This window comes from Rossellomorea sp. H136, assembly GCF_056838065.1.
Genome location: NZ_CM166371.1, coordinates 3014496 through 3129838 on the forward strand (window position 1 = coordinate 3014496; position 115343 = coordinate 3129838).

Here is a 115343-nt window from a genome sequence, read left to right on the forward strand (position 1 = left end):
CTGGTGATGGCACTGGTGATGGCACTGGGACTGGTGACGGCTCAGGTACTGGAGATGGTGCCACGAATGGTCCACCTGCTACTCAATCAGACTCCCGAAGAGAACAAGAATAAGGTAAAAGGCAACGAGAACATTTTCTCGTTGCCTTTTTAACTTTCTCCAGCTCGTTTTAAAACAAGGGATTTAGCATATTGTTTATGTTGCTCCTCGAATAGCTGAGATAACTGTATGAATGAATGGAAAAGGGTTGGATTATTTCGAATAAATGACATTCTCTCCCCTGCGTTGACCGGTTTAATGGAAAGGTTATCAATGGGAGCAATGTCAGAATTTAATATTACCGGCATTGAATTACTCCAGAATAAAAACATATAAACTTGCGCAATACTCTTTTTCATTAGGGGCAATGTATCCTTAGAACGTTTTTTAAATAACGTTTTAAGACACTCCTCCCCCTCTCTCCAGCTCTTAAGTATGATACCTATGAATAATTCATGATCTTCCCAGGGAAGCGAACCTGGAGCCTCCTCATTGAAATAGAGAACTTCATAAGAGAAGAAAGGCTCATAAGGTATTATATGAGAAGCATCTATTCTAACTTTTGACTCAGGAAAGAAAAAAGGATCAATTAGTTGGAATGGAATACTCAAAGTCATTTCATTCATATCTTACCTTTTTTCTTTAGTCTCTTCTGACCTTCTCTGCATAAATCGACCAGCGGACAAACATCACATTGGGGTGATTGGGCTTTACAATGGTACCTTCCAAAGAAAATCAACCGGTGATGAGTTTCAGACCATTCTTCTTTCGGGATTTTTTTCATTAACGTTTTCTCTACTTCTAATACACTATCTTTCCATCTGCAAATACCTAATCTCTTACTTACACGTTCGACATGGGTATCCACAGCAAGAGCGGGCACTCCAAATGCAACCGATACTACTACATTTGCTGTTTTCCTTCCTACGCCAGGCAGCTTCACTAATTCTTCATGACTTTCAGGAACATTTCCTCCATGTTCTGTCAGGATGATCTCACATAGTTTACGAATATTTTTGGCTTTGTTTCTGTATAACCCGATGGAGCGTATATCCTGTTGAAGTTCTTCCAATGAAACATTCAGATAATCTTCAGGTTGCTTATATTTTTCAAATAAGCCTTTAGTGACTTTATTTACGAGGGCGTCAGTACATTGAGCCGATAGAAGGACCGCAATGACAAGCTCAAAAGGATTTTCATGACGCAGCTCACAGTGAGCGTCTGGAAACATCTCTCTCATTTCATCTAAGCAAATTTGTATTTGTTTTTTATTTAGCATGTATCCTAATACCTCCATCTTGTCTTATAAATCAACAAAGTTTATCCAAAATAAAAATAGACCAACTCTCAAGCATTTGAGAGTCAGCCCCTTTTATCGTCCTATTGCTCAAGCCAATTATAAAATGGTACTGATTTTCGTTTAGGAGAAGCAGCAGAATCACTTGATGCTGCGGGGGTTTGACGAGAACGGAAGCGCTGGCTTTGGTTACGCGCATCTTCAATGGTCTTCACACCGTTTTTCTTCCATTCAAATAGAATTCGATCGATATACCTAAAATTCAGCTTGCCGGATATGACAGCTTCTCTTAATGCTGCTTTAATAATAATAGCATTATGATCATCCTGATCCAACCACATGGCCAGGCTTTCACATTCTAACGGAGAAAGCGGTCGACCAAATTCCTGTTCGAAAGTCGTGTAAATATCCGCTTCTTCTTCCATGGATTTTTCCATCTGCTTCATTTTAGAGTCCTGTATTACGAACTCAGCCATTTTTTCCCATAAAGGATTTAGAGAATACTTTTCAAACAGGATTCCATCAGGTGAAGATCCCTCTTCGATAGATAGAAACTGTTGTTGCATTAATTTTCTTAAAATAGATGAACAGTATTCAGTAGAAATACTCATAGGTTCTGAAAGCTCTTCTGGTGTAGGGAAATAGTTTCCCTTTTCCAGATGACCGTAAATTTGCAATAACAGAACAAACTCTGACTCATTTAAACCTAGGGTATTATAATTTGATAATAATAATTGCGGAATGTTAAGTGTCCCCTCTTCGATCCAGGACACCATTAAACGTTTATAATCCATATTCGGCACACCTCACTCACTAGTATATCATGGTTCAGTATATGTGGACATGGTTATGAATTAGAAGAAAGATGGAAATAAGAAAAGATGAGCCGACTTTTCAGGACCAACAAGCCTTTAAGGAACAGTAGGGGCAACTGTACAAAAAATGCTGTTTTCACAAGGATATTGTTTTGTAACATACGATCTGCTAGAAGCTCTGTCAACAAGCTTGTGCTGGATGGTGAGGGGAACAGCTCCGCTTGCAGCTAGCGTTCGGCCGAGCCTCCTCAGCTTCGCTTCCGGGGTCTCGGCACGTCCAAAATCCGCCGGAGTCTACGCAGTTCCCCTCACCATCTTTAAGAGATTTTCGTGACAGAGCTTTAAAGTGTAGAAACAATCTAATAAGACAATTTCTTATGCTACTTTGTAGATCGTTTGTTTTTGGAAACAAAGAATCAATAAATCTACAATAATTTGTGTTTTCTTTCCGTCTTTTTGCAGTAAAAATATGGGTCCACAGAGTGGATTGTAGCGGAAGGCACTTGACTCCTGCGGGAGATAGAGGAAAGGTCGAGACCCCACAGGGCAAAGCCCGAGGAGGCTCGACTTCCTCCCCGCGGAAAGGAAGTGCCTGGAGCGAAAAGGAACGGTCCCCGTTTTCAAACTACCACTTATAATAAATTCACTTCTTTGGAGGTAAACAACCACCATCCCCGCGGAAAGTGAGCATACTATATCAGAAATGAATTCCTACTTTCATCTACCAAGTAGCCACAATCTCAACAAAAAAGAGCCAAAATAAAAGAACCGGCCGGATTGCTTTTTAAGCAAACCAGCCGGTTCCTTGTACGATGTTTGTATTATGGATACAAACGGTTTAGTAGACGCGGGAATGGGATGGTTTCCCTTACGTGTTCTACTCCACTGATCCAAGCCACTGTTCTTTCAAGTCCAAGACCGAATCCTGAATGAGGAACAGATCCATATTCTCTTAGTTCCAAGTACCACTTGTACGCATCTGTAGCAAGTTCGTGCTCTTCAATGCGACGTTTCATAAGTTCCGCATCGTGGATACGCTCTGAGCCACCGATAATCTCTCCATACCCTTCTGGTGCGATCAGGTCGGCACATAATACGACATCATCACGGTCTGGATCAGGTTGCATATAGAAAGGCTTCAACGAAGTCGGGTAATGCGTGATAAATACCGGCTTGTCGTAACTTTCAGCTATGGCTGTTTCATGTGGAGCTCCGAAATCGTCTCCCCACTCGATATCATCAAACCCTTTTTCATGCAATAACTTAAGTGCATCATCATAAGTGATCCGCGGGAAAGGGGCTTTGATCTGCTCTAATTTAGATGTATCTCTTCCTAATCGGTCTAATTCAAGCTTGCAGTTTTCCAGAACCGACTGAACGATATAAGAAACATATTGCTCCTGTACTTCCAGGTTATCTTTAAAATCATAGAATGCCATTTCAGGCTCGATCATCCAGAATTCGATTAAATGACGACGGGTTTTCGATTTCTCCGCTCTGAAAGTCGGTCCGAAAGAGAATACTTTCCCTAACGCCATGGCTGCAGCTTCCATGTACAGCTGGCCACTCTGAGAAAGATAAGCATCTTCTTCAAAATATTTAGTTGCAAATAACTCGGTCGTTCCTTCCGGCGCACTTCCAGTCAGAATGGGAGGATCTACTTTTACGAATCCTTCTTGATTAAAGAACTCATATGTTGCACGAATGATTTCGTTACGTACTTTCATCACGGCATGCTGTTTACGGGAACGAAGCCAAAGGTGACGGTGATCCATCAGGAATTCTGTCCCGTGTTCCTTCGGTGTAATTGGATAATCCACTGCTTCATGAATCACTTCAACGGTTTTCACTTGAAGTTCATATCCAAACGGTGAACGAGAATCTTCCGAAACCGTTCCTGTTACATATAGAGATGTTTCTTGAGTTAATGATTTTGCTTTTTGAAAGATTTCTTCTTCCACTTCACTTTTTACGACAACACCTTGAATGAATCCAGTTCCGTCACGAAGCTGAAGAAAGGCAATCTTTCCACTTGAACGTTTGTTGGCAAGCCAAGCACCAATGGTTACTTCTTCTCCTACAAACTTACTTACTTGAGATATAGTAGTTTTCACGATTTTTTCCCTCCAAAAAAACTTAAGACGCTTATGTATCGTTATTTATTATACATTTACCGTTATCCCGCCGCAATAGATTGAGCAAAACGAGATGATTTTAAGGAAAAAGCAGACCGAAACGAACACGGTCTGCAAACCTTGTAATTATTTACTCTTCCTAACCACAAATTCATGCATTCTCTCAATTGCTTTTTCGAGTGCATCAAGACTTGTGGCATAAGAAAGACGGATATTATTGTCCGATCCGAAACCAGACCCAGGAATAACCGCTACCTTTGCCTCTTCCAACAGAGCTTTTGTAAATTCGTCGACATTGTTGTAGCCTGCTTTCTTGGCCGCTTCTGACACATTCGGGAACAGATAAAAAGCACCTTGAGGCTTCAAACAATGAAACCCTGGAATACTGTTCAATTTATCAAAGACAATGTTTAAGCGCTCTTCAAATGCCTGTCTCATTTCCTCTACAGGTTGTTGATCTCCTAAATAGGCAGCAACCGTCCCATATTGTGAAGTTGTCGTTGGGTTAGAGGTAGAATGACTGGCAAGGTTGGTCATTGCTTTAATGATTGTCTCGTTCCCTGCCGCATATCCAATTCTCCATCCCGTCATGGAATGAGATTTTGACACCCCGTTAATCACGATGGTTTGCTCTTTAAGTTCTGGAGACAATTCAGCAATAGACGTGTGTGAATTCCCGTCATATACAAGCTTTTCATAAATCTCGTCTGAAACGATCAGAATATCGTTCTCTAAGCATACTTCTCCAATCGCTTGTAACTCTTCGTGGGAGTATAGCATGCCTGTAGGGTTACTAGGTGTGTTAAGAATGACTGCTTTCGTTTTGGGCGTTATCGTCTCTTTTAACTGCTGTGGAGTGATTTTGTACTCATTCTCTTCTTTCCCTTCTACGATAATGGGAGTTCCTCCGGCAAGCTTCACTTGTTCAGGATAGCTGACCCAGTATGGAGTAGGAATGATGACTTCATCATTTTCGTTTAAAAGAACTTGAAACAATGTATAAAGGGCATGCTTTGCACCACTCGTCACGATGATCTCAGATGGTTTATACGTAAGTTTCTGATCTGTTTCAAACTTATGAATGATTGCTTCTTTTAATTTGGCCGTACCACCAGATGGAGTATATTTTGTGTGACCTTCAGTCATGGAGGCATACGCAGCATTGATAATATGTTCAGGAGTATTAAAGTCAGGTTCACCTGCACCTAAACCGATAACATCAATACCCTGAGACTTCATTTCCTTTGCTTTTGCAGTGATTGCCAAAGTCGTTGATGGTGTTAAAGCACTTACTCTGTCAGCTAACATAAATTTCATTGAAGTATTCCCCCTAGAGTTGATTATAAATTTTCAATTTTCCTCCACCATTCTCCAGTAGAAAACAGCAGGTAAAAATAGTTTAAATTGTCTTCTTGATCTAAATAGGTAATTTCCCATACAGGCCCGACAGATTCATATCCTAAACGGACCGATAATAATTCTTTCGGTTGCTTTTCATCATTTAGTTTATTGATTGCCTGTTCTTTTGAAATACCATCTGCCCATTTTTTCTCAATTATTTTCCCTTTTTTATTGGGTACCCAAGCCACGAGCTTCTCGTTTTGATCATCCTTGCCTGTCACTACAACATATGACTTAGAGCCGTTGTAAAAGCTTGTGTTTTCAACTTCAACAATAGCCGTTTCAGCTTTCACTCTATTTAGCGCCTTATCTGCCTGATTATCCAATGGGTTTCGGGAAACTTGATAAAGTACGACCGAAGCCGTTATCCCAAGGAAGATGAACAATAGTGCGATAATCGTTATCCATTTTTTCATTACAATCACTCTTTATGTACGATATATTGTTAATACTGCTTGATTCTGATCTTCCGGATCTAAGGCTAAACCAAACATATAATCATCTTTTTTTAAGGTTCTATTTAATGTATCAACCACTTTATATAAGTTATCCGTATATTCGATACGAACGGTGGAAAGAATTTCAATTCGGCTCTCCATGGTGTTCCTCCTTTTACCCGCTTACTTAAGATATTCCCCTATTAAAAAACAACTCATGATGTCACTTCAATCCGCGACACTATGAGTAAGAATCGCTACACACACATTATAACAACATTAATGGCTATAATGGTAGAGCGTATCTCAAAAACTATTCTAATCCACACTCAGTCAGGCTGACAACGTTGTCAGCCTGACTTAATTTTTTCTTTCGGCATTAAGGTTTTCCGCCTCTTCTTTAAACACTCCATCTTCTTGATCAAAGGTAAGCACTTCGTAATTTCGCTTATTAAATTTGATGGCAATCAATCCATGTTGACCGGTTAAATATAGATCAATCCATGCCTCGTTGATGGCTTCAAGCATTTCACCATTAAGAAGCCTTTCCTTAGAACGGTATAGTAAAGCCGTTTGAGGATCGATATGCTTCAGGAGACTGTGGGACATATTTTCAGATTTAGAGTGAAGAGGTATTTTGACAATATTTACGTTCTTTAGGGGTTTTGTAAGTAAAACCTCTTCAGAATGAGTTGATTGTGAGCTCAGCCACAAAAAGCGATGATGGAATAAGGTAATGGAAAAGTCCAATCCTTCTCCTTTCTCATTGCCTTCATACATCACATTTAATGCTAACTCTTTTGAAAGCGAGTATGACTGATCTTCTGTAATCGTTTGAATCGTAAAGGAACCATTTTTCTGTATTGTTTCAGCCAGGGATTTACCCGTTATTATTTCTTTTATGGAGTACTTCTTACCAAGTTCAATAATCATATCCTCATGCACTTCTCTTTTTTCCGTGAGGATGATTCCCTTTATGCTGTCGATGTGCATTTGATTCAAATAATAATATAATTGTCTACTTTCCTGAAGGGGTCCTGTATTAATTAAATAATTTTTCCCGGAAGCTAAATGAAGAACTGCTACCTCCCCTTTTAAAACAGGAAGAAAACTAATCGCATACTCCTCTTGTGATACATGTAAATCCACCTGAGGCACCTTTATACCATAGGCATTTGAAATGACAAGGAAAAAAGTCAGCATTACCGAAAAGATCACTCTCATTTTCAATCCTCCAGTTTCACATCTACTCTTTAGGTTGTGTTAAAGAGTAAAATTTATCACTGAAGTTTAATCTGTATTAGAGCCAATCTTCAATCCATGTAACCAAATCAAATAAATCGCCTTCTTTTACTTCCATTGAAGGAATCGACTGCAAGAATGCCTTACCATACCTTGTCGTCATCACTCTGCGGTCATATACAATCACGATTCCCCGATCACTGCTTCTTCTAATCAGCCTTCCTACCCCTTGCTTGAACCGAATAATCGCTTCGGGTAAAGAGTGAGAAGAAAACGGATTCTTCCCTTGAGACTTGAGGATATCTGCTTTTGCCTGATTGACAGGCTCGTCAGGTGGAGAAAAAGGAAGTCTGACCATGGCAAGACAAGACAGGTCTTCTCCGGGAATGTCTACACCCTCCCAGAAACTACTCGTTCCAAATAAAATCGCCTTGTCAAATCGCTGGAAGTTCTTTGTCAGCCTTGTACGACTTCCTGAGGTGATTCCTTGTGCCATTAATACATATTCCTCTAATAAACCACTTTCTTTCATCAGCTCATACGTTTTCCTTAACATATCGTAAGACGTAAATAAGATGAGCATTCGCCCTTTCGTCGCTTGAGCCACTCCTATTAAATGCGAGCTTATTGCTTCAATATATTCTTCACTTTGGACTTGCTGAATTTCAGGGACGTCTGTCGGGACGAATAATCTAGAAACTTCATTGTAATCAAAAGGAGAAGTAAGCTGTAACTGTTTTACCCCCTTACCTATGAGTCCAATCTCGTTTAAGAAGTAATTGAAAGACCCGCTGACGGTCAGGGTAGCTGAGGTAAGGACGACACTTTTCTTTTTGGCAAAGATTTCATCTTGAAGATTACGATTGACGGTAACTGGTTGAGCTTGGATAGAAAGACTATTCGGTAATGATCTTGTATCTCCATCTAACCAGAGAACATGGTTGTTCATTTCTCTTAAAAAGACAGTTTGAAAATTCATTCTCAATTCTGCCCAATCCACTAAAAAGCTGTAGAATTCTTCAATCAAGGCTTTTTCTTTATCTTGCAGCTTGATCTTCTTATCCTTGATTGTCTCCAGAACCTGCTGAAACTCTCTTTCCACAAACTTCATTCCTGAAATAACCCGTTCCATGGACATGAGTACAGGTTGAAAGTAGCTACTCCTCTTCATTTCGTCCGTAATTCTCAGCTGTATTTTTTGTACCCCGGTTCTCTTTTTGGCTTTCTTATAAAAGACGCTCGTTAACACTCCGATGGACTCTTCTAAATCAATGTAAAACTGACTAATGCGAGAATCCAATTCAAATGAGTTTGTATTCATTTGAACTGAGTGGTTGGAAATAAGCTGATCAAGTCGATAGAACAACTGTTTTTGGTCCAGGGTTCCTAACTGGGAAGTACTAAACTTAATCGAGAGATAATCCATTACAACTCCAAGATGCTGTCTTGCTGACTTCTCCAGATGATGAGCCTCATCTATTACTAAGTAATCGTAAGGAGGAAGCATGCTGCTTTCCTTCACGATATCAGTCAGAAGCATTGAGTGATTTGTAATGATGATATCTGCATCTTGAGCACTCTTTCTTGCGAAAAGATAGAAGTCTTTCCCGACCCAGGGATCTTTCGTATGAGGTAAGTGCCAGCCGTCATGTTTTAGACGATTCCAGAACAACTGCCCCCCAGAAGTAAGGTTAAGTTCATCCATATCACCGGACTCTGTTCGTGTAAGCCATACCAGAATTTGCATCTTTGTCAGAACTACGTCATATTGAGACTCATCTTCTCTGAGAGACTGTTCAAACTTAAACAGGTTTATGTAATGATTTTTCCCTTTTAATAGTACGGTTCTGAATGGTGTAGGGCTTATTTTTTCTAATAATTTAATTTCTTTATGAAGTAATTGCTCTTGTAATTGGATGGTGTATGTACTGATGACCACCTTTTCATGAGAGCCCTTGGCAAATATAAACGCAGGCCATAAGTAGCCCAGTGACTTGCCAACTCCGGTTCCCGCTTCTATGACCACATGGCGGGATTCTTGAAAAGCATGTTGTATCTCATCCATCATCTCCATTTGCTGCTCTCTCTTCTCATAGAAGGGAACATATTGTGCCAAGTGTTCTTCTATATCGGGTTCAGCAACATGGAACTCTTCAATAGGTAGAACTTCTTTCTTTGAAGCATTTTTCTTCCGAAGAGCCAGTCCTCGATACACCTCTAACTGGGGTGGAAGATCCTCTACGTGTTTTTGTTTCTCACTCACAATACTGTCAAACAATAAGGAAAGATCACTTTTCAAATGATGTGAAAGCTTGTGAAGATTTTCGAGTGTGACTAATGGGAGCTTGGACAATTCTTTAATAAAATAAAGAAGAATTTCGGCTGTCACATAGGCATCACTGTCTGCCTGGTGAGGCCTTACGTGGCTTAAATCCAAAGAATTGGATAATTCCGTCAGTTTAAAACTATCTGCTGATGGTAAGGCCACTTTAGCTAATTCTACTGTATCGAAGGCAGGACCCGTAAATGGATTATAGCCTGCTTCTTCCAGTTCTGCTTGAAGGAATGATAAATCGAATTGAACGTTGTGAGCAACAAAAACGCCATGATCCAGAAGCTCAAGTATTTTCGGTGCAATTTCATGAAATGCTGGAGCGTCCTTGACCATTTCATCATTGATCCCCGTCAATTCCTCAATAAACGCAGGAATCGGTTTACCAGGTGACACAAATGATGTGTATTGGTCAATGATCTTTCCGCTTTCTATAATAACCGCTGATAGTTGGATGATTTTTTCTCCCTTTTTAGGAGAATTTCCTGTTGTTTCAAGATCGATAACAACGAATTTAAATGGGTACATGTTCTTCACTGCCTTTATTTAGATCCTACATCATACTCTTATGATTTCTAAATAAGTGTACCATAAACAAAAAAGCAAGTCTCCTATTCACAAATTAGAAGACTTGCCGATTTTTTTTATAGTATTGTCGCTTCAGGTTCTGTTCCGATCATGTCAATGATACGGTTATTTTCTCCCATGATAGCTACTTTCGGGATATGGTCATGGACCACTTCTTCAGCTACCAGTTTATATGATATGATGATGACAATATCACCTTTTTGCACAAGTCGTGCAGCAGCTCCGTTCAAACATATGACGCCGCTTCCTCTTTCACCTGGTATAATGTAAGTCTCCAGTCGGGCTCCATTGTTGTTGTTTACAATCTGAACCTTTTCATTCGCCATCATTCCGACTGCATCTAAAATATCCTGATCGATGGTAATGCTTCCCACATAATCCAAGTTCGCTTCTGTTACAGTGGCTCTGTGGATTTTACCACTCATCATCGTTCTAAACATTTAAATCCTCCTCTGGTTCTACACTGATGATTATATTATCAATTAATCTGGCCTGTTGAAATTGTACTGCCAGTGCTATAATGATCTCACCCTGTAATCTGGACAGTTCCGTTAGCTCAGGATAGGAGTACACTTCCACATAATCGACTTCTCCCGAGGTATTTTCTTGAACGTTCATTGAAATTATAGAAATAATCGTATCGGGGTCTCTCTCCCCGGCATCAATACGATTTTTTGCTTCTATCAGACTTTGATAAAGTGAAGGAGCTTCCCTTCTTTCTTCTTTTGATAGATAGACATTTCTTGAGCTTTTCGCCAATCCATCCTCTTCTCTTACGGTAGGCACCCTCACTATTTCCACCGGAAAGAAATAATCACTTACTAACCCTTCCACTACTGCAATTTGCTGGGCATCCTTCAGCCCGAAATACGCTCTGGTCGGCTGAATAAGGTGAAACAATTTAGTCAGAACGGTTACCACTCCGTCAAAATGACCTTCACGTTTTCGTCCGCACAGTACTTCTACCCGCTCTATCACAGACAAGGCTACAGACTGTTTCCCATCATACATTTCTACTACTTCAGGAATAAAGAGTATATCAACCCCAACATTCTTTGCTAACTCTGTATCTCTTTCAATATCACGAGGGTAGCGGTCGAAGTCTTCATTCGGACCGAACTGCAGGGGGTTTACAAAGATACTCATCACGACAGTATCGTTGTTTTTCCTGGCTTCCTCCGCTAGACTTATGTGCCCTTCATGAAGGTACCCCATTGTAGGGACAAACCCGATATTGGACCCTGAATTCTTAACTTGTTGTATCGAAGCTTGCAGATCTTGTGTGTTCGTTATCACTTTCATTTTTTCATTCCACCATAGAGAGCATCCAATTCTTCATCCCGCATCGTAAAGGAATGGTCATCTGTTGGGAAGCTCTTCCCTTTAACTTCTTCTATATAGTTTTTTATGCTGATATGAATGGCTTCTGATACGTTGCCGTATTGTTTAACAAACTTAGGCACTCGATTCACCCCGTATGTTACAAGGTCGTGGAACACTAATACCTGTCCATCTGTTTCACTGCCTGCTCCAATACCAATCGTCGGAATCGTTAATGCTTCTGAAATCTCTTTGGCTATTTGCTTTGGTACACACTCTAACACAAGTGCAAAGGCACCTGCCTGTTCACATTTTATGGCATCATCGATCAACTTTTTGGCTGAGTCGGCTGTTTTCCCTTGTACTTTATATCCTCCAAGGACACCGACGGATTGAGGGGTTAAACCTAAATGAGCGATAACGGGTATGCCGGCACTTGTAAGGGATTCGATACGATCAATCACATGATCTCCCCCCTCTACCTTTACAGCGTGAGCGCCTCCCTGTTGAAGAATCTGAGCCGCTGTTTTAAGAGTTTCATCCCTTGACAAATGGTAGGACATAAACGGCATATCAGTGACGATAAAGGTATCTTTCGCCCCTCTTTTTACGGCTTTCGTATGATGGATCATATCTTCAACTGTTACAGGTACCGTTGAGTCATAACCCAATACAACCATTCCGAGGCTGTCACCTACAAGGATGACATCAATTCCCGCTTCTTCCGCTATCTTGGCACTTGGAAAATCATACGCTGTAAGCATGGAAATCTTTTCTCTCTTATTCTTCATCTTAAGAAAATCTGTTGTTTGTTTCATAATATCCTCCTTCTTTTCAGTCAGAGGTGACGAAACGAAATGAAAGCACTTTCATTGAAGACATAAAAAAACCTCCTGAATAAATGACAGAAGGATCATAAGTGTTTAGTATCATTGTTTCGACCCTCTGTCCCAGTCCACAATGGATCAAGGCAGAAATTGTATTAAAGTTTTAAAAGCTGAACGTATAGGGGTGCAGTTCCAAGGATACTGCCCAATGAGATTATACCATAAAAAAACCGGGATGGAAGCAATCGAATAGCCCCATCCCAGTTTCACCTAAATATTCACTTCAATATCTGCCGAATAAATCTGATGAATGGTCCCTGCTGAGTCTTCGATCTTCAGAACGCCTTCATCGGTTATTCCGAGTGCTCTTCCTTCAATCGTTCCATTGATGGTACGGGCACGGATTTTCTTACCGATACTGATTGCATAACTCTCCCATAACAGCTTGACCGGGGTAAAACCTTCCTTCATATACATAGAATATAGGGCTTCTATTCGTTCTAACACCTTTTGAACAATTTCTGATCTTGATAAAGGTTCTCCTTGTTCTATGGCCAGTGAAGTCGCAATCTTCTGAAGTTCATCAGGAAAGTGTTCATTCGTATGATTTACATTCATGCCGATCCCGATAATAATGGAATTTATTTTATCAGATTCAGCTTGCAGCTCCGTCAAAATCCCCGTCACTTTCTTTCCGTCAATAAGAATATCATTCGGCCATTTGATCTGCGGATGAAGGTCGGTTACTTCCTCGATCGCTTGAACGACGGCAACTGCAGTAATGAGTGTAAACTGTGGGGCCTTTTGGGGTGGAAGAAGGGGCTTTAAGATCAGACTCATCCAAATTCCCGTTCCTTTTGATGAATGCCACTCTCTCATTAACCTGCCTCTTCCGGCAGTTTGTTCATCAGCAATGACCAACGTACCTTCTGATGCGCCGTCGCCCGCAAGCACATGAGCGATGCGCTGTGTACTTTGAACCGACTCTTCATAGTGGATCACTCTGCCTAACGATTTCGTTTGTAATCCTAAGCGGATCTTACTTTCTGTCACACTATCAGGGGTTTCAATAACTCGATATCCTTTTTTTCTTACGGCTTCTAACACAAAACCTTCTTTACGAAGTTCTTCAATATGCTTCCAAATAGCCGTTCTTGAACAGCCTGCTATATCAGCCAGTGCTTGTCCGGATAAAAATTCCTGATTCGATTCAGATAAAGCGTGAAGCAGTTTCTTCTTTATAGTCGATTGCATGTCTGTAGCCACCTCCTTATCGTTTCTTTATCGTTATTGATTGTATTAGTTACAATCGCGGATTCAATTTCAGCCAAAAGTTCCTTCATCCATGGACCTCCCTTTTTGTTCGCCCATGTCATTAAGTCATTTCCTGTTACATCCAGTTGTTGTCTCGAAGTAATCGCTAAAGAAGAATATTCTTCCTTCACGGTTTCTACAGAAGAAACCGATTTAGATTCTATGCATTCATGGACTTTCTCAACATTTATGGCTGCTTCCAGGCCGGCACGATAAAGCAAGGATTTAGACCACCCGGACTTCCTTCTTTCCTTTAAGATTCCAAGCTCCTTCGAACGTTCCCGTATCGTTTTCGTTGGTAGCCTCCAGCCTTTTAGAAACTCCTCGGTATCAATTTTCCCGATATATGCTAATAGAAGTAACCATGTTTGGTCTTTATTAATATTTTCTAATCGAATAAGATTCGCTACATCTTTAAGAGCTTTTTTCTGTTGAGTCAAATGAGGGAGTTCACTATATAGTTTGGTACGGACAAGAAGGGCAAGTGCCTCTCGTTTCCATTTACCTCCTAAAATTTTCTCGAACTCCATCGTTTTTCTTTCTACAGCTATATGCTCAAGAAGCCTTGAGTGCTCTTTTAACGCATTCAATGTATCAGGATCGACCTTGAAGCCTAATTGACTGACAAAGCGCACCCCCCTCATCATACGAAGAGCGTCCTCATTAAACCGCAAGTCCGGTGATCCAACTGTCCGGATCACTCTATTATGTATGTCATCCATGCCCTTAAAGGGATCATATACTTTCCCATCAGCATCCATGGCCATACTATTCATCGTAAAGTCACGGCGCTCCAGATCCCCTTCTAAGGAACGGATGAATTCAACTTTATCCGGCCTCCTAAAGTCCGCATATCCAGATTCAGTCCTGAATGTAGTGATTTCATATTCTCTTCCCTCATCTATGACCAGAATAGTCCCGTGTTCTATGCCTACATCAATTGTTTTCGGAAATATCTCCTTTAGTTCTTGTGGATAGGCTGACGTTGCGATATCTACGTCATTAATCGGACGGCTTAGGAAGTGATCCCTGACAGATCCACCAACGAAATAGGCAACGAATCCAGCCCTTTCAATCTTTTTTAAAACGGGTACTGCTTGTTGGAATATACTCGGTAACATTTTTAACACCTGCTTTGCTCGGATCTTTACCTTCCGGTTGTATCATGATAGAAGCTCTTTGTAGATCCGTTCATACTCTTCTACAATTTTGCTGGAGTGAAACTTTGTTCGGGCCGTTTGTAGTGCATGTTCCGAAAGCTCTTTGTGAAGTGCTTCATCTTTAAGCAATAACAGAGACTTTTCTGCAACTTGAGCCACGTTCCCGACTTCACAAATAAAGCCGTTGTATCCATCCTCAATGACTTCAGGAATGCCCCCTACATTTGTACCGATGCTCGGCACGCCGCAAGCCATAGCCTCCAGGGCAACTAAACCGAAACTTTCTTTTTCTGAAAGTAGCAGTTTAATGTCACTAAGCGAATAAAGCTCCTCCAAGTTATCCTGTTTTCCAAGGAACAATACTTTATCTTCTAATCCGAGTTCTCCCACCTGCCTGCATATCACCGTCATTTCAGGTCCGTCCCCGACAAGAAGGAGCTTTGCCGGGATCTCGTTTTGTATAAGGTTGAATGCAGCTACAACATCTGTTACTCTTTTCACCCCACGAAAATTGGAAACATGAATAATGACCTTTTCATTATCCTTAATTCCATATTCATTTCTAAGATGCTGAGAATCTACTGATTTGTAAACTCTTTCGTCTATGAAATTATAGACCGTATGAATGTCCTTATCCGGCTGTATCAAGTCATTGGTTTGTTTCACTAATGCGGAAGAAACCGCGGTCACCACGTCTGACTTTTCGATCCCGAATCGAATCGCTCCTGTTAAAGAAGGATCATAACCTAGTACGGTAATATCTGTGCCGTGCAAGGTGGTGACAATCTTTACATCTTTACCAGACATTTGTTTACCCAAAATGGCACAGACTGCATGCGGAATAGCATAATGTACATGAAGGATGTCCAGGTTCTCACGCTCTGTAATTTCTGCCATCTTATTCGCCAGTGCTATATCGTAAGGCGGGTATTGAAACACTGAATATTGACTCACTTCCACTTGATGAAAGTAGATGTTGTGATACATTTTATTTAACCGAAATGGAATGCTCGAGGTAATAAAGTGAATTTCATGGCCTCTCTCTGCTAATAATTTCCCCAGTTCTGTAGCTACTACTCCAGAACCCCCAACAGTCGGATAGCAGGTAATACCTATTTTCATTTTCATACCATTAATCTCCTAACAAATCTTGATGCAATATTAGGGTGTTATAGGAAAAGAATCCTTCTGCATAACGTAGGCCCGCTTCTTTCCCCATCATTCGCTCCCTTGCTTCAACCGCTTCTATGTATCCTTCCGTTAAAGGAGTCGACACTCCTCCAGACCCTTGGGTGAACTGGCTCGTATATGCCTCTAAGCTTCGAATCTTCGAATGCATATAGGCCTCAACATTCACTACAAATTGAGGTTTGTGAAAGCCGTTGATTATATAAAAATACAGATTATCCGCTTTATGTGCCGGAGTTGCGGGATGGAATTTTCGAATTCCAGCTGAAAAAAAAGCTTCTTTGATCAATCGTGAAGCATTACCATGATCAGGATGACGATCCTGGCCGTAGGGAGCGAATATCACTTTGGGCTTGTACATTCTGATCACGTTAACCACTTTTTGAATGTTTTCATCTGTTATGTAAATTCCTCTATCCGGAACATCCAAGGTCTCTCTCTTGTCGGCACCCAATATTTGTGCAGCTGACCTTGCTTCTTCTTTACGCATAGAAACGGTTCCATTTGAAGAAAGTTCGGCTTCTGTGAGATCACAAATTACAATCTTCTTTCCTTCAGCCGCATATTTTGCAAGGGTACCTCCCATGCCGATCTCCACGTCATCGGCATGGGCTCCAAATGCGAGGATGTCTATTTGTTGATCCACTTTACTCCTCCTTATCCTTTACCACACTTCGCCACTCGATATCTCCTCTTTCGAGCCCTTTCACCAATACTTCTGCTGTTCCCATATTGGTAGCTAATGGAACTTGATACACATCACATAGTCTGATTAAAGCAGATACATCAGGTTCATGCGGCTGAGCTGTTAAAGGGTCTCTAAAAAACAGGACAAGATCCATATTATTATTGGCAATATAAGAACCTATCTCCTGGTCTCCCCCCAGTGGACCTGAACGGAAACGATGGACAGATAACCCCGTTTCTTCCCCGATTCTCTTTCCCGTTGTTCCAGTGGCGAAAAGAGCGTGTTCTTCAATTATTGACTTATATGCCAATACGAAACGAATAAGATCGTCTTTTTTCTTATCATGAGCTATTAATGCGATATTCATAACACTCACCCTTTAATCTAGAATATTTTCCAGCCCGTACACAAGTGTATCCAGCTTCATGACCGTATCAACGGAAACTTTCACTCCTGACATGAAGCTTCCCCGGTTAAAAGAGTCATGGCGGATCGTTAATGTCTGACCCTCCGCTCCTAACATCACCTGTTGATGAGCAATTAATCCCGGCAGGCGGACACTATGGATATGTATGCCATCAACATTCGCCCCTCTTGCACCAGAATGCGTTTCCTTTTCATCAGGGTGCCCCTGCTGCTTCGATTCTCTCACTTCCCTGATCATTTCGGCTGTCTTAACGGCAGTCCCTGAAGGTGCATCCAGTTTTTGATCGTGATGTAATTCAATGATTTCCACATCATTGAAATACTTAGCTGCCATCTGGGAAAATTTCATCATAAGCACTGCTCCAATAGCAAAATTGGGGGCAATTATGCATCCCAGTGACTTTGATTCTGCAAGGGTTTTAAGTTCATTTAATTCATCTGTAGAGAAACCTGTCGTGCCCACAACTGGTCTAACACCGTATTCCAGTGCCGTTTTTGTATGGTGATAACCTACTTCTGGAGTTGTTAAATCGATAAGCACATCTGGGGTTTGATCTTGAAAACATGATTCAATATCCGCGTACACCGGTACATCTATATCTATTTCTTTCTTATAATCAATCACACTAATAAGCGTAAAATGTTCAATATCCTTTACTAACTGAACCGCTTCTTTCCCCATTCTTCCTCTTGGCCCAGCAATAGTGACGTTAATTTGTTCCATCTTCATCCCTACTTTCAATTCTTGTCCAGCGATCTTTATCTCTTGTATTAAATTTATCCATCACACGATTGTGGGCCTCTTCCAGGCTGATATCCAGGGAGTTCGCCAGGCAGATGACCACAAACAATAAATCCCCGAGTTCTTCCTCAATCGTCTTTTCTTCCTCTGAATTCTTCTTTGGTTTTTCTCCATAATAATGATTTACTTCTCTCGCCAGTTCACCTAGTTCCTCCGTGAGCCTCGCCACCATTGCTAATGGACTGAAATATCCTTCTTTAAATTGACTTATGTATTGATCTACCTCTTTTTGTAATTGATCCATCGTTTTTTTATTATCCATAAGAAGCCACACTCCTTCAGTATCTCCTATCATGTTAGCTAAATCCTTCCCGTTTGACAAATATTACGTTTGATTTATTAACTCTTCATTGCCAGTTCATTTTTCTTCTTATATAATGTCTCTGTCAACGAGATAATACGAATAGAAGGAGGGAAACACATATGTTGGTATTACGCTTAAAAAATATATTATTCATCCTGTTGGGGGCAGCTATCTTCGCATTTGGTCTTGTCCATTTTAATATCCAAAATAAATTGGCTGAAGGCGGATTTACCGGAATAACACTTATCCTTTATTTTTTATTTGACATTGATCCGTCTTACTCCAACCTGGCCTTAAATATCCCCCTATTTTTCTTAGGATGGAAGCTTCTCGGAAAGAAAGCTTTCTACTATACTGTACTCGGAACCGTCAGCCTCTCTGTATTTCTATGGATTTTCCAAAGATATCAAATGACCATCAACCTGGAAGGCGATCTGTTTCTTGCAGCATTATTTGCAGGGGTTTTTATCGGGGTTGGACTGGGGATTATTTTCAGATATGGCGGTACGACGGGCGGCGTTGATATCATCGCTCGACTCGCCCATAAGTACATAGGATGGAGCATGGGGAAAACGATGTTTATGTTTGACGCCATCGTCATTGGAGCGTCCCTCATCACGTACCTTGAATACAGGGAAGCCATGTATACACTGGTAGCTGTATTCGTTGCGGCAAGGGTCATTGACTTTATGCAGGAAGGGGCATACTCAGCCAGAGGAGCTATGATTATTTCCGACAGCCATGAAGAAATAGCGAGTGTCATTAATGAAAAAATGGACCGGGGGGTAACCGTGCTAAGAGGACATGGTTCGTTCACGAAACAAAACAGGGAAGTGCTCTACTGTGTGGTCGGAAAAAATGAAATCGTACGGCTGAAAAATATCATCACAAGCGTCGATCCACATGCATTCGTCTCCGTCACCGTAGTACATGACGTACTTGGCGAAGGATTTACATTAGACGCAGACAAGAACCCTTTACATGACTAACATGGATCTACCATATACAAAAAGAAGCTGGGCTCATAACTAGAGTCCAGCTTCTTCTTTATTTAGAATCAATCGTCACCATTCATCCCAGTAAAGATTAATACAAGTCTAAGTAATTCAATAACCGCAACTGCAGCAGCAGCTACATATGTCATTGCCGCGGCGTTCAATACTTTCCGTGCATGTCGTTCTTCTTCATTCCGAATCAGACCAAGTGAAACGATCTGGTTCATCGCCCGGGAAGAAGCATTGAATTCTACAGGAAGGGTGATTAATTGGAACACAACCCCCGCAGCCATCAGAATGATTCCAAGCAGGAACATTCCAGTCATTTGAGTGAACATTCCGATCAGCAAGAAGATCCAGGACATATTGGAGCCTATGTTCGCAACTGGAACCAACGCATGACGGAATCGTAGAAATGCATAGCTTTCAGCATCTTGAATCGCATGCCCGACTTCATGGGCCGCAACAGCTGCTCCCGCTACAGAATGTCCGTGATAGTTATCAGGTGACAATGCTACCGTTTTTGTAATCGGGTTGTAGTGGTCACTCAAAAACCCTCTGCCTTCCACGACCTTCACGTTGTGTAATCCATTGTCATCGAGAATCCTTCTAGCCATTTCCCTTCCAGTCATACCTGAAGTGGTGGCCACTCTTGAATATTTCTTAAACGTACTCTTTACACGCATTTGAGCTCCGATTGGAATAAGAGCAATGAGTAAAAAGTAAATTAAAAATCCTGCCATTATCGCAATAACCTCCAGATGATTAGATACATTAAATTTTATATTGATATAAAGATTCTGTCAATTTTTTTGACGCTCTGACTTTTTTGCCTCACCTTGTCCTTTATATTTTCTCCAACCTACATAAGATAATGTAGAAACAATGATACTACCGGTTGAAATAATCACCCACCAGAGGGAAGGATCCGCTTCATCCTCTTGTTTATTCTCAAACAGCTTCTCAAGGTCGGTTTCCAAGGATGTTAATTCGGTCATGGTTTCCGTACTTTCCAACACGTCTTGCCGGTAATGATCCAAGTAAGAAATCCTTGCGTCCAGCGCTTGAGCACGTTCTACCGGAATATCTAATTTAATACTTGGTTGGATAATATTATATTTCGATAAAAACACATTCAATGTGGTATGGTATTCATCTGCATTTCCATTTTCAGCTGCCGACTTCACCCCATTAAATGCTTCCATTATCGGGTCTTCCATTTCGACCCACAAAGGCTGATATTGACTGCTTAAAGCATCCATCACAAGGCGGAACTTTGTAACGGCGTTCACCTTCTGTTCCATGTCAGCAGAGGTCTGATTGATACTCTCCACTGCCAGATTATGTGAGATCGTAAGAATTCTAAGCTCATCCATTGAAAAAGAACGTTGTGCGCTTAAAGACGCAAATTCATCAGAAAAATAAACCAGTAGATGTTTCGCTTCTTCATATCTTCCAGCCTTTGTCATTTGCAAGGCCTGGTCTGCAACTTCATCAAGCTCGTTCATCGGAGACGTCGACTCTACTGCATTTAATGGGTGAGGTATTAAAATGAGAAAAAAGAAAAGCGCGATAAAGAATTGGATAAATTTCATACTTGTCCCCCCTAAAACTACTAGTAAAGTTTATGAAAGGGTGGACAAGAGTAGACCAAAAAAAGACTATGGCATAAGTTGAATATCTAAGCGTTTCGTTTTTTGTGTGAAGATATAAGCGATAGCGATCGAGACAATACTTAACCAAAAAGTGAAGTATCCAATATGTTGTATGTACATATACAAACTTGAGTAAACGGGAAACTGCATATATACGTAATCGATGATGTCATTATGTACAGTCCATACTGCACCGGCTATAATGTGCCAAATCCTCACCCGGTAAAAGGAAGAATACAATATTCCTTGTATAGCCATTGCTCCATGTGACACCATGAGCATATAGCCCTCCCAAGGTAAATCTCCGGAAACCCACAGTGTTAACAAATTCATTACCACGGCCCATATCCCATATTTAAACAGTGTGATAATGGCTAACACTTCAAATAATGGCCAATTGCGATTCAGTAAAAATGCTATGAGAACGAAACAAAAAAACAGACTGGCTGTCGGGCTGTCGGGAACAAACACTAAAAATTGCGAGGGAGTATTTCGTAGTTGAGAGATATACCATATATAACCGTATATAGTGCCAAACACATTCACAATGAGAAGCAACCATACAAACGTTTTGTTCTTCAAGATGGACATGATCCAGAGCATTTATTTAATCCTCTCTTTCAAGTAGAAAAAAAAGAGCCAACGTAAGCCGGCCCTTTTTCACTATTTATTCTTTTAAACCAGAGATGAATTCAGCCAGTTTGTCCAGCTCTTCGTCTGATCCTTTAAATAAACCTGCAGGCATACCTGGTGGTTTACCGTTTTTAGCAATATCCGCTACTTCTTCAGGTGAGAGGCCAGTTGCAACTAAAGAAGGTCCTGCTCCACCTTGCAGATTTTCACCATGACAGTTAATACAACCGTTTTTCTGGTCTGCATAGATTTTATACCCTTCAGATTCTTTATCGATATCCACTTCAGCCTGAATCTTACCTTGTTCCTTCGCTGCTTCCCAATCATGAGTCACAACTGATTCCCAAGTCAAGAAATATGTTGCTGCAAGTGCCAATAACATGAATCCTACTGCAAATGGACGTTTCGTTGGGCGACGTTCAGGTCCTACGTCGATAAATGGAGCAAGTAAAAGCGCTCCAAATGCGATTCCAGGAATAACGAATGCTCCAATAACATTATAAGGTCCAGATGCATATGTGTATTTAAGTAATTGGTATAAGAATAAGAAATACCAGTCAGGTAATGGAATATATCCAGTATCTGTTGGATCGGCAACACGCTCTAACGGTGATGGATGAGCAACCGTTAAACATAGATAACCGATTAGGAAAACAGCTCCAACTAACCATTCTTTTAGTAAGAAGTTTGGCCAGAAAGCCTCTGTTTTTCCAGGGAACTCCGAATAATCTTTAGGAATATTCGGCTTTCTGTCTGCAGGTACACGTGAGTCCCCTACAAACTTCATCCCTTTTCCTCGATGCATAGCGTCCCCCTCCTTCTAATTTAAGGTTTATTAAATTATGTTCGTATCTTATAGTGGTCCTGAAATACCTTGCTTACGGATCATCAGGAAGTGAGCTCCCATTAGTCCAAGCAATGCTGCAGGCAGGAAGAATACATGAATAGCGAAGAATCTCGTTAGTGTTTGTGCACCAATGATAGAAGAATCTCCTGCGAGTAAGATCTTCACTTGCTCACCGATAAATGGTGTAGCAGCTGCGATTTCAATACCAACCTTCGTAGCGAATAGCGCTTTCATATCCCACGGTAATAAGTAACCAGTGAAACCAAGTCCTAACATTACGAAGAAAATAAGTACTCCAACAACCCAGTTCAATTCACGAGGTTTTTTGTATGCACCTTGGAAGAAGACACGTAGTGTATGTAAGAACATCATTACGATAACCAAACTAGCTCCCCAGTGATGCATTCCACGGACAATTTGTCCAAATGCAACTTCATTTTGCAGGTAATACACAGATTCCCAAGCGTTTTTAATATCTGGAACATAGTACATTGTCAGGAACATTCCAGATAAAATTTGAATTACGGTAACGAAGAATGTTAAACCACCAAAGCAGTAAACAAACGCTGAAAAATGATGCGCCGGGTTTACATGTTCAGGTACTTCGTGATCCGCAATATCGCGCCACAAAGGCGTAATGTCCAAACGCTCGTCAACCCAATCATAGATTTTGTTCAGCACAGATTACGCCCCCTTACTTAACATATTTATTTGGTTCAGGTTGTCCAAGGTATAAAATACCGTCTTTTTCTTTTGTTGGATATACATCCAACGGTGCTGTCGGTGGTGTACCAGGAACATTTTTCCCGTTTTTCTCATACAAACCACCATGACAAGGGCAATAGAACTTGTTTGGGTTACTCTTGTCGCCCGCCCAGTTTACAGTACATCCAAGATGCTTACATACTGGTGAAAGAGCAACTACATTCCCCTCTTTGTTCTTATAAACCCATGCAGTTTGTGTTACTTCTGATGTGTACCACGCATCTTTTTGTTCATAAGAGAAATCGACACGTACTGGTTCGTTCGTTAACTCTGAAACTTTTTGCTTTGTCGCTTTAAATTCTCCAGCAGCTGAAGTTTTTAATACTGGATCTACAGCAAATCGAACCATCGGCATTAACATTCCTGCCGCCATGAAACCGCCTACACCCGTAAGTGTATAGTTAAGGAATTGACGTCTAGATACACGATGTTTGCTCATCCTTTTCCCCCCTCTATCGTAAGGTAAGTCCATCGGACATATTTCGCACAAATATAAAACTAGGACATAACTATGATATATTAAACTCTATACAAGGTCAATAACTCTCTAATCTAAATGATGGACACAATGTGAAGTTTTTATGAATTTTTTTGCCATTTTTGTACAATCACATTTAAGAGCTGCTTCACTTGATCTTCCATGATGGAATGTTTGTACTGTTCATCTAGATGCTCAAGTGGTACAGAAGGCACCCAAATCAAGCGGTCATGCAACTTTCCCTCTACCTTTTTCCATTCGCTGTCCGATGTAAGAAAGAACGTATGTTTCACTCCGCTGGCACTTAATTCCCCCGCCCACTGAGTTAATCTTGAAACCTCATTCTCTCTTGAAGTAGACATAGTATACGTAAATGGAGGTGTCATGATCATCCTACCCTTAAATTGCCTTTCAAGGTGAAAGGTTAGCAGCGTGATGAATTCGGATTGTGCTGCGGACACTTTGATATCCTTTAGAAAATCAACAGGAACAATCGGAATGACGGCCGTATCTATGTATTCTTTTTCAGATTCAAAGACTTCAATATCTTTAACGTTCCAATTCATTTAAAACCCTCGTTTCTTCTTTCATTTTTCACTTCCCATCATATCACTTTATAACACTCGTTTAAAAGCGATTTCACTTTTTTAATAGTATGCTCCATAAACCTTCTTCCTATTTATCTGAACCTATAGAATGAGGCTCTTTTTCGAAAAGATTGTTGCTTTAAGCAATAAGGTTTCCTAGGCTCTGCCAATTAGTTTGTGCTGGATGGTGAGGGGAAGTGCTTCGCTTTCCGCGGACGTTCCGCCGAGCCTCCTCAGCTTCGCTTCCGGGGTCTCGGCACGAACGGTACTTCCGCAGGAGTCTACGCACTACCCCCTCACCATCTGTAAGAAATTATCTTTACAGAGCTTAAAAGGGACAAAATCCTTTTAAAAGATTGGTTGGTGTATTATAAATTTTAATATCAAAATTCATGCTTATTTAGTTTATTGAAGCGGAAGATGCTCAACTCCAAATTTGAATTTTTCAATATTCGGAATGGTTTTTTGTTTTTTTCTATCTGGCATATGCAAACAAAATATCGAAGCACAGAGTGGATTGTAGCGGAAGGCATTTGACTCCTGCGGAAAATGGAGGAAAGGTCGAGACCCCACAAGTGAATAAAAAAGCTCGAATGAAGAGATGTACCTTTCTCTTCATTCGAGCTTTTAGCTTAAGCTATTCAATTCTTGGGTTAATTTCTTGAAGGATTTTTCATCACCTGTATCAAGAGCCTGATCAATGGCCTTTAGTAATCGATCACGTTGAAAGGTTTGCAAACTGTCTTTGAGGAATTGTTCTGCAACAATCCTGTCTTTTTCATTAATCAATAGATACTTCGGCATAAACGGGTTTTCTTCAAGTACTGCTGCAAATTGATAACTTGAATTTGCCTTACTGAAGTTCAATTGAATATAAATATCTTCGTCTTTATTTAAACGAATATCGTGAAATGACTTCTCCGCATCAGTTGTCATGATGTTCTCTTTGTAGAATCGGAATGGCACATCCTCAACACAATGCGTGGACATCACAAGACCTCTTGGACAGTACTGAGATTCTTCAACAAAATGAACTTTTTTCATTAATTGGTCATGACTCATCAGGTAATTCAGTATCCACACACATTCTCTTCTTTTTAATTGATATCGGTTTAAAAACCAGCGAATAAATTCTTTCTTCTCGTTGACAGAAACAGGGGTGGTCATGGTTTTCCCTCCTCTGCAGAATCCTTTTTAGTTTAGGTCCGTTTTCCTTTTGAATACAGTTAAAAACGTTAGCAACTCTAAGGTGTTCTCATGTTTACACACCAGTAAATCCCTTTGTACCACCGACGTCGTTTAGTCTTGTAATCTTTCAATCAAGTCCTGCCACTCATCATTTGAAGGATCCATTTCAATCAGGTGCTTATATACTTCTACTGCTTCACCTCTGAGTCCTTCTTCTACTAAAAATTGTCCGTACTCTAGTAAAAACTCTTGATGATTCTTAAAGTAAGTATATGCAATACGGTATTGTTTTAATGCATGATTAAATTGTTCAAGCCCCTCATAGGCCTTTGCAAGATCCCAGTTGATTTGCGGCTCTTCTTCCCCTTCAACCGTAAGCATCTGGGCAATCTCCAATACATCCTCAAATCGATCTTGCGTAAAGAACAATTTATTTATGACTAAAGCTGCTTCGACATAACCAGGATCTAAGGCTAATGCTTCCCTAAAAAATAATTCTGCCTCTTTTTCCAGCCCAAGCTTTAAGGAAACTTTCCCACCAAACAAATTCAGTTCCTTGTTGTATTCATCCTGTTTTACGCCCTCTTGAATGGTTTCCAGGCTTTCCTGCAGCTTTTCTTCGTGTTCATAGGACCTCGCTAATAATAAATACACCGAATGATATTCCGGATCCAGCTCTTTAACCGAAATAAGCTTTTCAATGGCTTTTTCATAGAATCCAGCCTGATATGCAGTAACAGCATATCCGAACAGTGTATTGATTTCCAAGTGATCTTCCAGAGCCTTTTCGTAATGTGTCAATGCTTCTTCAAAGGCTCCTCCTACACTATAAGCTTCGGCTAACCTTTGATGAACATTGGTTCCCCCCAGCTCGGTCGTGCCTCTCTGAATAAGGGCATGATAATGCCTTATCGCTTCAAGGAACCTGCCTGTTTCAGAGTATAATTCCCCCAGTCCGAAATCAATGACAGGTTCGTCGGGTAATAACTTCTTGGCTTGTAAAAGCTTCTGTTCACTAACTTCAAATAAACCTTGCATTTGATACAGATCTGCCAAAAGAAGCAAAGCTCTTGGATAGGTCGGATCTTCTTCATCCAATTCTGCGAGTTTGTCTATCGCTTCTTCTTCATTATCCATCTCAACGAGAACTTCTGCGATCTCGATCACTAGTTCTCCCTCTCCTGGATAATATTCCAACAGATTTTCATACAACTCTTTTGCTTCTTCCAGAAACCCTAAATGGTGTAATTCTTCAGCCAGACTGAATTTCTCTTCATGACTTCCAAACTTCAATGCTTGCTTATATTGTTTTTTTGCTTCGTCCAATTTCCCTTCTTCTAATGAAGATAACATTTGTTCAGCGTATGACATGGTCAATCCCTTTCTATAAAAAAGCTAATAGTCATTAAATAAAGTACCCCGGTGTTTGGATGACTAGTTCTTCACCAGCACCAGGATAATAATAGCCTCTATTATTTAAGTAATAACATTTTCCTTTATTCATTGTACATTTTAGCACATGATGATCAATTTTAAATGCCAGGGGCTCAGCACCCGTCTCACCTTCGACATTCATATAGAGGTTATAACTTATTTCTCCACCCACCAAAAAATTTCCTCTAAGGGGATATATTCCAATTTTCTTCAGTTCTTCTAATCTCATAGGTTCTTTTTGCGGGATTTCATTTGAAAGATGAGGGATTTTCTCGTTTTCCATCGTATTTTGCCATATTTTAAGATGCTTTAATTTTGTTTTTTTGTCTATATTTGTCGTAAAAAAAGGGACAAAAGTAATAGGATAATCATATAAACATTCTTTGATCCATCCCCAGCGAATTCCCTTGAATGATTCTAATTCGTCAATGTCAATCCAGACAACGGGAACTTTATGTCTTTTACATGACCGAATGACTGTAGGGGTAATTAGATTTGCGGATGTTTTTAACCCTATCGTGTAATCAAGAGGACTATTTAACAAGGAGGTTTTGCGTTCATTCAACTTAGCTAAGAATTCGTATTCATACCCTAATTTGAATGCCGTCAGGACAGTAGTACAACCTTTGTGGATAAATTCATCCAGGTAATAACTCTTTATTGAAAGAAAATCAGTTATTTCAGGCACTTCTAAGTCACACATTACATGTCCGGGAGTCATCATGAAAGATGAAACATCCATCCTCATGTACCGATAATAAGAAAACCTGTCTCTTATGGCCGATATTTTATCGTCTTTAACAAGTAAAGAAGTTTGAGTGATCTTGGAGTCTTTAACCCAATTCGCATTTTCAATAATATACGTACTCAAATCGCCATCACCTTCCTTTATAGACAAGCTATGAAAAAAGGGATGAAATCATGCTATGCATTCATATAAAAGGAGAGGTGTTTGGACTGATTCATAGCCCGAACACCTCCCAATAGGAATTCATATACATTATTTTTTTAACAGCTTGTTTATATGCTCAAAGAAAGTTGGGTACGAAATGTTCACAGCATCCGCACCTTCAAGGTAGACATCAGAATTTGTTATTAAAGAAGCTACAGCCAGAGTCATTCCAATCCGATGATCCCCCCAGGAATGGACCTCACCGCCATGTAATGGCGTTTTCCCTTCAATAATCATGCCGTCCTCAGTTCCTTGAATATCAGCACCAAGGTTGCCAAGCTCTTGTACAATGGCATCGATACGATTTGTTTCCTTAACCTTTAACTCTTCTGCATCCTTAATTAAGGTCTTTCCCTTTGCCTGGGATGCTAACAAGGCGATAACAGGTATTTCATCAATTAATGATGGGATCAGTTCTCCACCAATTTCTATTCCCGTAAGATCTGAAGATTCAACCAGGATGTCCCCTATCGGCTCTCCACTTTTTGAACTCGCCATTATTTCAATGGATGCCCCCATCTTCTTCATCACTTCAACAATCCCCACACGGGTTTCATTAAGACCGACATTTTTCAGGAGCACTCTACTATTCGGCACAATTGCAGCGGCTACCATAAAGAAGGCTGCTGAGGAAATATCCCCGGGGACATAGACTTCAGTTCCTTTTAACGCCTGACCGCCTTTTACCTTGATAGTATCTCCATGCCTTTCGATATGGCCACCAAATTCGATAATCATTTTTTCAGTATGGTTTCTTGTTTTTTCAGGTTCTTGAATTTCAGTTGTACCTTCTGCCTGGAGCCCTGCCAACAAGAGAGCAGACTTCACCTGTGCACTCGCTACAGGCAACTTGTATGTAATTCCTTTGAGGCCACCCCCTCTGATTGATAAAGGGGTATAATTGCCTTCTGAACGACCGTCTATTTTAGTCCCGAACAATTTTAATGGTTCTGTCACTCTTTTCATTGGGCGTTTAGCAATCGAGTCATCTCCAATAAGGATTGAATGAAAAGGTCTCCCTGCCAATATCCCCATAATAAGACGAGTAGTAGTACCTGAATTACCTACATCCAGTATGTCCTGTGGTTCTGATAAATGATTCCAGCCTTTACCTGAAACAATCACTTCCTCATCTGTTACTCTGATATCGACGCCTAACTTACGGAAGCATTCGATCGTGCTTAAACAATCCTCTCCCATAAGAAAATTATGTATAACGGTTTTCCCTTCCGCAACTGAACCAAACATAACAGCCCGATGTGAGATCGATTTATCCCCGGGAACATGCAATTCTCCATTAAGACCTTTTTGGGGATTTGTTAATTTCTTTTTTCCTTCCATCCTTATCACCCTTTACCCTAAGAATAATTCATAATCCGTATTTTGTTTTAAGCAGTTTAAAGCCCTTTCTCTATCTTCGAGTGTTTGAAAGCTGATGACTAATACTCCGTAAATATCTTCTCTCGTTTCCAGGATTCTTATGTTTGTTAAACTGATGTTTTCCCCGGCAAGGTATGCAGTAACTTCAGATATCACCCCTGGATAATCAGGAACATCAACAAATAAGTCATAGAACGAAGGGATGGCTCCTTTTTCAAGGATGGGAAGATCATCCCGAAAAGTTTTCGCTTCTGTGAAGTAATCAAAGATTCCCTGTGAGTCCTTCTCTTCAATAATGGTGATGACTTCATCCATTTCTGTTTTCCATTGTTTGAGAAGTGAAAGCAAAACCGCTCTGTTCTGAAGTGTGATATCCTTCCACATCGTCGGGTTAGAAGAGGCAATCCGTGTGATATCACGGAATCCTCCAGCAGCGAGCCTCCGCAAATAAGGGTGCTGTACAGAAGATTCTTTCGCTTGATGAACAAGGGATGCCGCTACAATATGTGGAAAATGACTGATCGTACCCGTTAATTCATCGTGCTCCCTGGGTTCTACTATCAAAAATTTAGCATGCGTTCCTTTCAGCCATTCTTGAAGTACTTCAACTTCGTTACCAGTAGCACCAGAACCTGGAGTCAGCATATAGAAGGCATTTTCAAATAAGATTTTTTTAGCTGCTGCAACACCGCTTTTATGAGAACCCGCCATCGGGTGCCCACCAATGAACTGAATCCCTTTAGCGGTCAGTTCCTCGGAACACTTCATAATGTGTTCTTTTGTGCTCCCCGTGTCGGTAATTATCACCGTTTCCTTTAAAGCGAATGATTGAAACTGCGCAATAATCTTTTCAGTTTGAAAAACTGGTGTGGAAATGATGATGAGATCCGCTCTTTCAGCAGCAGACTGTAAAGATAGTGACATTTCATCTATTATTCCCAGTGATCTCGCCAACCTTAACTCTTTATGATTAATATCATGTCCAATGATTTTAGCATCGGGGTGTTCGCTCTTTATACAGAGTGCTAATGAGCCTCCGATTAATCCCATCCCAATGACCAAGACCGTGCCTTTCATGATTGTCCCCCTCATTTGATTTGAAAAAAGTCGGAAAGGGCTCAAAATTCTAAGCCGTTCCGACCATTCATTCCTTTTTATACTTGATTTTGAAGGACTAGAAATTCCTTCATTATCTCAATAACCTCTTCATTTTGTTCATGTGAGCCTACCGTTACCCGAACAGAATGAGGATATCCCAGAGACTCTCCGGACCGTACAATGAATCCCTTACTCATTAAGTATTGAAACACATCATCACCGCTTACACCGAAATCGATTAACACGAAGTTTGCTTGTGATGGAATATAATGCAGACCGTGTTCCTCGCAGAACTGGTAATACTGCTCCAGTCCTTTGCGATTGTGCTCCCTGCATTCTCTTATAAACGTCTGGTCCCCAACGGCTGCGGATGCGGCTCCCTGACCCAAAGCATTATTATTAAACGGTTCTCGGATTGGTTCTAATTTTCCTATCACTTCTTCATTCGCGATTCCGAAACCTACTCGAAAGCCGGCAAGACCGTAGGCCTTTGAGAAAGTACGTGTAATCAATAATTGAGGGTGTGATTTTAATAATTCCAATGAATTATAGTAGTCCCCTGCCACAACATATTCATAATAGGCTTCATCCAATACGACTAATACATGTGCAGGAACCTCATCGAGGAAGGAGATGAGTTCCTCACTGCGAATATATTCCCCAGTTGGATTATTCGGTGAACAAAGCCAAACGACTGAGGTCGTTTCATCAATTTCAGCAAGCATCTTGGTTAATTGATGTCTGCCAGCTGAGTCAAGGGGAACTTCTCTTATTTCTGCTCCTTCAATAATGGCATTGTGCTTATACTGAGGGAAAGTCGGCGTAGCCATAACCGTGCTCTTATCACCATCTAATAATGCTCTTGAAATCATCTGTATCACTTCATCTGATCCATTCCCGAAAAGTAACTGTCCAGGGTCCACAGATAGCTGCTCTGCTACCTTCATTCGCAATTCCTTCGCATAGCCGTCGGGATAAATCGCATGTGAAACAGCGTTCGTCTTGAGAAAGGTTTCAACGTTCTTTGAACAGCCGAATGGATTTTCATTCGAAGCAAGCTTCACTACTTTGTCGAGATTGAATAGTTCTTTCACATCATCCATCGTTTTCCCGGGCTGGTATGCCTTAAGATTTTGAATCTGAGATCTCCACTTCATGCTTACCTTCCTTTCAATCGTTTTCATTCGAAATAGGCGGGGTATCTTTCAAGTCAGGACGAAGGCTGACTGCATTTTTCATATAAATATGTTGGATGTCTTTCTGAGGTGTAGATGTATTTAAATGAATCATCACTCTAATACAATATGGCAATGCATCAGAGACATCCAACTCCTGCATACACATTACAGGGACATATTTCCACTCTTCAATCCTTCTTAATGCTTTTGCCGGAAATACACTCCCGATGTCACTGGTGGCAGAAATAAATACAGATGCAACATCCTCTGCCATAATATTATTATGTAAAATCATTTCCCTTAAGAGACTTTCAGTTGAAAGGAGAACATCCTTTTCATTGTCACAATCCGTTGTAGTGGCACCTCGAACTCCCCTGATCATTCTTCCACTCTCCCTTTACTCCGGCTAATGAGCTCTATTTTTACTTTCGTGATTCATTAAGACCAGATTTCTAATTAAATTTTCGAATAAATTGATCTGCCCGCCTTAATTCCTCTACAGAAACTTTCACCATCAATGGTTTCCCAATATCCTTCAATAACACAAAAACAGGATTTCCATGCTGGGATTTCTTATCAAGTTTCATTCCTTCATATAAATTGTCAAAAGTGATATGAGATGGAATGTTCAGATTGTACCCAAGTGAAGCGACCCAATCTATAAATCCTTGTAAATCAAATGTAAGTTCGCAGTATTGTTCACTAAGATGCAGAGCAAAAATCATCCCGATCATCACCGATTCACCATGCGTTCGATTTCCGTATCCACTGGCACTTTCAACAGCATGGCCATACGTATGCCCAAAATTTAAAAACGCTCGGATATTCGATTCTCTCTCGTCCTTCGAAACAATATTTCCTTTAACACGGATCCCTTTCATCAGACAATCCGTTAGAAATTCATGATCCAACTGTTCCGGGGAATGAAAATTATCCATCAACTCCTGTAAAAAAGCTCGATCGGATAAAAAGGCGTGCTTGATCACTTCTGAGAATCCGGATAGTACTTCCGTTTTCGGTAAAGTAGTCATATAATCTAAATCAAAAAACACACCTTCAGGCTGATAAAATTGCCCTACCATATTTTTGCCAAGGGGGTGGTTAATCGCTACCTTCCCTCCAACAGCACTATCATGAGCGAGTATCGTAGTAGGGACACCAATGAAGGGGATCCCCCTCATATAGGTGGAAGCGACGAAACCTGCAAGATCGCCGATGGCTCCGCCTCCGAATGCTATCACCATGGCACTGCGATCGACATGATTTGCAAGACCGTGGGTGATGGCATCTTCATATACAGCGAAACTTTTGGCGTGTTCTCCTTTAGGAGCCAGATAAGTCGTTACGTCATATGATCGACTTAAAATCTCTGTAAAAGCTGTTCCATGAAGGTTGAAGACCTCTTTATCCGCGATGATCCACAATTTAGATACTTGCGGAAAGGTCTTTTTTATAAAAGAAACAATTTCATTCGTCATATCCACTCCAATTTTTACATCATACGTTTTGGAAGTAGTTTGAATGGTTATCTGTTTCATTCATTAATACTCCTTGGACTCTTGACGTTGTCTATTGATATCTTCATGGAGCTTATCGAATTGATCACTATGAAATTGTTCCACGATAGCAGAAGCAAGTTCCCATGCCACTACGGCCTCTGCCACTACGCTTGCAGCCGGTACCGCACAGCTATCGGATCTCTCGATACTTGCTTTAAATGGTTCCTTTGTTTCAATATCCACGCTTTGTAATGGTTTATACAGGGTGGGAATAGGCTTCATTACCCCTTTAACCCGAATGGGCATTCCTGTCGTCATACCGCCTTCAAAGCCGCCTAAACGATTCGTTTTACGGTAGTATCCCAGTTCTTCACTCCAGGCAATTTCATCGTGAACTTCACTACCCGGTTTCCGCGCCATTTCAAACCCTAAGCCGAATTCGACCCCTTTAAATGCATTTATACTCATGACGGCCATGGCAACCTTCGCATCAAGCTTACGGTCATAATGGACATAGCTCCCAACGCCTGAAGGCATCCCTTCAACGATGACTTCAACTACACCACCAATGGAATCTCCATTTTTCTTCGCTTCATCTATTAAGTCCATCATTTTCTGTGCAGCTTCTTTATCCAGGCATCGGACCGGAGAATCTTCAGTAATATCTCTTAGATCATTTATAGAATCATAGTGTAGGTTCTCTGCTTTAATTCCACCAATTTCAAGAACATGCCCGACAACTTCGATTCCTAACAACTTTAATAACTTCTTCGCAACGGCACCTGCAGCCACTCTTACAGTGGTTTCTCTCGCTGATGACCTTTCCAATACATTCCTCAGATCCCTATGACCATATTTCATACCACCGACAAGGTCTGCATGACCTGGTCTTGGTCTTGAAATCTTTCTCTTTACCTCTTCTTCTTCTCCAGGCCCCAGAGGTTCGATGCCCATCACTTTTGTCCAGTGAGTCCAGTCTTTATTCTCCACAACCAGTCCTAAAGGAGATCCCAAAGTATATCCATGTCTCACTCCTCCAACGATCGATGCCTGATCTTTCTCGATTTGCATCCTCCGGCCACGGCCATAGCCTTTTTGCCTTCTTGCCAGGTTATCATTGATATCCTCTGCTTCTAAAGGCATTCCTGCAGGCAGCCCTTCAATGATGGTCGTTAATTGTGGTCCATGTGATTCTCCAGATGTTAAGTACCTCATTTACTTTCCCCCTTCAACTCGCTAAAGAATTATGTACCAATATAACATAGAATTCAGATCATTTCCTAGCCCTAAAGTTTAAAAAATTTTCTAAAAACCTCTCGAACATAGAAAAAAACGATGTAACCCAACATATTTGACTTTTAAACTGTATCGTTACCCTAAAGCAAGCGTACAGCCGTCATGTAAATGTAGGATCGACATCGTAAATTTTAGATTTTTTTATAGAAGAATGTGTCTTCTGTCTCGAATCCGTATTGGGATGGGTTGAAGATTTGTTCGGTACTCCCGACAAAAAGCACACCGCCAGGTCTAAGTGATGCATTGAATTTTTTATATAATAGGTTCTTCGCTTCCTCCGTGAAATAAATTAACACATTCCTGCAAACTATCAAGTCGTAGTTCCCCTCAAATGGGTCTGACAGCAGGTTCTGCTGCTTGAAAGTCACGTTTCTTCTGATCTCTTCATTCAATTTGAACAAGGTACCTTCCTGAGTGAAATATCGGGCTCTCATAACGGTTGGGACCTCATTCAGCGATCGTTCAGGGTAGAGACCATTCCTTGCACGTTGAATGGCATTTTTATCAATATCAGTCGCGGTGATGGTACGTCCTGAAAGAGTCATGTGTTCCGACAGCATCATGGCGATCGTGTACGGCTCTTCCCCAGTTGAACAAGCTGCACTCCATATTTTAAGTGATTTGTTTTCCTGCAGAAGTCTGGGAAGGATATTATTCTCGAGAACTTCCCACCGTTTGTAGTTTCGATAAAACTCTGATACATTGATCGTCATTCGATCGAGAAACTCTTCCATTTCTTCGCTGTCATGGTTCAGCTTATTGTAGAACTCTTGAAAACTTCCGTATCCCTTTTTTTCATACAGTGCCGTTAATCTCCGTTTCATTTGAGCTTCTTTGTAAAGGGAAAGATCAATACCCGTTTTTCTTTTTATCCCTTGAATAAATTCAAGATAATCATTTGACATAAGGACCCACTCACTTCGCTACATTAAAGGTATAAGACTATATGTATTATATCGAACGCTATACAAAAAAGTTAAACCCTATTCCATAAGAAAAGACAAGTCGCCTTAACACGACTTGCCTTAAAAGATCTTATTTGTTTAACAGGTATTAATAAACCCACTCGTTCATCAATTTTGAATATTCTACCAGTTCTTCCTCTTTGAAGAATAAGCCGATTTCTCTAACAGCGCTTTCACTAGAGTCAGATCCGTGGATGATATTCTTTCCGACTGTCAAGCCGAAATCACCACGGATTGTCCCAAGAGCAGCATCCTTAGGGTTTGTTGCTCCCATCATTCCACGAGCTGTCGTGATGACGTTTTCACCTTGCCAAACCATTGCAAATACAGGGCCCGAAGTGATAAAGTCAACAAGCTCTCCAAAGAATGGTCTTTCCTTGTGCTCACCGTAATGCTCTTCAGCAAGTTCATTTGAAATGCTCATTAGCTTTGCCCCTACTAATTGAAAGCCCTTTTTTTCAAAACGTGATACGATATCACCGATCAGACCTCTTTGTACGCCGTCCGGTTTTACCATTAAAAATGTCTTTTCCATCTTCCCCACTCCTAAATATGTATGTATAGAAGTCCTAAGGACATCCCACGAAAATAGTAACACTGATTAGGGTTTTTGGCAACGTTTCCATTTTAAATTTTCTTAATATTTTCTCTTGCCAATAAAGTTTGCGATATTCTTCAATGTTTTCTTCACACGGTTGTATGGGAGATGATCCAGATCTTCCAACGCTCTGTCTAAATACATTCTACTAAGCTTATGAGATCGATCTATGGCATCCGTAGCTATGATGGACGAAATGATTTCTCTCATCTCTTTAGGAGAAGTATATTCAGTCACTCTTTCAATCTTTGTTTTAAGTTCAGGGTTTTCCATCGCGTATAAAATAGGAAGGGTAATATTACCTTGCCACAAGTCACTGCCGGCAGGCTTACCGAGTTCTTCCTCACTTGATGTTAGATCTAAAATATCATCTGTAATTTGAAAGCTCATCCCCACATTATAGCCAAATCGATATAAGCGTCGATGGATTTCTTCAGGAGCCCCGGAGGAAATGGCACCGATCTGGCAGCTTACAGCAATTAGCAGGGCTGTTTTCCGCTTGATTCTAAGGAGGTAATCCCTCAGATTTTGGTCAAATCGATATTTATCTTTTATTTGAGCGATTTCACCCTTACATACTTCAACAATGGTGTGAGAAAGTATTTGATGTGCTTCAGGCGCTTTAATATTCGTCATATACTCGAGAGCTCGCGCAAAGATGTAATCTCCGGTGTACATGGCAATACGATTGTCCCATTGAGCTTTAATCGTTGGCTTTCCTCTTCTTAACTCTGCATCATCGATCACGTCATCGTGAACAAGGGATGCCATATGAATTAACTCCAAAGCCACTGCTACATTTTTCACAATGTTAATATCATATTGTCCGAATTTTGCAGAGAGCAAGACAAAAACAGGTCGGATTCTTTTACCACCTGCTTGTAGTAGGTGAAGGGACGCCTCTTGTAAAAGTTGTGATTCTGACTCAATCGCAACTTCCAGTTCCTTTTCAATTTCATCAATATCCGCTTTTAAAAACGAATACATCCTGTTTAGCTTCATAGTTTTTCCACCTAATTTACGAATTTCTTACTTTCTGCCTGAATGCATGGCAGCCACTCCGCCACTATATGGTTTCACATGTATATCTTTAAAGCCTGCTTCTTCAAACATCTTCGCAAGCTCCTTCATCCCTGGGAAATCTCTAGCTGATTCCTGAAGCCATGAATATTCATTAAAGCTCTTGGCAAAGATCTTTCCGAACAGAGGCATCACGAAACGAAAGTATGCGTAATACATCTGTTTGAACCCGAGCATGGTCGGGTGGGAGGTTTCAAGACAAACTGCCATCCCTCCTGGTTTCACCACACGATTCATTTCTTTTAGGACGTGGAGGTAGTCAGGAACATTCCTTAAGCCGAAGCCTATTGTGACATAATCAAAGGTATTATCGTCAAAAGGCAGTTCCATTGCATTTCCATGGATCAGCTCAATGTTGTTCAAGGGGGATTTTTTCACTTTCTCTTCACCAATAGACAGCATATTCTGGCTGAAATCCAATCCAACTACATTGCCCGTTTCTCCGACCTTTTCTCCTATCGCTAACGTCCAATCCGCAGTTCCGCAGCAAACGTCCAGCGCCTTTGAGCCTGGCTTCACGTCCATATGCTTCATGGTATCTTTTCTCCACTTTTTATGCTGTTGGAAACTGATTACCGAATTCATCTTATCATAATTCGAGTATATTTTTTCAAATACTCCGTGGACTTTTTGTTCTTTGGACTGCTGCATTTCGATTTACCCTTCTTCCGCATATAGTTTGGTCATAGGTTCAGGCTCAGCATAAGGTAATAGCTCTACAATCAGCTTTTTAAAATACGGTGTTACCGGTTCTATGTTCTCTAACTGAGTTTGAATGGTTTTCTTCGTTGAGGAAATTAATTTATCCACCCTTGAAAGCAAACGTCCGGACTCTTCTTTCGTTAGCTTTAAAGATGGTGTCTCACTGGCTGATTGGAACGTTAAAGTCGACAACGCTTTTATAAAGCTCGTATTCTGTGAGTGCTCTATACAAATTCTCTCTTGAACGAGCTTCTTGTATAAAAGAGCTTGCTCAACAATCCGGATCCATTTGTCATCTTCAAAAAAACGAAAGAATTTTGAAACGATCGCTGATTCTCTTGTCTTCAAGCTTGACATCAGCCCATCAAGGTTTTGATGTTCCTCTTTATAAATGGAAATTTTGCTTTCGTTGATTTCTTTAATCGCCTTGGCTAATACTGCGATAAGGTCTACATCATCTGTGTCGGCAAGGATTTTATAGTAAAGGCTGCTGAAGTACACTCCCGCAAGTACCGTAAGCTGCCTCTCTTTCAATGGATCTAGCTCAGAGATTGTAACCTTTTCATGGGTATCAAGGGCTATCTGCAATAACATGGCAGTCGAAATCCACTGTACAACTTCTTTATTCAAGGTCTGTCCCTCATTGACAAAAGGAAGGAGCAGGAAATAAATCCGATCCCGATCTATGTAAGGCTGATCGATATATTCCTTTAAGTAAGAGTGATGCAACTGCTCTTCTATGTATTGATGAATGATATTCGCTTGATGGTTACAATCAATGAATTTCATACCCTATAATCCCCATTTCTACTATGTGTCGGTCTAAAAATTTCAGCAATAGATATTATACCATAAAATCCTCAACAATAGGGAATCAGTATTGCCCCTTATTTAGCTTTAGTATAACAAAGGGGACGACTACGAAGTTCAACTCTTCATAGTCAGTCCCACCTGTATCTTCTCTGGAACGTAAATGCTCAGAGTATTATTTCTTGTTATCACTTTCGACTTCACCGTAGCTTGTAACGATTGTTGCTTTTCCTCTAACCTTAATCGCAGAGGTATGGTCAGTAAACTGAGCAATCATGACTTCACCTTTATCAAGCTTTTCTGAATGATGAAATCGGGTATCTGTCCCTCTTGTCAGCCCGATCACATTCACACCATCTTCAATCGCCTTAATCACAATATAATCATTTGAATTCATCCTTGGCTCACTCCTAATTCTTTATAAAAGAAAGAACTTCGCTTCGTGCTTGAGAGTCTTCTTTAAACGAGCCCCTTACTGCAGTTGTCACTGTACTTGAACCAGGCTTCTTTACACCTCTCATTGTCATGCACATATGCTCAGCTTCAACCACTACCATTGCACCATAAGGCTCAAGGGTTTCCATGATCGTATCGGCCACTGTCGAAGTGATTCTTTCTTGTAACTGAGGCCGTTTAGCAACAGATTCTACTGCCCTTGCCAGTTTACTGAGTCCAGCCACTCTTCCGTTTCTAGGAATATATGCTACATGAGCTTTTCCATAGAAAGGTACCAAGTGGTGTTCACACATCGAATAAAAAGGAATATCCTTCACAAGCACCAATTCTTCATGCTCTTCACTGAATATTGTTTCAAAGTATTCTTTCGGATCGTGACCGATTCCCGAAAATACTTCTGCATACATCTTCGCCACACGTTTTGGTGTATCCAATAAACCTTCTCTATTAGGATTCTCTCCAATAGCTTCTAAAATTAATCGAACTGCTTCTTCTATTTGGCCTTGATTGACTTGTGCCATTATGTTGTCCTCCTAAGATAACTTAAAGAAATAGTAACATTGTTAATATTAGCACAAGCCTATAATGTCATCAAAGACTAGTGCTTTAGAAGTTTTATAATAATATAAAACTTCCTTTAAAGGAATAAAACTCCTTACATATTTTTCAGGAGAAATAAACATACTATAATTGGATAGCAAAAAAGGCCGCATAAATATGCGACCTTTTCTTTACGCTCAAAGTATGTAATTATTTTACAGCTTCTTTAAGCGCTTTACCTGGTTTGAAAGCAGGTACTTTGCTAGCTGAGATTTCGATCTCTTCACCTGTTTGTGGGTTGCGACCTTTACGGGCTGCACGCTCACGTACTTCGAAGTTACCGAATCCGATTAATTGTACTTTATCACCGTTTGCAAGTGAGTTTTGAATTGTATCGAAAACAGCGTCAACCGCTTTTGTAGCGTCCTTCTTAGATAGCTCAGCAGCTTCTGCAACAGCATTGATTAGTTCTGTCTTGTTCATGCCATTCACCTCCTCCCAAGGAAATGTCTCAGTCATGATTCATTTACTTTAATATCATTAGTAAACAAGTTTAGCGAATTCTATACATAAAGTGTAGAAAAAACGCTTAAAAACGTTGCTGAATCAATATTCAACAACAATTCTGTTAAAAGATTATCACAATAGATTAACCTTAGCAAGAACAAATCAAGAAATAATGGGAATCTTTTCTTATTTGAAACACAAATGTAATAGAATCCCTTCATATCCCTTTATTCTTGCCGTCTATTCAACCTATCACTTCTTTTAGATGACTGCAACTAAAACCCTCTCCTCTTTAGGTACTCTATCTTACTTCCCAACCTTGTAATCCCTTAAACATCGACTCCCCTATTTTCATCTGGGATGAATATCCATCAGGTTACATCACCCTGATATTCTCATTGTATAAACTTATATATATCAAGGTTTGAGCGCTTCCATATGCGTATTAACGTCTTTTCGTCCCAGCTGTAAATTTATAAATATACAATGTGAAAAACAGTAATAAAAAATCGGGATCATAAAAAAATTCAGAGCTATAAGATAAATATAAAAGATTTCAAAGAAGCAAAAATAAAAAAGACCCTCCTAAGAAGGTCCAAAGACATTTATAAAATGATGGCGATCAATCCACCTGATCCCTCGTTGATGATTCTTTCGAGCGTATCTTTGAGTTTATATCTTGCATTCTCAGGCATTAAGGAAAGTTTCGCTTGGATTCCCTCTCTTACAATGGAACTTAAGCTTCTGCCGAAGATATCGGAATTCCAGATGGAGAGCGGGTCATCTTCGAAATCCTGCATTAAATAGCGCACTAGTTCTTCGCTCTGTTTTTCTGTCCCGATAATTGGTTCGAACTTGGACTGTACATCCACTTTGATCATGTGGATGGATGGTGCTACTGCCTTCAAACTGACTCCGAATCTGGAACCCTGTCTGATGATTTCCGGTTCATCCAGACTCATATCATTTAACGAAGGCGCTGCGATGCCATATCCCGTCTGCTTCACCATTCTCAATGCATCTGAAACCTGGTCGTATTCCGCTTTTGCATGAGCGAAGTCCTGCATTAATTCCAACAGATGATCTTTCCCGCGAATTTCCACTCCTACAATCTCCTTCAGTACTTCATCATACAGTTCGTCAGGGGCGTACAGGTCAATTTCTGCAATCCCCTGCCCCATATCAATGCCGGCAAGACCTGCCCGTTCGATATGATCAAATTCACTGAAGTAATGAACAACACGGTCCACATCCCGCAGTCGTTTTATATCCTTAACAGTCTCTTTCACGGCTTCCTGATAGTTCTGTCTAAGCCAGTGCTCTTCTTTCAGAACCATTACCCAACTTGGAAGATTTACATTCACTTCAAGTACCGGGAATTCAAATAGTGCTTCTCTTAACACGTTGAGGACGTCTGAATCTCTCATGCTCTCTACACTCATGGCGAGAACTGGGATGTCATACTTATCTTGAAGTTTCACTCGCAGGTCTTCTGTCTCAGGAGCATGTGGTCTCGCCGAGTTGATGACCATGATAAATGGTTTACCTACTTCCTTCAGTTCCTCAATGACCCTCTCTTCCGCTTGGATGTAATCGCCTCTGCCAATTTCCCCGATGGAACCGTCGGTTGTCACCACAACTCCGATCGTAGAATGTTCCTGGATGACTTTACGCGTACCGATTTCGGCCGCTTCATGGAATGGAATAGGCTCTTCATACCATGGGGTGTTGATCATTCTAGGTCCATTCTCATCCTCGTATCCTTTAGCACCCGGGACCGTATATCCCACACAATCTACCAATCTCACATTCACTTCCAGCCCTTCATCCACGTGAACGGAAATGGATTGATTAGGAACAAACTTCGGTTCTGTCGTCATGATGGTCCTGCCTGCTGCACTTTGGGGTAATTCATCCTGCGCTCTTGCACGTTCTGATTCACTGGCTATGTTAGGAAGGACTACAAGTTCCATGAACTTCTTGATGAATGTTGATTTTCCTGTTCTAACTGCTCCTACCACACCTAAATAGATATCTCCGCCTGTTCTTTCGGCAATGTCCTTAAATAGATCGACTCTTTCCAAGAGATTCCCTCCCATCTTATATTCCAGGGATGTTTCATCCGTGTATTCTGTCTCACATTCTATATTTATGATGTTGTCCCAATGACTTATGACTATTAATATGCTTTTTTTCCCCCCTTATGATTAAAAGTATAAAAATTTATTATGTCTTTAGCATTTATGATCATTAGTTTTGATGAAATTACCCTATAAAGGATGACATAAAAATAATAACCCTTCCCTTACAATATATTTTGCAAGAAAAGGGTTATGCCTATTTTGTCATAAAGACAGGATCGTTATTTTCATCTACCGTATAAGGTAAAGAATAAGCTGGAACAAAAAAAGTGTCCTCGACAAGTAAATTCCGGATATCTACACCTGGCCCCAGTTTTTTATCAGTCGATTTGATCTGTTCAAATAAGTCCATTGAGTAATCTACAAATATGTCACCGTCACCATTAATGACAAGGGGAAGGTTCTTGTTTGAGTAAGGGCTATCTACATACACATCACCATCATACCCCAGTTCTTTATAATTTAATGTATATACATTATTGGCTACTTCCTCTTTAAATGGCGGGTAACCTTGAGCTTCTATTCTGATTTTCAATTCCCTTATTTGTTCCGCCAGCCGGAGATCAAAAATCTTGACTTTAGGATCTTCCTCCACGTCAGTCAAAACATATTGAAAAATCCCACCGTTTTCAAAAGCATTCCCTGGAATCTCTGCTAAGTACTGAGGTGAAAGCTTTCTGAAATCAATTGGATACTTCTGATAAATGGGTGTATCCTGGTCTCGGGTCTTAATTGGAAGCAACCCATTATTGTCCTTCTGATAGGTTACGACCGCATCTTGTACAGCCTTCACCTGCGTTTCATAAGGGATCTGATTCTGACTAAGCTTTTCCTCAGGGTACATACATCCAGAAAGAATACTCATAGTTAAAATAAGAAGAAATGCAATTAAACCTAAGCGTTTCAATCTAAAAACGTCCTTTCAATCGGACTGCAACCTAATTGGTCGGTCCACTAAATACAATATAGATCATCATAAGTCCACCGGCAATCATCATTATATATGCCATGAATGCTGTAATAAAACGCAAGAATTTCTGCTTGATCTTATATCTGCTAAAATAGATCGTTAATATGGCAAAAAACATGAATCCCATAGATGCAAACGAAATCCACATCTTCATCATTGAATCCAACATACATCCCTCCTGTTATCGAATGTATTATATCATAAGATTTTTACAAAGGACTAGAAAAGAATGGTTGTTCAATAATCTGTTACAAACCTCAAGATGTACCTATGCGGACTTCCCGGGGCAGAGATTATCAAAAAAAAGAGCTTCCCAAGTATTTAGCATCATTTAACTGATGTCAAAATACTTGAGCTGCTCTAAACAAAGCGAGACCTACCCATCCATAGGCAAAGCTGTATATATTCATGACAGTGTATGCAACAGGGCCGTGGTTCGCATCCTCGAATGCCTATTATTCCAAGATTAATTCATTGTTTCGAAAGAATGATCTACTCCTCAATAAATCTTCATTAGTGAAGGTTAACATGCATTCTATCGAAAAAGAATCAACTTAATTTAATCGCTCTCCGAGAATGTTCACGAGGTCTTCCATCTCGTTTGTCTTTACACGTCCCATTAAGTGGTCTACCGCTTCTTTCGCTTCTACTTTATTGAATAGCACATCGTACAAGGCGTTGGTAATGGGCATATTCACTTCATACTTTTCTGCTAACTGATGAGCAGCTTTCGTTGTGCGTACGCCCTCAACTACCATCCCCATGTTGTTCAGGACCTCATCAAGGTTATGACCCTTACCAAGCATGTTACCCGCTCTCCAGTTTCTTGAATGAACACTTGTACATGTAACGATCAGATCACCGATGCCTGTTAAACCTGAAAATGTTAATGGGTTTGCTCCCATCTTGGTTCCCAAACGGGCTATTTCTGCAAGTCCCCTCGTTATAAGTGCGGCTTTTGCATTATCTCCATAACCCAATCCGTCTGTAATTCCGGCTGCAAGGGCTATGATATTCTTTAAGGCCCCACCGATTTCAACCCCCAGCATATCGGGATTCGTATATACACGGAAATTCATGTTCATGAATAAGTCCTGAATCTCTTCAGCAGCCTTCATATCCTTAGAGGAAACGGTCACAGTCGTTGGGTGCCTTAAACTCACTTCTTCAGCGTGACTTGGTCCAGACAATACCACCACTGTATGTAAGTTATCAGGATCCATTTCATCTTCAATCATTTCTGAGATTCTTAGAAGTGAATCAGGTTCAATCCCTTTACTCACATGAACAACGGTTAATGGTGCACTTTGAACCTCTTGAATTTGACCCAATACTCCGCGAATAGCTTTCGTCGGTACAGCCAGAATGATCGAATCAACGCCATCTAAAGACTCATTAAGATCATGATAACCCTTGATGGATTCCGGGAGTTTGACTTCTTTCAGATACTTTTCGTTGGTATGTTGAGTATTAATTTCTTCAATCTGTTCTTTTTTGTGTCCCCATAATCTTACTTCCAGTCCATTATCAGCCAGGACCATCGCAAGTGCCGTCCCCCAGCTCCCTGCGCCAATAACCGTTAGTTTCTTTGAATTTTTCATTTTTACACCCACCTTATTATTTTCTTGCGCGAGCAATAATACGAATAGGAGTTCCTTCAAATCCAAATGCATCACGTATTCTGTTTTCCAAGAATCGTTCGTATGAGAAGTGCATTAATTCAGGATCATTCACAAATACCACGAATGTTGGTGGCTTCACAGCCACTTGCGTAGCGTAGTAGATTCTGAGTCGCTTACCATTATCGGTCGGAGTTGGATTCATTGCTACTGCATCCATTACCACTTCATTCAACACGCTTGATTGTACTCGTAGTGCATGATTTTCACTTGCCATATTGATGATTGGCAGTAATGTATGAATGCGCTTCTTTGTTTTGGCAGATAGAAAAACGATTGGAGCATAATCAAGGAATTGAAAATGTTCGCGGATATTCTTTTCCCATTTGTTCATGGTTTTCTCGTCTTTATCAACGGCGTCCCATTTGTTCACGACGATCACGATTGCTCGACCTGCATCATGAGCATACCCTGCAATTTTTTTATCTTGCTCGATAATCCCTTCTTCTCCATCAATGACAGATAAGACGACATCGGAACGTTCAATTGCTCTAAGGGCTCTTAACACACTGTATTTTTCAGTGGTTTCATACACTTTACCTTTTTTCCGCATGCCTGCAGTATCAATGATGACATAATCCTGTCCATCATACGTGTAGGAGGAATCAATGGCATCCCGCGTCGTTCCTGCAACATTACTCACAATTACACGCTCTTCACCTAATAAGGCGTTAACCAGAGAAGATTTCCCAACATTTGGTCGACCAATTAATGAAAATTTGATCACATCTTCTGCATAGTCCTCTTCTTCTTCTTGTTTGAAGTTTTTCACAACCTCATCAAGAAGGTCTCCTAGCCCAAGTCCATGAGAACCTGAAATTGGATATGGCTCTCCAAATCCAAGGGAATAAAAATCATAAATCATTTCCCTCATTTCGGGGTTATCAATTTTATTAATCCCCAGTACGACCGGTTTCTTAGAGCGATAAAGGATTTTGGCTACAATTTCATCTGCAGCAGTCACACCTTCACGGCCATTCGTCAAAAAGACAATCACATCTGCTTCATCAATGGCAATTTCAGCCTGCTGCCTGATTTGATCAAGGAATGGTTCATTCCCTAGTTCAATCCCACCTGTATCTATAATGTTAAATTCATGAGTCAGCCACTCAGCAGAACTATATATACGGTCTCTTGTTACACCAGGCACATCTTCAACAATGGAAATTCTTTCACCAACAATTCTATTAAAGATCGTGGACTTCCCAACGTTTGGACGCCCTACGATTGCTACTACTGGTTTTGTCACGTTATTCACCCTTTCTGTAAGAAGGTTGTCCTATTCTTACATTTCCTCTTTTTATACCTTTTCAATCATCAAACGGAGTTATGCATAAGAAGGACTGGCCCTTAAGGTAATGTTTCCTTATGGGACAGTCCCCCCTAACTTAACTATTTTATCAATAAAAGAATAAACTAGCAATCAATGTTTTACAATGATAAATAGTCCTTCATCCAGTTCATGGGCAATGCCATCAAGAATCGCCTCTAAATTCGCACAGATCTTTTGCAATTCATCATCTGTTTTACAATAAAAGACGCTTGTTCCACTTGGAACTTTTTCAGGTGATGTCGTAACCGTTGCGAGAATAAACTTTTGGATCGTTGTACTCATTCTAATTTACCACCCTCCTGATTCGCTTTCGATTCTGACGGCATTCTTATCGCATTTTCCAATGTCGGCACCTGTCCAAGAATGGCAATGGCTTTCTCTACATCCTTTCGTTGTGGGAGGACGAATACACCTATTCGACCATCGTCTAAATCCCTCTTGGCCAGTGGCGTTAAAGCAGGAGTTCCTGAATCTTTAAATATCCCCAACGAAGTAGACATGTCATGAAGAATGGCTTGCCTTTGACCAAGGTTCGCTACCGTTGATCTGGCATCGAATGATTTGGGAGAAAGTACAAACCCCATTCCATACTTTAAAATTTCTTCTTGTCTTACCTTTAATCCGATATTCATAATGTAGATATTATCAACGTAAAGTCCTGCCCCATCAAAATGAGGCTTCACATATTGAATGTTTACGATATCCTTCAATCTGCCTCCAGCCATTAGTTTATGAGCAACCACCATACATATCGCACTGATCAGCAGCGCTACATAGAAGTTAAAGACAATATAAGCTAAAGTAGCTAAGAGAGAAGTGAAAATAACCAAATAATTACGGCTTTCAAAGGCTACGGCAATCCCCTCGATGTATGTAGCCCCTCTAGGAACAAGTTCATATGCATCTAACTCTGTCAACGTGTTCCTCTCCATATTCCTCACATCCCGAAATTGAGAAGCAGCAACGGTCAAGAAAGTAATCGCCGTGAAGTTCTCCTCTAGTAAAGCAGGAATCGCAATAGTACCTAAGCCAGCAGCAATAAATCCAAGGGCAATATGTATAATCTTCCCATGCAAATAAGTGGGATATTGGCGATAGTCTGTACGCAGCATATAGATTCTTGTTAATGTCCCAACTACTACTCCGAAGATGACCGGATACACATACTCATTCATAGATTCTTCATTTCCCCTTTGTTTGTTTGTACTTTGATGTTGAATAACTGATTTATTTCTTCAAACAGCTTAATCGCTATGAGAATTCCAGTGGAAATAGCAAGGACATCGAGGTAAACAGGTCCACCGATGGGATATAAAAATCCTACATTCTTTAATGGGATGCACATAAAGACTTCACCAACTATACTACTACCGGCAATAGCGATCATCCTGAACATATATGAAGACGAGCTATAGAAGAGAATACTCAGGAAAGCAAGCGATAGAGCCATTATAAGGTTTCGATTAATGAACATAAGAACAGGATCATAAATAGCAACTAAACCAATGCCCGCATAAAGCATCCCCATCGCCAGAATGACTACAAGCATATATAATTTTTCTTTCAAACTAAAAAATCTTATGTAATGTATACAAATAAGTCCTAAAACAACAACGGGTACCGCAACCTCCACAGAATCTATGTTCAAACCATATGGAAACACGCATAATAACAATAAACAAATGAAGGAATAACGGAAACGATATGGGTGTGCCTTATTCATCAAAAACGTCGTAAAAATCCAAATTCCCCAAATCAGCCATAAATACAGAATCCCATCCACAATCACTCACTCCCTCCTATTATCTACATTATGGAAAATCTTTATGTATCTCATTCATGTATGAATCATTTTTTCAAAGAAAAAATAAGAAAGGGAGGTGTTTATGATGGGTAAAGATCGTCAAGAAAAGAAACTAAAACAAAGCAAACGAGTCGAATCAGACAGAGACCAGGGTCTGCACTACAACGGAGCAACAAGCCTGCAAGGACCGGAAGAAGCCAAAAAGGGGCAGAGGTAACAAGAAAAGCGGAGGGGGCTCGCCCTGGGGCGACAAGCATAAGACGAGTCACCCGGAAAGGCGTCCTTTGCCTTTTTGGGTGACTTGGCTTATGACCTCGAGCCCCAAGCCCCTGTAGCTGGACATCAAGAAAAGCGGAAGGGGCTTGACCTGGGGAGACAAGCATAAGAAGAACATGACAGAAAGAGGTAGGAATCAGGCCGATTTTAACAAAAATCCAGCCGTTTCATGTGTTAATTCAGCCACTTTACAAAAATATCTAAAAATCCACAACTATACATGCAACAAAAAAAGAACGAATTCTCAAGTGAGAATTCGTTCTTTTTACTTATTAAACGTTCTATTGCTATAACTTTCAGGATTCAATCCTCTAACGTCCAGCCAATGAAACACGTCGCCTGACAACACGAGTGGAACGCTGTGAAGATTTTCTAGACGCCTGCACCCCAGCGCACTCATCAGGAACTTAATATCCGTATGAATTTGATTCACTTCTTCAATGGTGTTTTCAAGTCCTGAGTCTAAAAGCTGTTTGAGAATGATGCCGGCCATCCCTACTGCAGATGCTCCTAATCCTAGAGACTTAACGATGTCTAAGCTATTTTGGATACCACCTGAAGCAAGAACCGGCTTGATGGATGCTTTATGACTTTCAGCAATTGAAATGGCAGTGGGTATACCCCAATCATCGAAGAACTCCAACATTCGTTTTCTGCGTTGATTTTCGATTTTAGAGAAGTTGGTACCACCGAATCCCCCCACATCAATGGCTGAAATGTTCGAGTGGGACAAGGATTCTGCAGTCTCTTTACTAATACCAAAACCCGTTTCTTTCACTATGACAGGTACTGGAATACTTTCAGCAATCTCCTGTATTCTGTCCATGGCCCCTCTGAAGTCCCTGTCACCTTCGGGCATGGTTAATTCTTGTATGACATTTAAATGGATTTGCAACGCATTGGCACTAATCATCTCTACGGCATCTTTTGCCTGTTGAACAGTTGCTTCACTTCCCAAATTCCCTAATATAATACCATTTGGATTATGTTGACGAACGATTTCGTACGTTTTTCGTTCTGAAGGGTCTTTAAGTGCGGACATTTGAGATCCGACAGCGATGGCCAGACCTGTTTCCCGTGCAAGAATCGTTAATTCTTCATTGATTTTAGAAGTTGATTCACCACCGCCGCCTGTCATAGCATTTATGAAAATTGGCGAACTCCAATTAAGTTCGCCAATCTCTGCCTGTAGATGAACTTCATCTACTGCTATATCCGGTAAGCTTTGGTGGACAAAAGCAACTTCATCAAAACCTGTTCTTCGTTGTTGGCCAGTTGATAAAGCGTAATTAATGTGGTCTTGCTTTCTTTGAGCTCTTGTCACTATTCATCACCATTACTTAAGATCTTTTAATTTATCACCAATCATTTCACCTAACTGGAAGCCGGTATTCTCTTCAGGCATTTCGTAGTCAGTCACTTCTTCCTCTTTTTCTTCAAGAGATTTGATGCTTAAAGATAAACGTTGATCATTCTCATTTACATCCAATACCTTCACTTGTACTTCTTGGTTTTCCTGAAGGACTTCGTGCGGTGTACCGATATGCTTATGTGAAATTTGAGAGATGTGAACAAGACCTTCAACGCCAGGTAACACTTCTACAAATGCTCCATATGATACTAAGCGTTTAACCACTCCGTCCAGAACACTGCCTTTAGGCGCCTTCTCAGAAATATCACTCCAAGGTCCTGGCAGGGTTTCTTTAATGGATAAAGAGATACGTTCGTTGTCACGATCGACGCTTAGAACTTTAACCTGTACTTTTTGTCCTTCAGTTACTACGTCTGAAGGCTTTTCAACGTGTTCGTGAGAAAGTTGGGAGATATGCACCAATCCATCTACTCCACCAATGTCTACGAACGCTCCGAAATCTGTGATACGCTGAACTGTACCTTCAAGAACAGCACCAGATTCAATATCCGTAAGAAGCTGCTTCTTCTGGTGTAGCTTTTCCGCTTCTACAACAGCCCGGTGTGATAGGATTAGACGATTTTTTTCCTGATCCAATTCAACAATCTTGAACGTCAGTATTTTGTCCTTATAGTCCGAGAAATCTTCCACATAATAGTCCTCAACTAATGATGCAGGAACAAATCCTCTAACTCCAAGATCAACTACAAGGCCGCCCTTCACAACATCTTTGACTTCCGCTTCAAAGATGTCGCCACTTTCAAAGCGAACCTTCATTTCTTCCCATGCTTTTTCAGCATCTACTTTTCGTTTAGAAAGAACCAGAAGTTCTTCTTCAACTTTTGTCACGATTAACTCAAGTACATCCCCTTCACTGACTACATCAGAAGCTTTTTCGATATGAAGGCTTGAGAGTTCACTAATTGGAATGATGCCATCCACTTTGCTATCTTGAACGTCGACTAAGACCTGCTTTTCTTCAACCTTAGTGACTGTTCCTTTAACTTTTTCACCGATTTCAAGATTTTTCACTTCAATTCCATTCATGTCTTCCATTATGTACTCCTCCTTAATCCATGACTGCAAAGATTTTTGATAATTGCGAGACTTCACAATTTAAAATATTCTTTCTACTAACTTCTAATAAATACTACTATTTGTCAAGCGAGAAAGCTCATATTATTCATGCTCATGAATTAGTTTTTCGATATGCTTCATAATAATTTCAGTTGTTTTCTCTGCATTCAGTTTTTGTTCTCGAATGCCCTCCATTGCAATAGGCGGCCCGAATACGACCTTTAATTTCCTGAAAGGCTTATAGGGTCCAATGATTGCACAAGGGACAACGTAAGCATCGGAACGAAGAGCAAAGAAACCCGCTCCTGCTAATCCCTTACCTATTTTACCTGTCTTACTTCTAGTACCCTCTGGGAACAGTCCTAAAACATCTCCTTGTTTAAGGACCTGCAAACCTTTTCGGAGTGCTTCCCGGTCACTCATTCCCCTTTTCACCGGGAATGCCCGTAAATCGGGTAATAGCTTACCTAATACTGGGACACTGAAAAGCTCTTCTTTAGCCATAAAAGAAACAGGTCTGGGAGCTGAAATCCCCACCACCGGGGGGTCAAAGTTATGAATATGGTTGGTGCATAATAAGACTCCCCCCTCTTCAGGGAAATGCTCTAATCCTTTGACCTCAATGCGATAGAGTGGGGAAAGAATCGATTTTACGAGACCTTTAGCAAATGAATACAAGTTCACATTAACCTTTCCTTTCTACTAACAGCATAATTTGATCCACTACTTCAGGGATGGAAAGTGAAGTTGTATCTATTTCAGTTGCGTCCTCCGCTTTCTTAAGTGGAGCCACTTCTCTTTCAGAATCGATCTTGTCACGGCGGGCAATTTCTACTTTTAATTGTTCCAGGTCAGAAGGGAACCCTTTCGAAATGTTTTCTTCATGTCTTCTTTGGGCCCTTTCATCTACACTTGCAAGTAAAAACACTTTAATTTCAGCGTCGGGAATAACATGGGTCCCGATATCTCTTCCGTCCATTACAACAGCACCTTGTTTAGCCAACTGCTGCTGCCTAGTCACCATCTCTTCTCTAACTTGAGAATGAACGGCCACATGAGATACTGAATTGGTAACAGCGGCTTGACGAATTTCATCTGTGACATTTTCCCCGTCTACATACACAATTTGGCCATCTTCAGTCGGTTCAAGCGTGATTTTTGTTTGAGCTAATAATTCCTTCAACTCATTTTCATCATGCAAATCTATATTCAGTTTCAAAGCTTTATATGTTAATGATCGGTACATCGCTCCGGTATCAATATAAAGATAAGATAATTTCCCTGCTACAATTTTTGCCACTGTACTTTTCCCCGCAGCTGCAGGACCATCAATCGCAATTCTTAATTTCTTCAAATAATCCACCTACTTAATTTCCTAATAATTTTCTTACCTATTTTAACATAAATCTCACACCAGGTTGAAAGAATCTTTATTCAAAAAAAGAGCAGGCAATTAATTACCTGCTTTACCTGATAAGGTTTCGACTATTTCGCTGTACTCCATTTTTTCGACGCCTTCATAAAAAACGATCTTATTGAGCTCCGGAAGGATATTTAATTCATGGATAACAAATTGGACTGCTATTAATAAAATGAAATGTATAATGACTAATTTGATTAATATTCGCTCAACGGATTTAATTGTTCTCACCCTTTTCCTATTCATAGAAAAAGTATGTGTAAATTATGGAATTTTATTCAAGTATCCCTTTTTTTCGTAAGTTCAACTGTCTTTCAAAGCAATATCTTAAAATTAGCTGTCGTTGATTTTCAGTTAAATTAACAAATTCGATACTTGCAACTTTTTTGTGGCTTTTTTCCCAGATGCGGATAACTTTACCTTCTATTTCTACATACTTGTTCTCACCCGTTTGCATAGGAAAAACGATGGTTGTAGATATGTTAGAACCACTTTTCAGGTCCATCCCCTCTCTCACTAATACCGCGCATCCTCCTGCACTGATATCCTCTGTAATCGTTGGAAAATAACCCTCATTTATTTTTATTGAGATATCTGTGTTCGCTTCTACTCGTACAAACTGTCTTCTTTGGACCTTTTCTAAACCTTCCTCACCTGGATAATGAATGCGGATCATCGGTATTTTGGATAGTTTACGGCCCTTCACTTCTGTTTCAAACATAAGTACCGTCTGCTCATTAACGATGAAGCTTGCTTTGAGTTGTGTACCATTTATTAAGAAAACGGCTTTCTCTGTTTTTGTATGAATAGGGTAATCAATATAAAGCCCTTCTTCCCCAATCTCGACGACCCGGCAACTATACCGTTCAAATGTATCATTATGTATGGGTTCCAACTGTAATGTGGTACCTGCTTTTATCATAGTATAATACTCCCACTTCCCATTTTATGTATCTATATTATGGCATGACCTTCCTCACCTTTCCATACCTTTTTGAATCTCTATTCTGAATTTTTCCACATCTAAAGAATAGGGACGGACCTCCATATCGGAGGTCCGTCCCTTTAAAAGCTTAGACGACTTCTTCATAAATCGGTTCCGCTTTTCTGAGCTTCTCTACTTTTTCTTCTTCTCCTGTGTTTGCATTGATAAATATTCTAAAGGTATCCTTACCCAGCATCCCTAAGAATTCGTAGCAGAGCACTTCTTCATTAAGATCATTCACAATTACCGCTTTACGTTCTTCCATTACTTTAAGATTAGGGTTTGTCGTTTCTTTAGCTTCCGCTTGAGTAATGGACGGTTGTCCGATTTCTCTGTCATGGTTATTCTTCAAATATTCTTCGGCAGCAAATCCGACGATTTGTCCATTATCTAATGCGACCTTTATTTTAACAGAGTCTGGATAAACTCTTACTCCATCCAATACTGTAACATATGTGAAAATCCCTATGTTGTCATACTGTGCACTTTCAAATAGTTCTAATTTTTCAAAGTCGTTATCCTTGAGGAAGGCAGTCGCTTTCTCAGCCGCTTTATTTAAGCTGATATTTGCTTTTTGGACTTCCCGATTGTTAATATACCAGATTGGATATCCACCTTTTTGAGTTACATCCATACTTGCGTGTGTTTTACCTTTTTCTATCGTAACACTATAAAATTTGTAGTCAGAGCCTTTCCCGCTCTTTGTTACCTTTGCATCAGTCTTTTCATTTATCCCGGAATATTTTTTTAAGATTGAAACAGCCTCATCCTTTGAAATCTCTTTTCCTTTTATCTTCTGAAAATTTTGGTCTTTCTTCTCAGTATTCACAAATGTTGTAGAACCAAAGTTTGCTTCATCATATCCAGATACATTCTTTTCAACGGTTTTAAAGCCATCGATAATGGTGTTATCAGCCTGTTCATTTCCTGACGCCAAAGCAAGCTCCACATCCATCCATCTCAGGTTGTTCTCCATAACCAGATGTTGGACCTTTCTTAATTGATTCTGAATATCAGCACTTTGTTCATATAAATTTTCAAGTGATTTATATTCTTTATCCGTCAATGGATTCTTGTCTAAATCTCGCACTGCCACCCGGTAACTAAAATCTCCGATATTACTTAAGAATTCCTCTGTTTTATTAAAAGGAAGCAGGGTTAAGGGAAGCTGCCCTACATCGCTGTGTGCCTGAGAAGTTAATCTCCACACATCGGCAAGCGCCGGAGACAATGATTTCCTTGAATTCATGGCAAGAGTTGAACCAATCTTATCGTGAAGCAGATCCACTTGATAAGTTAACTCATGAAACGCCCTTTGATAGTTATTTTCAGCATTGATTAATATCGCATTTTTTTCCTGATGCTCTTGGTATCCCCAGAATGCGGTTCCTGCAACACCAAGGACGAGCACCGTTATTAAAATGACACGTAGCAATTTACTTCACCTCTTTAACTACAGAATATGTGCTTTCCTATTTTCTTGATTTGTGGACGTGACCAAATCCACTTGCTTGTTGCCGTCACAGGGTTAAAGTAATAGAGAGCACTTGAAGAAGGATCCCAGCCGTTTATGGCATCCAAAACCGCTTCTTTCGCTTTTTCATTTGGTGTTAGCCATATCTGACCGTCTGCTACAGCTGTAAAGGCACCCGGTTCAAAAATGACCCCTGCAGCTGTATTGGGGAATGCAGAACTGTCTATCCGATTGAGAATAACGGCCGCTACTGCAACTTGTCCCTCATACGGCTCACCACGTGCTTCTCCATATACGGCATTTGCCATAAGTTGAATGTCGTTCTGTGAAAATCCATTAGGGGTATTCACTGCAGTTGGTTTGGATGGAGTTGGCGTTGGTTTTGGAGCAGGTTTCTTTTGAGGAGCTGCTTTTCCGCCGGATGTTCCGCCTCCAGTCCCTGGACCTTTTTGTTTATTTAAATCTGTTCCGCCATAATGACTGAAATTGTTGCCTTTTTCAATTTGTTCTTTTACAAATTGCTTGTTATACTTTGAGGCTTTCACCAATTTTTGTTTCGTTTTCTCTCCTGCCAACCCATCAATGGGAAGTCCGAACTCATATTGAAAGTTTCTCAGTGCCCAATATGTGCCCCACCCAAAGACTCCATCAATATCACCGTTATAGTACCCGATATATTGAAGTCTGGATTGCAGCTCGATTACATCCTCACCTGTTGCGCCATGTTGTATCACTTGATTCGTAAAAGCGTCTGCCTTCTCTCCTTCAGACGAAATCATAAAAAGTGAACACATAAGCACCATGACGACTGAAGTAGAAATCAATTTGAAGCGACTATTCATAATGCTTTAACCTCCATATCTTCAATTAACATTAACTCTAGTTTTTGTAGAGGCTCCCATTTTATACAAGTGAATAATAAATTTTAGAAAACAACCTGCCACATCATTGATAAGACTCTGTAATGTCCCAGCAAAAGCCGTGTAAACAATCAGAGTTATAATAGAATGAGGATTACTTCATACCAAATTTAATAATAGTGGGAGGTCAAGATGGAGGACTATTTAGCGAAATCATTAGATGAGTGGAAAGAAGATATTTCAGAAGTGTTGGATCAGATTAATACTGACTATGAAGAGATAAAGAAGGAATTGAAGGTGTATTCCTATAAGTACGGCATTACAAAGCAAGTCATTCAATCAACGGTGAATGAGGAAATCATCGAAAATATTAGGGAAATGTATCATAAGCCATTTGAAGAAAAGTACAATGAACTGAAGGAATACATACGTGAATTGGACGAAAAAAGAAAAGTGTTTCAAATGTTCGTGAATAAAATTGATGAAGTGAAACGGAAAGAGGCACCTAAAACGGATCTTGCAGCTGCATACAAGTAAATATTCTATTGAACCGTCTTTGCTAAAGGCGGTTTTTTATTGCGAGGGAGAAATCAGGAACCTAAAAATGCAAAAAAGACGCTTTAAATAGAAAGCGTCCTTTTAAATAATTTCTTTTTCTAAATCAGTACCCGTGTATTTCTTTTCAGTTAATCGATGAGCACTTTTCACTTTCTTCAAACCAAGCCACCATAAGAAAAACATAAACGGTACCATATAATAGATCCAGTTTTTCTCCGCTAAAAAGATGTAATTATATGTTCCATGTAACAGTAGGGGCACAGAAATCGCAATGAAAAGCCACTTATGCCTTTCTTCACTGGAGGAAAACTTAGCTTTCCCTAAGTAATATCCCATAATGACACCGAACAACGCATGACTTGAAACAGGAAGGATCGCTCTTCCAAATGCATGTTCAACACCATTAGCAACCAAATACAAAATATTTTCAATAGTAGCAAATCCGAGTGACACACTTGCACCATAGATAATGCCGTCGTAAGGTTCATTAAAATCAACATGTTGGAAAATAGCAAACATTAAAATAAACCATTTGAAAAATTCTTCTAAAAGCCCGGAAGAAATGAATGCCGTAGACCAATTTGAATCAATGATTCCTTCAACTTCTAAAACATATTGTAAAAACATAATAGGAAAGGTGATAAGGGCCCCATACATAAAGGTTTTGAACACTAGCGTAATAGGTTCCGCCTCATATTCATCCCGTAAATAAAAGTAACTTAGCAATGCTAATCCTGGTGCTATACCCGCTGATAAAATCACCAGCATAAAAAAGTCCTCTTTTCTTTCTGTTTTCTTAATCGTATCATGTTAATGTAGGAATGGAAACAGGAATTTATTTGGTTGGAGGAATGAATGATGAAGAAAGATATTTTGGTCATACATACAGGCGGTACCATCTCCATGATGGAAGACGAACAAACTGGAGCAGTCACTCCCGGGAAGGAAAACCCCCTTTCGGTACAAACATCTATCGTATCGAATTTAGCAAATCTAACGGTCTTAGAAGCATTTCATCTGCCTTCCCCCCATATTACACCAGAGCATATGCAGCAATTAAAAGAGATAATCGAAACGAAATATAGGGAAAAATCATTTGACGGAGTCGTCATTACCCACGGAACAGATACGCTCGAAGAAACTGCCTACTTCCTGGATTTAACCCTTTCTCTTCCAGTCTCCCTTGTCGTCACAGGGGCAATGAGATCAAGTAATGAGATTGGAGCAGACGGTCTGTATAACCTCATATCATCCGTTCGGGTAGCAGCTGATGACCAATCCAAGAACAAGGGGGTCTTAGTCGTCCTGAATGACGAAATCCACTCTGCTAAAAACGTGACGAAAACTCACACAAGCAATGTATCTACCTTTCAAAGCCCACAGTATGGTCCAATCGGGATTGTGACTAAAAGAGGAGTTCTTTTTCATCACCAGCCGACATCGAATGAGCATTATCAGGTTTGTGACATTTCCAAGAGAGTTACACTGATCAAAGCATACGCCGGTATGGACTCAGGCTTATTAGTTGCCATAAAAGACTTACAGTACGATGGGGTTGTAATAGAAGCATTAGGACAAGGAAATCTACCGCCGGATACGGTCGATGGAATTAACGGACTGTTAGCTGCTAATATCCCGGTTGTAATGGTTTCGAGATGCTTTAATGGGATTGTTCAGGATATATACGGCTATTCAGGAGGGGGGAAACAACTGAAAGAAAAAGGGGTTATCTTCTCAAATGGCCTAAATGGACAAAAAGCAAGAATCAAGTTAATGGTGGCTCTTTCCCAAACTGATGACATTAAAGAATTAGAAACGATTTTCAAAAATTAAGGATTTCATTCCACCAGGATCATAAACATCATGAAGGAAAGAGGCTCACAGCGGAGCCTCTTTCCTTTGTCATTTTCCTTTTTGTGTAATGGATTCAGCGATCAATCCGCCATGCAATCGACCATTTTCAATAAAGATCTCATTCGCATTGTTTCCCGCAACAATGACACCTGCAATATAGATTCCTTCTACATTCGTTTCCATCGTTTCTTGATGAAAAGCAGGTCGTCCTGTATCCTTGTCAATAATTATTCCCATTTTCGTCAGAAAGCTATGATCCGGGTGATAACCTGTCATTGCAAATACAAAGTCATTTTTGATTTCTATTTTCTCACCATTTACCTTGTAGGTGACAGAGTCCTCTGTGATCTCCTCTACACACGCGTTGAATTCCATCATTACCTCACCATTTCTGACAAGCGCATCAAAGTTAGGGAGTATCCAGGGCTTAACACTTTTCGAGTACTCGCTTCCCCGGTATATGACAGTGACTCTTGCTCCCGCTTTATTCAATTCAAGTGCTGCATCAACCGCTGAGTTCTTCCCTCCAATCACAACCACATCTGTGTCAAAAAAGGGATGTGCTTCTTTAAAATAATGAAAGACTTTCTCTAATTTCTCTCCTGGAATCTCTAAATAATTGGGATGATCATAGTAACCGGTCGCAATGACGATGTATTTACTTTCATACGTTCCCCTTGAGGTGGAAACGGAAAAAAGGCCGCCTTTCTTCTCTACCTTATGAACTGTTTCGAATCGATTGATTCTTAATTCTTTCCGCTTCGCTACTTCACGATAATACACGAGTGCTTGATTTCGCCTTGGTTTGTGTTCTTCAATAACAAAAGGAACGTCACCAATTTCGAGCTTTTCACTTGATGAAAAAAACGTTTGATGAGTGGGATAGTGGTAAATGGCATTCACGATATTCCCTTTTTCAATGATTAAAGGATCGATTCCCTTTTCTTTTAAATTAATAGCAGCTGACAACCCACATGGTCCCCCACCTACAATAATGCATTCTTCCATTTTCAAATTCAGACACTCCTTCAATTCCTCTATCTGAATGGTAATTTACGTTCGTTCACTTCAGATGTTAAAATATTTTCTACCCAATTATTATGGAATAAGATTACGATTTGGTCAAAAGGAAGCACTCGAACCTCAGGATCTCCATCAGTAGTATGATTTCTAATTTCAGCTGAAATTATTGTAATGAGCCATTATATAGAATTGAAAAAGGATGAGATGTCATTCATCTCATCCTCAACTGGAATTAAATCCAACCTCTGAACCGGCATGCTTCGGCCATCTTTCTTACCCCTACCATATATGCAGCGAGTCTCATATCGACTCGTCTGGACTGGGAAGTTTCATATACATTATTAAAGGAGCTGACTAGTATCTTTTCCAGCTTTTCTTCAACTTCTTCTTCAGACCAATAATATCCTTGATTATTTTGTACCCATTCAAAGTAAGAAACCGTTACTCCGCCTGATGAAGCTAAAACATCTGGCACTAATAAAATTCCTCGCTCTGTTAAGATTTTTGTTGCCTCTAATGTTGTCGGTCCGTTCGCAGCTTCTACCACAATACTTGCCCGAATATTGTGAGCATTTTTTTCTGTGATCTGATTCTCAATTGCTGCAGGCACGAGAATGTCACAGTCCAGCTCTAATAGTTCTTCATTTGTTATCGTATTATTAAATAGTTTCGTAACCGTTCCAAAACTATCCCGACGATCCAGCAAATAATCAATATCCAGCCCATCTTTGTCATGAAGTCCACCGTAAGCATCAGAAATCCCAATCACCTTTGCTCCTGCATCATGCATAAACTTTGCAAGGAAGCTTCCGGCATTACCAAAGCCTTGAACGACTACTCTCGCCCCTTTAAGCTTTATTCCTTTTTTCTTGGCTGCTTCATGAATACAAATCGTCACGCCCTTCGCAGTTGCCGTTTCACGACCATGGGAACCCCCAAGCACCAGTGGTTTCCCTGTAATAAACCCTGGAGAATTATACTCATCAATTCGACTGTATTCGTCCATCATCCACGCCATGATTTGCGAGTTTGTAAAAACATCGGGAGCGGGAATATCTTTAGATGGTCCGACAATTTGGCTGATAGCGCGAACATAACCACGACTTAATCGCTCTAGCTCTCTAAATGACATATCCCGGGGATCACAAATGATCCCCCCTTTACCTCCACCGTACGGAAGGTCTACAATTCCACATTTCAAGCTCATCCATATGGAAAGCGCTTTAACTTCTTTTTCAGTTACATTTGGGTGAAATCGAATCCCACCTTTTGTTGGTCCAACTGCATCATTATGTTGAGCACGGTATCCCGTGAAAACTTTTACTTTTCCATCATCCATCCGGACTGGTATTTTAACCGTTAACATTCGTACAGGTTCTTTTAATAATTCATATACTTCTTGTGAATACCCCAATTTATCAAGTGCAAGATGAATAACCGTTTGTGTAGATTTCAATACATCGTGTTGATCAGATGCTTGGTGATTTTCTTTCCCCTTATCGGCTACCATTTATGTAAACCTCCCAGTATGCTTCACTGTTTAACGGAACCTCGTCCGCTTTCATGACATAGTATACACGTTTGAATTCTTCTTGCAAAGAAGGAAAATCAAAAAAAGCGGATTTTTTTGAAAACGCTGTCATAATTGAAAAGCGGAGGCGGCTTGGGTAGGCCCGACAAGCATAAGGCGGCCCCACCGGAAAGGCGTCCTGGTCAGGGCCATACAAGTAATCACAACGACCATCTCCATAACAAAAAACACTTCCAGGAAACACCCTAAAAGTGCAAAATAATGTCTATTTTCCTTATAAATCATAATCAAACATATATCTAAAAGGGGGGGGGAGATTCGCTTCAACATACATGATCAAAAATAAAACAGAATTTTATCAATGGAATCTTTTATTAAAACAGCACGGCCATACTCCATCAGGATATGTTTCGTGGTCTTTGATTGCTGACCGTATTCAGCGCAAATAGCCTCCATGACCAAGCTATCGTATTCCAATAGATTTTCAATAAGTAAGTAATAGTTTTTTTCATAATAATAAATGCTTAATTGTATAACGCGGTTGTTCACTTTGTTCAATTCGTTGATGCGTTTAAGGAGATCCAGAACATCCTCGAAATCATCAAAGTAAACGAGCACATCATGATCATTCATGGACTTCATGATTCCACTTTCGTCTTCCCAATCAGAAAAGTCATCTTCTGACTCTAATGTGAGGATCATGCAGATTTCCTGATCATCAAAGGACTCAATCTCCACGGTGATTTCCATTTGTGTTTCAATGCCGAACTTGCCCTGAACTTCATCTAACATGTCTTCAAAAAGATCATGCCACATATAGGAATCTTTCCATTGGTCTTGTTCAAATAAGCCTTTTTGCTCTAATTCTTCCACACTAATGGAAAATTTTATTTTGTTGTCTGAGATTCTTTCAAGCTTCATCTTCGTACCCCCTAGAGTGTGACGATTTATCACCATACTATGTAAGGGGCAGAAAACAGTGCATAATCCAATTATAATTTACTTTTCAGCCAAAGTTCCCAATCAGATTGGGATTGTCCGACAATGTGTTCCTGAAATTCTTCTTTCTTGTCATCGGGGAGATGGTCTACAGCAAAACCGCCTATTCCAATTTCCAGGCCTTCCCGATCATCCTTTAATGAAGTTACGAGTGACAACAGGTTGTCTACATTCTCCTTTAAGGTGCAGGAGAAGAATAGGAACTTAGGATCGACTTCGTCAAGTACGATGTCGATATCATTTTCTTTAATGCTGGAGCCTAAGTAGATTACTTCAAATCCCTTTCTTCTTACATAGAGAGTAAAGATTAACAATCCTAATTCATGCCATTCTTCAGGTCCGCAAACGGCTACAACTTTAGGTAAGATTCCGTTGTGTGGAAAAGAGTGCATGATGATACCGATACGGGATCTAAGTATCGATGTTGCAAAATGCTCGTGGGCCGTCGTGATCTTCCCGTTCTCCCACAGGTCTCCGATTTTAACCAGCAAGCTGCCCAGGATATCAATCACCACTTTATCAATCGTGTAAACAGCAAACGATTGGTTGATTAATTCATGAGATTTTGTTTCATCAAACCTTAAGAGTGCTTTTAACAAATCATCCGAGATGCTCTGAGTACGGTCCTTTCGTTCAGAGGATGCAATCTCATTTTCATCAAGCTCTTGTTTGTCAAGTAAAGCAACAGCCTGACTAATGGTAAATCCCCGATTGACCTTTTCAACCAGCCATTTTAATATATTTAAATGTTGTTCTGTGTACAAACGATGACCTGATTCATTACGTACAGGAGCAATTATCTGATATCTTCTCTCCCATGCTCTTAATGTACCTGGTTGTATTCCTAAGATTGTGGACACAGCTTTTATATTGTATTTGCCTTCTAACTTCTTGTCATTGCTCATAAATAGTCCCCCAAAGTAAATCTCTTCTCTCTAAAATTATAATCGAGAAACTACACTGTGTAAAACTTGTACAGGTAATGAACAACAAATGTTCATTTCATCCCTTTTCGATTTTCAGTAAATGGGTTTCTGCCGGAGCTCCCAAGCGTAATGGGAGCGCAGTTGTCCCATAGCCGTTACTTACTAATAGGGTGGTCTGTGGGAGCTTTTCAAGTCTTCCTTTTTTATACAGTCCCCATCCAAACAAACGAATTTGTCCACCGTGTGTATGGCCACTCAACATCAAGTCAATTCCCTCTTCTTTTCGTACCTGCCTCACAAGCCTAGGGTCATGACTGATTAAAATATTAAATTCATGCGGAATTGTTTTTTTCAGTGCAGAAGAGTAAGAAGCTCTCTGCGTACTCGCATCGTCCACTCCGATCATATTAATCTTCCCGTTATGAATAGGCACCATAACTGAATCATTTACAATTTCAATGATTCCCTTTTGTTTAAATATATCCGTCAGCCTGTTCGTATTCACTTCATGATCATTATTGCCCCAAACAAAATAAACCGTACCTAGTGTCAACAGTTTATCTAAGTTTTGCTCGACTCTTGAGTAGGGCACTCCTTTTTCCAGAAGATCTCCGCCAATGATGACAAAATCAGCTTTCCCTTTCACTTCATCAATAATTCCGTTTGACACTTCCCGCTTATGTATATCAGATATAAAAAAGATGGAAATCGTGCCCATATTATCAGGAAGGGCAGGAAGCTTTACCTTCTCCATTTTCACAACATTTCTACGTGCTTCATATAACATAAAAAAGAGGAGACTGACTCCCCCTACTAATAAAAACATTATAAATTCAAGCATTGTGGCCTCCTTGTCGGTGGAAATCTATAGAAATAATACCATAAAAGATGGATAAGAAGGAAAAAATCAGTGTTTGCCACATCCCAAAACTGCTCAACAAATAGATGATGCCTATATGAAAAGGGATGAAGATTAACTCTTTATGTAGTTTACCGTTCATTAATCTTAGAATAGAAAATATTTCGAATTTCAATAAATTCCCTTGAACCATTAACCCCACCATAAAGGCCATCATTGCCGCAAAGAATGGCACGGGATTTAAGACTAACTCAACAATGAACTCAGAGATGTCAAGCAATTCTGCAGCCGGAAACCATTTAATGAATAGGTACCCTAATAGAAACGTGATAAGCAGTTTAACAGTATGATTGATCAAAAAAATCCCTCCCATAAATCTTATGAGAGGGATTTTTTTTCATACAGGGTTTCAGTCAATTATTCATCTTCATGAATATCAAGAATACGGAATCCTGATTTCTCCAGCTTATTGAGGAATTTATCCATATTGTCCTTCTTTTCGACCTTTAGTACGATACGTCGTAATAATTTATCAGTTTCATCAAAGGTAACCAGGGAAATAACCGATTCCGAGTACTGCTGGATGATATCTCCAAGACGGGCAATCCGTCCTTCTGTTTCTACAGAAGAAAAGGCGATGCGCACTCCCTTTTGATCCATACCAAATGCACTTCTGAATTGATCAAGTACATCAAAGCGGGTAATTAATCCAAGGAAGTTATTATCCGGTCCTACGACTGGAAGAATCGGAGAATCCTTCAATTCGACCAATGCATTTTCGAATACATCTTTATCGGTTATATATTTTTCGGTATCGGCAATAATATCACGAACCTTTTTCTCCTTAAGAAAGGCTTCTTTATCCATTCCTGAAAGGAAGAAGCTCTGATATATATTGTAGCGTGTTGCCACCCCTTTAAATTCTTCATTCGAGAGTACCGGCACTCCATCGATTTTATGGTGTTCCAGTACTGTAAGGGTCTTTTCAATCGAATCATTTTCATCTACAACATAGCATTTGTGTTTCGGTATCATGGCACTTTTTACAAACATTTGACCACCTCTTCATTAATATCCTACATCTTTAGTATTCAACATTTTCACAAATTTCCCCTTCCTATTTATGAATTTAAATTAATTAACATGTTCTATTTACCTACTTCATATGTTGTTACGAAGGATTTTCTTTAAAGGAGGGATTATCGTGCACGAATTTTACAAAGCTTATTACCCATATGTAAGCCCATTCGATCCGTGTAAGCCTATTACCCGGAAAGTCTATTCAACGCCCCCTAATCTTTACTTAGGGTTTCAACCTCCCAACCTGGAGCAATATTCACCAAAAGAAGCGTTACAAAAAGGTACTCTATGGAAAGTGTTTTATGATCCCTACTATAGCCCGTATGAACAGATGAAGGGAGAATAGACTGACATGAAACAGCTTCCCCCCCATTATTATGAAGTGCTGGAAGAGTTACAAGCCGTAGATTTCGTGATTATTGACCTTACCCTTTACCTGGATACACACCCTGAAGATTATGATGCAATCTCTCAATATAATATGTATATCAAAACGCGAAAACAAATTAAGAAGAAATTCGAAAAGGAATTTGGTCCTTTGACAAACTTTGGATATAGCTACTCCAATTACCCATGGGATTGGAAGGATGCTCCATGGCCATGGCAAGTTTAATATTTTAGGAGGTGCATGAAAATGTGGGTGTACGAGAAAAAACTTCAATATCCGGTCAGAGTAAGTACATGCAATCCTAAACTGGCAAAATTTCTGATTGAACAATACGGCGGTGCTGACGGAGAACTTGCTGCTGCCCTAAGGTATCTTAATCAACGCTATACCATCCCTGACAAAGTCATCGGATTGTTAACGGATATTGGTACGGAGGAGTTTGCTCACTTGGAAATGATCGCGACAATGGTTTATAAATTAGTTAAAGATGCAACTCCTCAGCAGATGAAGGACGCTGGACTTGACCCTCACTATGTTAATCATGATGGAGCGATCTTCTATCACAATGCTGCAGGTGTGCCGTTTACTACAGCCTATATAGCGGCTAAAGGGGATCCGATTGCTGATTTATATGAGGATATAGCAGCTGAAGAGAAAGCAAGGGCTACCTATCAGTGGATCATAAATATGAGTGACGATCCTGATTTGAATGATGGTTTGCGGTTTTTAAGGGAGCGTGAAATCGTCCACTCCCAACGCTTCCGTGAAGCAGTCGAAATTCTTAAGGATGAAAGAGATAAAAAGGTATTCTTTTAATGCATGAAAACTTGGCTCATTTCTTTGTGAAAAAAGAAATGGGCCCTTTCTTTTTACTAATTTATAAATATGGGCTCTATATTAAGTACTTACATTTGCTCTCACTTACTTCCATGAAATAAATTAATATCCCATTCTTTTTTCATTTTTTCATACACATGATGCCTTTTTTTCCACGCTTCCTCTTTCCATAAATCTTTACTTCGATCGATGACTTCACACCTTAATGCATGATACTCTTTTTCCTTTTTCTCCTTTTTCTCATATAAGATTCTTGTAGCACCGAAAAGCCCGACAAGAAGCATTGTTATAAATAGATGAAAAGAGTTAGATACAAATACAGAAAACATCGCTGCAAAAGAGTAAGAATATGGTCCAAGCACAAATTTCGTCACATAATAGAGAAAAATGAAGGAAGCAAACATGCTTGCCCATAAGGTATAGAGGTGTACCGCTTTGGCTTTATCAAATTTTTGTTTTTTGTCTATTAAATTATGTAGCATTTGTCCAGTGGCTTGATCTGTCCATTCTCCAAAGTTCATTCCCACCCACTCCTTTCCTTCCCTTATAGTTTATGAACTTGTCCATAAAGATAGAATAGTTGAATAAAAAAAGGACCTCTTTCGGATCCTTTACACACACATCTATCAGGAAGGCGGGTTAATGTTTCTTCACCCTGACATCTGATTCCGATTGCGAAGAAAACTAACTTCATGAAATTCCGTTATGAGTTGATCAAAGATGCAATCCCAGGATTGTTTTTCAGCCATTTGAAGAGCATTTCTTTTCATTTCATTTAGGAGATTTTCATTTAATATCTCTTCAATATGGTGAATAAACGAAGAATATTGATGAGCTTTCGCCATCCTTCCGGTTTGGTTATGCTCTACGATGTTCGTCACACCGCCTTTATCAGACACTACCGCTGGCAAACCTGATGCAAATGCTTCTAATACTACATTTCCAAACGTTTCTGAAGCAGATGGGAAGACGAATAGGTCAGAGGATGCATACACTTCCGCTAATTCGTTTCCTGTTACATAACCCGTAAAGAGTACATCTTCTTTTTTGGTTTTTTCCATAAGTTCATTCCTCATCGGTCCATCGCCCACGATAACCCATTGAACTTGATCTTTTAATGTATGAGGAAGGTATTTAATCGTCTTTTCGAGTGTGTCCAAGTCCTTTTCAGGAGCTAAACGCCCCACATAAAGCAGAGTGTATTTCTTGTTTTTAATAAATTTTCTCCTTAGTTCAGGACTGCGCTTTTCAGGAGAATAGGTTTGACAATCCACTCCCCTGCTCCATATGGATAAGTCGGCAAAACCTTGGTTTTCTAAATGAAGTTTCGTTTCAATTGAGGGGACAAAAATCCGATCTGCCTGTGAATAAAACCATTTCATGTATTTCCATAATAATGGTGCCACCCACATCATTTTGTAATAGTTCAAATACAGATCAAAATGGGTGTGGTAAGAGGCAACCAAGGGGATATTCATTTTCTTTGCCCCGCGGATCCCGTAAAGTCCCATTGTAAGAGGTGTGGTTACATGAATCAGTGTAGGTGAAAAATCTTTCAATTGCCTTTCAATCGTTTTCGGGTTGGCAATAGCGGTTCTGCATTCAGGATAGAAGAAAAAAGGAAAACTTGTAAAGGAATGTACATTTGGATATGACTCTTTTTTCTCTTGAAGATCAGGAACAAATACTTTGTACTCAATTCCCCTTTTCTCATAGTGATTCGTCAATCTTTTTAACGTTCTTGCGACCCCGTTCACTTGAGGATAGTAAGTATCCGAAAATAATGCCACTCTCATGTACACTTCCCCCTTTTTGATTGCCATTCAATTCGTATATTCTTTACATTTATCTTATAAACAAAAGGACCATTAAAGTCGTAAAAAATGCAAGAAATGCCCCTGCCAATACATCTGAAGGATAATGGACTCCGAGCAACACTCTGGAATATCCAACCAACCAACTTAAAGGAAAAAGGATAAGCATTGTACTTGGATACTGAATCATAAAAGGAATCGTAATGGAAAAAATAGCAGTCGAATGACCAGACGGAAATGAATGATCTTTAAATTCATACCCGTGTACCATTGCATCAGGTAAGGTTAAATAGGGTCGGATTCGTTTAACCAATTTCTTGATGACCGTCATGATAATATGACTGATACATAACGTTAACATGGCGGCCATTACCGTTCTTTTCATTTGTGGATAATATTGAGTTAAGAAAAACAGGATCAGGACGGAGGCTACAGTAAACCTCGCTCCACCAAGATGAGTAACATAGCCGAAGAATGAACGATACAGCTGTTTGCTTCCATTGATTCTGTAAAACAACAAATCATCTACCTTGCGAAAGCGCGTAAGCATTCTGTCCATGAAACCAACCCCTTTTCTATAGTGCTGTCACCTCCATTATATTTTCGGTTTGTAATGCTTCTTATAAATGAATGTAAATTTAATTGAAAATTTTTGTAAAAAAAATAACACCCACCCCAAATTTCCTTGGGGGAGTGCCTATTATTGATCCAATGGGATTTCCAATATTTGTCCCGACTGGATTTCATTATTGTGAATATTATTCCATTCCTTAATTCGTTCAACCCCTGATTGGGAATTGTAGTATTTCATAGCAATCCTGTAAAGGGTTTCCTGGGGTGCGACCGTGTGATATACGATCTTATATGCTGGCTGTTCTTCCACAGGTTCTTCATTTACCTCTTCTTTCGGCTTTTCCTCTGCTGATTCTTGTTCAGGTGATGGAGAAGCCGGTTCAGTAGATGCTGGTTGTTCCTTTCCAGTCATTGAGGCAGCATCTTCATTCAAAGATTCTTCTTTTTTGTCAATTACAGCTGCCTCTTCTTCTATGGAACCAGCCTCTCCAAGGCTCTCCTCATTACCATTATCGGATTGGTCGTAGCGAACTTCTTCCACATCGTCCACATCTTCTGACATGACCACCAGGGGACCATTCCTGCTATCGAAATACGAATAAATGCTAAAAACCGTCAAGGGCAAAAGAATAAAAAATAAGAGCAGCATACTGATCAATGGATATTTCATTCTCCATTTGTTTTTCTTCTTTTTCTCTCTATGTACCTCACTTCTCGCTGGAAGAGGCTCTCTTTTATTTAATGGTGCTTTCTCTGGGGCTCGTTCAATCTTTTGTTTTAATCTCGCTGCTTGATCTCGATATGGGTCTTTACTCATGAGACATCCCTTCTTTACTTCCTTGTCTCCCTTTCTTACGCATATGTATACCTAGTAAGAAATCGATGACAAAGTGCATGATGATTGTTACCAATAAATTCTCTGTTTGTTCATAAATGAAACCGATCCAAAAGCTAAGCAGTACAATATTGACAATTAAAAACCAGTGAGCCCAGTATCTGAAATGAATCAGAGCAAATATAATACTTGAAATGATTAAGCCAAAGTGAAATTGCAACACGCCCCTGAATAATATTTCTTCACTAATACTAATGAAAAATGCAAGCAGTGCAATTTCACCAATGCTTCTATCCGTAAATATCCGTGCATTCACCCCACCATCGTCATAGTATTTACTGGGTAAAAGCTTCATCAATACGATGTCGATGATCACGATCATCACACCGCTTGTTAATCCAATGGTCAAAATAGTCGGGGAAATGTAAAACTGTTTCCCAAAACCAGACCACGTGTCAAATAAAAATATACCTAATCCTAATGCTATCGTTAATAGTAAAAATTGAGTGAAATACAAATGAAATGTTAACTGGTTCTTAGAAAGTTGTTGAATGACTTCCCCTTGTTTATGCATGAATACCACTTATCCTAATAATAATTTTTCCAATCTTTTTTCCCATCTTGTTTCAATCTGGTTTTGAATGTCCGTTGGCCGATACTTGAAATCATTAAGGGAATAACCGCATTGATCACAACAGAAGCTATTCTCCTGTTGAAGCACTTCATCAAAATAATGAAGGAGCTTCTCTCTTCTACAGAAATCAAACTGTAACCACTCGATCATGGAGAGTAATTTGTCCTTCTTGTATTGTAATCGATTGTTTCGAATTTGTTTCATTTTTTCTATTAATCTATCATGATTAATAGGCTGCCCTTGAGTCAGCTCATCTGAATAGTGCGTAAGAAATCGATATTGAATCTCCGACAGTTGCAACTGATCGATTATCTCTTTTTCCTGACCCTGTCTGCTTTCCTTTACATATCTCTGTATTTGTATATCTTCAGGTAATTCACTTTGAATTAGCTGCAGAGGGATCGAAAGGTCTTGTTCAGAGTATAACACGACAGAGACACTGCTTTCCCCATCTCGTCCCGCTCTTCCGACTTCTTGTGAGAAAGCTTCAATGTTTGAAGAGAAATGAAAATGAATGACAAATCGAATATTTTCCTTATTTACACCCATACCAAATGCAGAGGTGGCACAGATGATTTTTAACTTATTGGAAAGGAATTGTTGTTGGATCAATATCCTATCCTCTTGTTCCATTCCCCCATGATAGTGAGCAACACCTGATACTCCATTTTCCCCAAGCCATAAAGAAACGTCTTCTGCCATGCGTTTACTTGAGAAATAGATAATACCCGGCCCACCCCATGTTGTCACATACTCTAAAAGCTTATCCAGTTTATCACTATGATCCGTGACTTTCTCAACGAACAGACCGATATTTTCCCGATTAATTGAATAGACTATTTCCACAGCACCTTCCATTTTGAGCACTCGTTTAATGTCTATCCTCACTTCATCAGTGGCAGTCGCCGTTAATGCCAAGGTTGTCGGGTTGCCAATCTTCTTTTTTAGCTCCCCCAATTTTAAGTAATCAGGTCTGAAGTCAGGACCCCACTGAGATATACAATGTGCTTCATCAATAACAAATAATGAAATGTGTAAAGTTTGTAGTAAGGGAATAATAGTCGGACTCATTAACAATTCCGGTGATATGAAAATAAATTTATAAACGTGTAATTGCTCAAGGGCGGCTCTTCTTTCCATATAAGGTAAAAACGAATTCAGTGCGATCACACGTTTTTCACCCATTACTTTCATCTGCTCCACTTGATCCTGCATTAAAGACAGAAGTGGAGAAACGATTAATACTTGTCCTTTCATTAGATACCCGGCTAATTGATAGCAAAGGGACTTACCGGTTCCTGTCGGAAGCATTGCCAACGTATCCCGTTGATTTATAACAGATTGAATGATCTCCTCCTGGCCTTCTCGGAAGGAAGAATAGCCAAATCTCTCTTTAAGCTCTTGTTGCAGATTCACGGTTCTCACCTGCCTTCGCAATCGCTACTCTAATTTGAAAATAAGATAAATGAGGAATCTTCTCTTTTATCGGTTTTAGCCTTTTAGTTTGAGCGTCATTCATAACTAAAAGCACATTCTCATATTCCACTTGAGAAATGAACGGATCTATTGCAAATTCTTTCTGAGTTAAGATTAGTTCAATCACATGATCTTCAATGGTATTTATCTTTAAATCACGTATACGTGCAATTTCTTCGATTGAATGGCCCCTTTGATACAACTCATATGTTTTGCTTGTTGAAATGGTCAGATTTTGCAGCTGATCACTTTTTAAGCTAATTGAATATAATAAGGGATAAGTTGAAGGTTCTCTTTCTAATTCAGATAGTATACCGTGTATTAAATTAAGAAACTGAAAGCGAAATTCTTCTTCATGCATTTTCAATTTTTCAGCAACTTGTAATTCTGTACATCCATAATCCTTGTATCCCGTTAAGCGGAATACGAGAATGTCTGGATTTAAGGTTTGCGATAGACTGCTTAACAGGCTATACAGCTCTTTATGCAAATCAGAAGACAACTTTTCAATATTAGAGTGTGCTCGTAAACAGCTCTTTACCCATTTTTGTATGTTTTTGTTACGTTGAACAGGAAAATAGAACGTTTCCTGCTGTTTCCCGTTTGAAAGAACCTGAACAAGGAGGCTTAATCTTTTCCAAAACAGAAACGTTTGATCACCATAGACGAGACCGTTCATATTTGATGGAAAGGAGTCACCCTGAAAACCTTTTTTGACAGAATCAGTACCATCAGTGGTCACAATCACCTTCCCACTTTCGTCGACAATGATATACCCCAATTTCTCTAATTCCTTTACCTTCTGATCAAAGTATGCTCTTTTAAGCTTAGGTAAAGAGAGGAAAAATGGCTGCAAATAAAAGATATGAGCATCCTGGATCGACTGAGAAGATTTTTTTCCTTTTAAGATATGAAAAACAGAGTAAATCGATCGCTCTCCATTTATTTGCAAGAAACAATATAAAATCACATAATTAAGATAGGTCAAATCTCTACTCCTTAACATGTAGGTTATTGTCAAATATTGTACCATGAATTTGTTGTTTAACCATGTTTTGTTTTTCATATATCGGATAAAAATAAAAAGAAACCACCTAACTATTGAAAAGTTATACAATCCTCTATAAAATAAACATTAAGTGATTTTTCACAAACTTACATTGTGTATAATGATGAATTATATAGAATTATTTACTCGGGAGGTTTTTTCTTTGCCAAAATATACGATCGTTGACAAGGATACATGCATTGCATGTGGAGCGTGTGGGGCTGCTGCTCCAGATATTTACGACTATGATGATGAAGGTATTGCATTTGTAACATTAGACGATAACCAGGGGACGGTCGAAGTTCCTGACGTATTAGAAGATGATATGATTGATGCATTCGAAGGTTGTCCTACAGACTCCATTAAAGTAGCTGACGAACCATTCGACGGGGATTCACTTAAATTCGAATAGTAGTTCCGGAGCTAAGGGGAATTTCCCCTTAGCTTTTTTTTTGGCTGATGACATAAAAAAACCCCTCAAATGTCATTGAGGGATTTATCATTTATATTTGCACTATGCCGCTTTCTTTAGGGCTGTCTGTCTTGCCAACCAGCCTTGAAGACGAACAAATAGTAAGATGAAGACTGATGTTACAAGGATTCCTTTTAAAATGTTGAAAGGAACAATTCCTGTAATGATAATCTCAGCAGGAAGCTCAAAATTCATGAAGTATTTATATGCGGGAAGGAATACAAAATAATTAAGAATTCCCATACTGATACTCATGACCACAGTTCCTGTGATAAGTCCGATCAACAAACCTTTTTTAGATTGTAAACGTGTATAAATATAATATGTCGGAAGAATCAAAAGCACTCCCGCCATAAAATTTGCAACATGGCCTATCGGAACGCCGGTATCGCTTCCTGTCATGATGTAATCAATCACGTTCTTGAATAATTCAACTAATATTCCTGCAAGAGGACCTAATGTCACTGTCGCAATCAATGCAGGCACATCACTGAAATCTACCATTAAAAACTTTGGAAATGGTGGAATCGGGAAGTTAAAAAGCATTAACACATAGGATATGGCACTTAACATACCAACCGTTACAAACGTGCGTGTATTCATTTTTCTCATAAATCTCTCTCCTTTAGGAGATTCATCTCATATCGAAGATAGCTTAAGCCAAAGGTAGCATTAAAAAACTCCTAGATACGTATATCTAGGAGAATGATAAGGCATACCCTAATAAACGTTCAGCTTCCCATTTTCTAAACGTTCTGGCATAAACCTTCATCTTCTCCCATCCAGACTATACTGTCGGCTTTGGATTCGCACCAAATCCTGCCCCTGAAGGCTCGCGGGCTAAGAGACAGATGTCTCATCACCGCCGGTAGGGAATTTCACCCTGCCCCGAAGACGAATCTTTATTTTTTTATACATTTTCATTATACATAATGACGAGGGTTATGTGAAGGAAAACAGTTCGAATTCGAAATATTTTTGTTTACTCATGGTATATTCAGGTTTACGCTTCCATTATTGTATGTTTAATACTTGTTGAGGATATATAGGTGTCTTAAGATCCAGGCCATTCCAAGCCACCAAGTCATTCACATCAACTCCTTGTGCGACTGAAATGGAGTATAAGGTGTCCCCTTGTTTCACTACATACCCACCCCCGTCTGGTTGAGGAATGGCCAACGATTGATTAACTACCAAATGGGTTTCAACTAAACCATTGGCACTCTTAATTTCTTCTACAGATATATTGTATTGTTGAGAAATCCCCCAGAGGGTTTCTCCCTTATGTACGACATGATTTACCATGTTTTCATTATTATGATCTTGTTTCGTACTTACATCATGGGTGATATCAGCTGTTCCAGAAACACCCACTGCCTGATAGGGATCCCTCTCCTGAGCAAACACAAGCTGCCCGACCTCACCTTGTCCAAATACCATATAGGGATCGATTGCATTTTCCTTATCAATCGTCCATTCACCCCTGTGCACCTCAAAATGCAGGTGAGCTCCTGTCGATCTGCCTGTATTTCCTAAATTTCCAAGCTGTTGACCTTGGCCCACTTCTTGATTTTCTTCAACAAGCCGGCTCTCAAGATGAGCATAAACGGTTTCATATCCATTTTCATGCCTTATGAATACCACATGTCCGTAACTTGGAGATAGATATGATCTAATTACCTTACCTTTTGAAACAGAATAAACAGGAGATCCTATGTCTCCACCTATGTCCATTCCTTTATGAGTACCAGACCTTGTCCCATACGAATCCGTTATCATCCCTTCAACAGGAAATGTCCAGGATACCGTTTCCTGCGTGATCTTATTCGTCTCTGCTTTCGCTATCTTTCCTGTAAAGAACATAATGCTCACACACAATGCTAACAGGAATACGATTAAAAGCCTTCTTACATAATCTAAAATCATGCTTGTCCTCCTTACCCATTTAACGCAATACCTTATTTCTTCCCTACTGAAGCCTCACGTCCACTACCTTTTCATCTATTTACCCATTCTTACCTTCTCACCATCATTTCATGCACTCCCCACTATATGTAGACCCTCCATTCAATATTCACAAGTGAATGAGATAATTTTCCTTTGAGTAGTTTGTCTAAGTTTGAGATAAATATACACCCAAAAGCGGAGGCGGCTCGTTCAGCACCGACAAGCATAAGATGAATTGGCCTGGAAGGCGTTCTTTGCCTTCTTGGCCAATTTAGCTTATGACCTCGAGGGGCTAGCCGCCGGAGCTGGATGATAGGAAATGTGGAGACGTCTGGTCAGGCCCGACAAGCATGCCCTTCACACAAAAAAAAGACCCGAAACGGATTCCTTTCCCGCTTCCAGTCTTTCTGTGATAACTAATTTTCGATTGTTTTCTTATTCGGGCTGATAGGAGTCTCAATGGGTTCGTTGAACATGAATCCATTCCAGCTTTCCTGTTTAATGTTTTCAAATTGAACTCTTTCATACCCGGAGCTTTTGCTTGTCAGTAAAATACCTTCAATCATTTCCATGGCTGTTTCATTGTCTAATGTTTCTATGTCCAGTTCATTTAAGAAATTGATGGTTAGATATTCATCTGATACCGTTACACTGATATTGATATTTTTCGGAATCACACTTTGAAAAAGGCTCGTTTCCGAGCTTTTCATTGCCTGAATGGACTCTTTGACATTTCCTCTATTTATATTATCCGGTACGAGGAAGCGTTCCCTTCCATTTGGCGAGTAAAGGTAATAGGCAGTATGAGCATCTTTATTAAGGTCGATTTTCGAGAATTCCCCGGTGGAGCTGAATTCCGGAACTGAGCCGTCTTGTTCTTGAAGAACCACTTCATTTAACCCCTTATGCTGAAATGAGTATAATAGAGTATGGTAAAAAGCATATTCCACTGCACTACCGCCACTATATGAATGCTCAGGATCCAAAGTGAATATGACTTTGTTTTCACCCAATGTAAATTTGCCTTTTAAAGGGAGAAAGTCTTCCATCCCCCACTCACCTTCAGGCAACTCACCTGCAATTTCTTCATGACGGGTCAACCAGCCTTCTTCCCCTTCTGCCGGTCGATCAACAATTGAAATAGGAACAGGTACCGCTTCCGTTGAAACGAGTCCATAAGAATAGTAGTCCTTCCCCTCTAAGTCTTCTTCGTATAAAGATAATCTTTCTGCCGTAGATGGTTGAAGGTCTTTTTCAGTCTCAGCCATACTAAACTCGTTATTATCCTTATCGGCTGTAATTTGGTCTTTATCGGTGTCATGTATCATTTCTGATTTATCATCTGATTTCGCCAAGGAATCTTGTGCTGAATTCGTTGCTGACTCCCCACCTGAAGATTCCGTTGATTTCATTTCAGACTTTTCCATACTATTTTCATTGAATTGATTTAATACGGTTGGAGCAAGCATGACCATGATGAAAATGGCTGCCAGCGCTGCGACTGTTGGAATAAAACGGTTAAAAGCAAAAAACGTCTTTTTGTTCTGACGTTCTATTTTTGCATATATCGATTGAGGAGTTCGATCATCTTTGATTGGAGGAAGCTTCTTGACGAGTTCCTCTATATCACGATCTTTCCATTCTGACTGTTTCAATGTCTCTTTCCTCCTTTGGTAGCCGTTGATTCATTTCAATTCTTAACCACTTTATGGCTCTATGCTGAGTCGTTTTCACTTTACTTTCAGACCAGCCCAGGACTTCAGACGTTTCAACAATTGAAAGTTCTTGTAAGTAACGCATAATAATGACCATCCGAAAATCCGTCGAACAGTTTTTCAAACATTCGTACAATACCTGAACTTCTTCCTTCGCAACAGTAATTTCTTCCGGGAGTGCCCCATCGTCTGTCACATCATTCCGGCTCCAATCGAATTTATCCAATATCCGATGCTTCCAGTTCTTCTGTTTTCTAAAATGATCTATGGCTACATTTTTCGCAATCGAAAAAAGCCACGTTTTTTCAGAGCTTTTACCTTCAAAACGCTCATGCGATTTAAGCACCCGGATATATACTTCCTGCACCAGATCTTCAGCCTGTTGCTTATTCTGTACCATGTATATAAGGAATTGAAAGACGTCCTGATGATACTCAGTGTATAATTTCTCAAAAACGGAGTCCACTTGCTTCCCTCCCCGTCAATTTATTAGTCGTTTTTTCTGTAAAAAAGTTACACACTATCAATATAGTATTTTTCTGGTCAAAAGGAAAGACTTATATTTAATATAGGTTTTACCTCAAATTCACTTCAAATAAAAAGTCAACAAGGTACTTATCCCCTGTTGACTTCTCATCATTTTTTCAACATCATTTTCTACTCGCAGAGAAAAAATAAAGAATGTTTCCCATGTAACAAGAAAAATCGTCAAGTTTCTATGGATATCATCGATTCTTGGCTAAATGGGAAGAAAGAAAGTGAAGGTTGTCCCTTGATCGACTTTACTTTGTACTTGGATATGACCTTTATGGGACTCAATAATGTTCTTTGCGATCGCGAGCCCCAGACCAGTACCGGACTTCCCTCTTGTTCTTGCTTTATCCGCTTTATAAAAACGCTCGAATACGAAAGGAAGATCTTCTTCAGGAATCCCGGAACCCGTGTCTTTTACGTGGAATAAATAACCGCCCTTGCTTTCCGTCAGGGAAACCGTTACTTCTCCACCTGTAGGAGTATGTCTTAAAGCATTATCAATAAGATTGGTTAATACTTGTTCAATTCGGTCCGGATCCATGTGAATTTCATTTTTGATTCCTACGTCACTTTCAAAGTAAACGGATACCTTTTTTTCTTTGGCCAGTCCAATAAATTTATTCGTCACCCTTTCAGTGAAAGGCATGACACCAATGACATCTTTATTTAGAGTGATATGCCCAGCTTCCATCCGGGCCAAATCCAGAAGGTCATTGACCAAACGGCCCATTCGCAATGACTCATCATAAATAATTCGGGCTATCTCTTTCTTTTCTTCTTCTGTTTCCGCAATATCATCAACGATCGCTTCACTATATCCTTGAAGCATAGAGATTGGCGTACGGAGTTCATGAGAGACATTGGCGATAAAGTCTTTCCGAAGCTTATCCAATCTTCTCTCTTCTGTCATATCGCGCACGACCGCCACGGCTCCCCTGATGTTGTTGTTATTGTAGAGAGGACTGATAATCACCACATACGAACGCCCCTGCAGACTCAATTCACCTGTCTGCTCCATTTCTGTCACGACAACGCTCTGCAATAATTCTTTTACAGTAGTAGGGATGGCTTCTTCACTGTTTTCACTTTGCTCATAATACCAATGTTGCAGGAATCGATCGGCAGGTGGATTAGTGATCAAGATCGTGCCGTCTCGATTAAAGGTGATAACTCCATCAGCCATACTGCTCAAAATAGAGGAGAGCTGCTCTTTCTCCTGGCTCAATGCGTTAATGTGAAATTTTAGCTGCCTGCCCATTTGGTTAAACCCAGTTGCCAGCTCACCGATTTCATCCTTCGTCAAAATCGGAACCTTTGTATCAAACTTACCCTTAGCTACCTCAAAGGCTGCTTCCCGCATTTTCCTAAGTGGTGCAGTGATACGTGTGGAAAGGAAGAAAGCAAAGATGGTTGTTAGAATAATGGCAATCCCGGCAGCGAGCAAGATCAGTTTCGTTGTTTGACGGGTTGTATCTTTAATAACACCAAGAGACTGATAGAGATATACCGCTCCATCCTCTTCATCAATATGAAGAGGAGTCCCTACAATGATGACATTTTCATATCGGTTCGACGATAGTTCCGAAGTTAATTCAATCTCTTTCTTGATGGTGATTTCTTTTGTTTTCACCGATTGAAGTTGTTTATCACCTGAAATATACTCATGAATATTCTTTTGAAACGCTGTAGAATCCTGGGAATAAAGTGATTCATTTTGATCTAATGAAATAATGATATTGATTGGATCATCGATGATTTCTTTCCCCAGTTCCATCCCCAGTTCCAAGTCTTTATGATTCTCAATGACTCTCGCCACTTTTTCAGCCGTTTGGGTTAATTCTTTTTCAACCACATCGACGTGATAGTTTTGAAAGAATTCCAGTAAAAGAATCGTAAGGATAAATAACACAAAGGAAACTAAGAGCAGAATCGTTAGCCACAGCTTCCCTACAACACTACGCCATAGCCTCATTCATTTGTTACCTCGAACTTGTAGCCTACTCCCCATACGGTAACAATCATCTTTGCAGCCATCTCGGATACTTTATTCAGTTTTTCTCTTAATCGTTTCACATGGGTATCGACCGTACGCAGGTCCCCGAAGAATTCATAATGCCACACTTCCTTAAGTAGGTGCTCACGGTCAAACACTTTGTCAGGAGCTTTTGCAAGGAAATAAAGGAGCTCGTATTCTTTTGGTGTTAAGTTCACATCTTTACCGTCAGCGGTTACCCGATGGGCATCATTATCGATCGTAAGATGAGGATAGACAATCAGGTCCTTTGCCTTGGCATCTGTTTGAATAAAGCTTGTCTTTGAAGAACGTCTTAATAACGCTTTCACTCTCAGTACCACTTCACGAGGGGAAAAAGGTTTCACTATGTAATCATCGGTCCCCACTTCGAACCCTTGCACTCTGTTCACTTCTTCTCCTTTAGCAGTAAGCATGATCACGGGCGTCGCTTTCTTTTCACGAAGATGCTTACACACTTCGATCCCATCCATCCCCGGCATCATGATATCCAATAAGATACAGTCGTAATCATTCTCCAGAGCAAGCGCTAATGCTTCCTCTCCATTTTCGGCTTCATCAATTTCATAGTTTTCTCTTTCAAGATACATTTTTAACAGTCTACGAATCCGGTCTTCATCATCTACAACTAAAATTCGAATATTTTCCTCCATGGGTATATCCCCCTTTTGTCTAATTAAACCATATTATCCTTATTTTATATGAAAAAAGAAGCTGACTCAAAGAGAATAACACTCTCATTATGGTCAGCTCCCTCCCGTTCGTTATTTAAGCGTATGAATGTAATCCTGCGATTATGAGGTTAACAGCCACCAGGTTGAATAGAATAATGGCAACCCCGATGACGGCTAACCATGCAGACTTCTCTCCGTGCCATCCTTTAGAGAGGCGCAGGTGCAGAAATGCTGCATAGAATAAGAATGTAATTAATGCCCATACTTCTTTGGGATCCCATCCCCAGAATCGAGTCCAGGCAATTTGAGCCCAAATCATTGCGAAGATGAGCCCTCCTAGTGTAAAGACCGGAAAGCCGATTAATACTGAGCGGTAACCAATTTCGTCCATCAGGTCCAGATTCACATTTTTCACCAATGGCTGTAATTTCGCAGCTATTCGCTTTCTGAAGATTAAGCGTAATAGAAGATAAATTCCAGTACCAATCAGAAACGACCAAATAACGGTATTAAGTTTCTTAGCATTGATGAGGGCTGGCATTTCCACCAGCGGCTCCATTACGTTGTCAGTTAATAGTTGGCCTTCATTCGGTCCGACAAGGGCTGGAAGTGTATATTCAGAAATCGCTTCCGCTCCTTCTTGATTGACATATTGAAAGTTCGCTTCGTAATTCCCAAGGGTAAAGGCAGTTGATGCAACTACAAACCCTAAAACGACAACTAAAGAATACATGACGGTTTCAAGCCAAAACGATTGCTTGTTTCCTTTTGTATGTTTTACAGATTTCAATAAGTAGATCAACCCTGCCACAAAACTGATGGATAAAATGGCTTCACCGGCTGAAACAGTTGTGACATGGATTTTCAACCAATCACTTTGTAGAGCAGGGATCAATGGACTAATGTCTTTAGGAAACATACTGGCATAGGCAATCACCAGAAGTGCAAATGGTAATGCAATGACACCGAGTATCGTTGTTTTATACATAAAGTAAAGGATGATAAAGGCTCCGACAAGCGTCATTCCGAAAAAGGTTGTAAATTCAAATAAATTACTTACTGGAGCGTGTCCTGCTGCCCCCCATCTTAAAAAGAAGTAGCCTAATTGAGCGGCAAATCCGATAAGGGTTAAAACAATTCCAATTAATCCCCACTTTTGCTGATTCGTTTCAGTTGTATTTTTTTGGCGGATGCTCCCACCAAAAAACAACGTAGCAATCAAATACATTATGAAGGATACATAGAGTAAATTACTACTCCACTCTGCCATTGTTATCGTTGACATCTTCATTCCTCCTTGCTTCGTCTTTTTGTTGTTGATCTTCAGGATTCTGTATTCCAGTACCTTCCAACACGAAGTTAATTTCATTTTTTAATCCATGCCAATTTTTATTCGTATGACCCGCTACGATGACTCCATCTTCACTTCGCCTGATCCAGATTCTTCGGTGGTGCCAATAAGCACCTTGGACGACACCTATCATAAAGATGGCTCCACCAACGGCAAGTATCCAAAGAGTGAGATCCTTATGAACGGTTAACGCAGATACATCTCTCGTCTCCACACCCGCAAATGACAATTTATATTCATTGTCACCAAGAGGTTCCAGATTTTGCTGGATTCCTATAAAGCTCACTTCACCATCTGGATTTTCAGGCGAAAACAATTTGAAAAGGAATGCTGGATTATTCGGTAAAGGCGACTTGGTTTGCGGCTCTCCTTGTTCATTAAATCCAGAGAAGTCAGGGTAATATCCCATCAATTCTACTTTATACCCTTCTTCAAATGTATAGGTATCCTGAGGATCAAATAGATCGACGGTGAATTTGCCGAAGCTGTCCCCAGACTCTTTATTATCAAATGTAAAGGACATTGATTTAAATTCGTCTATCTTGTAACTGGTTTGATATACAGCGAAATTCCCAAATTTAAGGGGGTGGTTCACTTTAATGGAATCCTCTTTTTCCACTTCCCGATCAGCCGTTTGCCCTGGAAGTTTATCCCCGGATTCTTTATACAGTACCACGTCAGACTGGAAATTCTTTGCGATGGTTCCATTCTTATCAATGGCTTCCCCAAATACTTCTTTGTCTTTATCTTTATCGTATGTCTCTAACGTAAATCCTTTATTTTCTAAGTAATATTCTTGTTTCGTACCAGGAACCGCCCTTGTTTCACCTTCACGGATCCACACGGTTTCATCAATATACATTCCTGGAACGAATCGCAGCATGCCCCCGAAAAGGAAAATGATAAGACCAATATGATTGACATATGGACCCCATCTCGAGAAACGATTTTTCTCTGCAAGAATGTTACCGTCTTCTTCCCGGATCTTATATTTTTTTTGAGTTAACTTTTCCTTAATCTTACTTATTGAATCATTGACCTCTACCATTTCTGTTTTCCCATAGATTCGTTGACGCTTCAGGAAACCAACATGTCTGGAAACACGTTGATTCTTGAGGGCACGATAGAGGGGAATCACCCGGTCCAGACTGCAGATCACGAGGGAAACTCCAATCGATGCGATTAATAATAGATACCACCATGAACTATATAAATCATGGAACCCTAACGTATAATATAACTCTCCAAAAAAGCCGTATACATCTTCGTAGTACTCATTTGCCGGTTGTCCATTCGGAATATACTGTTCCTGGGGCAAAATCGTACCGACTGCAGAGGCGATAAGTGTGATGACAATTAACCATACGCCAACCTTAACAGATGAAAAGAAATTCCAAATCTTATCGACTATCGATTTGTTATACGTTTGGGAACGTCTAGCACTACCCTCGTATCGCATGTCATGAAGCTTCTCGTTCTTCGCTTCGTCCGTTAAAGCACGTCCACAGGATTCGCAGAGAACGGTACCATTCGGGTTTACATGACCGCATATACATTTGATCTCTTTCATGTTAAAACTCCTTATATCAAGTTATACTGCTGAGTTAAGGCTTGATGCTCTCTAAATCTTCAATGATATCGTTTTCTGACATCGTTCCTGTAATGATTTTTTCGATTTCACCTTGAGGGTTAATGAGGAATGTCGTTGGTAACGGATCAATACCGTATGCGTTTTGAACTTCTTCTTCCTCGTCTACTACAATAGGGAACTCTAATCCGTGTTTTGATACGAATCGGTTGATTAGGAAATCCGATTCCCCTACATTAACAGCCAATATCTGTACACCTTGATCTTTATATTTCGCATATTGATTATTCATATAAGGCATTTCTCTTTCACATGGTTTGCACCATGTTCCCCAGAAATTCAAGAATACCCCTTGTCCCTCATAGTCGGACAAACGATGTTTATTCCCTTCCATGTCCTCTAATACAAAGTCAGGCGCTTGATCTCCCACCTTCAACTTCCCTCTTTCATCCTTCGTAAAGTTTGCATACAGCGTATATGCAACCGCAGAAGTCAGTACAATGAGAATAATGGTCCGGATGAGTAATCTGCGTTTTTTCTTATCCATGTACGTGTGCCTCCCATATTGAAATCGTTCTCAAAAAATGGAAATGTTTTTCTCTCTTTACAGTAGCAAAGGGCCTGATTTTCATAAGAATTATCTTATGAGATCAGTCCCTGCCATAATGTAATGTTCCATTCCTTCATAATAAGCAGGGAAATATCCCTTGGATTTCAGGGTAAAATTCCTTTCCCATTATATCATTTATCACTTTATAGATAGTGTAAATTATATGAAGGATATGTGACACTTTCCATACTATTCTTTATCGGATACTTCCTGTTTCAGCCAGTGTTCTCAACTGTTTCACTTCATGTGGAGTAAGCTCTCTTCCTTCTCCAGCGTTCAACCCATGAAGAGTAAGGAATGCATATCTTTCTCGTTTCAGCTTTTGAACCGGATACCCAAGTGCTTCGAACATTCTGCGTACTTGTCGGTTTCTGCCCTCATGAATGGTAATTTCGACGATGGATTTCCCTTGTTTCTTATCAATGCTTAATACTTTCACTTTTGCTGGAGCCGTCATTCCGTCCTCCAGTTTAACCCCTTTTTCAAGTTCTCTGATTTTGAATTTAGGAGGAATTCCTTTTAATCTCGCTACATACGTTTTTTCAATTTCGTTACTTGGATGCATCAGGGAGTTAGCGAAATCCCCATCATTGGTTAAAAGAAGAATACCTGACGTCTCATAGTCCAGTCTTCCTACCGGATAGATTCTTTCTTGTATTTCAGGGAAGAAATCCGTTACGACTTGACGGTCTTTATCGTCAGTCACAGCTGAAATGACCCCTCTTGGTTTATAGAGCATATAATATACTTTATTTTCTCTTTCAATCTGAATCCCTGTCACTTCAACTCTATCGGAATTAGAAACCTTGGTTCCTAACTCTTTCACCACTACTCCATTGACCTTTACTTTACCTTCTATAATTAATTGCTCAGCTTTTCGTCGAGACGCTACGCCACTATGAGCAATAACCTTTTGTAATCGTTCCACGGTCTTTCACCTCATTTAATTTTCAATACATTTGTCTTCATGAATTATTACACAATCCAGACAAAATAGAAAGGTATAAAGAAAAATCGACCTTTTCAGTCGATTCCTTTATACCTTATTGTTTCCTTTATTAATGGATGCCAACCATTAAAACATGATCGTGACGATGAAGATGGCTGCGACGATTCCGACGAGGTCGGCTAGTAAACCGACCTTCAAGGCGTCTCCCATCTTCCGGATCCCTACTGCCCCGAAGTACACGGTCAATACGTAAAGGGTGGTATCGGTACTTCCCTGTAAGGTCGATGCAAGTCTTCCAATAAAGGAATCTGGCCCGTGGGTAGCGACTATATCGCTCATCATACCCAGGGCAGCTGTTCCTGAAATGGGCCTGATCATGGCAAGTGGCACAATTTCAGGGGGAATACCGAGTGCAAGCAATCCCGGACGGATGAGGTTCACAAAGAACTCAAGTGCTCCTGATTCTCTGAAAATAGTAATGGCTACAAGCATCCCAATGAGAAAAGGAATGATTGACACGGCAATTTTAATGCCTTCTTTTCCCCCATCGACGAACACTTCATACGTAGGTACCTTTTTGAGTGTTCCATAGATTAAAATGAAGCCGATCATAATGGGAATCAACCATAATGATATCGTGGATATCCATTGCATCTACTTCACCTCTCTACGAGTACGTCTATAATGAAAATATCGGTCTATCAATATGGCTCCTATGGTCGAGAGCATGGTCGCGATCAAGGTTGGTCCCACAATTTCAGTCGGGGAAGCAGAATCATATTTCATCCGGATCGCAATGACCGTTGTTGGTATAATGGTAAGGCTCGACGTATTAATGGCTAAGAAGGTAATCATCGATCTGCTGGCATAGTCTCTTCCACCGTTCAGTTCCTTTAATTGCTCCATCGCTTTAATCCCGAGAGGTGTTGCTGCGTTTCCAAGACCGAACATATTGGCCATCATATTCGATAATATATACCCCATCGCGGGATGATTATCAGGCACCTCTGGAAACAACCGGGTGACAAAGGGTCTGAACAGCCTGGCCAGTTTATCCAATAATCCCGCTTCCTGGGCAATCCTCATGATTCCCAACCAAAACACCAATACACTGACCAATCCTATACAGAGGGTAACGGCTTCATTTGCAGAAGTGAAAATGGCTTCGTTTACTTCTTTCATTTTGCCATTGATAATGGCGAACACTAAACCGATGATGGTCATCCCAACCCAAATGAGATTAACCATGATCCCTGACCCCTATAAAGGACTCAAAGGAATATGCCCAGAATTTCCACCAGCTCTTTTCTTTTTCAGCTTCACCCGTTGTTTTATAGAAAATGGGAAGAGTGTCTACTTCTTCGTCTTCTAAATACACAATAGCCTTCCCTACTACTTCAGGTACATTTTCATTCTTTAACCATTCCTCTTTAGGCTTTAACATTTTGTACTCTACCTTCACATCATCCACTTCATCATCTTGAAGTGTTAGGACAGATTCCCGTTTAAGATAGGCATGATCCTTGTAAATATCGTCATCCATTTTTTCAATCGTACCTTCTTCCAGGACGATCTTATAATCATATTGCTTAAACCCGTATTCAAACATTCCAATATGATCATTCCAATCATCAGGTCCATTTAGTGTAACGGCAATCAGGTTCTCCCCATCCTTGGAAGCTGTGGACACAAGCGTTCTTTTGGCTAGTTTCGTATATCCCGTTTTCCCACCCGTACTATGTTTATACAATTCTGTTAATAATCTATTTTTGTTTTTCCACTTACGGTCCCATTTTTCTTCAGGATTTGGCGCTGTATACACTTTCGTTCCTGAAATTTGCTTGTATACTTCATTCTCCATTGAATATCTAGTCAGAACTGCCATATCGTATGCAGTGGAATAGTGGTCTTCATGATCATCGAGACCATGTGGATTGGAGAAATGCGTATTTTTCATTCCGATTTCATTCGCCTTTTCATTCATCATATAGGCAAACCCGTCAAGACTTCCTCCCACAGATTCTGCAATAGCGACCGCTGCATCATTCCCGGATCTCAACATAAGCCCGTAAACGAGATCTTCTAGCTTGATTTTCTCTCCCGCTTTTAGGTAAAGGGATGAACCTTCCGTTCCCGCAGCATTCGAAGATACCGTTACTTCCTTATCCATCATTCCGGATTCAACCGCAAGAATCGCCGTCATGATTTTTGTGATGCTTGCAATCCGACTTTGGCTGTGGGCATCCTTTTCATACAGAATCCGCCCCGTCTCCTGATCCATTAAAATCGCCCGCTGTGAACTAACAGAAGGTGCGGCCTGAACTTCATTGGAAACCACTACAAATAGCAAGGTGAGGATAAGAATATAATATATGTAATATTTCACTCTCTTTCGATTCACACCCATCTACTCCTTTAATTCTAACGTGTTTGTACAAGTTTATGCAGGACAAGGGGTAATATGAATGAAAATCCGGAATTCGCACTTAGGTTCATTCTTGGCTATTAACCCACGAAAAGACACAGCAGAGTTTCCCTGCTGTGTCTTTTCGTGATTCTATTCTTTTTGGTCCGAGTCTCTGCCTGTCCATTTATATTTGAACTGATCTACACTTTCGATTCCATCGTTTCTTGAAATTTCTCAAAAAACAAATCCGCTTCATCCTGCATGAATTCGTCCTCGATATTTTCAGGTAAGGGAGGAAGTTCTTCTATTCTCTTCAATCCGAAATAGTCCAGAAATTCATTTGTCGTTCCAAATAAGTAGGCACGACCTGTCCCTTCTGCTCTTCCAACTTCTTTCACCAGTCCTTTTGACGTAAGGGTCTGAATGGGACGCTCGGTTTTGACACCTCTGATTTGTTCAATCTCCATCCTCGTGATCGGCTGCTTATAAGCGACAATCGCAAGTGTTTCAAGAGCTGCTTGCGATAAAAAGCTTACATTTGGTGACTCAACCAATTTCTTTAAATAATCGGCGTTGCTTTTTTTTGTCACCAATTGAAAGGTGTCCGCTATCTCTATTATATATATCCCCCGATTGGGATCTTTTTCATAATCCGACTTTAACTCCTCGATCACAGACATCGCTTCATGATCCCCGATTTCCAGAACAGAACAAACTTGCTTGAGTGAAAGACCCTCATCACCAGCTGCGAATAATAAGCTTTCCAGGATCCCTTTCCAATTACTACTGTTCAACTAGACCTACCTCCTCTCCTGCTTCAACAAAGATTTCCGTGAAGTTTTTTTCTTGATTGACAATGATTTGCTTTCTCTTCATCAATTCCAATACGGCAAGGAAAGTAACAACGAGATGTTCTTTATTATCAGAGGGGAAAAGACTTGTAAAGGATGTACGCTCTTTGATATTTCGCAGACTATGAAGAATATCATTCATTCTTTTCTCAATAGATATTTCCTGTCTGGTAATTCTGGTTTGCACGGGCCTTTGCAACTTCTTACGTCTCAATAACTTATGAAAAGCTCCTAACATATCATATAAAGACACTTGAACCTCACTATTCTTTAAATCCACTTCTTCCGTAAATTCCGTAAGATCACTTGGGGGCTTCGTATACACTTGTCCCCTTTCTTCCTCACGATGCTTCAGCTCATTGGCAGCCTCTTTAAACTTGCGATACTCAATCAACCTCTCAACTAATTCATCACGGGGATCTTCCTCTTCGAATTCAATTTCATCGTTTAAAAGTCCATCATCATGTTTAGGGAGAAGCATTTTACTTTTTATCGCTAATAAAGTAGCCGCCATCACTAAGTACTCACTGGCAACATCAAGTTGCAAATTCTTCATCGTATGTACATATAACATATATTGCTCAGTAATTTGAGCCATAGGAATATCATATATATCAATTTCCAACGAATTAATCAGATGCAAAAGAAGATCTAATGGACCTTCAAAAGCGTCAATCTTCACATTGTATTCCACTTTATCACCAAATTTCTAATTACAGTCATTCCTGATCGCTACTTAATAGTATAGTAGATTGACCACTATTCTCCAATAGAAAGTTTTTGTATAAAGAGGATGTACTTGTCGTTTTGGGAAAGATGGAGAATATGCTACACTTTAAATACTCAAACGCTATTTCATAATAAGGAGGGACTCACATGGTTTATCCTAAACCTTACTTAGAATTCTTAATGTATTTCCACGGAAATCGTGATTATTTCGAGTGCCATGAAGTGTTGGAAGAACATTGGAAATATACGGATCCTAAGAACCGTTCTTCCCATTGGGTAGGTTTAATCCAGGTTGCTGTGGGATTGTATCATTACAGAAGAGGTAATTTATCAGGAGCAGCCCGGACATTTAAGAAAGCCGTTCAAAATATCGAACTGAATCAGGATGAACTTTCCCGATTAGGGATCCACCCTGTTAAACTTCAGGAAATGCTCGTTAATATCACCCATGGACTAAGTACCAATCAACCCTATAAGAGCATCAATATCCCCCTGACGGATGCATCTCTACAAAAGCAGGTCCAATCACTGTGTGAGGACAATGGGTACTCCTGGTGTTCTCCAAGTGATTTAAATAATAACGCGCTCATTCATCGTCATTCCCTGCGTGACCGTTCAGAAGTGATTTTAGAGAGAAAAAATGCATTACAACGAAAAAAAAGAGGCTGACCACCTACTGTTCCGGTGGCCGTCCTCTTTATTGTTCTTCGTCTATTACTTTCTCTTGATCGATTTCGTCACACTTCTCAAAGAATGAAGCGGTCTCTGAATTCGGCTTCACTTCATGCTCAGAATGCATGTCTCTAAGATGCTTCACCATTGATTTCCCAATTCCTTCGTGCCGATGGGATGGATTAACGGATATATGCTGAATTTCTAAAGTGCTATCTGTCTTGAATACTCCAATTAAACCTACTATGTCCTCTTCTTTCCATAAAAAGAGCTGCCAATTATCTTCAGTTTCGTATTGCTTCATCGTCTGTTGAAGCTTCTTCAAATCCTTTTCATTTGGCATGAAAGATAATAATCCCATTGCGATCTTTTCAAACGCCTTTTTATACCGAATTAACATATTTACCCCTCGTTATGTTTTATGCCTAATCTATTTATTTCCTATTATAGACAAAAACTAGAAATTTAATTGATATGAACGTTTATTTATCTTACTAAATTTACTTTTATTAATCAACTTTATCCAATCAGTTTCCAGCCAGGAACAGCCAGTAGATGACTCCCCATACTATGCCTGATACTAATAAAAACAAGAACAACCCCTTATTGCTGATTTTCATAAATGACTCCTTTGTCTACACTATATTCATCTATACATGTCATTGTTATTGTATAGTAAAATCAATATTTGTTAAAGTATGTAATTAAGAATGCAAAAAAGGTAGTCTTTAAGTATGATATACTTAAAGACTATGTTTCTAGCTTATTTAAACGTTACATCAAGTGAAACCAAATCCTCATATGTCTCTCTTTGAACAGCTAATCTTGCTTCTCCATTCTCAACAAATACGACAGCGGGACGGGGAATACGATTGTAGTTATTCGCCATTGAATATCCATATGCACCAGTACAGAACACAGCAAGAGTGTCACCAGCTTCTGATTGTGGAAGGGGTAAATCCCAAATCAACATATCTCCGGATTCACAACATTTACCAGCGATTGACACGGTTTCTTCCAGGGGGTGATCTGCTTTATTCGCAATCATCGCTTCATATTTTGCCTTGTAGAGAGCCGGTCTTATATTATCACTCATTCCCCCATCAATAGCTAAGTACTTTCGGATGTTGGGCACTTCTTTTCTTGACCCTAATGTATATAGGCTGGTCCCTGCATCACCAACAAGGGAACGGCCCGGCTCGATCCAAATCTCCGGCATTTTTAGGTTGTACCTCTCCACTTCCTGTTTTACAGCCGCAATCATTTCCTCCACATATTGTGCAGGTGGAATCGGGTCATCATCCTTCGTATAGCGAATCCCAAATCCACCGCCTAAGTTAATCACTCTCGGATCGTAATCATATTGAGATTTCCATTGTGCCACCTTCTCAATAATTTTTTTTGCAGCAAGAATGAAGCCTGTCGTCTCGAATATTTGTGAGCCAATATGGCAATGCAGACCTAACAATTCAATCCCGTCATAGCTCATCGCCATTTTCATCGCATCCCGGGCTTGACCATTCACCAAATCGAATCCGAATTTGGAATCCTCTTGTCCGGTTAAAATATAATCATGAGTATGGGCTTCTATCCCAGGCGTCACTCTTAATAAAACCTTCGTCACTTTTTCAGTGGATTGTGAGATGGCATTCACAAGTTGCAGCTCGTAGAAATTATCGACAACAATGCAACCTATGTTGTTTTCAATGGCCATCATCAGTTCTTCTTCAGATTTATTATTTCCATTAAAATGGATGCGCTCAGGAGGGAATCCTGCTTTTAAGGCAGTGTATAACTCCCCTCCTGAAACCACATCCAGTGATAATCCCTCTTCTTTCATCAATTGAAAGACCGCGATACATGAAAATGCCTTACTGGCATAGGCAACTTCCGCTTTCACTCCAAGGGAATCAAATGTTTCTTTAAAGCCTCTTGCTCGTTCTCTAATGAGTGCAATGTCATAAACATAAAGGGGTGTACCGTATTGTTTGGCTAGTTCTAAGGTGCTCACCCCTCCTATCTTTAGATAACCATTTTTCACTTCTGATGATCCATGAAGATGCATGAAACGTCTCATTCCCCTCTTTAATGCTCTGCTAATTAAACGTAATTTACCACAGAATGAGAGTTGTTGCAATATTTCTAAGATTTCGCCGGCTGCTTATATTTATTTCTCGGCTGAACAATGCTAGGTCTGATTTTTGCTCCAGGCATAGAGCGGCGAATCAGGATCTGCATTAATGCTATAGGACTGAATGGCATTAACGGCCATAGATATGGGGTATTTAAAGACTTTATATTTGTAACGAATAAGATAAAAAGTGTGGTACCCACCATCAGTCCCGGGATATGGAAGAAGGCTACTGCAATAAGAAGAAACAGTCTGGCCATCTTGTTCGCGGCACTCAATTCATAGCTTGGTGTAGCGAACGTTCCTATGGATGCAACGGCTACATACAGGATGACTTCCGGTTGAAACAATCCTACATCAATGGCTATTTGTCCAATTAAGACTGCCGCTATCAGACCCATTGCAGTGGATAATGGGGTTGGAGTATGAATGGCTGCCACCCTGAACATTTCAACCCCGAAATCCGCTATGAACAACTGAACAATAACGGGAATATTCGTCTGTTCATTTGGTCCTACGAATTTAATAACCTCAGGTAAGAGGGATGGGTCCAACACAAATAGATACCATAGCGGGAGTAAAAATAGCGAGGCTAATATTCCAAGGAATCTAGTCCATCTGACAAAGGTCCCGACAGCCGGTGATTGTCTATATTCCTCCGCATGCTGAAGGTGATGGAAATATGTCGTTGGTGTAATGATGACACTCGGCGAAGTATCAACAAAAATAAGAACATGCCCTTCTAATAAGTGAGTTGCTGCGACGTCTGCTCTTTCTGTGTACCGAACGAGAGGATATGGATTATATCCTTGCTTCACAAGGAACTCTTCAACCGTCTTATCCGCCATCGTTAATCCGTCGATCTTAATACTTTTCAATTCTTTCTTGATGACTTCAATTAAGCTTGGATTTGCAACATCATTAATATAGGCAATGGAAATGTCAGTTTTAGATCGTTCTCCGATACGAAATATTTCAAACCTCAATCGGGGATCCCGAATTCTTCGTCTTGTTAAAGCGGTATTCACAATAATATTCTCTACATACCCATCTCGGGAACCACGTACTACCTTTTCAGTATCAGGCTCTGAAGGCTGTCGCCCGGGATAACTACGAACATCCACAATGATTGCCTCTTCGTAGCCTTCGACAAAGACTGCTATTAATCCTGATAGCACTTCGTCAACTGCTTCTTCAATCGTTTTAACCGGTTCAACCGATTGATGAACAAGTCGATTATGTACAATCTCATATAATCGGCTCGTTGCACGCTCATGATCATTGATCTCAACGAGTTCCTCCACGATTTGAATAATATAGGAGGCATCAGTCAACCCGTTTATATAGTAGAAGTGCACTCCCTTTTTCAAAACCATGAGTTTACGTACACCTAAATCAAAGCTTTTGTTTAACCCTACATTATTCTTCATGTACTCTTCTATAACAGCTAAATCTTTTGATATCGGTGTTTCTTTCGTTTTCTCAGGCATGATATCCGCTCCTTTCCAAGATGATTTCAACAGCCTTTTTCGTAATGGGTGAACCTTGTGAATAATGATCCCTTTTGGCCATTTTGCCTATGTCACCAATTCCGACAATAACGGGAACATCCAGCTCATCAAGGCAATAAACCGTATCTCCCGTTAATCTTCCGATCTCCATTTCAGGTACACCAAATTTATCTACCCCATATGGAGTTAATTCACCAAATTTATCAATGCACACATCCACCCTTGTCCATTCTGCCTGCCTGGTTTTACTTGCTACCGCAATGACCCCGAGCACGTCTATGCCAGGGTGGTTCGCAACATGCTTTAGTGCCCTTTCGCCTGCACCTTCTCCAATAAATCCACTATCATCAAACATCACAAAGACGGGGTCATTCTTTGCTCTTCTGATCAATTTCACAATCTCTGGTCCTGATAAGACAGAAGGATTCCCTTTAGAGCTTGAGATACATCGTCCCCCATACTCTTTTGCCACACACTCGATTGCCCGCTTGGCATATTCATCTCCATCTGTAATCAGGATCACTTTTCTTTTGTCGTCCATACGAACCCCTGCCTCTTGCTGTTTATTGATGAACCAAGTAGAGCCAATGAAAAAGTGAGCCGGCAATTTTCCCAAACACAATCGCCATAATGAGAATGACGATTTGACCTTCAATCCCAATTCGCTTTGCGAGGATCGGGAACACGTTCAATACCTCTGTTAATGCAGCCGCCAACAGCCCGATGAACACTCCGCTCGCTAAACCGATGGGCATAAGAACGAATGGGGAAAAGTGCAGCGTATAATTATTTAAGCTGACAAATCCTCCAGACAGTGCACCAATAATGACGGCCAGTTCAAAGTGGTGAATCATTTTCATTGTTTTTGTTAACTGAGTTAACCTTGGGATAATTCCTAATACGGTTAGAAAAGCTACAAACCCGGAACCGACTGCCAGTCCACCAGCAAAACCAATAAATACTGTAATCAATACGCTAATGGTCATCTAAATTTTTCTGACTTTCTTTATTTTCATGCATGATGACATACTGATCTAAATCCTGCTGGTAATTAAACATTTCAACTTCTAATGGACTCGGTTCTTCATTAAGTCTCTTTCGAAACACATGGTTGAAAAATAAGATCATCCCAAGGCCTAAACCGAATGAATAGGGAACTTGAAACAGTAATGGATGAGGATCCTCATCCCCAGTTACAAAATGATACAGCCGTTGATGAACTTCCCTCATACTTACATCTTCATGAAAATTCATAATTGCCAGGGCTGCACCGATGAATAATAGTAACCAAACGCCAATGAAGAGCGGAAGAGAGATTTTCTTTTTCTCATAAATCACTTCAATAATACTTTGTGTGGGTCCAATCGTTTGTATATCAAGATCAGAGAAGTTCTTACATATTTCTCTTATCACCCTCATCACATCGACCACAATGATATTCTTATCAGATGCTGTCACTTGATGGATCGGGATTTGCCTTAATTCTTCCAGAAAATTTTCAGGTGCTATGATTTGAGCAAGCTGTCCAAGCTTGACTGTACTCTCTTCCCTTACCTGCACTCGATGACGTAAGCGTATATACAAAATACCTTCCATGCAGTTCACTTCCTGAAAACATGATTTTCCCTTCGTACCAATAGTATGGATTAACGGAAATAATTTATGTAATGGCTGCATGTGGTCGGTTGAGATTACGGAGGAGGAAGTGAGAAAGAGTATAGATTCTGAAGGTCGGAGCTTCTGAAAATGGTAACAATTTCAAAGGGAGAATGTGGGGTCAATAGTTAATCAACTGTTGTATTCATTTCACAAATAAAAATAACCTTGTCGTTTCAACATGATTCGTTGAAACAACAAGGTTATTTTTCCTAAGATTCTGTATGCATATGATCTTTCATTGTTAGTAATATCTTCTTCTCCAATCTCGATACCTGGACTTGGGAAATACCCAGTCGATCTGCTACTTCCGATTGGGTTTGATCTTTGTAATACCTTAAATACACAATCAGCCGTTCCCGATCATCCAGTTCCCTAATGGCTTCTTTTAAGGCAATTTTGTCAAACCATTTATTATCGCTATTATCCGCAATCTGATCCAAAAGGGTAATGGGATCTCCATCATTTTCATAAACGGTTTCATGAATGGAAGAAGGGGCTCTGCTTGCTTCCTGAGCCATGATCACCTCTTCAACCGAATACTCCAGATGTTCGGCAAGCTCACTCACCGTTGGAACCCTCCCAAATTTCTTGGAAAGTTCATCCTTGGCTTTACGAATCTTGTTTCCCATTTCCTTCAGCGAACGACTTACCTTTACTGTTCCGTCATCCCGGATGAACCTCTGGATTTCACCAATGATCATCGGAACTGCATATGTTGAAAACTTGACGTCGTAGCTTAAATCAAACTTATCGACTGATTTCAGCAACCCGATACTGCCTATCTGAAAGAGATCATCAGGCTCATATCCCCGATTGAGGAAGCGCTGGACGACGGACCATACTAAACGCATGTTCTTCTGGACAATCAAGTCCCGAGCGCTTTGGTCACCGTCCTGGCTCTGCTTTATGAGCTCTTTCACCTCATGATCCTTTAGAAAGGTCTGTTCCTTTTCTTTTTTAACTTCGACATCCATGGGCACGACTCCTTAATTGCATAGCGCTTTACTATTGGTCAAGTGCTTCTTTAGTCTTACCGTGGTGCCTGTACCTGGGTGTGATGACACTTCTATTTCATCCATGAAATTCTCCATGATGGTAAAGCCCATTCCAGAACGTTCCAGCTCAGGCTTGGACGTGAACAAAGGTTGACGGGCTTCTTCTACATCACCAATCCCGACTCCTTCATCGCGGATGGTCATATCAATGTACCCATCCTCTTCCATAATGACGGAAATATAGACGATACCATTCGGTCTGTTATCATATCCGTGAATGATGGCATTTGTAACGGCTTCAGATACGACTGTCTTGATTTCAGTCAACTCATCCATCGTCGGATCCAGCTGTGCAATAAATGAAGCAACGGTAACTCTGGCAAAGGACTCATTTTGGCTTAAAGAACTGAATTGAATGTTCATTTCATTTCTCATGTCAGGCGACCCCCAATCTTTGTAATGCGTTTTCTTCAGACGGCTCAAGACGGATAATCTTAAACAACCCGGACATTTCAAATAATCGGTTTACAGAAGGGGAGATCGCACACACAACCATTTCTCCATGCTTTTGTTTAATCTGCTTGTATCGACCCAAAATCACACCTAATCCTGAACTATCCATAAAGCTTAGTTCCTCTAAATTCAAAATGATATGCTTCACATTCTCACTTTCAATCAGATTCGAAGCTTTTTCCCTAAGCTCATCAGCAGTATGATGATCCAGCTCACCACTTAAACGAATACACAAAACATCTTTTTTGACTTCTAAGTTAATAGCAAGACTCACTATCAGAAAGCCTCCTTCTCTGTCGTATAGTGAGTCATTTCGCTATTCTTTTAGTAAATTCCTTCTCAATGACAAAACTAGAAGGAATTCGTCATAATTAGAGGTTATTTTTATCAGAAATCGTAAAGACAGTTTTACTTTCCAACTTTCGTGAATAGTCCAAAGGATTTTTTGTACAGCTCCCACCAGCTCGCGTCATTTATATTTTTCTTTGCGACGAGAGTGCTTTCCAACACTTTTTCTCCTTTGTTCATGATGACTAGAGTCCCGACTTTATCTCCTTTTTTGATAGGAGCCTTGAGGTCTTTAGAGAGTGTAATTTTCTGTTCTACCTTATCCATTTTTTCACCTTTTTGCGTTAACAGGGAGATGGGCTCTTCCGTCACTGCATCCACTCTGTTTTGTTTCCCTTTCGATACTTTCACCTGAGCCAGGGAGTCACCCTTTTTGAAGAGAGGTTTGGTTGAATACTGATTGAAGGCATAATCCAGCATTTTACTTACCTCGTTGTTTCGCTCTTTAGGAGTCGGTGCTCCGAATACGACAGCAATGACCCTCATATTATCTTTCTTAGCCGTTGCCGTTAGGCAGTATTTCGCTTCATTGGTGAATCCAGTTTTTAGTCCATCCACGCCGTCATAGAAACGAACCAATTTGTTTGTATTTACCAACCAGAATTTTTTTTCCGTATCCTCACGTAAATACGATTCATAGCTGCCTGTGAACTTGGTGATTCCTTCATATTTTAAAAGTTCCTTGGCCATCATGGACATGTCATGTGCCGAACTATAATGATCTTTAGACGGTAAGCCTGTCGGGTTTTTGAACCGAGTGTCTTTTAAACCAAGCTCTTCTACCTTTTTGTTCATTTTTTCAACAAAGGCTTCTTCACTTCCTGATATATGTTCCGCCAGGGCAACTGATGCATCATTGGCAGAACCAATCGCAATCCCCTTAAGCATTTCTTCAACCGTCATGCTTTCACCGGGCTCCAGGAAAATTTGTGATCCACCCATCGATGCGGCATATTCACTCGCTCGAACACTGTCTTCCCACTTTATTTGACCTTTTTCAAGGGCTTCCATGATCAACATCATTGTCATAATCTTAGTCATGGATGCTGGTGCCAGCTTTTCATGGCTATTCTTCTCATATAATACCGTTCCAGTATCCCGCTCAATCAAAATAGCTGATTTCGATACTTCAGCTAATTCCGATTTCTTCTCCTGGGCAAACCCCATTGAAGGAAACAAAAAAGCTGCTAAAACAAATGTAATCACTATATACGCAAAACGTTTCATCCAACTGTCCTCCAATCAAATCTCGTTTTAATTCAATACTCATAGACCCATTTTTTCCAACTGCATCATTTTTATACAAACATTGGTAAAAAAGTGAGGTTGGCCTATGAATGGTAGGTGGTTAGTGATAAAAATGGTTGGAAGATGGTTAAAAAAAAGCCTCTGCCAAAGAGAAATAATCCTCTTGGCAAAGGCCTCGATCAAAATTAAAAATCAACCCGTGATTTCAGTATGAATCAACGTAGGGGCTTTCACATGTTCAGATGTTACTTTAATGCTTTCGTATAATTTTTCTTTTACATTGTCGATATTCTCATCATTGCTATAGATCGTCACAAGAGAATCTCCCGTTTTGACAGAATCACCGATCTTCTTGCGTAACTCAAGACCAACCGCTAAATCGATAACAGAATCTTTTGTTGCACGGCCTGCTCCTAACCACATAGCAGCCGTTCCAACTGCATCGGCCACAATTTCTGATACATAGCCATCTTCTTTCGCTTCAAGTTCAACCTTATACTGCGCCTGTGGAAGTTTTGATGGATCATTCACAACGGATGGATCTCCACCTTGTGATTCTAGGAATACTTTGAAATTCTCAAGAGCCGATCCATCTTCAATCGCTTTCTGTAATAGCTCTCTCGCTTCTTCCAATGTTGATGCTTTTTCAGCCAGATAGACCATATGACTTCCAAGAGTTAAACATAATTCTGTTAAGTCTTCTGGACCTACACCTTTTAATGTATCGATCGCTTCTTTCACTTCAAGTGCGTTTCCTATCGCGAAGCCCAGTGGCTGACTCATGTCCGAAATGACCGCCATAGTTTTTCTGCCGACGTTGTTTCCGATGTTCACCATTGCTTTGGCAAGGTCTTTTGAATCGTCTAGTGTTTTCATGAAAGCCCCGGCACCCGTTTTCACGTCAAGTACGATAGCATCCGCACCAGCAGCTATTTTTTTACTCATGATGGAACTTGCGATCAGAGGAATGCTATTGACCGTTGCCGTCACATCACGTAATGAATAAAGCTTTTTATCAGCCGGTGTTAAATTTCCACTTTGTCCGATAACGGCTAACTTATTCTTGTTCACCAAGCGGATAAATTCATCGTTTTCAATTTCTACATGGAAACCTTCGACGGACTCAAGCTTATCGATGGTTCCTCCAGTGTGTCCAAGTCCTCGTCCACTCATCTTCGCTACAGGTACTCCAACGGAAGCAACCAGTGGTCCCAGAACAAGGGTCGTTGTATCACCAACACCGCCTGTTGAATGCTTGTCTACTTTAATTCCTTCAATTGCAGACAGATCGATTTGATCTCCTGATTCGACCATTGCCATCGTCAGGTCTGCTCTTTCTCTATCGCTCATGTCTTTGAAGAAGATAGCCATTGTCAGGGCACTTACTTGATAATCAGGGATGCTTCCATCTGTATAACCTTCAACTATAAATTTTATTTCTTCTGTAGAGAGCTCTTTACCTTCACGCTTCTTCTCTATTAAGTCAACCATTCTCATTGTATTCACCCGCTCTTCTATTATTGTCAAAGGGAAGTCCCTTTAGTTTTCAAATTGAATCGTACAACCCTTAGATTGATTTCACGATTTCTTTTACATATTCCAGGAAGTTTGCACGAACCATTTCGGTTGTTTCAATCACTTCATCATGGGAAAGAGGTTGGTCAAGGATACCTGCCGCCATATTTGAGATGCATGAAATTCCAAGCACTTTCATTCCCCCATGGCGGGCTACGATTACTTCAGGTACAGTCGACATTCCTACTGCATCTCCTCCAAGTGTACGGGCAAGACGCACTTCAGCTGGAGTTTCGTATGTAGGTCCTGTATTCCCCACATACACACCTTCTTGCACTTCAATTGAAAGCTTTTCTGCGATTTCTTTCGCTTTTTGACGCAGTTCTTTACAATATGCTTCTGACATATCCGGGAATCTTGGTCCTAAGCGGGAATCGTTCGCCCCAATTAGTGGATTGCCACCCATATTATTAATATGATCCGTGATCAGCATCAAGTCTCCAGCCTTAAAGCTTTCATTCACTCCACCGGCAGCATTGGTGACGATTAAGACTTCGACGCCAAGTTCCTTCATAACACGGACGGGGAATGTGACTTTATCGAATCCGTACCCTTCGTAGTAATGAAAACGCCCTTGCATTGCTACGACTTCCTGACCCGCCAATTGACCGAACACAAGCTGCCCTGCGTGTCCCGCCACTGTAGAAACAGGAAAGTCAGGGATTTCTTTATAAGGTATTTTCACTGAATTTTGGATTTCATCAGCTAACACACCCAACCCTGAACCAAGGATGAGTCCGATTTTCGGTTGGCCTGTGTATTGATTTTTTAAATGGTTTGCTGCATTTTGGATGTTTTCATAATTCATGTTCATTACTCCTTTTTTTATCATTCAACGTAAAGAGGAGGAAATGGGCTGATGTTACCGCTCTTTCATCCTCTCCCTTTCAATATTTTTACCAGGAATACCTATTTCAATTGTGATAAGAAGCTTCTACCAAACTTCGGCATGGTCACATTAAAGTTGTCTGCCACGGTAGCGCCGATATCTGCGAATGTTTCAGAGATAGGCAGCTCTTTCCCTCCGTCAAAGCGTTTTGAATAAACGAGAAGTGGAACATATTCTCTTGTATGATCTGTTCCTGGGGCGGTCGGATCGTTCCCGTGATCGGCTGTAATGATAAGAAGATCATCTTCCGTCATTTTCTCGAACACTTCAGGAAGCCTTGCATCAAATTCTTCTAACGCCTTTCCATATCCTTCTGGATCACGACGATGTCCGAATAAAGCATCGAAATCGACAAGATTCAGGAAGCTTAAGCCTGTGAAGTCTTGATCGAATGATTTAATGAGTCCGTCCATCCCGTGCATATTATGCTTTGTACGAATCGATTCAGTCACTCCTTCTCCATTAAAAATATCTGAAATTTTACCAATGGCGATCACGTCAAAACCGGAATCCTTCAGTTCATTCATTACTGTACGGTTAAAAGGTTTTAACGCATAGTCATGACGATTGGATGTACGTTTGAACTCGCCTGGTTCGCCAACGAATGGACGAGCAATCACACGACCTACGAGGTATTCCTCTTCTTTCGTGATTTCACGTGCGATTTCACAAATTTTGTACTGCTCTTCTATTGGAATGATGTCTTCATGAGCTGCAATTTGAAGGACAGGATCTGCAGAAGTATAAACAATTAGAGCTCCTGTTTCCATGTGCTCTTTTCCTAACTCCTCAATAATCTCAGTTCCGCTTGCAGGCTTATTTCCAATGATCTTTCTGCCTGTCTCAGCTTCAAGTTTCTGAATTAATTTTTCAGGGAAACCGTCTGGATACGTTTTGAACGGTTTATCAATATTGAGACCCATTATTTCCCAATGACCAGTCATCGTGTCTTTCCCTACAGATGCTTCCTGCATTTTCGTGAAGTATGCTAACGGCTTGTCAGCTTTTTCAATTCCCTTCACTTCTTTAATATTCGAAAGTCCAAGCTTTCCAATATTGGGCATGTTCAGTCCATTCATATGTTCAGCAATGTGACCAATCGTATCTGTTCCTTTATCGTTAAATAGTTCAGCATCTGGCGCCTCACCTATTCCCACTGAGTCCATGACGATCAGATGAACTCTTTTGTATGTATAGTTACTCATTCAAATAAACCTCCTATATGTAGTACCTTATTTAAAAAAGCGGTTACATTTTTTGATCTTTAATCGTATCTTACCCTTAACTGCATTATAGCAATCGACAGGATTTAACGTCAGAAGTCTGACATCTACATTCTACTTTTTCCTTTCAAAAAAAACAAGAGAGATCCCTTAAAGAATACTATTTTCTTTAAGACATCTCTCTTCATCTTTTAAGCACGCGGATGAAATTGTGAGTATACATCCTTTAAGCGTGTTTTCGTTACATGTGTATAAATTTGTGTGGTGGAAATGTCTGCATGACCTAGCATTTCCTGTACTGCCCTCAGGTCTGCCCCATTCTCCAATAAATGGGTTGCGAATGAGTGCCTAAGTGTATGAGGTGTCAGATCCTTTTCAATATTGGCTTTTTTTGCAAGAGCTTTTAAGTTCTTCCAGAAACCTTGTCTTGTCAGACCTTTACCATGATGATTTAAAAAAAGGTGATCATCCCGGTGTTTCTTGCTTCTTAATTTCAACCGGGCATCTTCTAAGTATTTCTCAAGAACATTCATTGCCGTTTGCCCTATGGGGATAATCCGTTCTTTATTCCCTTTTCCTATACATCTGACAAATCCCATGGTCAAGTGGACATCGTCCAGTTTTAGTTGAATGAGTTCACTTACCCTGATACCTGTCGCATAAAGGATTTCAAGCATCGCTTTATCTCTCATCCCAAGTGGTGTAGATTCCTCAGGAGCTTCAAGTAAAGCTTCCACTTCGGCTATGCTTAAAATCTTTGGAAGCGTCCGCTCTGTTTTCGGTGTCTCGATATGCACAGTCGGATCTTGTTCCGTCGCTTTTTCTCTTAGCAAAAATTGATGGAAGGAACGGATAGATGCAACATGGCGTGCAACTGTCTTTGAAGATTTCCCCTGACTCTTTAAGTGGCCGAGAAATTGGACTATGTTCATCCTCGAAACGGCGTTCAGTTCCGATATTTCTTCCACCTTCGTTAAGTATAGTGCATAATTCTTTAAGTCACGCTGGTACGACTCTATCGTATTTTTGGCCAGTCCTTTTTCTACTATTAAAAAGTGCATGAAATCTTGAATATGGTCTTCCACACTGCATTACTCCCCGTTCATATAAAAAAATAATAGCCGATCATACCATTGGCTTTCTTCATCCGTCACAGAAGAATACACCTTGACTGCTGCTCCCTCGGGTTCATCATATCTGTGATAGCCTTCATATTCTTCACTGATCCACATAATACCATAGTAAAACAAAATCGTTGATCCAGTAAACAAAATAAACACTTTAATGGTTTGCCATACCATTTGAATTCCTTTTATCATCCTGTCGTCCTCCATATTCATCGGTACTAACGTCTATTAATACAAGCTATGACGTTTTTAATCTGTTTTATACCTTATGGAGTTAAAACGGTGAAAATTTCTGTCGGTGTATATAAAAAAGCCTTAAAGAGTATGTATGGGATGTTTCAAATGAGAAACAACGACAGGAATCTTTAAGGCTTTTCGGCATCATATTATTCTTCTGGGTCCTCTTCTTTATCCTGGCATCTGGAACAAATACCATGAAAGGTAAGGCGGTGATCTTTTATTTTAAATTTCCAATCTCGTTCAACAATCGCTTCCACGTCTTCTAAGAGATCTTCTTGTATTTCATCAACCGCTCCACATTCAATGCATACTAAATGATGATGAAAGTGGGCTGCCCCTTCTTGCCTGAGATCATAACGCGATACACCATCGCCAAAATTGATTTTATCCACAACTTTCAGTTCAGATAGCAATTCCAATGTACGATATACAGTTGCCAGTCCAATTTCCGGAGATTTTTCCTTAACGAGGAGGTATACATCTTCGGCACTGAGGTGATCTTCTTCATGTTCCAATAACACGCGTACCGTTGCTTCGCGCTGTGGCGTAAGCTTGTAGCTGGCAGAATGAAGTTGTTTTTTGATTCTTTCAATACGGCTTTCCATAGTCCTCTCCTCCCTCGTCAATGTCCTTACTATTATATCAAAAAGGGAGGAATAAGCAAAATAAAATAATTATAATTAAACAAATAAAACGATTCTTATATAATAATCGTTTTATTTTATTTTTGAAATAACCGCTTCCATTAAGTTAGGAGAGAGATACGCTTCAATGCTGGCGGCGATTGTGACAATCCCGATTGCTACCACTAAGAAAATCACGTACCTGGATAAGAACGGAATCATTTGAAACTGCATGGATGATGTCTGCCTCATGAAAATCTTTCGAATCAGCGTAAGGGAAAAACTGGCGCTGATCGCTCCGATGAAAATAAACGCCGGAATAATGATGATATTTTGCGGTAAGACGCTGACAAAGGATAATAAAAATCCGCTCCATCCCATTTGATTTACTAGGAACCCAACCGAAAATCCCACAACGACTCCCTTCATAAATAATAGAACGAAGATGAGGGGGAGTCCGATAATCGAGATTCCCAGTAACCACATCAACCCGAGATACTTTACATTATGAAGGAAGCTCTGACGAAACAGCTCTTCTGCTGACGTCATACTCCCATCTTCCATTTCACTGAAGAATTTACTTAAATAGAAATACAGGTCTTCCTTTTGGGCAAAAGACAATGAATTAACCACGATTGCTCCAAAAATGATCCCCATTAAAAATAGCGTAATGATAAATAAATAGATTGAGGAATGTGCTTGTACATGTTGAACGAGTGGATTTGAATTTGATATTTTTTTGCGCATCACAGTGCTCCTCCTAGATATCGATTACTAATCTATATGTAGGCCGGGACAGGTTTATTCTTCTCTCTTCTATTCTATTGAACTTCCATGGGGATAACCGTATAATCATAGAAACCTTATGGTGGAAGTGGAGGAACATATTATGAGCAATCCAAGTTTAATCGATTTTCCCGATAAGATTGAATCACCCCGCCTTTATATTAGACCGTGCCTGCCCGGAGACGGATCTGAAGTCTTTATTGCCATCTCTGAATCAAGAAATGAATTAAAACCCTGGCTTCCCTTCGCCCGTAAAGAACAATCCCTGGAAGAAGTGGAGGCGGGAGTACGGGATTCCTATGCAGAATTTATTAAAAAGACCGACATTCGACTCCATATTTATCTGAAAGAAACAGATGAATTTATTGGATCTACAGGTCTGCATCGCATCGATTGGAACGTGCCAAAAGTGGAAATAGGATATTGGCTTCACACGAAGCACACGAAAAAAGGTTATATCGTTGAAGCCGTGAATGCGTTAACACATTTCGCCTTAAATGACCTTTGCTGCCAGCGGGTGGAAATTCGTTGCGACGAGAGAAATGCAGGTTCCAAAAGAGTACCTGAAAAACTGGGATTTACGCTTGAAGGCATCATTCGTCATGATCATCTTGATGAAAATGGGAAAGATGCACGTAATACGTGTGTTTATTCTCTGATTCCAGGGGACCTCAATTAAGATTTGATTAACTCATGAAAACAGGACAGCCTTTTTTGGCTGTCCTGTTCTCTCTTAATTAGTAAGCTTCTGCAGTTGCAGATATTGAACGGCATAAGCCGTTTTTGCATCGTAAATCCGCTGTTCCTTTATAAGCTGCACCGCTTCCTCGACTGTTACTTCAATCAACTCTACAAATTCATCTTCATCCGTTTCTTTCGATTCCTGAATGGGATAAAGATCGTGAGTGATATACAAGTGAACAAGCTCATCTGCAAATCCGGGAGACGTGTAAAACGAAATCAAATGCTCCAGGTTCCCACATCCGTAGCCCGTTTCTTCTTCCAATTCGCGAAGGGCTGTTTTACCGGGCTCTTCCCCGGGCTCTAGCTTCCCTGCAGGAATTTCGATGATGGATTTCTCCAGCGCTTTGCGATATTGCTCTACCATGACAAGTTTCCCCTCTGGTGTTAACGCAATAACAGCAACAGCAACAGGATGCTTAATAAGTTCTCTCTTGGAAGTCTTTCCATTGGGAAGCTCTACTTCATCCACCTGAAGATCAATGATTTTCCCTTGATAGATGGTTTCCGTTTTTATCGTCTTTTCTTCAAATTTTTTCATCCGCTCAACTCTCCTTGTTCTGTCATTGACCTTATCCTCATACATTTTACCATATCTGATTCGAGGATCGAGGTGAAACCCCTTGAAGGTGATTGCTGAAAATGACCGGATCATCCTGGTAGGTAAAGCATGGGAAATCAGGGAGAAGCTGAAGCAATATAACCAAACCTACGCCACGGTGAAGGAATGGATCGAAGCCAATTGTTGAAACCAGCCATATCTTTTGTTTATTCGTCCCGACTTTCGTTAATATAATAAAGAGTGCTAATGTCGAAAGGACGGATACAATGGAAAAAAGACAAATAGGAAGTTCCGATTTATTTGTATCAAAGATGGGACTCGGTTGTATGTCACTTGGAACCGAAGAGAAAGCTGCCAAGGAAATTGTACAACACGCTCTAGAGAATGGGATCAATTATCTTGATACCGCTGATTTATATGACTTTGGTCAGAATGAAGAAATTGTGGGTAACGTCATCCGTGAGGTCCGAGATGACATTATTCTTGCCACAAAGGTAGGAAATCGCTGGGATGACGTGGAAGATGGCTGGCGCTGGGATCCTTCCAAATCCTATATCAAGTCTGCCGTCAAGGATAGCTTATCCCGCCTGAAAGTGGACTATATCGATCTTTATCAGCTTCATGGCGGGACGATTGAAGATCATTTTGAAGAAACGATCGAGGCATTTGAAGAATTAAAGAGTGAAGGTTTGATCCGCCATTATGGAATCTCCTCCATCCGTCCGAATGTCATTAAGCGATTCCTTAAGAGTTCTTCCATTGAGAGCGTGATGATGCAGTACAGCTTACTGGATCGTCGCCCGGAAGAATGGATGGACCTAATGGATGAGAATAAGGTGAGTATCGTGGCCCGTGGGCCTTTGGCAAAAGGACTTCTTTCTGAGAAAATGCTTTCCAAAGCTTCTTCGAAAATGAAAGAGAGTGGGTATCTGGAATATTCTTATCAAGAGCTTCAAGAAACGATCGAGTCCATTCATAGCAAAATGGGAGACAAGCGCAAAATGAATGAGCTTGCCCTCCAATATATTCTTTCCCGCCAATCGGTTGCAGCCGTGGTTCCGGGAGCCAGTTCTGTTCAGCAGCTTCAGGAGAATATTGATGCGGTCAATGCGAGCCCTTTATCTACTGAGGCGCTGGATATGCTTAAACACTTAACTAAATTATCACGGTATGAGCAACATAGGGATTGAGTGAACAAAAAAATAAGCGGGGCAGGGTTCTTAATTCCCTTCCCGCTTATTTTTTTCATACCAATTTATCGCCTTTTTCTCCAAGTCCTTCACAAATTGGTCTTTCCCTTGAATGTAGCCTTCCATATCATGTGGGAATTTCTTTGCAAGCCTTGATTTCAGTTCACCATATCGCTGGGCTTCCGCGCTATATTCCTTTAAATAATCACGAAATGCTAAGTGCCTGATCACATGATCGATTCCATAAGGGAAAACATGAAGATGTACGGCTCTCTCATTTCCTTCTCCCTTATAGAAGTAGCGACGGTTCGGGATACCATTCTCCCCTTTCCCCACAAAATCCAGTTTGCTGAATTCTTTTGTCCGGTCATCAATGCTCTCAAGGTCAGGGACTTCTATTAGAATATCGATAATCGGTTTAGCGGCCAACCCAGGCACCGACGTCGAGCCGATATGATGGATGGTTGCATCCTTGAGAATCTTTTCGAGTGATCGCTTTTCTGTTTCGAATTTTTCTTTCCATTCTGATTGATGTGGTACTACTTTTACATCCCTCATCACTCCTTGTAACTCTTCCAATCCATGCTGCTTTCATTCAGCAGTTCTTCAAAGCTTTTATTCTTTTCCCGCTGCTTTTTCTCTTCTATTTTTTTAAGACGCTCTTCTTCCTTTTTCACAGACTCCACTTTTTCAAGCTCTTTCTTTTTCTGCTTTAATTGTTCGAATAGATCCTGGTTGATTGAATGCTTTAACGTCATTTCTGCTTCCTGCTTCTTTTTCTTAGACATATGCCGATTCCCCCTATCTGTCATAGTTATAAATCTTTTTTTGGTTTTAGTCAAAAGTCAGGCTCAAAAAAGCCGGTCAAAAGGGGGTATACGCCCCTTCTAACCGGCTCTCTCCATCAATAGGCTTCCAATTTCACATCTTCTCCTACAATCAACGTCGCATCCGTGGATGATTGGATATCCTCCACAGAGAAACCGTTCGCTACTTCACGAAGCAGTAACCCATCATCTGTGACATCCATCACGGCGCGATCCGTGATGATACGGTGCACGACGCCTTTCCCTGTCAGAGGTAAGGTGCATTCTTTCAGGATTTTGCTCTCACCGGCTTTATTCACGTGCTCCATGATGACGATGATGCGCTGGGCTCCGTGGACGAGATCCATCGCTCCACCCATACCTTTGATCATCTTTCCAGGTATCATCCAGTTGGCAAGATCACCATTTTCGGCTACTTCCATTCCACCCAGGATGGCAATATTGATGTGTCCTCCGCGGATCATCCCGAATGATTCTGAACTATTAAAGTAAGAGGAGCCTGGAATCGCCGTAACTGTTTCTTTCCCAGCGTTGATGAGGTCCGCATCGACTTCATCTTCTGCCGGATATGGGCCGATTCCAAGTAATCCATTTTCAGATTGAAGGACAACCTGTTTGTTTTCTGTTATATAGTTGGCTACCAGTGTAGGCATCCCGATTCCTAAATTGACATAGAAACCATCTTCTATTTCCTTTTCCGCTCTTCTTGCTATTCTTTCACGCATTTTGGCACGATCCATCCCGTTCCACTCTCCCTTCTATGCTTGCTTCACTGTTCTTCTTTCAATGCGTTTTTCCTGATCTGCCTGAATCAGTCGCTGCACGTAGATGCTTGGGGTATGCACTTCATTCGGATTGATTTCCCCGATTTCAACAAGCTCTTCTACTTCTGCAATCGTCACTTTTCCAGCTGCCGCGATCATGGGGTTAAAGTTTTGAGCCGTTTTGTTGTAGATCAGATTCCCCATCTTATCGGCTTTCCACGCCCGTACAAGGGAAAAGTCTGCCGTATAGGCTTCTTCCAATAAATATTCTTTTCCACTAAATGTGCGGGTCTCTTTTCCTTCCGCTACCGGTGTCCCGACTCCTGCCGGCGTATAGAAGGCAGGAATCCCTGCGCCACCTGCGCGGATTTTCTCTGCAAGCGTACCTTGAGGAACCAATTCCACTTCCAGTTCACCAGATAAGACCTGTCTTTCAAATTCTTTGTTTTCCCCGACATAGGAGCCTATCATTTTATCAATCTGCTTATTTTTCAATAATAAACCTAAGCCCCAGTCGTCTACACCACAATTATTTGAAATGACGGTCAGGTTTTTCACACCTTTTTCTACAAGGGCAAGAATGAGTTTTTCAGGGATCCCGCACAGACCGAATCCTCCAACCATTAAAGTGGCTCCATCGTGGATGTCTGCCACCGCTTCGTCATATGAAGTGTATACTTCTTTCATTGTATTCCCTCCTTGAATCTGGATCTTTTCTATTGCTTATTTATGAAGTTCAACGACTGTTGCTACTCCCTGTCCACCACCGATACAAAGGGTAGCCAGTCCGTTTTGTACGCCTCTTTTCTTCATCTCATGAATCAGCGTCACTAGAATTCGCGTTCCACTGGCTCCAATCGGGTGACCTAATGCAATGGCTCCGCCGTTTACGTTTAGAGCATCCTTTTTGAATTGAAGTTCTTTATCCACCGCTAATGATTGAGCGGCAAACGCTTCATTTGCTTCAATTAATTCTATATCTTCAATCGTCAGCTTTGTTTTTTCCAATACTTTTTTAACGGCAGCAACAGGGCCGATCCCCATAACGCTTGGATCAACACCGGCATTGGCGTTCCCTTTAATGGTCACTAGAGGTGTGATGCCCAGTTCGTCTGCTTTCTTCTTCGACATGACGACAACAGCAGCGGCTCCATCATTGATGCCCGATGCATTTCCAGCTGTTACTGTGCCCTCTTTTTTGAAGGCTGCGCGAAGGCCGGAAAGTTTCTCGGCAGTCGACCCTTTACGAGGAAATTCATCCTGGTTGAATACAACAGGGTCTCCTTTTCGCTGAGGGATATGTACCGGGACGATTTCATCTTCAAATCGGCCGGATTCAATCGCAGCAGCTGCCTTTTGCTGGCTCCAGGCCGCAAATTCGTCCTGTTCTTCACGTGTAAGGGAATAGCGGTTACAAAGATTCTCTGCCGTTACGCCCATATGATAATCATTAAAGGCACACCATAAGCCGTCGGAAATCATGCTGTCGACTACTTTCTGGTCTCCCATTTTGTATCCTTCTCTTGCTCCTTTTAGTAAATATGGAGCCTGACTCATATTTTCCATTCCACCTGCAACGATGATATCCGCATCCCCGGCAAGGATGGCCTGCGTTGCCAGATGGACCGTTTTTAATCCTGATCCACACACTTTGTTAATGGTCATGGCAGGCACATGCTCAGGGAGTCCCGCTTTGATGGATGCTTGGCGGGCCGGATTTTGACCTAATCCTGCCTGCAATACATTCCCCATGATCACTTCATCTACATCACTTGCATTCAGACCAGCCTTCTCTATGGCATCTTTAATGACAATCGCTCCAAGTTCCGGAGCTGAAATGCCTTTTAAAGATCCGTTAAAGCTTCCGATGGCTGTGCGCACTGCGCTCACAACGACGACTTCATTCGACATCTTTCTTCCTCCCTTTCTCTTCTGACTGATTGGTTTGCCTATGACTAACCTTAAAAAACAGTTCCACTTTAACTCATTCTATGTAAGCGGTTAAATTCCTCTAAATTTGTCAAAAAACTTTTATATTGATTTATATGTCGAAATTTTCTTAAAATGAAAGAGGGAGGGAAATTATGAATTTACCTAATAAAGCAACGATTATTGAAGTAGGTCCGAGAGACGGATTACAAAACGAGAAGAACTTTGTTCCGACTGATGTAAAAAAAGAGTTTATCCTTCGACTGAAGCAATCAGGAATCAGGGAAATGGAGCTGACTTCGTTTGTATCTCCCAAATGGGTTCCCCAGATGAAGGATGCAAGTGATATTGTCGACTCCTGCATGACGATTGATTCGAGAGATATCGTTCTCGCACCCAATAAAAGGGGAATCGAGCGGGTATATGAAACGGGCTGTCGATCAGTGGCCGTATTTGTAGGGGTAAGCAATACGTTTAATCAGAAAAACATTAATAAAACGACAGATGAAGCTCTTGAAGGATTGTCCCCTCTAATTTCAGAGTTAAAAGAGCGGGGATACTTCGTGAGAGCTTGTATCTCCACCGCTTTCTACTGTCCATATGAAGGGAAGGTCTTACCAGAGGATACTCATTCTCTTTGTCAGGAATTTGTTTCATTGGGTGTGGATGAATTAAGCGTCGCTGATACGATAGGAAGGGCTAATCCATCTGAAGCATATCATCTCTTTGCGTTACTGAAACAGGAATTGCCCCACACATTACTGACAGCACATTTCCATGACACACGTAAGATGGCACTTGCTAATATCCTTGCGTCGCTTCAAGCGGGAGTTGACCGCTTTGACACCTCTGCAGGCGGACTTGGAGGCTGTCCTTTCGCCCCTGGTGCAACAGGGAATGTAGCAACTGAGGATGTTGTATATATGTTAGAAGAAATGGGAGTCTCCACAGAAATTGATTTAGGGAAACTGGCTCATGCCATCGAGCTGGTGAAGCCCCATGTCAGCCGCCCCATCGAAAGCGGTTACTACCGCCTATATGAAATGAATCAATCATGAATACCTTCCTTCTCCTTCGAGCATTCTAAACTAGATAAAACTTGAAGGAGATGAGTTCAATGAGTCAAAAACGTGATAAAGGATTCAGCCAAAAGGGCAAACCTAACTCAGATACGATTTCTAATCCGATGGCTAAGGAAGAACTTGAAAAAGCCATTCATCCTACCAAAGGGCAAAATGCTAAATCTTAAATAACCATTCAGGAAAGTGTCTCTTCTTAAGGGACACTTTTTCTTTGTATTCCCCTGTTCAAAAATTCCTCTTTTTTCCTCCTTTTTGCTACAATATGAGTAAGAATGATTTTGCTTGAGGTGATGAAGATGAGAAAAAAACTTGCCATCCTTGGCGGTACCCTTTCGTCCATAGGTCTGCTTGGGATTTATATTACGAATCGTTTTATGTACTTACCGAAAAAGGGGGATGACTTTATCCGGTCTCGTGAAACAGGATCGACCAGGCTGATACAAGAGGATTATGACTCACTTCCTAAAGAAGACGTGCTGATCCCTTCACAATACGGATATGACATTAAAGCGATTTTTGTGAAGCCTCACCCCCATAAAAAATTCATGATCTTTTCCCACGGGGTGACAGAAAACAAATGGAACTCGATCAAGTATATGAACCTTTTCATCAAACAGGGATTCAATGCCGTGATTTATGATCATCGCCGGCATGGGGAGTCCGGTGGGAAGACGACAAGTTACGGATATTTTGAAAAATATGATTTAAAGGCTGTTGTGGATGAGTTGATCCGTCGTGAAGGGGACGACGTGTTCTTTGGAATCCATGGTGAATCCATGGGGGCTGCGACTCTCCTTCTATACGCCGGCAGTGTGGAAGACCGGGCCGATTTTTATATTGCCGACTGCCCTTTTTCCGACTTTGGCGAACAGCTCGCCTATCGTATGAGTGTAGAAGTGAAAATGCCGGCAAAATTTCTCCTTCCCCTCGTGGGCGGCACACTAAAGCTGCGACAAGGATACACATTAAAGGATTTATCACCTATATCGGTTGTTCAAAACATCAGGAAACCCGTGTTATTTATCCACAGCACAAATGATGACTTTATCCTGCCTCAAATGACGAAGGATTTATTTGAAAAAAAACAGGGACCAAAAGAGCTGTTTCTCGATTTTCGGGGCACTCATGCTCAATCATATAATGATAACCCGGAAGAATATGAAGAAGTGATTCAACGGTTTCTCCAGCAATTTGTACTAAATGAAAGGGATGATGTCTCTTGATTCCAACTGATTTCAGGTCAAAAATGCAAACCATGTACGGCGAATCGGGTGAAGGATGGATTTCAAACGTGGAAGAGCTCATGGTGATTTTGGAAGAACGGCTGCGCTTAACCTATGGCGAGCCCTTTTCATTAAGCTACAATTTTGTGGTTCCTGTCCGAATTGATCATGATCGGGCTGCGGTTCTAAAGATTGGGTATCCGAACAACGACTTCTCAAATGAGTTTCACGCTCTTCAGGATTTCCAAGGGAAAGGCATGGTGGAAGTCCTCGATTTCAATAAGGAGGAGGGATGGATTCTTTTAGATCATCTGTTACCTGGTTCATCTCTTCACTCCATTGAGGATGAAGAAGAGGTCCTGCAGGTGTTTACCCATGTTGCTCACCGTTTATGGCATAAACCTGTCAGCCATCATCCCTACCCTTCCGTTCAATCCTGGTCAAACGGGGTCGGTCGCTTGCGTGAGCGGTTCAACGGAGGCACTGGTCCCCTGCCTGAAGAAATCGTCTCAAAAGCTGAGATGCTCTACCCGGAGTTACTTAGTTCTGCTCAGAATCTTTTTCTTCTACACGGTGATTTGCACCACGGCAATATTCTATTCTCTAAATCCTCCGGTTGGATGGCCATTGACCCCAAGGGGCTTATCGGTGAGAGAGAATATGACTGCATTCAATTTACATTAAATGAATGGAGTAAATGGGATGTTCCAATAGAACTGCTTCGATACAGAATCAAAACAATGGCCTCTCTACTCTCCCTCTCTTATGAACGGTTGATTCGTTACGGGTTCTGTCATTCGGTTTTATCTGCGTGCTGGTCTGTAGAGGACGGGATGGACGGGTGGAAGACAGGGGTTTCAGTGGCCCGGTTGTTTGAGGAATTGGTGAATGAACTAGATTAGTATCTATAGAACTATTTACCGCTGCAACATCCATCACTATACATAAATGGCTTTATATTTTAAAAAAGCCTCGGATCTCGGATGTACTCAGATCTAAGGCTTTTATTCTTATTCCCCCGGAAACATCAGAAAGTTCATTCTTCCATTTATGATCTGCCCGGGGCTTTTTAATTGAAACGTGTTACTTTGTGAAGAAAAATCAATTTTCAGGTCTTCATCAAGAAACACCACTTTGGATTTTTCTACCAGGATCGGATAGCTGTTGGTTTCAATCGTTATATCTTCCCCTTCATCAGGTTCATGTACAAACCATAAAGTAGGAATTCCACTTACGACACAGCCACACCCCTCTGTATCATACTTTAATTTCAGGTATCCAGCTTGATTATCTATTTTACCTTGAATCTTTTGAGTTGCTTCATTCGTTAATTCAATCTTCATTCTACGACCTCCCTTACTCCACCATATTATCACATTTCATTTGTTTCCTTTAGAATATTGCATTTTTACTCTTTTCACCTTACTATCGATAGTGGGGAATTCTTTTGTATTTTCTAGAAAGGGTGGTTTTTCATGGCAAAAGCTCAGATTAAAGTGAATGATAATGGTTCTTTTCGTGTAAGCGGGGACGTGGAACTGATTGATGCTGACGGAAATGTATTTCCAACGAAACAAGTGTTCACTCTTTGCCGTTGTGGTTTATCTACAAACATGCCGTTTTGTGACGCATCTCATAAAGGAAAATTCGAATCATGTGTGCGTGCAGAAAAAGTATTGGACGAAGAGTAAATGGAATGAAAGAGAGACTTCACCCTGGTGAAGTCTCTCTTTTCCATTGGGCTGTCAATCGAAAAAGCGAATGTCCACAATGCTTGCAAGTAGAATATAGTGTACGTCTTCGAACCTGTCTACGACGTGCAGCTTTCCTTCCAGTGAGTCGACATGGTGAACGGTTCCAATCGATAATTGATGACGGTGCTTTACATAGTGAGTAATCGACACCAATTTACCAAACTCCATCGCCTCTGCGACGACTTCATTCATCCTGTCCAGTTCCTGCTCTTCAAGTTCGATCCTCTTCTCGTGCGTATCTTCCTTTGCCCAATCCCTCAGTAATTTCACGTGCTCCGGCAGCATCATAGATGTCCATTTGATTCTTCCTCGATCGCGGATCAATCCTCTCACCTCCTATATTTATTACGATTTATGTCCACCCACCAGGCGGGCACGATGCCTTGTTGTTCCTGCCTCTGTATAGGATACGGCCCGGAGAAGGGCTGCCGATCCATATTTATTTCGGATGCGGTCCACTACATACCCTAGCTCCCGCTTCTCCCATCGATTAGGCTCGAACAAAGAAATCTGCAAGGCTCCATCATCTACAATATTTGAAAGAGCGATGTTGATTTTCCGTACAGTTTTCCCGTTGTAATTCTCTTCGAATAACTCCAGGCATACACGATATAAATCCATGGTGATATTGGTCGGCTCCTCGATGGTCCGCGACCGGTGAAACCCTCCACCAAATTCTTCGTGACTGTAACCGACGCCAAAGCTTATTGTTCTCCCCGCCTTGCGATGGGTGCGGGCACGCCTGGCGACTTCTTCACACATTTCTAAAATGACACGTTTGATTTCCTCTTTCTCCTTATAATCGCGCAGCAGGATCTGCCCCTTGCCAAAGCTGATTTGACCATCCATGATCGGAGCTCCTATTTCAGATAAATCAACTCCCCATGCGTGGTAATAGAGTTGATTTCCCATAACGCCGAACTTGGCCTCCAGCTTCTCCAGGTCATACAGCGCCAATTGCCCGACAGAGAAAATGCCCATGCGATTGAGCGTTTTTTCTAAGCGTCCGCCAATCCCCCACATTTCACGTAAAGGCGATAACGGCCACAGCTTTTCCGGAACGTCTTCATAGGTCCATTCGGCAATCCCCTCTTTTTTTGCTTCGAGATCCAAGCACAGCTTAGACAACAGCATATTGGGACCGATACCTATGGCGCACGGCAGCTGAAACTCCCTTTCCATATCATCCTTGATTTTGCGGGCAATGGTGGTGGCATCCCCCCAAAGATTCGTCGCTCCATCAATCTTAATAAAACTTTCGTCCACGCTATACGTATGAATGGCATCTTTCGGTACGTAGCGATGGAACAACCGGGTCAATTCAGTCGATATCCTGACATACGTAGCCATTTTTGGCTCTACAAGCCGGATGCGCGGGTCCTTTGGGATTTCAAACATCCGCGAGCCCGTTTTGATCCCAAAGTCCTTCTTCAGTCTGGGTGATGCCGCTAACACAATACTTCCTTGGCGGTCCCTATCCCCTACTACGGCCAAATGGCATTCAAGGGGATCGAGACCCAGCATGACAGCCGAACAGCTAGCATAAAAGCTCTTCATATCGATGCACAGAATCTTATGGTGTGGCAGCACACTGTAATCGACAGTCATATATTCGTCCTCCATTTTACCCAAAATAGAACAAACGTTCTTATATAGTATAGTTATGATTCTATACGAATATACGTTCCCTTTCAACAAAAATTAATGGAAATAGAGAGAATAACAAGAAAAGCGGAGGCGGCTTGGGTAGGCCCGACAAGCATAAGACGAATCCGCATAAAAGGTGCTCTTGCCTTTTTTGTGGATTTGACTTATGACCTCGAGGGCCTAGCCGCCGGAGCTGGACAACAAGAAAAGCGGAAGGGGCTCGCCCTGGGGCGACAAGCATAAGAAGAGTAACCCGAAAAGGCGTCCTTTCCTTTTTGGGTTACTCTTCTTATGCCCTCGAGTCCCAAGCCCCTGGAGCTGGACAATGAAAAGCGGAAGGGCCTTCGGCAGGCCGATCATCACTATAGTGGATTAAGAATGCTTATACTCATAACACAATAA

The 115343-nt window shown here is 40.6% G+C and carries 133 protein-coding genes and 1 riboswitch (1 of these 134 only partly in view); of the genes, 18 read left to right on the forward strand and 115 right to left on the reverse strand.

Going from position 1 to position 115343, the window contains the following annotated elements; translation table 11 throughout:
* Positions 1-113, forward strand: partial view of a transglycosylase domain-containing protein gene (locus tag ACYH0O_RS15385; protein WP_482629423.1) — the final stretch only. Its footprint begins 2587 nt before the window's first position; only the last 113 of its 2700 coding nucleotides appear in the window; its start codon lies beyond the left edge, outside the window; it ends in the stop codon at positions 111-113.
* A 36-nt stretch (positions 114-149) separates the two neighbouring features.
* On the opposite strand, the gene ACYH0O_RS15390 is transcribed toward ACYH0O_RS15385, so the two are convergent.
* From ACYH0O_RS15390 to ACYH0O_RS15480, 19 genes are all read right to left on the reverse strand, one after another.
* Positions 150-665 (reverse strand): YpoC family protein, encoded by a 516-nt coding sequence (locus ACYH0O_RS15390; RefSeq protein WP_482629424.1) that lies wholly within the window; start codon positions 663-665, stop codon positions 150-152.
* Positions 662-1318: an endonuclease III gene (gene nth, locus ACYH0O_RS15395; protein ID WP_482629425.1), complete on the reverse strand. Its 657-nt coding sequence runs from the start codon at positions 1316-1318 to the stop codon at positions 662-664. Before nth ends, ACYH0O_RS15390 begins: the two co-directional genes overlap by 4 nt.
* A gap of 101 nt (positions 1319-1419) precedes the next feature.
* On the reverse strand, positions 1420-2130 hold the full coding sequence (locus ACYH0O_RS15400; protein WP_149156901.1) for a DnaD domain-containing protein: 711 nt from the start codon (positions 2128-2130) through the stop codon (positions 1420-1422).
* Positions 2131-2972: 842 nt separating this feature from the next.
* Positions 2973-4265 (reverse strand): asparagine--tRNA ligase, encoded by a 1293-nt coding sequence (asnS, locus tag ACYH0O_RS15405; RefSeq protein WP_426890694.1) that lies wholly within the window; start codon positions 4263-4265, stop codon positions 2973-2975.
* A 147-nt stretch (positions 4266-4412) separates the two neighbouring features.
* Entirely contained in the window at positions 4413-5603 is a 1191-nt protein-coding gene (locus tag ACYH0O_RS15410; protein WP_482629426.1) for a pyridoxal phosphate-dependent aminotransferase, read from the reverse strand.
* A 23-nt stretch (positions 5604-5626) separates the two neighbouring features.
* Positions 5627-6103, reverse strand: a complete 477-nt coding sequence (locus tag ACYH0O_RS15415; protein ID WP_482629427.1) for a cell wall elongation regulator TseB-like domain-containing protein — start codon at positions 6101-6103, stop codon at positions 5627-5629.
* Between the two features lie 12 nt (positions 6104-6115).
* A complete protein-coding gene (locus ACYH0O_RS15420) occupies positions 6116-6286 on the reverse strand; it encodes a YpmA family protein (RefSeq protein WP_082051082.1) in 171 nt (56 codons plus the stop codon).
* Between the two features lie 198 nt (positions 6287-6484).
* Positions 6485-7348 carry an MBL fold metallo-hydrolase gene (locus ACYH0O_RS15425; protein WP_482629428.1) on the reverse strand — a complete coding sequence of 288 codons (864 nt, stop codon included), beginning with the start codon at positions 7346-7348 and terminating at the stop codon, positions 6485-6487.
* Positions 7349-7424: 76 nt separating this feature from the next.
* On the reverse strand, positions 7425-10226 hold the full coding sequence (gene dinG, locus ACYH0O_RS15430; protein ID WP_482629429.1) for an ATP-dependent DNA helicase DinG: 2802 nt from the start codon (positions 10224-10226) through the stop codon (positions 7425-7427).
* 116 nt (positions 10227-10342) lie between these two features.
* Positions 10343-10726, reverse strand: coding sequence for an aspartate 1-decarboxylase (gene panD / locus ACYH0O_RS15435; protein WP_482629430.1), 384 nt, complete (start codon positions 10724-10726; stop codon positions 10343-10345).
* On the reverse strand, positions 10719-11588 hold the full coding sequence (panC, locus tag ACYH0O_RS15440; protein WP_482629431.1) for a pantoate--beta-alanine ligase: 870 nt from the start codon (positions 11586-11588) through the stop codon (positions 10719-10721). Before panC ends, panD begins: the two co-directional genes overlap by 8 nt.
* The gene (gene panB / locus ACYH0O_RS15445; protein ID WP_482629432.1) at positions 11585-12424 is read right to left on the reverse strand and encodes a 3-methyl-2-oxobutanoate hydroxymethyltransferase; all 840 of its coding nucleotides are present in this window, start codon (positions 12422-12424) and stop codon (positions 11585-11587) included. The genes panC and panB overlap by 4 nt, the downstream gene beginning before the upstream one ends.
* Positions 12425-12703: 279 nt before the next feature.
* Entirely contained in the window at positions 12704-13687 is a 984-nt protein-coding gene (locus tag ACYH0O_RS15450; protein ID WP_149156910.1) for a biotin--[acetyl-CoA-carboxylase] ligase, read from the reverse strand.
* On the reverse strand, positions 13672-14868 hold the full coding sequence (locus ACYH0O_RS15455) for a CCA tRNA nucleotidyltransferase (RefSeq protein ID WP_482629433.1): 1197 nt from the start codon (positions 14866-14868) through the stop codon (positions 13672-13674). Before ACYH0O_RS15455 ends, ACYH0O_RS15450 begins: the two co-directional genes overlap by 16 nt.
* Before the next feature lie 42 nt (positions 14869-14910).
* Complete coding sequence (gene bshA / locus ACYH0O_RS15460; protein ID WP_482629434.1) at positions 14911-16035, reverse strand: N-acetyl-alpha-D-glucosaminyl L-malate synthase BshA; 1125 nt, start codon at positions 16033-16035, stop codon at positions 14911-14913.
* A gap of 4 nt (positions 16036-16039) precedes the next feature.
* Positions 16040-16741: a bacillithiol biosynthesis deacetylase BshB1 gene (gene bshB1 / locus ACYH0O_RS15465; protein WP_482629435.1), complete on the reverse strand. Its 702-nt coding sequence runs from the start codon at positions 16739-16741 to the stop codon at positions 16040-16042.
* 1 nt (position 16742) lies between these two features.
* Complete coding sequence (gene mgsA / locus ACYH0O_RS15470) at positions 16743-17150, reverse strand: methylglyoxal synthase (RefSeq protein ID WP_148969449.1); 408 nt, start codon at positions 17148-17150, stop codon at positions 16743-16745.
* A gap of 12 nt (positions 17151-17162) precedes the next feature.
* Positions 17163-17933, reverse strand: a complete 771-nt coding sequence (gene dapB / locus ACYH0O_RS15475; protein WP_482629436.1) for a 4-hydroxy-tetrahydrodipicolinate reductase — start codon at positions 17931-17933, stop codon at positions 17163-17165.
* Positions 17920-18333 (reverse strand): nucleotide pyrophosphohydrolase, encoded by a 414-nt coding sequence (locus tag ACYH0O_RS15480; RefSeq protein WP_482629437.1) that lies wholly within the window; start codon positions 18331-18333, stop codon positions 17920-17922. The genes dapB and ACYH0O_RS15480 overlap by 14 nt, the downstream gene beginning before the upstream one ends.
* A 101-nt stretch (positions 18334-18434) precedes the next feature.
* On the opposite strand from ACYH0O_RS15480, the gene ACYH0O_RS15485 reads away from it, so the two are divergent.
* Positions 18435-19304 carry a YitT family protein gene (locus tag ACYH0O_RS15485; protein WP_482629438.1) on the forward strand — a complete coding sequence of 290 codons (870 nt, stop codon included), beginning with the start codon at positions 18435-18437 and terminating at the stop codon, positions 19302-19304.
* A 68-nt stretch (positions 19305-19372) separates the two neighbouring features.
* On the opposite strand, the gene ACYH0O_RS15490 is transcribed toward ACYH0O_RS15485, so the two are convergent.
* The 32 genes from ACYH0O_RS15490 to ACYH0O_RS15645 all read right to left on the reverse strand — a co-directional run bounded on the left by ACYH0O_RS15490 (position 19373) and on the right by ACYH0O_RS15645 (position 47870).
* Positions 19373-20053, reverse strand: coding sequence for a zinc metallopeptidase (locus ACYH0O_RS15490; RefSeq protein ID WP_113970695.1), 681 nt, complete (start codon positions 20051-20053; stop codon positions 19373-19375).
* Between the two features lie 60 nt (positions 20054-20113).
* Positions 20114-20905 carry a sporulation protein YpjB gene (ypjB, locus tag ACYH0O_RS15495; protein ID WP_482629439.1) on the reverse strand — a complete coding sequence of 264 codons (792 nt, stop codon included), beginning with the start codon at positions 20903-20905 and terminating at the stop codon, positions 20114-20116.
* Between the two features lie 66 nt (positions 20906-20971).
* A complete protein-coding gene (gene lhaT / locus ACYH0O_RS15500) occupies positions 20972-21568 on the reverse strand; it encodes a lipoprotein heptaprenylglyceryl N-acetyltransferase LhaT (RefSeq protein WP_482629440.1) in 597 nt (198 codons plus the stop codon).
* 64 nt (positions 21569-21632) lie between these two features.
* Positions 21633-22403: a menaquinol-cytochrome c reductase cytochrome b/c subunit gene (locus ACYH0O_RS15505; protein ID WP_113970697.1), complete on the reverse strand. Its 771-nt coding sequence runs from the start codon at positions 22401-22403 to the stop codon at positions 21633-21635.
* 48 nt (positions 22404-22451) lie between these two features.
* Entirely contained in the window at positions 22452-23126 is a 675-nt protein-coding gene (qcrB, locus tag ACYH0O_RS15510) for a menaquinol-cytochrome c reductase cytochrome b subunit (RefSeq protein WP_044336350.1), read from the reverse strand.
* 13 nt (positions 23127-23139) lie between these two features.
* Positions 23140-23649, reverse strand: coding sequence for a QcrA and Rieske domain-containing protein (locus ACYH0O_RS15515; RefSeq protein WP_044336348.1), 510 nt, complete (start codon positions 23647-23649; stop codon positions 23140-23142).
* A gap of 140 nt (positions 23650-23789) precedes the next feature.
* Positions 23790-24254 carry a YpiF family protein gene (locus ACYH0O_RS15520; RefSeq protein WP_482629441.1) on the reverse strand — a complete coding sequence of 155 codons (465 nt, stop codon included), beginning with the start codon at positions 24252-24254 and terminating at the stop codon, positions 23790-23792.
* A 648-nt stretch (positions 24255-24902) separates the two neighbouring features.
* Positions 24903-25442 (reverse strand): ReoY family proteolytic degradation factor, encoded by a 540-nt coding sequence (locus tag ACYH0O_RS15525; protein ID WP_149156921.1) that lies wholly within the window; start codon positions 25440-25442, stop codon positions 24903-24905.
* A 132-nt stretch (positions 25443-25574) separates the two neighbouring features.
* Positions 25575-26834 carry a tetratricopeptide repeat protein gene (locus ACYH0O_RS15530; protein WP_482629442.1) on the reverse strand — a complete coding sequence of 420 codons (1260 nt, stop codon included), beginning with the start codon at positions 26832-26834 and terminating at the stop codon, positions 25575-25577.
* A 34-nt stretch (positions 26835-26868) separates the two neighbouring features.
* A complete protein-coding gene (locus tag ACYH0O_RS15535) occupies positions 26869-27768 on the reverse strand; it encodes a hypothetical protein (protein WP_482629443.1) in 900 nt (299 codons plus the stop codon).
* 129 nt (positions 27769-27897) lie between these two features.
* A complete protein-coding gene (gene aroA / locus ACYH0O_RS15540; RefSeq protein WP_482629444.1) occupies positions 27898-29190 on the reverse strand; it encodes a 3-phosphoshikimate 1-carboxyvinyltransferase in 1293 nt (430 codons plus the stop codon).
* A 12-nt stretch (positions 29191-29202) separates the two neighbouring features.
* A complete protein-coding gene (locus tag ACYH0O_RS15545; RefSeq protein WP_482629445.1) occupies positions 29203-30306 on the reverse strand; it encodes a prephenate dehydrogenase in 1104 nt (367 codons plus the stop codon).
* Positions 30307-30383: 77 nt separating this feature from the next.
* Positions 30384-31484 carry a histidinol-phosphate transaminase gene (gene hisC, locus ACYH0O_RS15550; protein ID WP_482629446.1) on the reverse strand — a complete coding sequence of 367 codons (1101 nt, stop codon included), beginning with the start codon at positions 31482-31484 and terminating at the stop codon, positions 30384-30386.
* Between the two features lie 13 nt (positions 31485-31497).
* Positions 31498-31887: a chorismate mutase gene (gene aroH / locus ACYH0O_RS15555; RefSeq protein WP_482629447.1), complete on the reverse strand. Its 390-nt coding sequence runs from the start codon at positions 31885-31887 to the stop codon at positions 31498-31500.
* Between the two features lie 70 nt (positions 31888-31957).
* Positions 31958-33043, reverse strand: a complete 1086-nt coding sequence (gene aroB, locus ACYH0O_RS15560) for a 3-dehydroquinate synthase (RefSeq protein ID WP_482629448.1) — start codon at positions 33041-33043, stop codon at positions 31958-31960.
* 3 nt (positions 33044-33046) lie between these two features.
* Positions 33047-34219: a chorismate synthase gene (gene aroC / locus ACYH0O_RS15565; RefSeq protein WP_482629449.1), complete on the reverse strand. Its 1173-nt coding sequence runs from the start codon at positions 34217-34219 to the stop codon at positions 33047-33049.
* 212 nt (positions 34220-34431) lie between these two features.
* Positions 34432-35205, reverse strand: a complete 774-nt coding sequence (locus tag ACYH0O_RS15570) for a CheR family methyltransferase (RefSeq protein ID WP_482629450.1) — start codon at positions 35203-35205, stop codon at positions 34432-34434.
* A gap of 148 nt (positions 35206-35353) precedes the next feature.
* On the reverse strand, positions 35354-35800 hold the full coding sequence (ndk, locus tag ACYH0O_RS15575) for a nucleoside-diphosphate kinase (protein ID WP_098440015.1): 447 nt from the start codon (positions 35798-35800) through the stop codon (positions 35354-35356).
* 102 nt (positions 35801-35902) lie between these two features.
* Positions 35903-36865, reverse strand: a complete 963-nt coding sequence (hepT, locus tag ACYH0O_RS15580) for a heptaprenyl diphosphate synthase component II (RefSeq protein WP_482629451.1) — start codon at positions 36863-36865, stop codon at positions 35903-35905.
* A gap of 27 nt (positions 36866-36892) precedes the next feature.
* Positions 36893-37594 carry a demethylmenaquinone methyltransferase gene (locus tag ACYH0O_RS15585; RefSeq protein ID WP_482629452.1) on the reverse strand — a complete coding sequence of 234 codons (702 nt, stop codon included), beginning with the start codon at positions 37592-37594 and terminating at the stop codon, positions 36893-36895.
* A gap of 6 nt (positions 37595-37600) precedes the next feature.
* Entirely contained in the window at positions 37601-38434 is an 834-nt protein-coding gene (locus ACYH0O_RS15590) for a heptaprenyl diphosphate synthase component 1 (RefSeq protein ID WP_482629453.1), read from the reverse strand.
* Positions 38435-38630: 196 nt separating this feature from the next.
* Positions 38631-38852: a trp RNA-binding attenuation protein MtrB gene (gene mtrB, locus ACYH0O_RS15595; RefSeq protein ID WP_034758340.1), complete on the reverse strand. Its 222-nt coding sequence runs from the start codon at positions 38850-38852 to the stop codon at positions 38631-38633.
* A 13-nt stretch (positions 38853-38865) separates the two neighbouring features.
* Positions 38866-39432 carry a GTP cyclohydrolase I FolE gene (folE, locus tag ACYH0O_RS15600; protein ID WP_149156934.1) on the reverse strand — a complete coding sequence of 189 codons (567 nt, stop codon included), beginning with the start codon at positions 39430-39432 and terminating at the stop codon, positions 38866-38868.
* 229 nt (positions 39433-39661) lie between these two features.
* Positions 39662-39934: an HU family DNA-binding protein gene (locus tag ACYH0O_RS15605; RefSeq protein WP_034758336.1), complete on the reverse strand. Its 273-nt coding sequence runs from the start codon at positions 39932-39934 to the stop codon at positions 39662-39664.
* Between the two features lie 629 nt (positions 39935-40563).
* Entirely contained in the window at positions 40564-42042 is a 1479-nt protein-coding gene (spoIVA, locus tag ACYH0O_RS15610; protein ID WP_482629454.1) for a stage IV sporulation protein A, read from the reverse strand.
* A 253-nt stretch (positions 42043-42295) separates the two neighbouring features.
* Positions 42296-43006 carry a hypothetical protein gene (locus ACYH0O_RS15615; RefSeq protein ID WP_482629455.1) on the reverse strand — a complete coding sequence of 237 codons (711 nt, stop codon included), beginning with the start codon at positions 43004-43006 and terminating at the stop codon, positions 42296-42298.
* A 31-nt stretch (positions 43007-43037) separates the two neighbouring features.
* Positions 43038-43238, reverse strand: a complete 201-nt coding sequence (locus ACYH0O_RS15620; RefSeq protein WP_148969471.1) for a DUF2768 domain-containing protein — start codon at positions 43236-43238, stop codon at positions 43038-43040.
* 385 nt (positions 43239-43623) lie between these two features.
* Entirely contained in the window at positions 43624-44670 is a 1047-nt protein-coding gene (locus ACYH0O_RS15625; protein WP_482629456.1) for an NAD(P)H-dependent glycerol-3-phosphate dehydrogenase, read from the reverse strand.
* Positions 44671-44686: 16 nt separating this feature from the next.
* Entirely contained in the window at positions 44687-45997 is a 1311-nt protein-coding gene (gene der / locus ACYH0O_RS15630; RefSeq protein ID WP_426890677.1) for a ribosome biogenesis GTPase Der, read from the reverse strand.
* 174 nt (positions 45998-46171) lie between these two features.
* Positions 46172-46363 (reverse strand): capping complex subunit for YIEGIA, encoded by a 192-nt coding sequence (locus tag ACYH0O_RS15635; RefSeq protein WP_482629457.1) that lies wholly within the window; start codon positions 46361-46363, stop codon positions 46172-46174.
* Complete coding sequence (locus tag ACYH0O_RS15640) at positions 46360-47256, reverse strand: YIEGIA family protein (protein ID WP_482629458.1); 897 nt, start codon at positions 47254-47256, stop codon at positions 46360-46362. The genes ACYH0O_RS15635 and ACYH0O_RS15640 overlap by 4 nt, the downstream gene beginning before the upstream one ends.
* A complete protein-coding gene (locus tag ACYH0O_RS15645; RefSeq protein WP_482629459.1) occupies positions 47253-47870 on the reverse strand; it encodes a YphA family membrane protein in 618 nt (205 codons plus the stop codon). Before ACYH0O_RS15645 ends, ACYH0O_RS15640 begins: the two co-directional genes overlap by 4 nt.
* Before the next feature lie 100 nt (positions 47871-47970).
* Here ACYH0O_RS15645 and ACYH0O_RS15650 point away from each other — a divergent pair, with 100 nt between their 5' ends.
* Positions 47971-48102 carry a YpzI family protein gene (locus tag ACYH0O_RS15650; RefSeq protein WP_299738017.1) on the forward strand — a complete coding sequence of 44 codons (132 nt, stop codon included), beginning with the start codon at positions 47971-47973 and terminating at the stop codon, positions 48100-48102.
* A gap of 324 nt (positions 48103-48426) precedes the next feature.
* Here the strand turns inward: ACYH0O_RS15650 and fni are convergent, their stop codons facing one another.
* The 8 genes from fni to sleB all read right to left on the reverse strand — a co-directional run bounded on the left by fni (position 48427) and on the right by sleB (position 55331).
* Entirely contained in the window at positions 48427-49485 is a 1059-nt protein-coding gene (gene fni / locus ACYH0O_RS15655) for a type 2 isopentenyl-diphosphate Delta-isomerase (RefSeq protein ID WP_482629460.1), read from the reverse strand.
* Positions 49486-49497: 12 nt separating this feature from the next.
* Positions 49498-50631 (reverse strand): 30S ribosomal protein S1, encoded by a 1134-nt coding sequence (gene rpsA / locus ACYH0O_RS15660; protein ID WP_482632581.1) that lies wholly within the window; start codon positions 50629-50631, stop codon positions 49498-49500.
* Positions 50632-50751: 120 nt separating this feature from the next.
* Entirely contained in the window at positions 50752-51333 is a 582-nt protein-coding gene (locus ACYH0O_RS15665) for a lysophospholipid acyltransferase family protein (protein ID WP_482629461.1), read from the reverse strand.
* A gap of 1 nt (position 51334) precedes the next feature.
* A complete protein-coding gene (gene cmk, locus ACYH0O_RS15670; RefSeq protein WP_482629462.1) occupies positions 51335-52003 on the reverse strand; it encodes a (d)CMP kinase in 669 nt (222 codons plus the stop codon).
* Positions 52004-52102: 99 nt separating this feature from the next.
* A complete protein-coding gene (locus ACYH0O_RS15675) occupies positions 52103-52315 on the reverse strand; it encodes a YpfB family protein (protein ID WP_482629463.1) in 213 nt (70 codons plus the stop codon).
* A 28-nt stretch (positions 52316-52343) separates the two neighbouring features.
* The gene (locus ACYH0O_RS15680) at positions 52344-52991 is read right to left on the reverse strand and encodes a flagellar brake protein (protein WP_482629464.1); all 648 of its coding nucleotides are present in this window, start codon (positions 52989-52991) and stop codon (positions 52344-52346) included.
* A gap of 151 nt (positions 52992-53142) precedes the next feature.
* Positions 53143-54489 carry a germination protein YpeB gene (gene ypeB / locus ACYH0O_RS15685; protein ID WP_482629465.1) on the reverse strand — a complete coding sequence of 449 codons (1347 nt, stop codon included), beginning with the start codon at positions 54487-54489 and terminating at the stop codon, positions 53143-53145.
* A 14-nt stretch (positions 54490-54503) separates the two neighbouring features.
* Positions 54504-55331: a spore cortex-lytic enzyme gene (gene sleB, locus ACYH0O_RS15690; protein WP_262481780.1), complete on the reverse strand. Its 828-nt coding sequence runs from the start codon at positions 55329-55331 to the stop codon at positions 54504-54506.
* 249 nt (positions 55332-55580) lie between these two features.
* Between sleB and ACYH0O_RS15695 the strand changes: the two genes are divergently transcribed.
* Positions 55581-55925 (forward strand): hypothetical protein, encoded by a 345-nt coding sequence (locus tag ACYH0O_RS15695; RefSeq protein ID WP_148970017.1) that lies wholly within the window; start codon positions 55581-55583, stop codon positions 55923-55925.
* 102 nt (positions 55926-56027) lie between these two features.
* Here the strand turns inward: ACYH0O_RS15695 and prsW are convergent, their stop codons facing one another.
* Entirely contained in the window at positions 56028-56714 is a 687-nt protein-coding gene (gene prsW / locus ACYH0O_RS15700; RefSeq protein ID WP_149156948.1) for a glutamic-type intramembrane protease PrsW, read from the reverse strand.
* An 87-nt stretch (positions 56715-56801) separates the two neighbouring features.
* On the opposite strand from prsW, the gene ACYH0O_RS15705 reads away from it, so the two are divergent.
* Entirely contained in the window at positions 56802-57779 is a 978-nt protein-coding gene (locus ACYH0O_RS15705; protein ID WP_482629466.1) for an asparaginase, read from the forward strand.
* A 69-nt stretch (positions 57780-57848) separates the two neighbouring features.
* Here ACYH0O_RS15705 and ACYH0O_RS15710 read toward each other — a convergent pair whose 3' ends face one another.
* The 7 genes from ACYH0O_RS15710 to ACYH0O_RS15740 all read right to left on the reverse strand — a co-directional run bounded on the left by ACYH0O_RS15710 (position 57849) and on the right by ACYH0O_RS15740 (position 64191).
* Positions 57849-58808: a YpdA family putative bacillithiol disulfide reductase gene (locus tag ACYH0O_RS15710; RefSeq protein ID WP_482632582.1), complete on the reverse strand. Its 960-nt coding sequence runs from the start codon at positions 58806-58808 to the stop codon at positions 57849-57851.
* 247 nt (positions 58809-59055) lie between these two features.
* Entirely contained in the window at positions 59056-60333 is a 1278-nt protein-coding gene (locus ACYH0O_RS15715; RefSeq protein WP_113967654.1) for a Glu/Leu/Phe/Val family dehydrogenase, read from the reverse strand.
* A 357-nt stretch (positions 60334-60690) separates the two neighbouring features.
* Positions 60691-61275 (reverse strand): adaptor protein MecA, encoded by a 585-nt coding sequence (locus ACYH0O_RS15720; protein WP_188048585.1) that lies wholly within the window; start codon positions 61273-61275, stop codon positions 60691-60693.
* A 71-nt stretch (positions 61276-61346) separates the two neighbouring features.
* Complete coding sequence (locus ACYH0O_RS15725; RefSeq protein ID WP_482629467.1) at positions 61347-62258, reverse strand: MerR family transcriptional regulator; 912 nt, start codon at positions 62256-62258, stop codon at positions 61347-61349.
* A gap of 97 nt (positions 62259-62355) precedes the next feature.
* The gene (locus tag ACYH0O_RS15730) at positions 62356-63120 is read right to left on the reverse strand and encodes a metallophosphoesterase (protein WP_482629468.1); all 765 of its coding nucleotides are present in this window, start codon (positions 63118-63120) and stop codon (positions 62356-62358) included.
* On the reverse strand, positions 63113-63496 hold the full coding sequence (locus ACYH0O_RS15735; protein ID WP_426890669.1) for a hypothetical protein: 384 nt from the start codon (positions 63494-63496) through the stop codon (positions 63113-63115). The genes ACYH0O_RS15730 and ACYH0O_RS15735 overlap by 8 nt, the downstream gene beginning before the upstream one ends.
* A 59-nt stretch (positions 63497-63555) precedes the next feature.
* A complete protein-coding gene (locus ACYH0O_RS15740; RefSeq protein ID WP_482629469.1) occupies positions 63556-64191 on the reverse strand; it encodes a CBS domain-containing protein in 636 nt (211 codons plus the stop codon).
* 151 nt (positions 64192-64342) lie between these two features.
* Here ACYH0O_RS15740 and ACYH0O_RS15745 point away from each other — a divergent pair, with 151 nt between their 5' ends.
* Genes ACYH0O_RS15745 through ACYH0O_RS15755 form a run of 3 tightly spaced genes read left to right on the forward strand, consistent with a single transcriptional unit; the run spans position 64343 to position 65422 of the window.
* Positions 64343-64564 carry a spore coat associated protein CotJA gene (locus tag ACYH0O_RS15745; protein WP_426890668.1) on the forward strand — a complete coding sequence of 74 codons (222 nt, stop codon included), beginning with the start codon at positions 64343-64345 and terminating at the stop codon, positions 64562-64564.
* Between the two features lie 6 nt (positions 64565-64570).
* A complete protein-coding gene (locus ACYH0O_RS15750; RefSeq protein WP_482629470.1) occupies positions 64571-64831 on the forward strand; it encodes a spore coat protein CotJB in 261 nt (86 codons plus the stop codon).
* 21 nt (positions 64832-64852) lie between these two features.
* Entirely contained in the window at positions 64853-65422 is a 570-nt protein-coding gene (locus ACYH0O_RS15755) for a manganese catalase family protein (RefSeq protein WP_149156959.1), read from the forward strand.
* Between the two features lie 101 nt (positions 65423-65523).
* Here the strand turns inward: ACYH0O_RS15755 and ACYH0O_RS15760 are convergent, their stop codons facing one another.
* The 7 genes from ACYH0O_RS15760 to ACYH0O_RS15790 all read right to left on the reverse strand — a co-directional run bounded on the left by ACYH0O_RS15760 (position 65524) and on the right by ACYH0O_RS15790 (position 71763).
* The gene (locus ACYH0O_RS15760) at positions 65524-65964 is read right to left on the reverse strand and encodes a DUF2663 family protein (RefSeq protein ID WP_482629471.1); all 441 of its coding nucleotides are present in this window, start codon (positions 65962-65964) and stop codon (positions 65524-65526) included.
* 129 nt (positions 65965-66093) lie between these two features.
* The gene (locus ACYH0O_RS15765; protein ID WP_482629472.1) at positions 66094-67239 is read right to left on the reverse strand and encodes a glycosyltransferase family 4 protein; all 1146 of its coding nucleotides are present in this window, start codon (positions 67237-67239) and stop codon (positions 66094-66096) included.
* 49 nt (positions 67240-67288) lie between these two features.
* Complete coding sequence (locus ACYH0O_RS15770; protein WP_482629473.1) at positions 67289-67816, reverse strand: phosphatase PAP2 family protein; 528 nt, start codon at positions 67814-67816, stop codon at positions 67289-67291.
* 141 nt (positions 67817-67957) lie between these two features.
* Positions 67958-68647 (reverse strand): LysM peptidoglycan-binding domain-containing protein, encoded by a 690-nt coding sequence (locus ACYH0O_RS15775; RefSeq protein ID WP_482629474.1) that lies wholly within the window; start codon positions 68645-68647, stop codon positions 67958-67960.
* The gene (locus ACYH0O_RS15780) at positions 68640-69239 is read right to left on the reverse strand and encodes a CPBP family intramembrane glutamic endopeptidase (protein ID WP_149156964.1); all 600 of its coding nucleotides are present in this window, start codon (positions 69237-69239) and stop codon (positions 68640-68642) included. The genes ACYH0O_RS15775 and ACYH0O_RS15780 overlap by 8 nt, the downstream gene beginning before the upstream one ends.
* Positions 69240-69248: 9 nt before the next feature.
* The gene (locus ACYH0O_RS15785) at positions 69249-70715 is read right to left on the reverse strand and encodes a RecQ family ATP-dependent DNA helicase (RefSeq protein WP_482629475.1); all 1467 of its coding nucleotides are present in this window, start codon (positions 70713-70715) and stop codon (positions 69249-69251) included.
* Positions 70693-71763, reverse strand: coding sequence for a YpbB family protein (locus ACYH0O_RS15790; protein WP_482629476.1), 1071 nt, complete (start codon positions 71761-71763; stop codon positions 70693-70695). The genes ACYH0O_RS15785 and ACYH0O_RS15790 overlap by 23 nt, the downstream gene beginning before the upstream one ends.
* 223 nt (positions 71764-71986) lie before the next feature.
* Between ACYH0O_RS15790 and ACYH0O_RS15795 the strand changes: the two genes are divergently transcribed.
* Positions 71987-72235, forward strand: a complete 249-nt coding sequence (locus tag ACYH0O_RS15795; protein ID WP_113967637.1) for a ferredoxin — start codon at positions 71987-71989, stop codon at positions 72233-72235.
* A gap of 102 nt (positions 72236-72337) precedes the next feature.
* Here the strand turns inward: ACYH0O_RS15795 and ACYH0O_RS15800 are convergent, their stop codons facing one another.
* The 15 genes from ACYH0O_RS15800 to ACYH0O_RS15870 all read right to left on the reverse strand — a co-directional run bounded on the left by ACYH0O_RS15800 (position 72338) and on the right by ACYH0O_RS15870 (position 87647).
* Entirely contained in the window at positions 72338-72907 is a 570-nt protein-coding gene (locus ACYH0O_RS15800) for an ECF transporter S component (RefSeq protein ID WP_482629477.1), read from the reverse strand.
* 154 nt (positions 72908-73061) lie between these two features.
* Positions 73062-73195, reverse strand: a riboswitch (FMN riboswitch).
* A gap of 114 nt (positions 73196-73309) precedes the next feature.
* The gene (locus ACYH0O_RS15805; protein WP_482629478.1) at positions 73310-74221 is read right to left on the reverse strand and encodes a peptidoglycan DD-metalloendopeptidase family protein; all 912 of its coding nucleotides are present in this window, start codon (positions 74219-74221) and stop codon (positions 73310-73312) included.
* A 437-nt stretch (positions 74222-74658) separates the two neighbouring features.
* Complete coding sequence (locus ACYH0O_RS15810; protein WP_482629479.1) at positions 74659-75897, reverse strand: hypothetical protein; 1239 nt, start codon at positions 75895-75897, stop codon at positions 74659-74661.
* On the reverse strand, positions 75869-76423 hold the full coding sequence (sigX, locus tag ACYH0O_RS15815) for an RNA polymerase sigma factor SigX (protein WP_482629480.1): 555 nt from the start codon (positions 76421-76423) through the stop codon (positions 75869-75871). The genes ACYH0O_RS15810 and sigX overlap by 29 nt, the downstream gene beginning before the upstream one ends.
* Positions 76424-76696: 273 nt before the next feature.
* Positions 76697-78463 carry an ATP-binding protein gene (locus ACYH0O_RS15820; protein WP_482629481.1) on the reverse strand — a complete coding sequence of 589 codons (1767 nt, stop codon included), beginning with the start codon at positions 78461-78463 and terminating at the stop codon, positions 76697-76699.
* Positions 78460-79176 carry a response regulator transcription factor gene (locus tag ACYH0O_RS15825; protein ID WP_149156972.1) on the reverse strand — a complete coding sequence of 239 codons (717 nt, stop codon included), beginning with the start codon at positions 79174-79176 and terminating at the stop codon, positions 78460-78462. Before ACYH0O_RS15825 ends, ACYH0O_RS15820 begins: the two co-directional genes overlap by 4 nt.
* Before the next feature lie 115 nt (positions 79177-79291).
* On the reverse strand, positions 79292-80467 hold the full coding sequence (ccsB, locus tag ACYH0O_RS15830) for a c-type cytochrome biogenesis protein CcsB (protein ID WP_482632583.1): 1176 nt from the start codon (positions 80465-80467) through the stop codon (positions 79292-79294).
* Positions 80451-82118 carry a cytochrome c biogenesis protein ResB gene (gene resB, locus ACYH0O_RS15835; RefSeq protein ID WP_482629482.1) on the reverse strand — a complete coding sequence of 556 codons (1668 nt, stop codon included), beginning with the start codon at positions 82116-82118 and terminating at the stop codon, positions 80451-80453. Before resB ends, ccsB begins: the two co-directional genes overlap by 17 nt.
* Positions 82119-82152: 34 nt before the next feature.
* On the reverse strand, positions 82153-82683 hold the full coding sequence (gene resA / locus ACYH0O_RS15840; RefSeq protein WP_426890662.1) for a thiol-disulfide oxidoreductase ResA: 531 nt from the start codon (positions 82681-82683) through the stop codon (positions 82153-82155).
* A 259-nt stretch (positions 82684-82942) separates the two neighbouring features.
* Entirely contained in the window at positions 82943-83674 is a 732-nt protein-coding gene (locus ACYH0O_RS15845; RefSeq protein WP_149156975.1) for a pseudouridine synthase, read from the reverse strand.
* 147 nt (positions 83675-83821) lie between these two features.
* A complete protein-coding gene (locus ACYH0O_RS15850) occupies positions 83822-84349 on the reverse strand; it encodes a spore maturation protein (RefSeq protein WP_149156976.1) in 528 nt (175 codons plus the stop codon).
* Positions 84350-84943: a nucleoside recognition domain-containing protein gene (locus ACYH0O_RS15855; RefSeq protein WP_148969506.1), complete on the reverse strand. Its 594-nt coding sequence runs from the start codon at positions 84941-84943 to the stop codon at positions 84350-84352.
* Positions 84936-86096 (reverse strand): D-alanyl-D-alanine carboxypeptidase family protein, encoded by a 1161-nt coding sequence (locus tag ACYH0O_RS15860; RefSeq protein WP_482629483.1) that lies wholly within the window; start codon positions 86094-86096, stop codon positions 84936-84938. Before ACYH0O_RS15860 ends, ACYH0O_RS15855 begins: the two co-directional genes overlap by 8 nt.
* Positions 86097-86302: 206 nt before the next feature.
* Positions 86303-86896, reverse strand: coding sequence for an SMC-Scp complex subunit ScpB (scpB, locus tag ACYH0O_RS15865; protein WP_482629484.1), 594 nt, complete (start codon positions 86894-86896; stop codon positions 86303-86305).
* Complete coding sequence (locus ACYH0O_RS15870) at positions 86886-87647, reverse strand: segregation/condensation protein A (RefSeq protein ID WP_482629485.1); 762 nt, start codon at positions 87645-87647, stop codon at positions 86886-86888. Before ACYH0O_RS15870 ends, scpB begins: the two co-directional genes overlap by 11 nt.
* A gap of 182 nt (positions 87648-87829) precedes the next feature.
* Between ACYH0O_RS15870 and ACYH0O_RS15875 the strand changes: the two genes are divergently transcribed.
* Positions 87830-88351 carry a DUF309 domain-containing protein gene (locus tag ACYH0O_RS15875; protein ID WP_482629486.1) on the forward strand — a complete coding sequence of 174 codons (522 nt, stop codon included), beginning with the start codon at positions 87830-87832 and terminating at the stop codon, positions 88349-88351.
* A 28-nt stretch (positions 88352-88379) separates the two neighbouring features.
* Here the strand turns inward: ACYH0O_RS15875 and ACYH0O_RS15880 are convergent, their stop codons facing one another.
* The 17 genes from ACYH0O_RS15880 to spoIIM all read right to left on the reverse strand — a co-directional run bounded on the left by ACYH0O_RS15880 (position 88380) and on the right by spoIIM (position 103183).
* Positions 88380-88754 (reverse strand): GNAT family N-acetyltransferase, encoded by a 375-nt coding sequence (locus ACYH0O_RS15880; protein ID WP_149156982.1) that lies wholly within the window; start codon positions 88752-88754, stop codon positions 88380-88382.
* A gap of 363 nt (positions 88755-89117) precedes the next feature.
* The gene (gene lysA / locus ACYH0O_RS15885) at positions 89118-90419 is read right to left on the reverse strand and encodes a diaminopimelate decarboxylase (protein WP_482632584.1); all 1302 of its coding nucleotides are present in this window, start codon (positions 90417-90419) and stop codon (positions 89118-89120) included.
* A 77-nt stretch (positions 90420-90496) separates the two neighbouring features.
* On the reverse strand, positions 90497-91975 hold the full coding sequence (locus ACYH0O_RS15890; protein WP_149156983.1) for a spore germination protein: 1479 nt from the start codon (positions 91973-91975) through the stop codon (positions 90497-90499).
* Positions 91968-92537, reverse strand: coding sequence for a stage V sporulation protein SpoVABEA (gene spoVAEA / locus ACYH0O_RS15895; protein WP_149156984.1), 570 nt, complete (start codon positions 92535-92537; stop codon positions 91968-91970). Before spoVAEA ends, ACYH0O_RS15890 begins: the two co-directional genes overlap by 8 nt.
* Before the next feature lie 22 nt (positions 92538-92559).
* The gene (locus ACYH0O_RS15900) at positions 92560-92982 is read right to left on the reverse strand and encodes a stage V sporulation protein AB (protein ID WP_149156985.1); all 423 of its coding nucleotides are present in this window, start codon (positions 92980-92982) and stop codon (positions 92560-92562) included.
* Positions 92972-93592: a stage V sporulation protein AA gene (locus tag ACYH0O_RS15905; RefSeq protein ID WP_149156986.1), complete on the reverse strand. Its 621-nt coding sequence runs from the start codon at positions 93590-93592 to the stop codon at positions 92972-92974. Before ACYH0O_RS15905 ends, ACYH0O_RS15900 begins: the two co-directional genes overlap by 11 nt.
* Positions 93593-93864: 272 nt before the next feature.
* Positions 93865-94629 carry an RNA polymerase sporulation sigma factor SigF gene (gene sigF, locus ACYH0O_RS15910; protein ID WP_482629487.1) on the reverse strand — a complete coding sequence of 255 codons (765 nt, stop codon included), beginning with the start codon at positions 94627-94629 and terminating at the stop codon, positions 93865-93867.
* Between the two features lie 12 nt (positions 94630-94641).
* On the reverse strand, positions 94642-95085 hold the full coding sequence (gene spoIIAB, locus ACYH0O_RS15915) for an anti-sigma F factor (protein ID WP_148969515.1): 444 nt from the start codon (positions 95083-95085) through the stop codon (positions 94642-94644).
* A gap of 1 nt (position 95086) precedes the next feature.
* On the reverse strand, positions 95087-95437 hold the full coding sequence (gene spoIIAA, locus ACYH0O_RS15920; RefSeq protein WP_113967610.1) for an anti-sigma F factor antagonist: 351 nt from the start codon (positions 95435-95437) through the stop codon (positions 95087-95089).
* A gap of 134 nt (positions 95438-95571) precedes the next feature.
* Positions 95572-96738 (reverse strand): D-alanyl-D-alanine carboxypeptidase family protein, encoded by a 1167-nt coding sequence (locus ACYH0O_RS15925; protein WP_482629488.1) that lies wholly within the window; start codon positions 96736-96738, stop codon positions 95572-95574.
* A 213-nt stretch (positions 96739-96951) separates the two neighbouring features.
* Positions 96952-98256, reverse strand: coding sequence for a pyrimidine-nucleoside phosphorylase (locus ACYH0O_RS15930; protein WP_482632585.1), 1305 nt, complete (start codon positions 98254-98256; stop codon positions 96952-96954).
* Positions 98257-98326: 70 nt separating this feature from the next.
* Positions 98327-99142: a purine-nucleoside phosphorylase gene (locus tag ACYH0O_RS15935; RefSeq protein WP_482629489.1), complete on the reverse strand. Its 816-nt coding sequence runs from the start codon at positions 99140-99142 to the stop codon at positions 98327-98329.
* Positions 99143-99243: 101 nt separating this feature from the next.
* A complete protein-coding gene (deoB, locus tag ACYH0O_RS15940; protein WP_149156990.1) occupies positions 99244-100428 on the reverse strand; it encodes a phosphopentomutase in 1185 nt (394 codons plus the stop codon).
* 209 nt (positions 100429-100637) lie between these two features.
* Positions 100638-101531, reverse strand: coding sequence for a site-specific tyrosine recombinase XerD (xerD, locus tag ACYH0O_RS15945; protein WP_482629490.1), 894 nt, complete (start codon positions 101529-101531; stop codon positions 100638-100640).
* A 6-nt stretch (positions 101532-101537) separates the two neighbouring features.
* Positions 101538-101765, reverse strand: a complete 228-nt coding sequence (locus ACYH0O_RS15950) for a YqzK family protein (protein ID WP_149156991.1) — start codon at positions 101763-101765, stop codon at positions 101538-101540.
* A gap of 194 nt (positions 101766-101959) precedes the next feature.
* Positions 101960-102418 carry a ferric iron uptake transcriptional regulator gene (fur, locus tag ACYH0O_RS15955; protein ID WP_149156992.1) on the reverse strand — a complete coding sequence of 153 codons (459 nt, stop codon included), beginning with the start codon at positions 102416-102418 and terminating at the stop codon, positions 101960-101962.
* 111 nt (positions 102419-102529) lie between these two features.
* A complete protein-coding gene (spoIIM, locus tag ACYH0O_RS15960; protein ID WP_113967595.1) occupies positions 102530-103183 on the reverse strand; it encodes a stage II sporulation protein M in 654 nt (217 codons plus the stop codon).
* A gap of 142 nt (positions 103184-103325) precedes the next feature.
* On the opposite strand from spoIIM, the gene ACYH0O_RS15965 reads away from it, so the two are divergent.
* The gene (locus tag ACYH0O_RS15965; RefSeq protein ID WP_482629491.1) at positions 103326-103901 is read left to right on the forward strand and encodes a GNAT family N-acetyltransferase; all 576 of its coding nucleotides are present in this window, start codon (positions 103326-103328) and stop codon (positions 103899-103901) included.
* 54 nt (positions 103902-103955) lie between these two features.
* Here ACYH0O_RS15965 and ACYH0O_RS15970 read toward each other — a convergent pair whose 3' ends face one another.
* A complete protein-coding gene (locus ACYH0O_RS15970) occupies positions 103956-104504 on the reverse strand; it encodes an NUDIX hydrolase (protein WP_482629492.1) in 549 nt (182 codons plus the stop codon).
* An 82-nt stretch (positions 104505-104586) separates the two neighbouring features.
* Between ACYH0O_RS15970 and mciZ the strand changes: the two genes are divergently transcribed.
* Together mciZ and ACYH0O_RS15980 are read left to right on the forward strand one after the other, a co-directional pair.
* The gene (gene mciZ / locus ACYH0O_RS15975; RefSeq protein WP_482629493.1) at positions 104587-104712 is read left to right on the forward strand and encodes a Z-ring formation inhibitor MciZ; all 126 of its coding nucleotides are present in this window, start codon (positions 104587-104589) and stop codon (positions 104710-104712) included.
* A 79-nt stretch (positions 104713-104791) separates the two neighbouring features.
* A complete protein-coding gene (locus ACYH0O_RS15980) occupies positions 104792-105715 on the forward strand; it encodes an aldo/keto reductase (RefSeq protein ID WP_482629494.1) in 924 nt (307 codons plus the stop codon).
* A gap of 30 nt (positions 105716-105745) precedes the next feature.
* Here the strand turns inward: ACYH0O_RS15980 and ACYH0O_RS15985 are convergent, their stop codons facing one another.
* From ACYH0O_RS15985 to ACYH0O_RS16005, 5 genes are all read right to left on the reverse strand, one after another.
* On the reverse strand, positions 105746-106294 hold the full coding sequence (locus ACYH0O_RS15985) for a GrpB family protein (protein WP_482629495.1): 549 nt from the start codon (positions 106292-106294) through the stop codon (positions 105746-105748).
* Entirely contained in the window at positions 106273-106503 is a 231-nt protein-coding gene (locus ACYH0O_RS15990; RefSeq protein WP_482629496.1) for a YqkE family protein, read from the reverse strand. Before ACYH0O_RS15990 ends, ACYH0O_RS15985 begins: the two co-directional genes overlap by 22 nt.
* 116 nt (positions 106504-106619) lie before the next feature.
* Positions 106620-107282 carry a CoA transferase subunit B gene (locus tag ACYH0O_RS15995; RefSeq protein WP_482629497.1) on the reverse strand — a complete coding sequence of 221 codons (663 nt, stop codon included), beginning with the start codon at positions 107280-107282 and terminating at the stop codon, positions 106620-106622.
* An 18-nt stretch (positions 107283-107300) separates the two neighbouring features.
* Positions 107301-107993, reverse strand: a complete 693-nt coding sequence (locus ACYH0O_RS16000; protein WP_426890652.1) for a CoA transferase subunit A — start codon at positions 107991-107993, stop codon at positions 107301-107303.
* Positions 107994-108029: 36 nt separating this feature from the next.
* Positions 108030-109217, reverse strand: a complete 1188-nt coding sequence (locus ACYH0O_RS16005; protein ID WP_482629498.1) for an acetyl-CoA C-acetyltransferase — start codon at positions 109215-109217, stop codon at positions 108030-108032.
* 173 nt (positions 109218-109390) lie between these two features.
* On the opposite strand from ACYH0O_RS16005, the gene ACYH0O_RS16010 reads away from it, so the two are divergent.
* The 4 genes from ACYH0O_RS16010 to ACYH0O_RS16025 all read left to right on the forward strand — a co-directional run bounded on the left by ACYH0O_RS16010 (position 109391) and on the right by ACYH0O_RS16025 (position 112442).
* Complete coding sequence (locus ACYH0O_RS16010) at positions 109391-110293, forward strand: hydroxymethylglutaryl-CoA lyase (RefSeq protein WP_482629499.1); 903 nt, start codon at positions 109391-109393, stop codon at positions 110291-110293.
* A gap of 59 nt (positions 110294-110352) precedes the next feature.
* Complete coding sequence (locus tag ACYH0O_RS16015) at positions 110353-110484, forward strand: hypothetical protein (protein WP_482629500.1); 132 nt, start codon at positions 110353-110355, stop codon at positions 110482-110484.
* Positions 110485-110613: 129 nt separating this feature from the next.
* Entirely contained in the window at positions 110614-111540 is a 927-nt protein-coding gene (locus ACYH0O_RS16020) for an alpha/beta hydrolase (RefSeq protein ID WP_482629501.1), read from the forward strand.
* A gap of 80 nt (positions 111541-111620) precedes the next feature.
* The gene (locus ACYH0O_RS16025; protein WP_482632586.1) at positions 111621-112442 is read left to right on the forward strand and encodes an aminoglycoside phosphotransferase family protein; all 822 of its coding nucleotides are present in this window, start codon (positions 111621-111623) and stop codon (positions 112440-112442) included.
* A gap of 108 nt (positions 112443-112550) precedes the next feature.
* Here the strand turns inward: ACYH0O_RS16025 and ACYH0O_RS16030 are convergent, their stop codons facing one another.
* Positions 112551-112883 carry an iron-sulfur cluster biosynthesis family protein gene (locus ACYH0O_RS16030; protein WP_149157692.1) on the reverse strand — a complete coding sequence of 111 codons (333 nt, stop codon included), beginning with the start codon at positions 112881-112883 and terminating at the stop codon, positions 112551-112553.
* A 132-nt stretch (positions 112884-113015) separates the two neighbouring features.
* On the opposite strand from ACYH0O_RS16030, the gene ACYH0O_RS16035 reads away from it, so the two are divergent.
* Positions 113016-113231, forward strand: a complete 216-nt coding sequence (locus ACYH0O_RS16035) for a CDGSH iron-sulfur domain-containing protein (RefSeq protein WP_113967576.1) — start codon at positions 113016-113018, stop codon at positions 113229-113231.
* A gap of 54 nt (positions 113232-113285) precedes the next feature.
* Here the strand turns inward: ACYH0O_RS16035 and ACYH0O_RS16040 are convergent, their stop codons facing one another.
* Together ACYH0O_RS16040 and ACYH0O_RS16045 are read right to left on the reverse strand one after the other, a co-directional pair.
* Positions 113286-113618 (reverse strand): YolD-like family protein, encoded by a 333-nt coding sequence (locus tag ACYH0O_RS16040; protein WP_482629502.1) that lies wholly within the window; start codon positions 113616-113618, stop codon positions 113286-113288.
* Positions 113619-113639: 21 nt separating this feature from the next.
* The gene (locus tag ACYH0O_RS16045; RefSeq protein ID WP_482632587.1) at positions 113640-114902 is read right to left on the reverse strand and encodes a Y-family DNA polymerase; all 1263 of its coding nucleotides are present in this window, start codon (positions 114900-114902) and stop codon (positions 113640-113642) included.
* Positions 114903-115343 lie beyond the last annotated feature (441 nt).

Coding starts and splice junctions, on each gene's coding strand:
- ACYH0O_RS15855 (WP_148969506.1), bottom strand. CDS start 84,943: ATGGTTAATCTCATTTGGGTTGGGATGACCATCATCGGTTTAGTGTTC.
- ACYH0O_RS15990 (WP_482629496.1), bottom strand. CDS start 106,503: ATGTCTAAGAAAAAGAAGCAGGAAGCAGAAATGACGTTAAAGCATTCA.
- dinG (WP_482629429.1), bottom strand. CDS start 10,226: ATGTACCCATTTAAATTCGTTGTTATCGATCTTGAAACAACAGGAAAT.
- ACYH0O_RS15935 (WP_482629489.1), bottom strand. CDS start 99,142: ATGAATTATGAAAACATCCAAAATGCAGCAAACCATTTAAAAAATCAA.
- folE (WP_149156934.1), bottom strand. CDS start 39,432: ATGGCACAAGTCAATCAAGGCCAAATAGAAGAAGCAGTTCGATTAATT.
- panC (WP_482629431.1), bottom strand. CDS start 11,588: ATGAAAGTGATAACGAACACACAAGATCTGCAAGCTTCGATACAACAA.
- ACYH0O_RS15485 (WP_482629438.1), top strand. CDS start 18,435: ATGTTGGTATTACGCTTAAAAAATATATTATTCATCCTGTTGGGGGCA.
- ACYH0O_RS15705 (WP_482629466.1), top strand. CDS start 56,802: ATGATGAAGAAAGATATTTTGGTCATACATACAGGCGGTACCATCTCC.
- ACYH0O_RS15710 (WP_482632582.1), bottom strand. CDS start 58,808: ATGGAAGAATGCATTATTGTAGGTGGGGGACCATGTGGGTTGTCAGCT.
- ACYH0O_RS15625 (WP_482629456.1), bottom strand. CDS start 44,670: ATGAAAAATTCAAAGAAACTAACGGTTATTGGCGCAGGGAGCTGGGGG.
- ACYH0O_RS16020 (WP_482629501.1), top strand. CDS start 110,614: ATGAGAAAAAAACTTGCCATCCTTGGCGGTACCCTTTCGTCCATAGGT.
- ACYH0O_RS15725 (WP_482629467.1), bottom strand. CDS start 62,258: ATGAGCAATGACAAGAAGTTAGAAGGCAAATACAATATAAAAGCTGTG.
- ACYH0O_RS15515 (WP_044336348.1), bottom strand. CDS start 23,649: ATGAGCAAACATCGTGTATCTAGACGTCAATTCCTTAACTATACACTT.
- ACYH0O_RS16045 (WP_482632587.1), bottom strand. CDS start 114,902: ATGACTGTCGATTACAGTGTGCTGCCACACCATAAGATTCTGTGCATC.
- ACYH0O_RS15425 (WP_482629428.1), bottom strand. CDS start 7,348: ATGAGAGTGATCTTTTCGGTAATGCTGACTTTTTTCCTTGTCATTTCA.
- ACYH0O_RS16000 (WP_426890652.1), bottom strand. CDS start 107,993: ATGAAAGAAGTATACACTTCATATGACGAAGCGGTGGCAGACATCCAC.
- ACYH0O_RS15770 (WP_482629473.1), bottom strand. CDS start 67,816: ATGGACAGAATGCTTACGCGCTTTCGCAAGGTAGATGATTTGTTGTTT.
- aroH (WP_482629447.1), bottom strand. CDS start 31,887: ATGATCAGGGGAGTTCGAGGTGCCACTACAACGGATTGTGACAATGAA.
- ACYH0O_RS15740 (WP_482629469.1), bottom strand. CDS start 64,191: ATGTTTGTAAAAAGTGCCATGATACCGAAACACAAATGCTATGTTGTA.
- hisC (WP_482629446.1), bottom strand. CDS start 31,484: ATGAAGTGGAGATCTCAGATTCAAAATCTTAAGGCATACCAGCCCGGG.
- mtrB (WP_034758340.1), bottom strand. CDS start 38,852: ATGAATTCAAATGATTATATTGTGATTAAGGCGATTGAAGATGGTGTG.
- ACYH0O_RS15980 (WP_482629494.1), top strand. CDS start 104,792: ATGGAAAAAAGACAAATAGGAAGTTCCGATTTATTTGTATCAAAGATG.
- ACYH0O_RS15420 (WP_082051082.1), bottom strand. CDS start 6,286: ATGGAGAGCCGAATTGAAATTCTTTCCACCGTTCGTATCGAATATACG.
- ACYH0O_RS15415 (WP_482629427.1), bottom strand. CDS start 6,103: ATGAAAAAATGGATAACGATTATCGCACTATTGTTCATCTTCCTTGGG.
- ACYH0O_RS16025 (WP_482632586.1), top strand. CDS start 111,621: ATGGTGATTTTGGAAGAACGGCTGCGCTTAACCTATGGCGAGCCCTTT.
- ACYH0O_RS16010 (WP_482629499.1), top strand. CDS start 109,391: ATGAATTTACCTAATAAAGCAACGATTATTGAAGTAGGTCCGAGAGAC.
- ACYH0O_RS15905 (WP_149156986.1), bottom strand. CDS start 93,592: ATGGAAGGTATTTTGTATATACGCTTACGTCATCGAGTGCAGGTAAGG.
- ACYH0O_RS15695 (WP_148970017.1), top strand. CDS start 55,581: ATGGAGGACTATTTAGCGAAATCATTAGATGAGTGGAAAGAAGATATT.
- ACYH0O_RS15755 (WP_149156959.1), top strand. CDS start 64,853: ATGTGGGTGTACGAGAAAAAACTTCAATATCCGGTCAGAGTAAGTACA.
- bshA (WP_482629434.1), bottom strand. CDS start 16,035: ATGAAAATGAAAATAGGTATTACCTGCTATCCGACTGTTGGGGGTTCT.
- fur (WP_149156992.1), bottom strand. CDS start 102,418: ATGGAAAGCCGTATTGAAAGAATCAAAAAACAACTTCATTCTGCCAGC.
- ACYH0O_RS15650 (WP_299738017.1), top strand. CDS start 47,971: ATGGGTAAAGATCGTCAAGAAAAGAAACTAAAACAAAGCAAACGAGTC.
- ACYH0O_RS15635 (WP_482629457.1), bottom strand. CDS start 46,363: ATGAGTACAACGATCCAAAAGTTTATTCTCGCAACGGTTACGACATCA.
- ACYH0O_RS15570 (WP_482629450.1), bottom strand. CDS start 35,205: ATGTCAAATGATTATCTTGAATTTATTCAAGGGATAAAAAGAAAAACG.
- ACYH0O_RS15490 (WP_113970695.1), bottom strand. CDS start 20,053: ATGGCAGGATTTTTAATTTACTTTTTACTCATTGCTCTTATTCCAATC.
- panB (WP_482629432.1), bottom strand. CDS start 12,424: ATGAAACAAACAACAGATTTTCTTAAGATGAAGAATAAGAGAGAAAAG.
- ACYH0O_RS15620 (WP_148969471.1), bottom strand. CDS start 43,238: ATGTTGGATTCAATGATGAAGATGTGGATTTCGTTTGCATCTATGGGA.
- spoVAEA (WP_149156984.1), bottom strand. CDS start 92,537: ATGGACGACAAAAGAAAAGTGATCCTGATTACAGATGGAGATGAATAT.
- ACYH0O_RS15640 (WP_482629458.1), bottom strand. CDS start 47,256: ATGAATGAGTATGTGTATCCGGTCATCTTCGGAGTAGTAGTTGGGACA.
- ACYH0O_RS15410 (WP_482629426.1), bottom strand. CDS start 5,603: ATGAAATTTATGTTAGCTGACAGAGTAAGTGCTTTAACACCATCAACG.
- ACYH0O_RS15820 (WP_482629481.1), bottom strand. CDS start 78,463: ATGAGGCTATGGCGTAGTGTTGTAGGGAAGCTGTGGCTAACGATTCTG.
- deoB (WP_149156990.1), bottom strand. CDS start 100,428: ATGAGTAACTATACATACAAAAGAGTTCATCTGATCGTCATGGACTCA.
- ACYH0O_RS15805 (WP_482629478.1), bottom strand. CDS start 74,221: ATGATTTTAGATTATGTAAGAAGGCTTTTAATCGTATTCCTGTTAGCA.
- ACYH0O_RS15995 (WP_482629497.1), bottom strand. CDS start 107,282: ATGGATCGTGCCAAAATGCGTGAAAGAATAGCAAGAAGAGCGGAAAAG.
- ACYH0O_RS15675 (WP_482629463.1), bottom strand. CDS start 52,315: ATGAATAGGAAAAGGGTGAGAACAATTAAATCCGTTGAGCGAATATTA.
- sigF (WP_482629487.1), bottom strand. CDS start 94,629: ATGGATGTCGAAGTTAAAAAAGAAAAGGAACAGACCTTTCTAAAGGAT.
- resB (WP_482629482.1), bottom strand. CDS start 82,118: ATGAAAGAGATCAAATGTATATGCGGTCATGTAAACCCGAATGGTACC.
- ACYH0O_RS15750 (WP_482629470.1), top strand. CDS start 64,571: ATGAAACAGCTTCCCCCCCATTATTATGAAGTGCTGGAAGAGTTACAA.
- prsW (WP_149156948.1), bottom strand. CDS start 56,714: ATGCTGGTGATTTTATCAGCGGGTATAGCACCAGGATTAGCATTGCTA.
- ACYH0O_RS15875 (WP_482629486.1), top strand. CDS start 87,830: ATGGTTTATCCTAAACCTTACTTAGAATTCTTAATGTATTTCCACGGA.
- ACYH0O_RS16015 (WP_482629500.1), top strand. CDS start 110,353: ATGAGTCAAAAACGTGATAAAGGATTCAGCCAAAAGGGCAAACCTAAC.
- ACYH0O_RS15800 (WP_482629477.1), bottom strand. CDS start 72,907: ATGAGAAAAATGAATACACGCACGTTTGTAACGGTTGGTATGTTAAGT.
- ACYH0O_RS15590 (WP_482629453.1), bottom strand. CDS start 38,434: ATGAAATTCATTGATTGTAACCATCAAGCGAATATCATTCATCAATAC.
- ACYH0O_RS15965 (WP_482629491.1), top strand. CDS start 103,326: ATGAGCAATCCAAGTTTAATCGATTTTCCCGATAAGATTGAATCACCC.
- ACYH0O_RS15890 (WP_149156983.1), bottom strand. CDS start 91,975: ATGCCTGAGAAAACGAAAGAAACACCGATATCAAAAGATTTAGCTGTT.
- ACYH0O_RS16030 (WP_149157692.1), bottom strand. CDS start 112,883: ATGAAGATTGAATTAACGAATGAAGCAACTCAAAAGATTCAAGGTAAA.
- ACYH0O_RS15390 (WP_482629424.1), bottom strand. CDS start 665: ATGAATGAAATGACTTTGAGTATTCCATTCCAACTAATTGATCCTTTT.
- ACYH0O_RS15970 (WP_482629492.1), bottom strand. CDS start 104,504: ATGAAAAAATTTGAAGAAAAGACGATAAAAACGGAAACCATCTATCAA.
- ACYH0O_RS15680 (WP_482629464.1), bottom strand. CDS start 52,991: ATGATAAAAGCAGGTACCACATTACAGTTGGAACCCATACATAATGAT.
- aroA (WP_482629444.1), bottom strand. CDS start 29,190: ATGGAAGGAAAAAAGAAATTAACAAATCCCCAAAAAGGTCTTAATGGA.
- aroB (WP_482629448.1), bottom strand. CDS start 33,043: ATGAAACAGATAACCATTCAAACTACTTCCAAAACGTATGATGTAAAA.
- ACYH0O_RS15525 (WP_149156921.1), bottom strand. CDS start 25,442: ATGACCACCCCTGTTTCTGTCAACGAGAAGAAAGAATTTATTCGCTGG.
- ACYH0O_RS16035 (WP_113967576.1), top strand. CDS start 113,016: ATGGCAAAAGCTCAGATTAAAGTGAATGATAATGGTTCTTTTCGTGTA.
- panD (WP_482629430.1), bottom strand. CDS start 10,726: ATGTTTAGAACGATGATGAGTGGTAAAATCCACAGAGCCACTGTAACA.
- resA (WP_426890662.1), bottom strand. CDS start 82,683: ATGGATAAGAAAAAACGCAGATTACTCATCCGGACCATTATTCTCATT.
- ACYH0O_RS15545 (WP_482629445.1), bottom strand. CDS start 30,306: ATGAAAGGCACGGTCTTGGTCATTGGGATGGGATTAATCGGAGGCTCA.
- dapB (WP_482629436.1), bottom strand. CDS start 17,933: ATGGAACAAATTAACGTCACTATTGCTGGGCCAAGAGGAAGAATGGGG.
- ACYH0O_RS15765 (WP_482629472.1), bottom strand. CDS start 67,239: ATGAGAGTGGCATTATTTTCGGATACTTACTATCCTCAAGTGAACGGG.
- ACYH0O_RS15530 (WP_482629442.1), bottom strand. CDS start 26,834: ATGTCATACGCTGAACAAATGTTATCTTCATTAGAAGAAGGGAAATTG.
- hepT (WP_482629451.1), bottom strand. CDS start 36,865: ATGAAGCTAAACAGGATGTATTCGTTTTTAAAAGCGGATATTGATGAA.
- ACYH0O_RS15925 (WP_482629488.1), bottom strand. CDS start 96,738: ATGAAACGTTTTGCGTATATAGTGATTACATTTGTTTTAGCAGCTTTT.
- ACYH0O_RS15605 (WP_034758336.1), bottom strand. CDS start 39,934: ATGAACAAGACAGAACTAATCAATGCTGTTGCAGAAGCTGCTGAGCTA.
- ACYH0O_RS15450 (WP_149156910.1), bottom strand. CDS start 13,687: ATGCAATCGACTATAAAGAAGAAACTGCTTCACGCTTTATCTGAATCG.
- ACYH0O_RS15730 (WP_482629468.1), bottom strand. CDS start 63,120: ATGCTTGAATTTATAATGTTTTTATTAGTAGGGGGAGTCAGTCTCCTC.
- ACYH0O_RS15825 (WP_149156972.1), bottom strand. CDS start 79,176: ATGGAGGAAAATATTCGAATTTTAGTTGTAGATGATGAAGACCGGATT.
- ACYH0O_RS15400 (WP_149156901.1), bottom strand. CDS start 2,130: ATGGATTATAAACGTTTAATGGTGTCCTGGATCGAAGAGGGGACACTT.
- ccsB (WP_482632583.1), bottom strand. CDS start 80,467: ATGGCAGAGTGGAGTAGTAATTTACTCTATGTATCCTTCATAATGTAT.
- ACYH0O_RS15760 (WP_482629471.1), bottom strand. CDS start 65,964: ATGAACTTTGGAGAATGGACAGATCAAGCCACTGGACAAATGCTACAT.
- spoIIM (WP_113967595.1), bottom strand. CDS start 103,183: ATGCGCAAAAAAATATCAAATTCAAATCCACTCGTTCAACATGTACAA.
- lysA (WP_482632584.1), bottom strand. CDS start 90,419: ATGCATCTTCATGGATCATCAGAAGTGAAAAATGGTTATCTAAAGATA.
- ACYH0O_RS16005 (WP_482629498.1), bottom strand. CDS start 109,217: ATGTCGAATGAAGTCGTCGTTGTGAGCGCAGTGCGCACAGCCATCGGA.
- ACYH0O_RS15720 (WP_188048585.1), bottom strand. CDS start 61,275: ATGAAGCTTGAAAGAATCTCAGACAACAAAATAAAATTTTCCATTAGT.
- ACYH0O_RS15455 (WP_482629433.1), bottom strand. CDS start 14,868: ATGTTACCGAGTATATTCCAACAAGCAGTACCCGTTTTAAAAAAGATT.
- ypjB (WP_482629439.1), bottom strand. CDS start 20,905: ATGAAATTTATCCAATTCTTTATCGCGCTTTTCTTTTTTCTCATTTTA.
- ACYH0O_RS15900 (WP_149156985.1), bottom strand. CDS start 92,982: ATGACCATTAGCGTATTGATTACAGTATTTATTGGTTTTGCTGGTGGA.
- ACYH0O_RS15505 (WP_113970697.1), bottom strand. CDS start 22,403: ATGCATCGAGGAAAAGGGATGAAGTTTGTAGGGGACTCACGTGTACCT.
- ACYH0O_RS15520 (WP_482629441.1), bottom strand. CDS start 24,254: ATGAATTGGAACGTTAAAGATATTGAAGTCTTTGAATCTGAAAAAGAA.
- ACYH0O_RS15775 (WP_482629474.1), bottom strand. CDS start 68,647: ATGAGTAAAGACCCATATCGAGATCAAGCAGCGAGATTAAAACAAAAG.
- nth (WP_482629425.1), bottom strand. CDS start 1,318: ATGCTAAATAAAAAACAAATACAAATTTGCTTAGATGAAATGAGAGAG.
- ACYH0O_RS15850 (WP_149156976.1), bottom strand. CDS start 84,349: ATGCAATGGATATCCACGATATCATTATGGTTGATTCCCATTATGATC.
- ACYH0O_RS15780 (WP_149156964.1), bottom strand. CDS start 69,239: ATGCATAAACAAGGGGAAGTCATTCAACAACTTTCTAAGAACCAGTTA.
- sleB (WP_262481780.1), bottom strand. CDS start 55,331: ATGGTGCTTATGTGTTCACTTTTTATGATTTCGTCTGAAGGAGAGAAG.
- ACYH0O_RS15930 (WP_482632585.1), bottom strand. CDS start 98,256: ATGAGAATGGTTGACTTAATAGAGAAGAAGCGTGAAGGTAAAGAGCTC.
- ACYH0O_RS15880 (WP_149156982.1), bottom strand. CDS start 88,754: ATGTTAATTCGGTATAAAAAGGCGTTTGAAAAGATCGCAATGGGATTA.
- lhaT (WP_482629440.1), bottom strand. CDS start 21,568: ATGCTCTGGATCATGTCCATCTTGAAGAACAAAACGTTTGTATGGTTG.
- ACYH0O_RS15585 (WP_482629452.1), bottom strand. CDS start 37,594: ATGCAGCAGTCCAAAGAACAAAAAGTCCACGGAGTATTTGAAAAAATA.
- ACYH0O_RS15715 (WP_113967654.1), bottom strand. CDS start 60,333: ATGGTAGCCGATAAGGGGAAAGAAAATCACCAAGCATCTGATCAACAC.
- mgsA (WP_148969449.1), bottom strand. CDS start 17,150: ATGAATATCGCATTAATAGCTCATGATAAGAAAAAAGACGATCTTATT.
- spoIIAB (WP_148969515.1), bottom strand. CDS start 95,085: ATGAGAAATGAAATGAACATTCAATTCAGTTCTTTAAGCCAAAATGAG.
- aroC (WP_482629449.1), bottom strand. CDS start 34,219: ATGAGGTACTTAACATCTGGAGAATCACATGGACCACAATTAACGACC.
- ACYH0O_RS15950 (WP_149156991.1), bottom strand. CDS start 101,765: ATGATAAAAGGAATTCAAATGGTATGGCAAACCATTAAAGTGTTTATT.
- ndk (WP_098440015.1), bottom strand. CDS start 35,800: ATGGAAAAGACATTTTTAATGGTAAAACCGGACGGCGTACAAAGAGGT.